Annotated in this window: 112 protein-coding genes (2 of these 112 only partly in view); 77 read left to right on the top strand and 35 right to left on the bottom strand. The window is 74.4% G+C overall.

Annotated features, from left to right (window positions below):
* Positions 1-495: the 5' portion of an isochorismatase family protein gene (locus PSED_RS24130; RefSeq protein ID WP_013676855.1), read on the bottom strand. Its footprint begins 108 nt before the window's first position; only the first 495 of its 603 coding nucleotides appear in the window; the start codon lies at positions 493-495; its stop codon lies off the left edge, out of view.
* 248 nt (positions 496-743) lie between these two features.
* Here PSED_RS24130 and PSED_RS24125 point away from each other — a divergent pair, with 248 nt between their 5' ends.
* From PSED_RS24125 to PSED_RS24115, 3 genes are read left to right on the top strand one after another with little or no spacing between them, the layout of a single operon-like run.
* Positions 744-1883, top strand: coding sequence for an acyl-CoA dehydrogenase family protein (locus PSED_RS24125; protein WP_013676854.1), 1140 nt, complete (start codon positions 744-746; stop codon positions 1881-1883).
* A 17-nt stretch (positions 1884-1900) separates the two neighbouring features.
* The gene (locus PSED_RS24120; RefSeq protein WP_013676853.1) at positions 1901-3817 is read left to right on the top strand and encodes an AMP-binding protein; all 1917 of its coding nucleotides are present in this window, start codon (positions 1901-1903) and stop codon (positions 3815-3817) included.
* A gap of 17 nt (positions 3818-3834) precedes the next feature.
* On the top strand, positions 3835-4932 hold the full coding sequence (locus PSED_RS24115) for a D-alanine--D-alanine ligase family protein (RefSeq protein ID WP_013676852.1): 1098 nt from the start codon (positions 3835-3837) through the stop codon (positions 4930-4932).
* 17 nt (positions 4933-4949) lie between these two features.
* Here PSED_RS24115 and PSED_RS24110 read toward each other — a convergent pair whose 3' ends face one another.
* Both PSED_RS24110 and PSED_RS24105 read right to left on the bottom strand, forming a co-directional pair.
* Entirely contained in the window at positions 4950-5525 is a 576-nt protein-coding gene (locus tag PSED_RS24110) for a DUF3515 domain-containing protein (RefSeq protein ID WP_013676851.1), read from the bottom strand.
* A gap of 5 nt (positions 5526-5530) precedes the next feature.
* On the bottom strand, positions 5531-5767 hold the full coding sequence (locus PSED_RS24105; protein WP_013676850.1) for an Lrp/AsnC family transcriptional regulator: 237 nt from the start codon (positions 5765-5767) through the stop codon (positions 5531-5533).
* A gap of 154 nt (positions 5768-5921) precedes the next feature.
* On the opposite strand from PSED_RS24105, the gene PSED_RS24100 reads away from it, so the two are divergent.
* Positions 5922-6866: a thiamine-phosphate kinase gene (locus tag PSED_RS24100; RefSeq protein WP_041759986.1), complete on the top strand. Its 945-nt coding sequence runs from the start codon at positions 5922-5924 to the stop codon at positions 6864-6866.
* A gap of 36 nt (positions 6867-6902) precedes the next feature.
* Here PSED_RS24100 and PSED_RS24095 read toward each other — a convergent pair whose 3' ends face one another.
* The 8 genes from PSED_RS24095 to PSED_RS24060 all read right to left on the bottom strand — a co-directional run bounded on the left by PSED_RS24095 (position 6903) and on the right by PSED_RS24060 (position 16574).
* Positions 6903-8192: a (Fe-S)-binding protein gene (locus PSED_RS24095; protein ID WP_013676848.1), complete on the bottom strand. Its 1290-nt coding sequence runs from the start codon at positions 8190-8192 to the stop codon at positions 6903-6905.
* Positions 8189-9367, bottom strand: coding sequence for an FAD-binding oxidoreductase (locus PSED_RS24090; RefSeq protein WP_013676847.1), 1179 nt, complete (start codon positions 9365-9367; stop codon positions 8189-8191). Before PSED_RS24090 ends, PSED_RS24095 begins: the two co-directional genes overlap by 4 nt.
* Positions 9368-9370: 3 nt before the next feature.
* A complete protein-coding gene (locus PSED_RS24085) occupies positions 9371-10822 on the bottom strand; it encodes an FAD-binding oxidoreductase (RefSeq protein ID WP_013676846.1) in 1452 nt (483 codons plus the stop codon).
* Between the two features lie 157 nt (positions 10823-10979).
* Positions 10980-11684 carry a GntR family transcriptional regulator gene (locus tag PSED_RS24080; RefSeq protein WP_233899137.1) on the bottom strand — a complete coding sequence of 235 codons (705 nt, stop codon included), beginning with the start codon at positions 11682-11684 and terminating at the stop codon, positions 10980-10982.
* A gap of 35 nt (positions 11685-11719) precedes the next feature.
* Positions 11720-12310, bottom strand: a complete 591-nt coding sequence (locus PSED_RS24075; protein ID WP_041759985.1) for a DinB family protein — start codon at positions 12308-12310, stop codon at positions 11720-11722.
* Between the two features lie 222 nt (positions 12311-12532).
* Positions 12533-13912, bottom strand: coding sequence for a (Fe-S)-binding protein (locus PSED_RS24070; RefSeq protein WP_013676843.1), 1380 nt, complete (start codon positions 13910-13912; stop codon positions 12533-12535).
* On the bottom strand, positions 13909-15075 hold the full coding sequence (locus PSED_RS24065; RefSeq protein WP_013676842.1) for an FAD-binding oxidoreductase: 1167 nt from the start codon (positions 15073-15075) through the stop codon (positions 13909-13911). Before PSED_RS24065 ends, PSED_RS24070 begins: the two co-directional genes overlap by 4 nt.
* Before the next feature lie 44 nt (positions 15076-15119).
* Entirely contained in the window at positions 15120-16574 is a 1455-nt protein-coding gene (locus PSED_RS24060; protein ID WP_013676841.1) for an FAD-linked oxidase C-terminal domain-containing protein, read from the bottom strand.
* 269 nt (positions 16575-16843) lie between these two features.
* Between PSED_RS24060 and PSED_RS24055 the strand changes: the two genes are divergently transcribed.
* The 10 genes from PSED_RS24055 to PSED_RS24010 all read left to right on the top strand — a co-directional run bounded on the left by PSED_RS24055 (position 16844) and on the right by PSED_RS24010 (position 26668).
* Entirely contained in the window at positions 16844-19045 is a 2202-nt protein-coding gene (locus PSED_RS24055) for a malate synthase G (protein WP_013676840.1), read from the top strand.
* Between the two features lie 236 nt (positions 19046-19281).
* The gene (mbhE, locus tag PSED_RS24050) at positions 19282-21648 is read left to right on the top strand and encodes a hydrogen gas-evolving membrane-bound hydrogenase subunit E (RefSeq protein WP_233899136.1); all 2367 of its coding nucleotides are present in this window, start codon (positions 19282-19284) and stop codon (positions 21646-21648) included.
* Positions 21645-22199 carry an MnhB domain-containing protein gene (locus PSED_RS24045; RefSeq protein WP_041759984.1) on the top strand — a complete coding sequence of 185 codons (555 nt, stop codon included), beginning with the start codon at positions 21645-21647 and terminating at the stop codon, positions 22197-22199. The genes mbhE and PSED_RS24045 overlap by 4 nt, the downstream gene beginning before the upstream one ends.
* 17 nt (positions 22200-22216) lie before the next feature.
* Positions 22217-22666, top strand: a complete 450-nt coding sequence (locus PSED_RS24040) for an NADH-quinone oxidoreductase subunit K (RefSeq protein WP_083845478.1) — start codon at positions 22217-22219, stop codon at positions 22664-22666.
* 2 nt (positions 22667-22668) lie between these two features.
* Positions 22669-24195: a Na+/H+ antiporter subunit D gene (locus PSED_RS24035; protein WP_013676838.1), complete on the top strand. Its 1527-nt coding sequence runs from the start codon at positions 22669-22671 to the stop codon at positions 24193-24195.
* Positions 24196-24268: 73 nt separating this feature from the next.
* Positions 24269-24817 (top strand): Na+/H+ antiporter subunit E, encoded by a 549-nt coding sequence (locus tag PSED_RS24030; RefSeq protein ID WP_013676837.1) that lies wholly within the window; start codon positions 24269-24271, stop codon positions 24815-24817.
* A complete protein-coding gene (locus tag PSED_RS24025; protein WP_013676836.1) occupies positions 24814-25080 on the top strand; it encodes a monovalent cation/H+ antiporter complex subunit F in 267 nt (88 codons plus the stop codon). Before PSED_RS24030 ends, PSED_RS24025 begins: the two co-directional genes overlap by 4 nt.
* Complete coding sequence (gene mnhG, locus PSED_RS24020) at positions 25077-25454, top strand: monovalent cation/H(+) antiporter subunit G (RefSeq protein ID WP_013676835.1); 378 nt, start codon at positions 25077-25079, stop codon at positions 25452-25454. The genes PSED_RS24025 and mnhG overlap by 4 nt, the downstream gene beginning before the upstream one ends.
* Positions 25455-25463: 9 nt before the next feature.
* Positions 25464-25988 carry a gamma carbonic anhydrase family protein gene (locus tag PSED_RS24015; protein ID WP_013676834.1) on the top strand — a complete coding sequence of 175 codons (525 nt, stop codon included), beginning with the start codon at positions 25464-25466 and terminating at the stop codon, positions 25986-25988.
* On the top strand, positions 25988-26668 hold the full coding sequence (locus tag PSED_RS24010; RefSeq protein WP_013676833.1) for a uracil-DNA glycosylase: 681 nt from the start codon (positions 25988-25990) through the stop codon (positions 26666-26668). The genes PSED_RS24015 and PSED_RS24010 overlap by 1 nt, the downstream gene beginning before the upstream one ends.
* Before the next feature lie 208 nt (positions 26669-26876).
* Here PSED_RS24010 and rpmB read toward each other — a convergent pair whose 3' ends face one another.
* Entirely contained in the window at positions 26877-27068 is a 192-nt protein-coding gene (gene rpmB / locus PSED_RS24005) for a 50S ribosomal protein L28 (RefSeq protein ID WP_013676832.1), read from the bottom strand.
* A gap of 139 nt (positions 27069-27207) precedes the next feature.
* On the opposite strand from rpmB, the gene PSED_RS24000 reads away from it, so the two are divergent.
* Complete coding sequence (locus tag PSED_RS24000) at positions 27208-28866, top strand: DAK2 domain-containing protein (RefSeq protein ID WP_013676831.1); 1659 nt, start codon at positions 27208-27210, stop codon at positions 28864-28866.
* A gap of 79 nt (positions 28867-28945) precedes the next feature.
* On the top strand, positions 28946-31150 hold the full coding sequence (locus PSED_RS23995) for an ATP-dependent DNA helicase RecG (protein ID WP_041762217.1): 2205 nt from the start codon (positions 28946-28948) through the stop codon (positions 31148-31150).
* An 18-nt stretch (positions 31151-31168) separates the two neighbouring features.
* Here the strand turns inward: PSED_RS23995 and PSED_RS23990 are convergent, their stop codons facing one another.
* A complete protein-coding gene (locus PSED_RS23990; protein WP_143770596.1) occupies positions 31169-32035 on the bottom strand; it encodes a DUF2786 domain-containing protein in 867 nt (288 codons plus the stop codon).
* 308 nt (positions 32036-32343) lie between these two features.
* On the opposite strand from PSED_RS23990, the gene PSED_RS23985 reads away from it, so the two are divergent.
* The 8 genes from PSED_RS23985 to mutM all read left to right on the top strand — a co-directional run bounded on the left by PSED_RS23985 (position 32344) and on the right by mutM (position 40243).
* Positions 32344-35721, top strand: a complete 3378-nt coding sequence (locus PSED_RS23985; RefSeq protein WP_013676828.1) for a pyruvate carboxylase — start codon at positions 32344-32346, stop codon at positions 35719-35721.
* Positions 35722-35728: 7 nt separating this feature from the next.
* Positions 35729-36292: a 16S rRNA (guanine(966)-N(2))-methyltransferase RsmD gene (rsmD, locus tag PSED_RS23980; protein ID WP_013676827.1), complete on the top strand. Its 564-nt coding sequence runs from the start codon at positions 35729-35731 to the stop codon at positions 36290-36292.
* Positions 36293-36314: 22 nt separating this feature from the next.
* A complete protein-coding gene (coaD, locus tag PSED_RS23975) occupies positions 36315-36797 on the top strand; it encodes a pantetheine-phosphate adenylyltransferase (protein WP_013676826.1) in 483 nt (160 codons plus the stop codon).
* 124 nt (positions 36798-36921) lie between these two features.
* Positions 36922-37677: a DivIVA domain-containing protein gene (locus tag PSED_RS23970; RefSeq protein ID WP_041759982.1), complete on the top strand. Its 756-nt coding sequence runs from the start codon at positions 36922-36924 to the stop codon at positions 37675-37677.
* Between the two features lie 80 nt (positions 37678-37757).
* Positions 37758-38336 carry a YceD family protein gene (locus PSED_RS23965; RefSeq protein WP_013676824.1) on the top strand — a complete coding sequence of 193 codons (579 nt, stop codon included), beginning with the start codon at positions 37758-37760 and terminating at the stop codon, positions 38334-38336.
* 63 nt (positions 38337-38399) lie between these two features.
* Positions 38400-38582, top strand: a complete 183-nt coding sequence (gene rpmF / locus PSED_RS23960) for a 50S ribosomal protein L32 (protein WP_013676823.1) — start codon at positions 38400-38402, stop codon at positions 38580-38582.
* Between the two features lie 37 nt (positions 38583-38619).
* Complete coding sequence (gene rnc / locus PSED_RS23955; RefSeq protein WP_013676822.1) at positions 38620-39336, top strand: ribonuclease III; 717 nt, start codon at positions 38620-38622, stop codon at positions 39334-39336.
* A gap of 10 nt (positions 39337-39346) precedes the next feature.
* On the top strand, positions 39347-40243 hold the full coding sequence (mutM, locus tag PSED_RS23950) for a bifunctional DNA-formamidopyrimidine glycosylase/DNA-(apurinic or apyrimidinic site) lyase (RefSeq protein WP_013676821.1): 897 nt from the start codon (positions 39347-39349) through the stop codon (positions 40241-40243).
* 10 nt (positions 40244-40253) lie between these two features.
* Here the strand turns inward: mutM and corA are convergent, their stop codons facing one another.
* Positions 40254-41285, bottom strand: a complete 1032-nt coding sequence (gene corA, locus PSED_RS23945) for a magnesium/cobalt transporter CorA (RefSeq protein ID WP_013676820.1) — start codon at positions 41283-41285, stop codon at positions 40254-40256.
* Positions 41286-41479: 194 nt separating this feature from the next.
* Between corA and PSED_RS23940 the strand changes: the two genes are divergently transcribed.
* On the top strand, positions 41480-42190 hold the full coding sequence (locus PSED_RS23940; RefSeq protein WP_041759981.1) for a response regulator: 711 nt from the start codon (positions 41480-41482) through the stop codon (positions 42188-42190).
* A 48-nt stretch (positions 42191-42238) separates the two neighbouring features.
* Here PSED_RS23940 and PSED_RS23935 read toward each other — a convergent pair whose 3' ends face one another.
* The gene (locus PSED_RS23935) at positions 42239-42970 is read right to left on the bottom strand and encodes a CAP domain-containing protein (RefSeq protein WP_013676818.1); all 732 of its coding nucleotides are present in this window, start codon (positions 42968-42970) and stop codon (positions 42239-42241) included.
* Positions 42971-42992: 22 nt separating this feature from the next.
* Between PSED_RS23935 and PSED_RS23930 the strand changes: the two genes are divergently transcribed.
* From PSED_RS23930 to PSED_RS23850, 17 genes are all read left to right on the top strand, one after another.
* Positions 42993-43283, top strand: coding sequence for an acylphosphatase (locus tag PSED_RS23930; protein WP_013676817.1), 291 nt, complete (start codon positions 42993-42995; stop codon positions 43281-43283).
* 42 nt (positions 43284-43325) lie between these two features.
* Positions 43326-46886 (top strand): chromosome segregation protein SMC, encoded by a 3561-nt coding sequence (gene smc, locus PSED_RS23925; protein ID WP_013676816.1) that lies wholly within the window; start codon positions 43326-43328, stop codon positions 46884-46886.
* Positions 46887-46915: 29 nt separating this feature from the next.
* Positions 46916-48739 carry a signal recognition particle-docking protein FtsY gene (gene ftsY / locus PSED_RS23920; protein ID WP_013676815.1) on the top strand — a complete coding sequence of 608 codons (1824 nt, stop codon included), beginning with the start codon at positions 46916-46918 and terminating at the stop codon, positions 48737-48739.
* A 513-nt stretch (positions 48740-49252) separates the two neighbouring features.
* On the top strand, positions 49253-50629 hold the full coding sequence (locus tag PSED_RS23915) for an ammonium transporter (RefSeq protein ID WP_013676814.1): 1377 nt from the start codon (positions 49253-49255) through the stop codon (positions 50627-50629).
* A 2-nt stretch (positions 50630-50631) separates the two neighbouring features.
* On the top strand, positions 50632-50970 hold the full coding sequence (locus tag PSED_RS23910; protein ID WP_013676813.1) for a P-II family nitrogen regulator: 339 nt from the start codon (positions 50632-50634) through the stop codon (positions 50968-50970).
* Between the two features lie 80 nt (positions 50971-51050).
* Positions 51051-51434 (top strand): P-II family nitrogen regulator, encoded by a 384-nt coding sequence (locus tag PSED_RS23905; protein ID WP_013676812.1) that lies wholly within the window; start codon positions 51051-51053, stop codon positions 51432-51434.
* A gap of 37 nt (positions 51435-51471) precedes the next feature.
* A complete protein-coding gene (locus PSED_RS23900; RefSeq protein ID WP_013676811.1) occupies positions 51472-53877 on the top strand; it encodes a [protein-PII] uridylyltransferase in 2406 nt (801 codons plus the stop codon).
* Positions 53874-54212 carry a P-II family nitrogen regulator gene (locus tag PSED_RS23895; RefSeq protein WP_013676810.1) on the top strand — a complete coding sequence of 113 codons (339 nt, stop codon included), beginning with the start codon at positions 53874-53876 and terminating at the stop codon, positions 54210-54212. Before PSED_RS23900 ends, PSED_RS23895 begins: the two co-directional genes overlap by 4 nt.
* Before the next feature lie 2 nt (positions 54213-54214).
* Positions 54215-54574 carry a hypothetical protein gene (locus PSED_RS23890; protein WP_013676809.1) on the top strand — a complete coding sequence of 120 codons (360 nt, stop codon included), beginning with the start codon at positions 54215-54217 and terminating at the stop codon, positions 54572-54574.
* A gap of 10 nt (positions 54575-54584) precedes the next feature.
* Entirely contained in the window at positions 54585-56114 is a 1530-nt protein-coding gene (gene ffh, locus PSED_RS23885; protein ID WP_013676808.1) for a signal recognition particle protein, read from the top strand.
* A complete protein-coding gene (locus PSED_RS23880; protein ID WP_013676807.1) occupies positions 56111-57211 on the top strand; it encodes an amidohydrolase family protein in 1101 nt (366 codons plus the stop codon). Before ffh ends, PSED_RS23880 begins: the two co-directional genes overlap by 4 nt.
* A 935-nt stretch (positions 57212-58146) precedes the next feature.
* Entirely contained in the window at positions 58147-58767 is a 621-nt protein-coding gene (locus PSED_RS23875; RefSeq protein ID WP_202946309.1) for a CPBP family intramembrane glutamic endopeptidase, read from the top strand.
* Positions 58768-58949: 182 nt separating this feature from the next.
* Complete coding sequence (gene rpsP / locus PSED_RS23870) at positions 58950-59393, top strand: 30S ribosomal protein S16 (RefSeq protein ID WP_013676805.1); 444 nt, start codon at positions 58950-58952, stop codon at positions 59391-59393.
* The gene (locus PSED_RS23865; protein WP_013676804.1) at positions 59390-59629 is read left to right on the top strand and encodes an RNA-binding protein; all 240 of its coding nucleotides are present in this window, start codon (positions 59390-59392) and stop codon (positions 59627-59629) included. Before rpsP ends, PSED_RS23865 begins: the two co-directional genes overlap by 4 nt.
* Positions 59586-60236 (top strand): ribosome maturation factor RimM, encoded by a 651-nt coding sequence (gene rimM, locus PSED_RS23860; RefSeq protein WP_013676803.1) that lies wholly within the window; start codon positions 59586-59588, stop codon positions 60234-60236. The genes PSED_RS23865 and rimM overlap by 44 nt, the downstream gene beginning before the upstream one ends.
* 126 nt (positions 60237-60362) lie before the next feature.
* A complete protein-coding gene (locus PSED_RS23855) occupies positions 60363-60578 on the top strand; it encodes a helix-turn-helix domain-containing protein (protein WP_013676802.1) in 216 nt (71 codons plus the stop codon).
* 12 nt (positions 60579-60590) lie between these two features.
* Positions 60591-61160 carry a Clp protease N-terminal domain-containing protein gene (locus tag PSED_RS23850; protein WP_013676801.1) on the top strand — a complete coding sequence of 190 codons (570 nt, stop codon included), beginning with the start codon at positions 60591-60593 and terminating at the stop codon, positions 61158-61160.
* A 13-nt stretch (positions 61161-61173) separates the two neighbouring features.
* Here the strand turns inward: PSED_RS23850 and PSED_RS23845 are convergent, their stop codons facing one another.
* Positions 61174-61893 (bottom strand): MgtC/SapB family protein, encoded by a 720-nt coding sequence (locus PSED_RS23845; RefSeq protein WP_013676800.1) that lies wholly within the window; start codon positions 61891-61893, stop codon positions 61174-61176.
* A gap of 45 nt (positions 61894-61938) precedes the next feature.
* On the opposite strand from PSED_RS23845, the gene trmD reads away from it, so the two are divergent.
* The 10 genes from trmD to PSED_RS23795 all read left to right on the top strand — a co-directional run bounded on the left by trmD (position 61939) and on the right by PSED_RS23795 (position 72191).
* Positions 61939-62724: a tRNA (guanosine(37)-N1)-methyltransferase TrmD gene (trmD, locus tag PSED_RS23840; RefSeq protein ID WP_013676799.1), complete on the top strand. Its 786-nt coding sequence runs from the start codon at positions 61939-61941 to the stop codon at positions 62722-62724.
* Between the two features lie 150 nt (positions 62725-62874).
* Entirely contained in the window at positions 62875-63234 is a 360-nt protein-coding gene (gene rplS / locus PSED_RS23835; RefSeq protein ID WP_013676798.1) for a 50S ribosomal protein L19, read from the top strand.
* A 337-nt stretch (positions 63235-63571) separates the two neighbouring features.
* The gene (gene lepB, locus PSED_RS23830) at positions 63572-64864 is read left to right on the top strand and encodes a signal peptidase I (RefSeq protein WP_013676797.1); all 1293 of its coding nucleotides are present in this window, start codon (positions 63572-63574) and stop codon (positions 64862-64864) included.
* Positions 64865-64914: 50 nt separating this feature from the next.
* On the top strand, positions 64915-65664 hold the full coding sequence (locus tag PSED_RS23825) for a ribonuclease HII (protein ID WP_041762198.1): 750 nt from the start codon (positions 64915-64917) through the stop codon (positions 65662-65664).
* Positions 65661-65984: a DUF2469 domain-containing protein gene (locus PSED_RS23820; RefSeq protein WP_013676795.1), complete on the top strand. Its 324-nt coding sequence runs from the start codon at positions 65661-65663 to the stop codon at positions 65982-65984. Before PSED_RS23825 ends, PSED_RS23820 begins: the two co-directional genes overlap by 4 nt.
* 164 nt (positions 65985-66148) lie before the next feature.
* Positions 66149-66505 (top strand): YraN family protein, encoded by a 357-nt coding sequence (locus PSED_RS23815; RefSeq protein WP_013676794.1) that lies wholly within the window; start codon positions 66149-66151, stop codon positions 66503-66505.
* On the top strand, positions 66505-68016 hold the full coding sequence (locus PSED_RS23810; RefSeq protein ID WP_013676793.1) for a YifB family Mg chelatase-like AAA ATPase: 1512 nt from the start codon (positions 66505-66507) through the stop codon (positions 68014-68016). Before PSED_RS23815 ends, PSED_RS23810 begins: the two co-directional genes overlap by 1 nt.
* A gap of 509 nt (positions 68017-68525) precedes the next feature.
* Complete coding sequence (gene dprA, locus PSED_RS23805; RefSeq protein ID WP_013676792.1) at positions 68526-69716, top strand: DNA-processing protein DprA; 1191 nt, start codon at positions 68526-68528, stop codon at positions 69714-69716.
* Between the two features lie 278 nt (positions 69717-69994).
* A complete protein-coding gene (locus PSED_RS23800; protein WP_013676791.1) occupies positions 69995-70927 on the top strand; it encodes a tyrosine-type recombinase/integrase in 933 nt (310 codons plus the stop codon).
* 193 nt (positions 70928-71120) lie between these two features.
* Positions 71121-72191 carry a FliA/WhiG family RNA polymerase sigma factor gene (locus PSED_RS23795; RefSeq protein ID WP_233899131.1) on the top strand — a complete coding sequence of 357 codons (1071 nt, stop codon included), beginning with the start codon at positions 71121-71123 and terminating at the stop codon, positions 72189-72191.
* A gap of 7 nt (positions 72192-72198) precedes the next feature.
* Here PSED_RS23795 and PSED_RS23790 read toward each other — a convergent pair whose 3' ends face one another.
* The gene (locus tag PSED_RS23790) at positions 72199-72936 is read right to left on the bottom strand and encodes a M23 family metallopeptidase (protein ID WP_013676789.1); all 738 of its coding nucleotides are present in this window, start codon (positions 72934-72936) and stop codon (positions 72199-72201) included.
* Between the two features lie 379 nt (positions 72937-73315).
* Between PSED_RS23790 and rpsB the strand changes: the two genes are divergently transcribed.
* From rpsB to PSED_RS23760, 6 genes are all read left to right on the top strand, one after another.
* Complete coding sequence (gene rpsB, locus PSED_RS23785) at positions 73316-74218, top strand: 30S ribosomal protein S2 (protein ID WP_013676788.1); 903 nt, start codon at positions 73316-73318, stop codon at positions 74216-74218.
* A gap of 100 nt (positions 74219-74318) precedes the next feature.
* Complete coding sequence (tsf, locus tag PSED_RS23780; RefSeq protein ID WP_013676787.1) at positions 74319-75146, top strand: translation elongation factor Ts; 828 nt, start codon at positions 74319-74321, stop codon at positions 75144-75146.
* A 16-nt stretch (positions 75147-75162) separates the two neighbouring features.
* Entirely contained in the window at positions 75163-75921 is a 759-nt protein-coding gene (gene pyrH / locus PSED_RS23775) for a UMP kinase (RefSeq protein WP_013676786.1), read from the top strand.
* A gap of 35 nt (positions 75922-75956) precedes the next feature.
* Positions 75957-76514, top strand: coding sequence for a ribosome recycling factor (gene frr / locus PSED_RS23770; RefSeq protein ID WP_013676785.1), 558 nt, complete (start codon positions 75957-75959; stop codon positions 76512-76514).
* 102 nt (positions 76515-76616) lie between these two features.
* Complete coding sequence (locus PSED_RS23765; RefSeq protein WP_013676784.1) at positions 76617-77480, top strand: phosphatidate cytidylyltransferase; 864 nt, start codon at positions 76617-76619, stop codon at positions 77478-77480.
* 3 nt (positions 77481-77483) lie between these two features.
* Entirely contained in the window at positions 77484-78248 is a 765-nt protein-coding gene (locus PSED_RS23760) for a class I SAM-dependent methyltransferase (protein ID WP_013676783.1), read from the top strand.
* Positions 78249-78319: 71 nt separating this feature from the next.
* Here PSED_RS23760 and PSED_RS23755 read toward each other — a convergent pair whose 3' ends face one another.
* Positions 78320-78811 carry a Rieske (2Fe-2S) protein gene (locus PSED_RS23755; protein ID WP_013676782.1) on the bottom strand — a complete coding sequence of 164 codons (492 nt, stop codon included), beginning with the start codon at positions 78809-78811 and terminating at the stop codon, positions 78320-78322.
* Positions 78812-78968: 157 nt separating this feature from the next.
* On the opposite strand from PSED_RS23755, the gene PSED_RS23750 reads away from it, so the two are divergent.
* The 4 genes from PSED_RS23750 to rlmN all read left to right on the top strand — a co-directional run bounded on the left by PSED_RS23750 (position 78969) and on the right by rlmN (position 83068).
* Positions 78969-80009: a hypothetical protein gene (locus PSED_RS23750; protein ID WP_013676781.1), complete on the top strand. Its 1041-nt coding sequence runs from the start codon at positions 78969-78971 to the stop codon at positions 80007-80009.
* Positions 80010-81161: 1152 nt separating this feature from the next.
* Positions 81162-81410, top strand: coding sequence for a hypothetical protein (locus tag PSED_RS23745; RefSeq protein ID WP_143770594.1), 249 nt, complete (start codon positions 81162-81164; stop codon positions 81408-81410).
* Between the two features lie 41 nt (positions 81411-81451).
* Complete coding sequence (locus PSED_RS23740; RefSeq protein WP_013676779.1) at positions 81452-81934, top strand: pyridoxamine 5'-phosphate oxidase family protein; 483 nt, start codon at positions 81452-81454, stop codon at positions 81932-81934.
* 27 nt (positions 81935-81961) lie between these two features.
* On the top strand, positions 81962-83068 hold the full coding sequence (gene rlmN, locus PSED_RS23735) for a dual-specificity RNA methyltransferase RlmN (protein ID WP_013676778.1): 1107 nt from the start codon (positions 81962-81964) through the stop codon (positions 83066-83068).
* Positions 83069-83071: 3 nt separating this feature from the next.
* Here the strand turns inward: rlmN and PSED_RS23730 are convergent, their stop codons facing one another.
* Positions 83072-84142 carry an ATP-dependent DNA ligase gene (locus tag PSED_RS23730; protein ID WP_013676777.1) on the bottom strand — a complete coding sequence of 357 codons (1071 nt, stop codon included), beginning with the start codon at positions 84140-84142 and terminating at the stop codon, positions 83072-83074.
* 54 nt (positions 84143-84196) lie between these two features.
* Between PSED_RS23730 and mug the strand changes: the two genes are divergently transcribed.
* Entirely contained in the window at positions 84197-84784 is a 588-nt protein-coding gene (mug, locus tag PSED_RS23725) for a G/U mismatch-specific DNA glycosylase (protein ID WP_013676776.1), read from the top strand.
* On the opposite strand, the gene PSED_RS23720 is transcribed toward mug, so the two are convergent.
* The gene (locus PSED_RS23720; protein ID WP_013676775.1) at positions 84775-85212 is read right to left on the bottom strand and encodes a MarR family winged helix-turn-helix transcriptional regulator; all 438 of its coding nucleotides are present in this window, start codon (positions 85210-85212) and stop codon (positions 84775-84777) included. The two genes, mug and PSED_RS23720, sit on opposite strands and share 10 nt — an antisense overlap.
* 64 nt (positions 85213-85276) lie before the next feature.
* On the opposite strand from PSED_RS23720, the gene PSED_RS23715 reads away from it, so the two are divergent.
* Positions 85277-85915 carry a maleylpyruvate isomerase family mycothiol-dependent enzyme gene (locus tag PSED_RS23715; RefSeq protein WP_013676774.1) on the top strand — a complete coding sequence of 213 codons (639 nt, stop codon included), beginning with the start codon at positions 85277-85279 and terminating at the stop codon, positions 85913-85915.
* Between the two features lie 51 nt (positions 85916-85966).
* On the opposite strand, the gene ligD is transcribed toward PSED_RS23715, so the two are convergent.
* Both ligD and PSED_RS23705 read right to left on the bottom strand, forming a co-directional pair.
* Positions 85967-86938: a non-homologous end-joining DNA ligase gene (ligD, locus tag PSED_RS23710; protein WP_013676773.1), complete on the bottom strand. Its 972-nt coding sequence runs from the start codon at positions 86936-86938 to the stop codon at positions 85967-85969.
* 16 nt (positions 86939-86954) lie between these two features.
* Positions 86955-87215 (bottom strand): DUF2631 domain-containing protein, encoded by a 261-nt coding sequence (locus PSED_RS23705; protein WP_013676772.1) that lies wholly within the window; start codon positions 87213-87215, stop codon positions 86955-86957.
* Positions 87216-87303: 88 nt separating this feature from the next.
* Between PSED_RS23705 and dxr the strand changes: the two genes are divergently transcribed.
* From dxr to PSED_RS23660, 9 genes are all read left to right on the top strand, one after another.
* The gene (gene dxr / locus PSED_RS23700; protein ID WP_013676771.1) at positions 87304-88524 is read left to right on the top strand and encodes a 1-deoxy-D-xylulose-5-phosphate reductoisomerase; all 1221 of its coding nucleotides are present in this window, start codon (positions 87304-87306) and stop codon (positions 88522-88524) included.
* Between the two features lie 3 nt (positions 88525-88527).
* Positions 88528-89724 carry a M50 family metallopeptidase gene (locus PSED_RS23695; protein WP_013676770.1) on the top strand — a complete coding sequence of 399 codons (1197 nt, stop codon included), beginning with the start codon at positions 88528-88530 and terminating at the stop codon, positions 89722-89724.
* A 2-nt stretch (positions 89725-89726) separates the two neighbouring features.
* Positions 89727-90218 carry a phosphatase domain-containing protein gene (locus PSED_RS23690; RefSeq protein WP_013676769.1) on the top strand — a complete coding sequence of 164 codons (492 nt, stop codon included), beginning with the start codon at positions 89727-89729 and terminating at the stop codon, positions 90216-90218.
* 108 nt (positions 90219-90326) lie between these two features.
* Positions 90327-91469, top strand: a complete 1143-nt coding sequence (gene ispG / locus PSED_RS23685; protein ID WP_013676768.1) for a flavodoxin-dependent (E)-4-hydroxy-3-methylbut-2-enyl-diphosphate synthase — start codon at positions 90327-90329, stop codon at positions 91467-91469.
* A gap of 98 nt (positions 91470-91567) precedes the next feature.
* The gene (locus PSED_RS23680; protein WP_013676767.1) at positions 91568-92401 is read left to right on the top strand and encodes a GNAT family N-acetyltransferase; all 834 of its coding nucleotides are present in this window, start codon (positions 91568-91570) and stop codon (positions 92399-92401) included.
* 112 nt (positions 92402-92513) lie between these two features.
* Entirely contained in the window at positions 92514-94349 is a 1836-nt protein-coding gene (locus tag PSED_RS23675) for a penicillin-binding transpeptidase domain-containing protein (RefSeq protein ID WP_233899128.1), read from the top strand.
* Positions 94350-94413: 64 nt separating this feature from the next.
* Complete coding sequence (locus PSED_RS23670) at positions 94414-94815, top strand: DUF3054 family protein (protein WP_013676765.1); 402 nt, start codon at positions 94414-94416, stop codon at positions 94813-94815.
* Positions 94816-95132: 317 nt separating this feature from the next.
* Positions 95133-95990, top strand: a complete 858-nt coding sequence (gene map / locus PSED_RS23665) for a type I methionyl aminopeptidase (protein WP_041759979.1) — start codon at positions 95133-95135, stop codon at positions 95988-95990.
* Between the two features lie 11 nt (positions 95991-96001).
* The gene (locus PSED_RS23660) at positions 96002-96583 is read left to right on the top strand and encodes a pyridoxamine 5'-phosphate oxidase family protein (RefSeq protein WP_013676763.1); all 582 of its coding nucleotides are present in this window, start codon (positions 96002-96004) and stop codon (positions 96581-96583) included.
* Positions 96584-96644: 61 nt separating this feature from the next.
* On the opposite strand, the gene PSED_RS23655 is transcribed toward PSED_RS23660, so the two are convergent.
* The 7 genes from PSED_RS23655 to PSED_RS23625 form a co-directional block, all read right to left on the bottom strand.
* Positions 96645-97109: a peroxiredoxin gene (locus tag PSED_RS23655; RefSeq protein ID WP_013676762.1), complete on the bottom strand. Its 465-nt coding sequence runs from the start codon at positions 97107-97109 to the stop codon at positions 96645-96647.
* 66 nt (positions 97110-97175) lie between these two features.
* Positions 97176-98009, bottom strand: a complete 834-nt coding sequence (locus tag PSED_RS23650) for a DUF1295 domain-containing protein (RefSeq protein WP_013676761.1) — start codon at positions 98007-98009, stop codon at positions 97176-97178.
* Positions 98006-99382, bottom strand: coding sequence for an SAM-dependent methyltransferase (locus tag PSED_RS23645; RefSeq protein ID WP_013676760.1), 1377 nt, complete (start codon positions 99380-99382; stop codon positions 98006-98008). Before PSED_RS23645 ends, PSED_RS23650 begins: the two co-directional genes overlap by 4 nt.
* Before the next feature lie 59 nt (positions 99383-99441).
* Complete coding sequence (locus PSED_RS23640) at positions 99442-100698, bottom strand: SAM-dependent methyltransferase (protein ID WP_013676759.1); 1257 nt, start codon at positions 100696-100698, stop codon at positions 99442-99444.
* Positions 100695-101468, bottom strand: coding sequence for a DUF1365 domain-containing protein (locus tag PSED_RS23635; RefSeq protein ID WP_013676758.1), 774 nt, complete (start codon positions 101466-101468; stop codon positions 100695-100697). Before PSED_RS23635 ends, PSED_RS23640 begins: the two co-directional genes overlap by 4 nt.
* Positions 101465-102754, bottom strand: coding sequence for an NAD(P)/FAD-dependent oxidoreductase (locus PSED_RS23630; protein ID WP_013676757.1), 1290 nt, complete (start codon positions 102752-102754; stop codon positions 101465-101467). Before PSED_RS23630 ends, PSED_RS23635 begins: the two co-directional genes overlap by 4 nt.
* Positions 102751-103476 carry an alpha/beta fold hydrolase gene (locus PSED_RS23625; RefSeq protein WP_013676756.1) on the bottom strand — a complete coding sequence of 242 codons (726 nt, stop codon included), beginning with the start codon at positions 103474-103476 and terminating at the stop codon, positions 102751-102753. The genes PSED_RS23630 and PSED_RS23625 overlap by 4 nt, the downstream gene beginning before the upstream one ends.
* Before the next feature lie 221 nt (positions 103477-103697).
* On the opposite strand from PSED_RS23625, the gene PSED_RS23620 reads away from it, so the two are divergent.
* Positions 103698-104474 carry a lysophospholipid acyltransferase family protein gene (locus PSED_RS23620; protein WP_013676755.1) on the top strand — a complete coding sequence of 259 codons (777 nt, stop codon included), beginning with the start codon at positions 103698-103700 and terminating at the stop codon, positions 104472-104474.
* A 7-nt stretch (positions 104475-104481) separates the two neighbouring features.
* Here PSED_RS23620 and PSED_RS23615 read toward each other — a convergent pair whose 3' ends face one another.
* Both PSED_RS23615 and PSED_RS23610 read right to left on the bottom strand, forming a co-directional pair.
* The gene (locus PSED_RS23615; protein ID WP_013676754.1) at positions 104482-105450 is read right to left on the bottom strand and encodes an acyl-CoA desaturase; all 969 of its coding nucleotides are present in this window, start codon (positions 105448-105450) and stop codon (positions 104482-104484) included.
* A 112-nt stretch (positions 105451-105562) separates the two neighbouring features.
* Positions 105563-106963, bottom strand: a complete 1401-nt coding sequence (locus tag PSED_RS23610; protein WP_013676753.1) for a mycothione reductase — start codon at positions 106961-106963, stop codon at positions 105563-105565.
* Positions 106964-107019: 56 nt separating this feature from the next.
* Between PSED_RS23610 and PSED_RS23605 the strand changes: the two genes are divergently transcribed.
* The 3 genes from PSED_RS23605 (at position 107020) to PSED_RS23595 (ending at position 109249) form a co-directional block, all read left to right on the top strand.
* Complete coding sequence (locus PSED_RS23605) at positions 107020-107514, top strand: GNAT family N-acetyltransferase (RefSeq protein ID WP_013676752.1); 495 nt, start codon at positions 107020-107022, stop codon at positions 107512-107514.
* A gap of 126 nt (positions 107515-107640) precedes the next feature.
* Positions 107641-108150: a lipopolysaccharide assembly protein LapA domain-containing protein gene (locus PSED_RS23600; protein WP_013676751.1), complete on the top strand. Its 510-nt coding sequence runs from the start codon at positions 107641-107643 to the stop codon at positions 108148-108150.
* 1 nt (position 108151) lies between these two features.
* Positions 108152-109249: a class I tRNA ligase family protein gene (locus PSED_RS23595; protein ID WP_013676750.1), complete on the top strand. Its 1098-nt coding sequence runs from the start codon at positions 108152-108154 to the stop codon at positions 109247-109249.
* Between the two features lie 173 nt (positions 109250-109422).
* Here the strand turns inward: PSED_RS23595 and PSED_RS23590 are convergent, their stop codons facing one another.
* The 4 genes from PSED_RS23590 to yaaA all read right to left on the bottom strand — a co-directional run.
* The gene (locus PSED_RS23590; protein WP_041762168.1) at positions 109423-110796 is read right to left on the bottom strand and encodes a DEAD/DEAH box helicase; all 1374 of its coding nucleotides are present in this window, start codon (positions 110794-110796) and stop codon (positions 109423-109425) included.
* A 352-nt stretch (positions 110797-111148) separates the two neighbouring features.
* Entirely contained in the window at positions 111149-112117 is a 969-nt protein-coding gene (locus tag PSED_RS23585; RefSeq protein WP_013676748.1) for a serine protein kinase RIO, read from the bottom strand.
* Positions 112118-112525: 408 nt separating this feature from the next.
* Positions 112526-113644: a polysaccharide deacetylase family protein gene (locus PSED_RS23580; protein ID WP_013676747.1), complete on the bottom strand. Its 1119-nt coding sequence runs from the start codon at positions 113642-113644 to the stop codon at positions 112526-112528.
* A gap of 157 nt (positions 113645-113801) precedes the next feature.
* Positions 113802-114165, bottom strand: partial view of a peroxide stress protein YaaA gene (yaaA, locus tag PSED_RS23575; RefSeq protein WP_013676746.1) — the 3' portion only. 383 nt of this gene lie beyond the right edge of the window; 364 of the gene's 747 nt are visible here — the last part of the coding sequence; the start codon falls outside the window, past its right edge; the stop codon is at positions 113802-113804.

Here is a 114165-nt window from a genome sequence, read left to right as displayed (position 1 = left end):
CGCGTCCCGCACCACCAGCGGCCGGAAGCCGGCGGCGCGCGCGTCGGCGGCGGACGCGCGGACGCAGCCCGACGTCGGCACCCCGCACACGACGAGCGTGGCCACCCCCGCGGTCGCCAGCGCCGGTGCGAGGGTGGTGCCGAGGAACGCCGACGCGTACCGCCTCACCACGACCGTCTCACCCGGCACCGGCGTCAGCGGCGGCGCGATCGCGCCCCAGTCGCCCGTGGCGCCCTCGGCGAACACGGCGCGCGCGGGCACCTTGCGGACGAACAGGCCGCCGTCGGCGAGGTCCGCCGGGTACCGCACGACCGCCCACACGACGGGATGCCCGCCCGTGCGTGCGGCGTCGACCAGCGCGCCGCACCCGGCGAGCGCGGGGCCGGGGTCGGGCAGGGCGAACGGCCCGTCGGGCTCGGTGTAGGCGCGCACCATGTCGACGACGAGCACCGCAGGTCGGGGGACCCGGCCCGACCGCGGGGGGATGCCGGTCATCGCGCCTCCAGTGTCCCCCGCACCGTAGATCGCGCGGGCCGCGGGCCGCGACGGACGTTCGGCGCCGCGGCCGCGCGGCCCGGGTCCGCAGGCGCGCCCCGGCCGGGTGGCTCGGACCCGGCGCGGCCGTGTCCCCGAGCGGAACGGTCCGAACCGTGCGACACGGGTGATCCGGACAGGACCGCGCGCCGCGGCCTCGGACGTCGTACTGTCCGATCGACCGACGATCTTCCTCGGGGGTGCCGACGATGTCCTGGGAGCTCGACGACGAGCACCGCGAGTTCCGCGACGTGTGCCGCGGGTTCGTCGACAAGGTGGTGCGCCCGGCCGTCGACGCCGCCGAGGCCGCCGGCACGTTCCCGGCGGAGCTGTGGAAGCCGTTGGGCGACGCCGGGATGCTCGGCCTGGTCACCCCGCCCGAATTCGGCGGCTCCGACGGCGACGCGCTGGCCGTCGCGATCTTCGCCGAGGAGATCGCCCGCGCGAGCGGCGGGCTCGCCGTCACCGCGCTGGTCAGCGCCTACATGGCCGGGACGCACCTGGTGCGCTACGGCTCGCCCGCGCAGCAGGACCGCTGGCTCGCGGCGATCGCCTCGGGCGAGGCGGTGGCCGCGATCGCGGTGACCGAGCCGGACACGGGATCGGATGTCGCGCGCATCCGGTCGACCGCCCGCCCCGCCGACGACGGCTGGGTCCTGGACGGCCGCAAGATGTTCATCACCAACGCCGGCATCGCCGACGTGCTCGTCGTCGCGGCCCGCACCGGCGAGCCGGGTCGGCGCGGCGTCACCCTGTTCGAGGTGCCCGCGGGGACGCCGGGCCTGTCGTTCAGCAGGCCGCTGCCGAAGATGGGCTGGCACTCCTCGGACACCCGCGAGGTCGTCCTCGACGGGGTCCGGGTCCCGTCCGACGCCGTGGTCGGGGCCGTCGACCGCGGCTTCTACCAGATCATGGAGGGCTTCCAGCTCGAGCGGATCGCGTTGGCGGCCATGGGTCTCGGGCACGCGCAGGAGTGCCTGGACCTCGCGCTCGGGTACACCCGGGAGCGGGAGGCGTTCGGCGCGCCGCTCACCCACCTGCAGACGATCCGGCACCGCCTCGCGCTCATGGAGATCGAGCTCGACGCCGCCCGGCTGGTCACCCACCAGGCCGCCGCCCGGCTCGACTCCGGGCACCCCGAGGCCGGGCGGTCCGTGGCCCGCGCCAAGTACCTCGCCGCAGTGGCCGCCAACCGGATCGTCGACGACGCCGTGCAGCTCTTCGGCGGCGCCGGGTTCGTCGAGGAGTCGCCCGTGGCCCGGCACTACCGCGACGCCCGCATCCTGCGCATCGGCGGTGGCACCGACGAGATTCAGCTCGAGATCCTGACCCGCGGGATGGCGGGATAGAGACCAGGAGGACGACGATGTCCGACGACAGCCTCGCGCAGCTGCTCGACACCCCGCTGCGACCGCTCCCTCCGGGGTGGACGGTGGCCGACCGCGTGGAGTCGCTGGCGAAGGCCCGTGCGCTCGAGCCCGACGACTACTGGGAATGGGTCGCGCGCCAGCAGCGGTGGACCCGGGAGTGGGACACCGTCCGGACGGGCGGCGTCTCCGATTTCCGGTATTTCGAGGGCGGCCTGATCAACGTCGCGGACAACTGCGTCGACCGCTGGACCGAGGACCCCGCGACGGCCGACCGTGCCGCGATCGTGTGGGAGGGCGAGCCGGGCGAGGTCCGCACCGTCACCTACGCCGAGCTCGCCGACGAGGTCTCCCGGCTCGCGGCCGGGCTGCTCGACCTCGGCGTCGGGGAGGGCGACGTCGTCGCCGTCTACATGCCCAACCTCGTCGAGGCGTTCACGACCATCCACGCCTGCAACCGGATCGGCGCCGTCTACACGGTGCTGTTCTCGGGGTTCGGCGAGGAGGCGGTCGCGTCGCGGCTGCAGGCGGCGCGGGCGGCGGTGGTCGTCGTGGCGGACGCGTCGTACCGGCGGGGGCGCCGGGTGCAGTTGCTGTCGACGTTGCGCTCGGCCCTCACGAGGTGCCCGAGCGTCCGGGCGACCGTGGTCGTCGACCGGACCGGCGACGGCGTCGCGCTGCGGGAGGGGGAGCGCTCCTACGCCGACGTGCTCGCCGCCGGCGCGGGCGGGGCTCCCGCCGTCCCGCTGGACCCCAACGCCCCGTCGTTCCTGATCTTCACCTCCGGCACCGAGTCGCGGCCCAAGGGCGTGGTGCACTCGGTCGGCGGTTTCCTGCTCGGGTCCTGGGCCAACGCGCACTGGCAGGTCGGCCGCGAGGACGGCGACGTCTACTGGGTCGCCGCCGACGTCGGCTGGCTGACCTTCCCGATCCAGGCCGTCGTCGGGGGCCTGGCGTGCGGGATGACCGTCGCCTGCTTCGAGGGCGCGCTCGACACCCCGACCCCCGCGCGGTTCTACGAGATCTGCGAGCGGCACGCCGTCACCAAGATCCTGGCGGCGCCGACGCTGATCCGGATGCTGCGCAAGTTCGGCGACGACCTCGCCGCGGCCCACCCGCTGCCCGGGCTGAAGCTGATCACCGCGCAGGGCGAGCCGCTCGACGGCGACACCTTCGCCTGGGCCACCGACACCTTCGACGTGCCCGTGATCAACGCCTACGGCCAGACCGAGACCGGCTCGACCTGGACCTACCCCGTCTACGGCGTCGACCCGCTCAAGGCCGGCTCCGCCGGGACGCCGGTGCCCGGGCACACGTTCGCGATCGTCGACGACTCCGGTGAGCCCGTGCCCCCGGGCGTCAAGGGCAACCTCGTGCTGACCGGCCCGTTCCCGACGTTGTGCCGCACGGTGTGGGGCGACCACCAGCGCTACCTGGACACCTACTTCGCGAAGTTCCCGGGCAGCTACGCCACCAACGACGAGGCCGTCCTCGACCACGACGGGCACATCTGGGTGCTCGGCCGCGCCGACGACGTCATCAACGTCGCCGGGCACCGCATCTCGACGATGGAGATCGAGGCCGTCGTGACGTCGGACCCCGACGTCGTGGAGGCCGCCGTCGTCGGGGTGCCGGAGGAGACGAAGGGGACGGTGCCGATCGCGTTCGTGACGCTGCGTTCGTCCTCGGACGACGGGGTGGCCGACCGGATCCGCGCCCTCGTCGCCGGGGAGATGGGCGGGTACGCCCGGCCCGACCGCGTCTACGTCACCCCGGCCATGCCGAAGACCCGCACCGGCAAGACGATGCGCCGGCTGCTGCGCGACGTCGTCGTGCACGGCGGGCCGACCGGCGACACGTCGGCGATGGAGGACCCGGCGGCGCTGGAGGCGGTGACCGAGGTCGTGCGCGGGTAGCCCTACGCTCGTCCCTCATGGGTGAGCGCAGGACCAGGGTCGCGGTGGTGTTCGGTGGCCGCAGCTCCGAACACACCATCTCGTGCGTGTCGGCGGGCAGCGTGCTCGCCCACCTCGACCGCGACCGGTTCGACGTGGTGCCCGTCGGCATCACGCCGGACGGCGCCTGGGTGCTCGGCACCGACGACCCCGCCCGACTGCGCATCGACGGCCGCACCCTGCCCGTCGTCGACGGGACCGGCGCCGCGCTCGCCCTGCCCGGCGACCCGACCCGCGGCGGCCTCGTCCGCCTCGACCGCGACCGGGCGGGCGAGGTGTTCTCCGGTGTCGACGTCGTCTTCCCCGTGCTCCACGGACCCTTCGGCGAGGACGGCACGATCCAGGGGCTGTTCGAGATGGCCGGGCTGCCCTACGTCGGGTCCGGCGTGCTCGCGAGCGCCGCGGGCATGGACAAGGAGTTCACCAAGAAGCTCCTGGCCGCCGAGGGGCTCGCGGTCGGGTCGCTGGTGGTGCTGCGGCCGGGCACGCAGTCGCTGACCGCGGCGCAGCAGGAACGCCTCGGGCTGCCGGTGTTCGTCAAGCCCGCGCGCGCCGGGTCGTCGGTCGGGATCACCCGCGTCACCTCCTGGGACCGGCTCGACGAGGCCGTCGCGGCCGCCCGCGTGCACGACCCCAAGGTGCTCGTCGAGGCCGCGATCGTCGGTCGTGAGGTCGAGTGCGGCGTCCTCGAGTACCCCGACGGCACCGTGCGGGCGAGCCTGCCCGCGGAGATCCGGCTCGTGTCCGGGTCGGCGGAGTTCTACGACTTCGACGCCAAGTACCTCGACGACGCGTGCGAGTTCGACATCCCCGCCAAGCTCGACGACGACGTCACCGAGCGGGTGCGCGACCAGGCGGTGGCCGCGTTCCGGGCGCTGGACTGCCAGGGCCTCGCGCGGGTGGACTTCTTCGTCGGCGACGACGGCGCGCCCGTCGTCAACGAGGTCAACACGATGCCGGGGTTCACCCCGATCTCGATGTACCCGCGGATGTGGGCCGAGACCGGTGTCGACTACCCGACCCTGCTCGCCACGCTCGTCGACACCGCGCTGGCCCGCGGCACCGGGCTGCGCTGAGCCGCGGGCCAGCGCCGTCAGCGGACGGCGATCGGCGTGGCGGGCATCGTCGCGGTGATCGCGTCCGAGATCGCCTGCAGGGGACCGCTGCCGGCCGTCGCGGGCGTCGTCACGGCGACGTAGGTCGGGCGGTCGACCGCCACCCAGCTGGACTGCACGGGATCGGGGACGTCGTCGGGGAGCTGCAGCCAGCTCACCCCGTCGACGACGACGAGCGCCGAGGTCGGCGTCAGCTCCGCGGGCCGGGGGAGCCCGCAGCGCAGGACGACGGGGCGCGACGGTGCCGCCCAGGCGCGCACCCCCGCCGGGGCGGGGTCGGCCAGCGGCCGCGTGGCCAGTTGGCCGTCGCCGCCGGGGAGGGTCGCGGGCAGCGCGGCGAGCAGGGCCGTGCACTGCGGGCCGCTCGCGTCGGGGGCGTCGACGGGAGCCGCGGCGAGCGGGGTGGTGTCCGTCGTGGGGGGTGGGGGCTTGCCGGCGTCCCGGTTGACGATCGCGAGGACGGCGACCGCGACGGCCAGCAGCACCGGCAGCGCCACGGCCACGACGACCGCGGGCGAGCGCGGTGTCCGGACGTCGGTCCCCGCCTGCCGCACGACGCTCAGCCCAGCTTGACGACCGGGCAGGTCAGCGTGCGGGTGATGCCGCTGACGCCCTGGACCTGGGCGACGACGAGCTGGCCGAGCAGGTCGACGTCCTCGGCCTCCGCGCGGACGATCACGTCGTACGGTCCCGTGACGTCCTCCGCCGACACCACCCCGGGGATGCCGGCGATGGCGCTCGCCACGGAGGCCGCCTTGCCGACCTCGGTCTGGACCAGGATGAAGGCCTGAACCACGGCGTGCTCCTCTCGGGTGCGCGCTGCCGGGCAGCGCAGCCGCGCCGCACGGGCGCGACGGGTCGTGTCGGGCTGGAAAGTCGGAAGTCAAACCGTACCGGAGGTAGCCGCAGTGCCCACATCGTCGGCCTCCCCGTCAGAGGGAACCGAGGCGATGAACACACTTCGCGACGTCGGCGAGTTCGGCCTGATACGGCGCGTGACCGCGGACCGGGTGCAGCCCGGTACCACGCTGCTCGGGCCGGGCGACGACGCCGCGGTGGTCGAGGCGCGGGACGGCCGGGTCGTCGCCTGCACAGACGTCCTGGTCGAGGGCGTGCACTTCCGGCTGGACTGGTCGGCGCCGGACGACGTGGGGCGCAAGGCCGCCGCGGCCAACCTGGCCGACGTGGCGGCGATGGGCGCGGTCCCGACGGCGCTGCTCGTCGGGCTCGCCTGTCCCCGCGACACGCCGGTGGAGACGTTGGAGGGCATCGCGTCCGGGCTGTGGGCGGAGGCGTCGTCGGCGGGCGCGGGGGTCGTCGGCGGGGACGTGGCCGCCGGGCCCGCGATCGTGCTGTCGGTGACGGCGTTGGGCTCGCTGGAGGGCCGTCCGCCGGTGACGCGGGCGGGCGCGAAGCCGGGCGACGTCGTCGCGCTGTGCGGGCGGATCGGCTGGGCCGCGGCGGGGCTCGACGTGCTGCACCGCGGGTTCCGGTCGCCGGTCGCGGTCGTCGGGGCGCACCGGGTTCCGGAGCCGCCCTACGCCGCCGGACCGCAGGCGGCGCGGGCGGGCGCGACGTCGATGATCGACGTGTCCGACGGGCTGCTCGCCGATCTCGGGCACCTCGCCGCCGCGTCCGGCGTGACCGTCGACGTGTCCACGTCGGCGCTGGTCGTCCCGCCGCGGCTCGTCGAGGTCGCGTCCGCGCTGGGTGTGGACCCGCTCGAATGGCTGCTGACCGGCGGTGAGGACCACGCGCTCGCGGCGACCTTCCCGCCCGGTGCCGTCCCCGAGGGCTGGACGGTGATCGGCGGGGTGACCGAGGGGGACGCCGCGGTCCTCGTCGACGGCGCCCCGCACGAGGGCGCCGCCGGCTGGGACCACTTCGCCGGGTGACCTCGTGGGTGGCGTTCCACCGGCCGAGGGCGCCACTCACACGGGGTCGCAGCCCCGGATCGACGCGTCGACCAGCTGCACCGGGTGCAGCACCGGGATGCCGGCGTCGAGGAAGCGGCGGATCTGCAGCAGGCAGCCCGCGTTCGCCGTCACGACGACGTCCGGTGCGACGGCCTCCAGGTTCGCCGCCTTGCGCTGCCCCAGCTCCTCGGCCGTCACGGGCTGCACGAGGTTGTAGATGCCCGCCGATCCGCAGCACAGCTCGGCCTCGGCGACGTCCTGCAGCTGCAGGCCGGGGATGGCGCGCAGCACCGCGCGGGGCTGCTCGCGGACGCGCTGGGCGTTGGCGAGGTGGCAGGCGTCGTGGTAGGCGACGCGCGCCGCGACGGGGTGTCGCGGGGCCTGCGGGGTGAGCTCGGCCAGCAGCTCGGTCACGTCGCGGACCGTGGCGCTGAACGCGGCCGCGCGCTCGGCCCAGGCGGGATCGTCGGCGAGCAGCGCGCCGTACTCCTTGAGCGTCGACCCGCACCCGGCGACGTTGGCGACGACGACGTCGAGCCGGTACCGCTCGAACATCTCGATCGTCGCCCGTGCCCGGGCCAGGCCCTCGTCCTCGCGCCCGGCGTGCACGGACAGGGCGCCGCAGCACTGCACGTCGCGGGGGACGAGCACGTCGCAGCCCTCGGCGGCGAGCACGCGCACGGTGGCGGCGTTGACGTCGCCGAAGAAGACCCGCTGCGCGCAGCCGGCCAGCAGCCCGACGCGCAACCGCGCCGCGCCCGGCGGCCGCGTCCGCTCCGGGGTCCGGGCCAGCAACGCGCGCACGGTGACCGGCGGCAGCAGCGACTCCAGCGCGCGCAGCCGCGCGGGCAGCCGGTCGAGCAGCCCGAGCCGGCGCACGAGCGCGCGCAGCCCCGACCGTTGGTAGACCAGACCGCCGAGCGCGGCCACCCGCAGCCGGTTCGGGTACGGGAACAGCGCGAAGACGAGCCCGCGAAACAGCCGGTCGGCCCGGCTGCGCGTGACGTTGCGCTCGACCTGCGGGCGGACCGACTCGATCAGCCGGTCGTACTGCACACCCGACGGGCACGCCGTCACGCACGCGAGGCAGCCGAGGCAGGAGTCGATGTGCTCGCCGAAGGCCTCGTCGACCCCGATCGTGCCCTGCGCGGCCAGGTCCATGAGGTAGATGCGCCCGCGTGGGGACTCCGTCTCGGTGCCCGTCACGGCGTAGGTCGGGCAGGTCGGCAGGCAGAAGCCGCAGTGCACGCAGTCGTCGAGGACCTCGCGCTGCGGCGGGCGGCGGGCGTCGAACGACGTGCTCACGCGGGGACTCCTTCGGTGGCGGGGACGTCACGGACGGGGGCGAGCCAGGGGGAGAGGCGACCTGCGCCGAACCGGCCGGTCGGGTCGAACCGCTGCTTGACCGCCCGCAGCAGGGCCACCGCGGCCGGCGGCGGCCCCCACAGCGGGGCGTCGGGGTCGAGCCCGTCGTGGCGCAACACCGTGACCGCGGGTCCGGCCGCGGCGTGCGCGGCGGCGAGGACGGCGGCGTGGTCGCCCCCGGTGAGCGCGACGGTGTGCACACCGGTGCCGACGCCGCTGCTGACGGCCAGGTCGGCCCCGGCCCGCGCGGCCGCGGCGGCCAGCGTGGCGACGAATCCCGGCCCGTCCGAGGGCAGCGTGCCGGCGCGCAGCACCGTCGTCCCGGGCGCCGCGGGGTCGGCGACGGCGTCGACGCCGGCCCACGCCGCGGCCTGCGCGTCGTCGGACAGGATGGTGCCGCCGACCGCCTCGACGGCCCCGGCCCGTGCCAGGACCCCCTCCTCGGTGCCCTCGAGCCGCACCAGCAGCCCGGAGTCCGGCGTCCACTCCAGCGCGGCCGGCTCGATGCCGCGGCCCAGCAGGTCCGTGCCGGTGCGGGTGGCCTCCTCGGCCGGGCCCGGGACCGCGACGGTGACGACGTGCCGCGGCAGCGGGTGCAGCCGCAGCACGACCTCCGCGACGACGCCCAGCGTGCCGAGCGAGCCGTGGAACAGCTTGGCGAGGTCGTAGCCTGCGACGTTCTTGATGACGTGCCCGCCGGAGTGCGCGACGGTGCCGTCGGCGAGCACGACCGTCGCCCCGATGACGAGGTCGCGCAGCACCCCGAACTGCTGACGGGCGGGACCGCCGTCGGCCGTGGCGAGCAGCCCGCCGACGGTGGCGCCACGGCGGCCGCGGGCCGGGTCGAACGCGACGCGCTGCCCCGCCAGCTCGGCCTGGACCTGCGTCAACGGGGTGCCGGCGCGGACGGCGACGGTCATGTCGGCCGGGTTGTAGCGCAGCACGCCGGACAGCCCGGTGGTGTCGACGACGGCGTCCGCCGGGTCGGGCCTGCCTCCGGTGGTCGCGGCCGTGCCGGCGCCCTCGACGAGCAGCCGCGGGTGCGAGGCGGTGGTGTCGGCGAGGACGGCTCGCAGCTCGTCGACGTCGGACGGGGTGAACCGGGTCGTGGGCATCGGTCAGATCCGCTCGATGAGGCCCGCCGCCTCCAGCGGGTGCGGACGATGGGGGCCGGGACGCTCGCCGCACAGCCGAGGGGTGGGCAGCAGCTTGCCGGGGTTGCAGACGTCGTCGGGGTCGAAAGCCCTGCGCAGCAGCGTCATCGTCGCGAGGTCGGCGTCGTCGTACTGGCGCGGCATCGAGCACGCCTTGTCGGTGCCGATGCCGTGCTCGCCCGAGAGCGACCCGCCGAGGTCGACGCACAGCTCTGCGATCGACGACGACAGGTGCTCGGCGCGCTCGTGCTCGCCGCGCGCCTCGCTGTAGAGGACCAGCGGGTGCAGGTTGCCGTCCCCGGCGTGGAACACGTTCGCGACGCGCAGGCCCGCCTCGTCGGCCAGCTCACCGATCCGGGTGAGCGCCTCGGCGAGGCGTGTGCGCGGGACGACGCCGTCCTGGACGAAGTAGTTCGGGCTGATCCGGCCGACGGCCGCGAACGCCGCCTTGCGCCCCTTCCACACCGCGGCGCGCGCCTCGGGGGTCGGCGCGACGTGCACCTTCGTCGTGCCGTGCTCGTGGCAGAGCCGTTCGACCTCGGCGAACTGCGCGGTGACCTCGGCGGGCGGGCCGTCGAGCTCGACGATCAGCGCGGCCGCCGTGTCGCGCGAGTAGCCCGCCGACACCGCGGCCTCCACGGCCTCGATGGCCAGCGCGTCCATCATCTCCACCGCCGCCGGCACGATCCCGGCCGCGACGATCGCGGTGACGGTGTCGCCCGCCTGCTCGACCGACGGGAAGTCCGCGACGAGCGTCTGCACCGCCGCGGGCCTGGGCAGCAGCTTGACGGTGATCCGGGTGACGATCCCGAGCGTGCCCTCCGACCCGATGAACGCCCCGAGCAGGTCGTACCCGCCCTGGTGCGGCGCGGGCCCGCCGAGCGTCGTCACGGTCCCGTCGGGCAGCACGACCTCGATCTCGTGGATGTGGTGCACCGTGAACCCGTACTTGAGGCAGTGCGCCCCTCCCGAGTTCTCGGCGACGTTGCCGCCGATCGTGCACACCTGCTGGCTCGACGGGTCAGGGGCGAAGTAGAGCCCGTGCGCCGCAACGGCTCTGCTGATGTCGAGGTTCGTCACGCCCGGTTCGACGACGGCCCGCCGGTTCACCGGGTCCACCGAGACGACCGCGCGCAGCCGCTGCAGGGAGATCACCACACCGTCGGCCACCGGCAGCGCCCCGCCCGACAGGCCGGTGCCCGCGCCGCGCGCGACGAACGGCACCCCGTTGCGGGCGCAGACCCGGACCGCGGCGGCGACCTGGGCGGTGTCGCGCGGGAGCACGACGCACGCCGGGACCACCCGGTAGCCGGTCAGGCCGTCGCACTCGTAGGCGCGCAGCGAGACCGGGTCGGTGAGCACGGCGTCCGCGCCCAGTGCGGCGACCAGCTCCGCCTGCAGTGCCACGCGGTCCATCGAGCCTCCTGCTCGTGCACAACTGAGATACAAGTTGTGTGCGACGGTAGCCGGACGGTCGTGCGGTGGACAAGACCCTGGTGACGAGGGGCCGTCGCGGCGACGCGCGAGGGCTGTGCGGGCACCTCGGGGCGCGCTCCCGCGCAACGGGGCCCGGTCAGTCGGCGGTCAGGAGCGTCGGGTCGGGGGAAAGGCCCAGTGCCATGACGGTGCCCGAGAGGTGCGCGCGGACGCCGTCGAGCAGCGCGTCGGCGTCGCCGTGCCCGACCGCGGCCGCGATGCGCTCGTGCTCGGTGACGATCGTCGCCGTCCGCCTCGGGTCGCGGACCGCGGACTCCCCGATCATCCGCAGCTGCCTGTCACGCAGCGACGAGTAGACGTCGGCCAGGATCGGGTTGCCCGCGGCCTCGACGATCACGGTGTGGAAGGCGCGGTCCGCGTCGAGGAACCCGCGCAGGTCGGCGCCCGCGGCGCGCTGCCGGTCGAGCTGGACGCCGAGGGCGGTGACGACCTCGGCGCGGGCGGTCGCGTCGCGTCGGCAGACCGCGCGGGCGGCGAAGTGCTCGATGACCAGCCGGGCCTCCATCACCGCCCGGACCTCCTCGGGCGAGACCGGGACGACCAGCGCCCCGCGCTGCGGGTAGAGCCGCAGCAGCCCCTCGGCCTCCAGCCGCAGGAAGGCCTCCCGGACCGGCGTGCGCGACATGCCCAGTGCGGCCGCGACCTCGCCCTCGCTGATCAGCTCGCCGCCGCGGAAGTCACCGGTGAGGATGCGGTCCTTGACGTACTCCAGCGCCCGCAGCTTGGCCCCGCCACGGCGCGGCGCGGGGTCGTTCGCTGCGGCGCCGACCGCCACCCGCACCACACTCCTGCCGCTGCTTCCCGGTGCCGCGGACCCTACCGCGCGCGCCGGCCGCCGCCCTCGCGCCGCGACCGGTACAGGTCGCGCAGCAGCAGGACCTCCGCGGCGTGGTGGATCGCCTCGCGGTTGATGTGCAGCACCAGCTCCGACATCGTGTGCTCGGCCCACATTCCCTCGGCCGGTCCGACGGGGCGCGCCAGCGCCGCGTCGTCGAGCCCGCCGACACCGGCCGACCAGCCCGCGTGGACGTCGTCGAGCTGTGCGAGCGCCTCGTCGGCGGTGCCGGCGTACGGGAAGTCGTCGTACCCGATCGGCGGGCCCCCGAAGTGGCTCGCGACGCGCATCCCGAACACCCCGACGATGACGTGCGCCAGCCGCCAGCCGATCGTGGTGACGGGCGGCGGATCGGGCTCGGGGAACTCGAAGTCGACGGTCCACGGCCCCGAGCCGGGCTGGGGCGCCTGCGCCGCGGGGTCGCGCCGGCGGACGTTCCAGCAGTTCGGCGCGGGCTCCCACAGGTACTCGTCGTCGGTCAGCCCCGCCAGCCTGGGCCGCACCAGGTTCGTCCAGTGCCAGTCGAGCTGGGCGAGCAGCTGCGCGGCGAGGTCCGGTCTCGTGGCGGGCACCCGCCGACCGTAGGGCCCCACGCGCGCCCCCGCCCGCAGGAGCGCCGGTCCGTGCCCCCACCCGGGCGCAACCTCACCGCTCTCCTCGGCGCTTGGGGCGACGGTGGGGTTGCGCTCGGGCCGGGGTGCGCAACCTCGCTGCTGTCCCGGGCGCGCGGGGCGACCGTGGGGTTGCGCTCGGCGTCCGGGTGCGACGTCGGCGCCGGGTGCGCGGGGGTGACGTCAGCGGCGGGGCAGCGGGACCCCGCGGATGCTCGCGTCGAGCAGCTGGACGGGGTGCAGCAACGGGACCGCGCCGTCGAGGTGCTTGCCCATCTGCAGCAGGCAGCCCGGGTTCGCGGTGACGACGACGTCGGGCCGCACCGACCGCACGTTGGCGGCCTTGCGGGCACCCAGCTCGTCGGCGGCGTCCGGCATGACCATGTTGTAGATCCCCGCGGATCCGCAGCACAGCGCGGCCTCGGGGATGTCGACGACCTCGACGCCGGGGACGCTGCGCAGCACGTCGCGCGGCTGGACGCGGACGCCCTGGGCGTGCCCGAGGTGGCAGGCGTCGTGGTAAGCGACGCGCGCCTGGACGGGGTGCCGCGGGGCCCGGGGCTCGTCGGCGAGGAGCTCGGCGAGGACCTCGTGGACGTCGCGCACGGAGTCGGAGAACGTCCGCGCGCGCGAGGCCCACGCCGGGTCGTCGGCCAGCAGGTGCCCGTACTCCTTCATCGACGACCCGCACCCGGCGACGTTGGTGACCACGTGGTCGACCCCGGAGGCGAGCAGCCGCTCGAAGGTCTCGATGGTGCGGCGGGCGCGGGCCAGCGCGGCGGGCTCGCGCCCGGCGTGCAGCTCCAGCGCCCCGCAGCACTGCTGGTCGCGGGGGACGATGACGTCGGCACCCTCGGCGGCGAGGACGCGGACGGTGGCCTCGTTGACGCGGTGGAAGAACACGTCCTGCACGCAGCCCGACAGGAGGGCGACGCGGGCGCGGCGCTCGCCGACGGCCGGGGTGACCGCGGGCAGGGTGGCGAACGCGTCCTTCACCGTCACCGGCGGCAGCAGCGACTCCAGCGCCGCGAGGCGGGAGAACCGGGTGCCGCGCAACCGTTGCGTACCGCCGTCGACGAGCTTGCGGACGGCCGGGACGCGGGCGAGCCGCTGGTAGAGGGCACCCGGCAGGGCGGCGGCGCGCAGCCGGCGCTTGTAGGGGAAGAGCGCGAAGACGGCGTCGCGGAAGAGCTTGTCGTCGCGGTCCCGTGGGACGTTGCGCTCGACCTGCGGGCGCACCGACTCGAGCAGCCGGTCGTACTGGACCCCCGAGGGGCACGCGGTCACGCAGGCCATGCAGCCCAGGCAGCGGTCGATGTGCGTCGCGAACGAGCCCTCGAGCGCGATGTCGCCCTTCTCGGCGAGGTCCATCAGGTAGATGCGCCCGCGCGGGGAGTCCATCTCCTCGCCCCAGAGCTGGTAGGTCGGGCAGGTCGGCAGGCAGAACCCGCAGTGCACGCAGTCGTCGAGCAGCTCGCGCTGCGGCGGGCGCTGCTCGTCGAACGCGCTGGGGCCCGTGCGCGGCAGGTTGGTGTCGGCCGAACCGGCCGGGGTGGACGTCATCGGGAGTTCTCCAGTGGCCAGGGGGCGAAGCGGCCCGGACCGAGCCGGCCGTCGGGGTCGAAGGCACGTTTGACGCTGCGCAGCATCGCGATCGCCGACGGCGGCGGACCCCAGGCCGGGCCGCCGAAGCCGGCGGGCCGGTCGCGCAGCACCGACGTCCCACCGGCGGCGTGCACCGCGAGGTGTGCCGACTCGACGGCGTCGGCGTCGGCGGGCAGCGCGACCGTCGCGACGCCCGTCCCGAGCCCGACCGTGACGCCGGCGCCGGGGCCGTCGGCACCCGGGAGCGCGCCGACGATCCCGCCGATCCGCGACGGCCGTGCCCCGATCCGCAGGACCGCCTGGCCGGGACGGCCGCGGACGGTCGACGCGTGGGCCTCCCACTCGCCGGCGTCGGCCTCGGCGGCACCGGGCCCGAGCGTGTCGACGAGCCGCTCGACCCGGGCCGGCAGCGCCGCGGCGGTGCCCTCGATCCGGGCGAGCAGCCGGCCGTCGGAGGTCGCCGGGCCCGAGCCCGCCGAGCACCACTCCAGCGCCGCGGGTTCCAGCGGTCGCGCGAGCACCCGCGCGGCGTGTGCGACGGCCTCGTCGAGCGGGCAGTCCAGCACGACGGTCGCCGACGCCGCGGGCACGGGGTGCAGCCGCAGCACGACCTCGGCGACGATCGCGAGCGTCCCGTACGACCCGTGCACGAGCTTGGCCAGGTCGTAGCCGCTCACGTTCTTGATGACGTGCCCGCCGGTGCGCGCCACGGTCCCGTCGGCCAGCACGATCGTCATGCCGATGACCAGGTCGCGCAGCGTGCCGTGGACCAGTGCGCCGGGCCCGGCGTCGGCCGTGGCGACGAGCCCGCCGACGGTCGCGCCGCGGGCCACGCGGGCGGCGTCGAACGAGACCTGCTGGCCGTGGCCCGCGAGCTCGGCGGCGAGGTCGCGCAGCGGGGTGCCGGCCTTCACGGCCACGGTCATGTCGCCGGGGTTGTGGACGACGATCCCGGAGAGCCCGCTGACGTCGACGACGGTGTCGACGTGCTGCAGGTCGCCCGCCCACGCGGCGGCCGTGCCCGCGCCCGCGACGGCCAGCGGCCCGGCGGAGTCGAGGACGGCGGCGCGCAGCGCGGCGAGATCGGTGGGGCGGACCGTGGTGGGGGTCGCGCGCGTCATCGGGGCAAGTCCTTCGAACGAGACGGTCGGAGCGAACGGGACGGTCAGAGACGGTCGATCAGGCCCGACTCCTCCAGGGGGTGCGGCCGGTACTTCCCGGGCCGTTCCCCGCACAGCCGCGGCGTCGGCAGGACCTTGCCGGGGTTGCAGATGCCGTCGGGGTCGAACGCGGCGCGCACGCGGCCCATCGTCGCCAGGTCCTCCTCGCCGAACATCCGCGGCATCGAGCACGCCTTGTCCGTACCGATGCCGTGCTCGCCCGACAGCGCCCCGCCGAGCTCGACGCACAGCTCCGCGATGGAGCCGGAGAGGCGCTCGGCGCGCTCGGTCTCGCCCGCGGCGGCGTTGTAGAGCACCAGCGGGTGCAGGTTGCCGTCGCCCGCGTGGAACACGTTGGCGACGCGCAGCCCGGCCTGCTCGCCCATGTCCGCGATCCGGGCCAGCACCTCGGTGAGCCGGGTCCGCGGGACGACGCCGTCCTGCACGAAGTAGTCGGGGGAGATGCGGCCGACCGCGGCGAACGCGGCCTTGCGCCCCCGCCAGATCGCGGCCCTCTCCTCGCCCGAGCCCGCGATGTGCAGCCGGGTGCAGCCGTGCCGGTCGCAGATCGCCTTGACCTGCTCGAACTGCACGTCGCACTCCTCGGCGGGCCCGTCGAGCTCGACGACGAGCGCCGCGGGCACGCCGACCGTGTAGCCGGCGTGCACGGCCTCCTCGGCGGCCTCGATCGCGAGCGTGTCCATCATCTCGACGGCGGCGGGCACGATCCCGGCGGCGACGATGTCGCTCACGACGTCGCCCGCCGCGGCGACGGACGGGAAGTCGGCGAGCAGCGTGCGGACCGTCTCGGGGACCCGCAGCAGCCGCACGGTGATCGACGTCGCGATGCCGAGCGTGCCCTCCGACCCGAGGAAGACCCCACGCAGGTCGGGACCCGCCTGCTCGGCGGAGTCGCCGCCGAGCGTCACGACCGAGCCGTCGGGGAGCACGACCTCCATCGCCAGCACGTGGTTGCTGGTGAACCCGTACTTGAGGCAGTGCGCGCCGCCGGAGTTCTCGGCGACGTTGCCGCCGATCGTGCACACCTGCTGGCTGGACGGGTCGGGGGCGTAGTAGAGGCCGTGCGCCGCGGCGGCCGCGGTGATCTCCAGGTTCGTCACGCCGGGCTCGACGACCGCGCGCCGGTCGACGGGATCGACGTCGAGTACCCGCTTGAGCCGCGACAGCGAGATGACGACGCCGTCGGCGACCGGCAGCGCACCGCCGGACAGCCCCGTCCCGGCCCCACGGGCGACGAACGGCACCCGGTGCTCGGCGCAGGCCCGCACGGCGGCGGCGACGGCCGCCGCGTCGCGGGGGAGCACCACGAGATCGGGGACGACGCGGTACCCGGTGAGCCCGTCGCACTCGTACGCGCGGCGCCCGACCGGGTCGTCGACGACGTTCTCCACGCCGACCGCCCGGGCCAGCGCGGCCCGCGCCGCATCGTCGAGCGCCATGGGGCCTCCTCGCGTCCGATCGCCGCCCGGCGGCCCCCGTCGGGACCGTCGGAACGCCACGGTAACGCCCGCCGCGACCACGTGCCGTCACCGCACGAGCGCGATCGCCCGCGCGGGGCCACACTGCTGAACCGGGCGTGCAGTGCCCGAACTCACACCGGGAAAGGGATCGCGAAACTTCCGCGTTGCGGAAGCTGGAATCCATTGTTAGACCCGTTGACGACGAGTTGTCGACGACGAACTGGACGTGGCGACAGAAGGGCGGACCCATGGCCGCAACACCGACCGCTCGCGACACCGGCCGGACGGCCGGGGCGCAGGACGCGGGCCTGCAGGTCGACCCCGCACTGGACAGGTTCGTGACCGAGGAGCTGTTGGCCGGTCTCGACGACATCACCCCGGCGCGGTTCTGGTCCGCGCTCGCCGAGCTCCAGGCCGACTTCGCGCCGCGCGTGCGTGAGGTGCTGGAGCGCCGCGACGCGCTGCAGGCCCGGATCGACGGCTGGCACGCCGAGCACCCGGGCCCGGTCACCGGCGCGACCAGGGACGCGTACGCGCGCTTCCTCACCGACATCGGCTACCTGGAACCGGAGGCGCAGCCTCGGCTCACGGTGACGAACGTCGACCCGGAGATCGCCGAGGTGGCGGGCGCCCAGCTCGTCGTGCCGGCGACGGTGCCGCGCTACGCGCTCAACGCCGCCAACGCCCGCTGGGGTTCGCTGTACGACGCGCTCTACGGGACCGACGTGCTGCCGCTGGACCACGAGCTCGCGCCCGGGTATGACGAGCGGCGCGGCGCCCAGGTCATCGCCGAGGCCGACCGCCTGCTCGACGAGCTGTTCCCGCTGGCCGACGGCTCGCACGCCGACGTCGACGCGTACACGGTCGCCGACGGCGCGCTCGTCCCCGCGCTGGCCGATCCGGCCGGGTTCGCCGGGCACCGCGGCGACGCGGCCGAGCCGACAGCAGTCCTGTTGCGCCGCAACGGGTTACACGTCGAGCTCCGGATCGACCGGGCACACCGCGTCGGGCGCGGTCATCACGCGGGCGTCGCCGACGTGGTGCTGGAGTCGGCGGTCACGACGATCGTCGACCTCGAGGACTCCGTCGCGACCGTCGACGGCGAGGACAAGGCGAGCGCCTACCGCACGTGGCTCGGCCTGATGACCGGGAACCTGGTCGCCAGCTTCGAGAAGGGCGGCCAGACCGTCACCCGGCGCGCCGAGCCCGACCGCGACCACACCGCGCCCGACGGTTCGACGGTCACCCTGCCGGGACGGTCGGTGATGCTGGTGCGCGTCGTCGGCCACCACATGACGACCGACGCCGTGCGCACCGCCGCCGGGGACCAGGTCGTCGAGGGGCTGCTCGACCTGCTCGTCGCGGCCACCGCGGCGCTGCACGACCTGCGCGGCCTCGGGCCGCACCGCAACTCCCGCACCGGCAGCGTCTACGTCGTGAAGCCGAAGCAGCACGGCTCGGCCGAGGTGGCCCTGACCGTCGAGATGTTCGCGGCGGTCGAGCGCGCGCTGGGGCTGCCCGAGCGGACGCTCAAGGTCGGCGTCATGGACGAGGAGAAGCGGACGTCGGTCAACCTGGAGGCGTGCATCGCCGCCGCCCAGGACCGGGTGATCTTCGTCAACACCGGCTTCCTCGACCGCACCGGCGACGAGATCCACACCTGCTTCGCGGGCGGCCCGGTGGTGCGCAAGGGCGACATGCGGTCGGCGACGTGGTTCGGCGCGTACGAGGACCGCAACGTCGACGTCGCGCTGCGGGCCGGGTTCGCCGACGTCGCCCAGATCGGCAAGGGCATGTGGGCCAAGCCCGCCGCGATGCGCGAGATGCTCGAGGCCAAGATCGAGCACCCCCGCGCGGGCGCCGACACCGCGTGGGTGCCCTCGCCCACCGCCGCGACCCTGCACGCGCTGCACTACCTGCGCGTCGACGTCGGCGAGCGGCAGCGCGAGATCGCGGCGCGTCCCCTGACCGACCGCGCGCTGCTGCTGGAGCCGCCGCTGCTCGGCCCGGGGTCGACGGGGCGGCCATCGGCCGACGACGTCCGTCACGAGCTGGAGACGAACGCCCAGTCGATCCTGGGTTACGTCGTGCGCTGGGTGGGGCTGGGCATCGGGTGCTCGACGGTGCCGGACCTGGAGGGCGTCGGGCTCATGGAGGACCGCGCCACGCTGCGGATCTCCAGCCAGCTCATCGCCAACTGGCTCGCGCACGGCATCGTCGACGAGCAGACGGTCCGGGAGACGTTCGCCCGGCTCGCGGCCTTCGTCGACGAGCAGAACGCCCGCGAGCCCGGCTACCGGCCGATGAGCGACGACCTGGAGGCGAGCGAGTCGTTCCAGGCCGCGCTGGAGCTGGTGTTCACCGGTCGTGAGGAACCGAACGGCTACACCGAGCGGGTGCTCACCGCGTGGCGCCGCAAGGCCAAGGAGAACGCGGGCCGGCAGGCCTGATCCGGGCGGGGTCGCGGTGCCGCCGGCCGCGGTGCCGCCGCCCCGTCCGCGTTTCGGCCGGTAGGGTGGGCGGGGTCGGGCGGTATCCGGTCCGACAGCCCACCCGAACACCGACCCGACGGTGACCCGACCGCCGGGCCGGTACGGTCCGCACCCCGAGGCGGCCCGTGCCGTCCGCACGGCCCACCTGTGATCACGCCGATCGCACGGGCCGCGGGACGCCGCAAGGAGGTTCCTTGCTGCTCGCGCTCGTCGCCGCCCACCTCGTGTTGGCCTGCGCCCTGCCCGCGGTGGCCGCGCGCAGCACGCGCGCCGCGTTCGGCCTGGCCGCGGTCCTGCCCGCGGTGACGCTGGTGTGGGCCGCGGCGATGGCGCCGGCGGTGCTGGGCGGCGCGGCCGTCGAGGAGAACCTCGCGTGGGCGCCCGCCCTGCACCTGACGTTCGACGTCCGACTCGACGCACTCGCGCTGGTCATGATCGTGCTGGTCTCGGGGGTCGGCGCGGTCATCCTGGCCTACAGCGCGTTCTACTTCGGCCGGCGCAGCCCCGACGCGAGCCGGACCTCCGCGCTGCTGCTGTTCTTCGCGGGCGCGATGCTGGGCCTCGTCGTCGCCGACGACCTGCTGACGCTCTACGTCTTCTGGGAGCTGACGTCGATCGCGTCGTTCCTGCTCGTCGGGCAGAGCGGGCTGCACCGGGCCAACCGCCGGGCCGCGGTCCAGGCGCTGCTGGTGACGGTGTTCGGCGGGCTGTCGATGCTCCTCGGGTTCGTGCTCGTCGGCGAGTCCGCGGGCACCTACCGGATCTCGGCGATCGTGGCCTCGCCGCCGACGGGCGGGGCCGTCACGGCGGGCATCGTGCTGATCCTGCTCGGCGTGCTGACCAAGTCGGCGCAGGCACCGTTCCACCCGTGGCTGCCCGCGGCGATGGCCGCCCCGACGCCCGTCAGCGGCTACCTGCACGCGGCGTCGATGGTCAAAGCCGGGGTCTTCCTCGTGGCGCGGCTCTCCCCGGCGTTCGCGAGCAGCGCCGAGTGGTGGCTGCCGCTCGTCGTCCTCGGGCTGGCGACGATGCTCATCGGCGGCTGGCGCGCACTCGGCGCGACGGATCTGAAACGGCTGCTGGCTTTCGGCACCGTCAGCCAGCTGGGCTTCCTGATGGTGCTGTTCGCCGTCGGCGGCAGGCTCGCCGCGGTCGCGGGGGCCGCGCTGCTGCTGGCCCACGGGCTGTTCAAAGCGACGCTGTTCCTGGTCGTGGGCACCGTCGACAAGGTCACGGGCACCCGCGAGATCGGTGCGCTGTCCGGGCTGGGCCGGGCGATGCCGGGGCTGGCGGCGGCGTCGGCGCTCGCGGCCGCGTCGATGGCGGGCATCCCGCCGCTGCTGGGGTTCGTCGCCAAGGAGGCCGCGTTCGAGGCGTTCCTGCTCGAGGGCGGCCTGCGCGGCGGGGTCGTCGAGGTGGGGCTCGTGGCCGGGTCGGTGCTGACCGTCGCCTACAGCGCGCGGTTCCTCTGGGGCGCGTTCGCGACGAAGCCGGGCGTCGACCCGGTGACGCCCGCACCCGCGTCGCCGGGACTGACCGTGCCGCTGTGGATCACCTCCCTGGCCGGCCTGGTGCTCGGACTGGTGGCGCCGGTCGCCGCCGTCCTCGCCGAGGCCTACGGCGACACGCTGCCCGCGCGCACCGCCGAGGAGGCCGGCTACCACCTCGCGCTCTGGCACGGCTTCAACCTCGCGCTCGGGCTGTCCGCGGTCGCGCTCGCCGGCGGTCTGCTGCTGCACACCGGCCGCGACCGCGTCGCGGCACTCACCCGGCGGCTGCACCACCGCGTGTCGGCGCAGCGCGGCTACGAGCTCGTCGTGTCGGGCCTCGAACGCCTCGCGGTGCTCGTCACCGGCCGGCTGCAGGTCGGTTCGCTGCCGGTCTACCTCGCCACCGTGCTGCTCATGGTCATCGCACTCCCCGGCATCGGGCTCGTCCTCGGCTGGGCGTGGCCGGGCGACGTCCCGGTCGTGCACGAGTGGATCCAGATCCCGCTGGGGATCGTCGTCGTCGCCGCGGCCCTCGCGATGGTCCGGGCCCGGCGCCGGTTCACCGCCGTGCTCCTCGTCGGCGCCGTCGGGTACGGCATCGGCGGGCTGTTCATCGTCGACGGGGCGCCCGACCTCGCGCTCGCGCAGTTCCTCGTCGAGACGCTCGCCCTCGTCGCGTTCGTCTTCGTGCTGCGCAGGCTGCCCGCCCACTTCACCGAGCGCCGCCGGCCACGCCGCGCGATCCAGGTCCGGAAGGGCGTGCTCGCCGCGGTCGCGGGGATCACCGTCGGCGTCTTCGGGATCGTGCTCTCCGGCGCCCGCACCGCACCCGCGACGGCCAGCGAGGAGTTCGTCCGGCTCGCGCCCGAGACGGGGGCCACCAACATCATCAGCGCGATCCTGGTCGACTTCCGCGCGCTCGACACCGTCGGGGAGATCACCGTGCTGCTGGTCGCGGCGTCGGGCACCGCGAGCCTCGTGCTCGCGACCCGCCACGACCGCAGACGTCGCGGCAAGGTCCGCGCGAGCGGGTCGGGCACCCCGGCCCACGAGAAGGAGGTGTCCGGATGAGTGCCGAGGACACCCGCGTCCCCTGGCCGCGGTGGGACTCGCCCACCGAGGACTGGATGCTGCCCGGCGACTGCCCGGTCACATCCGAGCGCACCCTGCTGCTCGAGCTCGCGGCCAGGATCCTCTTCCCGGCGGTCCTCGTCTTCTCGCTGTACCTGCTGCTCGTCGGCCACTACGGCCCCGGCGGCGGCTTCTCCGGCGGGCTCGTCGCCGGGCTGGCGTTCGTGCTGCGGCACATCGCGGGCGGCAGCAGCGAGGGGGCGGAGATCGGGGCGCGGATCCGGGTGCGGCCGCCGGTGGTCGTCGGGGTCGGGCTGTGCGTGGCCGTGGTGACGGCGCTGGTGCCGGCCGCGTTCGGGGCACCGGTGCTGTCGTCGACGAAGGTGTCCGTGCACGTCCCGCTGCTCGGGGAGTTCGAGATCGTCTCCAGCCTCGCCCTCGACGTCGGCGTCTACCTGCTGATCGTCGGCGTCGTGCTGGACCTGCTGCGGTCGCTGGGCAGCGGGATCGAGCGCGACGCCCTCGACGCCGAGTCGGAGGCCGCTTCGTGACCACCGTCAGCCTCGCGATGGCCGTCGTCGTCGCCGCCCTCTACGCCGTCGGGTTCTACCTGCTGCTGCAGCGCTCGCTCATGCGCGTGCTGCTGGGCGTCGTCGTGCTCGGCCACGGCGCGAACCTGTTGCTCCAGCTCACCGGTGGTCCGCCGGCGCGGCCACCGATCCTCGGCGGGTCGGCCGAGGGCTCGGCGCCGCTGGCCGACCCGCTGCCGCAGGCACTCGCGCTCACGGCCGTCGTCATCACGTTCGCGATGACGACCTACCTGCTCGCGCTCGGCTACCGCTCGTGGGTGCTCGTGGGCCACGACGAGGTGCAGGACGACCTCGAGGACCGCCGGATCGCGCGCCGGCGCACGCCCACGGCGTCGATGGGCGAGGAGGCCGACGAGCAGGGCGACGAGGTGGGTGTGGACCCCGGCTCGGCCGCGGCGTCCGGCGACCCCGTGGGGGACCGGTCGTGAGCATGCTGCCGGCACTGCCCGTGCTCCTGCCGCTGCTGGGAGCGGGCGCGACCGTCGTCGTCGGACGGTGGGCCTGGGCGCAGCGGGTCATCGGCGTCACCGTGCTCGCCGCCGTCTCGGTCGTCGCGGCCGTGCTGCTGGTCATGGCCGACCGCGGGGGGCCCGTGGTCGCCGAGATCGGCGGCTGGGCCGCGCCCGTCGGGATCGTGCTCGTCGCCGACCGGCTCTCCGCGCTGCTGCTGCTGATCTCGACGGTCGTCACCCTCGCGGTGCTGGTCTACGCGATCGACCAGCGGATCGCCGACTACGGCAGGCGCACCGCGTCCACGACGTTCCACCCGATCTTCCTGGTGCTCTCGGCCGGGGTGTCGCTCGCGTACCTGACCGGCGACCTGTTCAGCCTCTTCGTCGCGTTCGAGATCATGCTCGCCGCGTCGTACGTGCTGATCACCCGCCGCACCGACGCGCGGCGCATCCGCTCCGGGATGACGTACGTGATCATCAGCCTGACGTCGTCGCTGCTCTTCCTGACGACGGTCGCGCTGGTGTACGCGGCCACCGGCACCGTCAACCTCGCCGACCTCGCCGAGCGCGTCGCGGCGCTGCCCACGGGCCTGCAGACGGTCCTGGCGCTGCTCGTGCTCGTCACCTTCGGGATCAAGGCGGCGATCGTGCCGCTGCACTTCTGGCTGCCCGACAGCTATCCCAACGCTCCCGCCCCCGTCACGGCGCTGTTCGCGGGCCTGCTCACCAAGGTCGGCATCTACGCGCTGCTGCGGACCCGGACGCTGATCTTCCCGGAGGGCCACCCGTCCGTGCTGCTGCTCGTGCTGGCCTCGGTGACGATGATCGTCGGGGTGCTGGGCGCGCTCGCGCAGAACGACCTCAACCGGATCCTGTCGTTCCTGCTGGTCAGCCACATCGGGTTCATGATCTTCGGGCTCGCGGTGACCGACGCGGCGGGTGCCGGGGGGACCGCGCTCTACGTCGTCCACCACATCACCGTGCAGGCCACGCTCTTTCTCGTCTCCGGGCTCATCACGCGGCGCACCGGCACCGTGTCGATCGACGCCATGGGCGGTCTGGCGAAGCGGGCCCCGCTGCTCGCGGTGCTGTTCGCGATCCCCGCGCTGACCCTGGCGGGGGTGCCGCCGACGTCGGGGTTCGTCGCCAAGCTCGCGCTGCTGCAGGCGGGTGCGGGCGACGGGGTCGCGACGAGTGTCGTCGCCGGGATCGTCATCCTCGCCAGCCTGCTGACGCTCTACGCCGTCGTGCGGGTGTGGGTGCGGGTGTTCTGGGGCGAGCCGCGCGAACCGCTGCCCGACAACGACCCCGACGACGACCTCGTCGTCGGGACCGCGCGCACGGCCACCCCCATGTACGTCGCGACGGCAGCGCTCGTGGCCGTGAGCCTCACGATCGCGGCCGCGGCCGGGCCGCTGTCGGCGGTGACGACCCGCGCCGGGGACGACCTCGTCGCCCGCACCCCGTACCTGGGTGCGGTCCTCGGACAGGAGGGTGCCCGATGAGCGAGCGTGCGAGAGACGCATCGACACGGCGCCTGCGCGCAACGCCGGGCCCGCGCAGCGGGGGAGTGCGATCATGAGTCACCGGGTGCGGCAGGTGTTCTGGCTGACCGTCGTCTGGGTGCTGCTGTGGGGGACGCTGCGGCCCGCGACGATCGTCGGCGGGGTGCTCGTCGCCGTGCTGGTGGCGTGGCTGTTCCCGTTGCCGCCCATGCGCGACCCGATTCCGGTCCGGCCGCTGCGGCTGTTGTCGCTGGCGTCGTTCGTGGCGCTCGACCTGCTGCGGTCGGGGGTGCAGATCGGGTGGGAGACACTGCGCGGCGGCGGCCGTGGGCCGGCGGCGGCGATCATCGCGGTGCCGTTGCTGGCGCACTCGGCGCGGGTCGTCGCCGTGCTCGCCGGGGCGGTCGCACTCACCCCGGGCAGCTACGTCCTGCAGATCGACCGGACCCGGGCGACGTTCTGGGTCTACGCGCTCGGCGTCGGTGGCGACGGCGCCGTCGAACGCGTCCGCCGCGAGGTGCTCGTCCTGCAGCGCAAGGTGATCGCCGCCCTCGGCACCGCCGACGAGCTGGCCGCGAGCGACCGCGGGCTGGCCGCGGCCCGGTACAGGAGCGCCCCATGACCGTCGTGTTCACCCTGACCCTGGCGATGCTCGCCGCCGCCGCCCTGCTGACCACGCTGCGGCTGCTGCGCGGGCCCACCACCCTCGACCGGATCACCGCGCTCGACGTCCTCGTCGTGGTCATCGTCTGCGGGGGCGCGGTGTACGTCGCGGTCAACCGGGACAGCTCCAACATCCCGCTGCTCGCGGCCGTGGCGCTGATCGGCTTCGTCGGCTCGGCGACGGCGGCCCGGCTCGTCGAACGACGGGAGCGGCACCGGTGAAGGACATCGTGACGTCGGTGCTGCTGCTCACCGGCGCGGCGGCGAGCCTGCTCGGCGCGCTCGGGCTGGTCCGGTTCCCCGACGTCCCCTCGCGGCTGCAGGCCGCCACGAAGCCGCAGACGCTCGGGCTGCTGCTCATCCTCCTCGGCACGGCGGTGCAGGTGGAGTTCGAGAGCGCCGCGACGCTGCTGCTGGTCATCCTGTTCCAGGTCATCACGGCGCCGGTGCTGTCGCAGATCGTGGGGCGCTCGGCCTACCGGTCGGGGACGCTGCGTCGGGACACGCTCGTCGTCGACGAGCTCGCCGACCCCATGGCACGCGACGACGACCCGCCCGGCCCGACCCCGCGAGGCGGTGGCGGAGGGCCGTCCTAAGCTCGCCGGGTGCCCATCTACGCTCTCGGCGACCTGGTGCCCGACATCCACCCCGACGCCTACGTGCACCCCGACGCCGTCGTCATCGGCGACGTGCGGCTCGGGGCCGAGGCATCGGTGTGGCCCACGGCCGTGCTGCGCGGCGACGACGGCTACATCGTCGTCGGTGCCCGGACGAGCATCCAGGACGGGACGATCATCCACACGACGGCCCGGCAGCCGACCCTGATCGGCGACGAGTGCACCGTCGGGCACAACGTCCACATCGAGGCCGCGACGATCGGCGACCGGGCGCTCATCTCGTCGGGGTCGGTGGTGCTCAACGGCTCGACCGTCGGCAAGGGCGCGGTCGTCGCCGCCGGCGCCGTCGTGTCGCCGAACGCGGTGATCCCGGACCGGGCGATGGCGCTCGGCGTGCCCGCGCGGGTCCGCGAGGGCCACGAGGTGCCCGACGACCAGTGGGAGTACGCGGTCGGGTCCTACGTCGAGCGCAGCAGGCGGTTCCGCGCCGGGCTGCGGCGGCTGGAGCCCTGATGCCGGCCAAGCCCCTGCACGAGGTCGTCGAGGCCGGGTGGGCGCAGGCGCTGGAGCCGGTCGCGCCCGTCATCGCCGCGATGGGCGAGTTCCTGCGCGCCGAGATGGCCGCGGGCCGCCGTTACCTGCCGGCCGGGGCGAACATCCTGCGCGCCTTCACCCAGCCCTTCGACGACGTGCGGGTGCTGATCGTCGGGCAGGACCCGTACCCGACGCCGGGGCACGCCGTCGGGCTCTCGTTCTCCGTGGCGCCCGAGACCCGCCCGGTGCCGCGGTCGCTGGCCAACATCTTCCGCGAGTACTCCGACGACCTGGGCCATCCCACGCCCTCGACGGGCGACCTGACGCCGTGGGCGCAGCAGGGCGTGCTGCTGCTCAACAGGGTGCTGACGGTCGAGCCCGGCACCCCCGGCTCGCACCGCGGGAAGGGCTGGGAGGCGGTCACGGAGCAGGCGATCCGCGCCCTCGTCGCGCGCGACGCCGAGCCCATGGTCGCGATCCTGTGGGGCCGCGACGCCCGCAACCTGTTGCCCCTGCTCGACGACGTGCCGTGCATCGAGTCGGCCCACCCCAGCCCGATGTCGGCCGACCGCGGCTTCTTCGGCTCCCGGCCCTTCTCCCGCGCCAACGACCTGCTCGAGGAGCTCGGCGGCGAGCCGGTCGACTGGAAGCTGCCCTGACCGCTCGCCGGGCCTGCGCGCCGGTTCGTGAGCGGGTCGTGAGATCGCGGCGGCGCGCAGGTGACACGTCCGGGGGCGGAGCCGGCGCACGCCGCGGTCGCCGGTCCTGACGCGTCCTGCCGCCCGTCCTGGGGTCCGCGGCGGGCCCGGACGTGCGAGAGGGCGGCCCGGATGTCCGGGACCGCCCTCGCGCAGAGGTGCTGTGGCGTCAGCCGCGCGTCACCTTGCCGGCCTTCAGGCACGAGGTGCACACGTTCTGCCGGCGCTTGTTGTTGCCGGCGTCGCGGGTGCGCACGGTCTGGATGTTCGGGTTCCAGCGGCGGTGGGTGCGGCGGTGCGAGTGCGAGACGGACATGCCGAAGCCCGGACCCTTGCCACAGACGTCGCAGACGGCAGCCACGTCGGTCACTCCTAGCGGGTAGACGAGATGTTCTCGGTGCGGGGCCACGACGCGGACGTGCGCCGGTACCCCGTAAGTGCCTCCAGGGTACCCAGCCCGCCGGACGCGTCGCACACCCCCCGGTCGCTACCCTCCCGATGTGCCCTCGATCATCGACGCGGCCCTGCTCGGCCGGTGGACGGCGGCGTCCACGGCGGCCCTCGAGCGGCGGTGCGCGGAGATCGACGACATCAACGTCTTCCCGGTCGCCGACGGCGACACCGGCACCAACATGCTGCTGACGATGCGCGCGGCGGGCGACGAGCTGCGCCGCCGCTTCCGCGAGGACGGCTGGCCGCCCACGCCCGACGGCCCGGGGTGCGCGGAGGCCGCCGCGGCGCTGGCCAGGGGGGCGCTCGTCGGCGCCCGGGGCAACTCCGGGGTGATCCTCTCCCAGGTGCTGCGCGGGATGGCCGAGGCGATCGCGGACGCGGCCGGTGCCGTCGACGCCGGGGCCCTGCGCGCCGGGCTGGAACGCGCGCACCGGCTCGCCCGGGCGGCCGTGGCCCGGCCGCGGGAGGGCACCGTCCTGAGCGTGCTGCAGGCCGCCGCCGAGGCCGCCCGCGACTGCGGGGGCGACTCCGAGCGCGAGGTCGCCGCCGCTGCCACCGCGGCCGCCGTCGCAGCCCTGCGGATGACCACGGGGCAGCTGCCCGAGCTGGCCGCGGCAGGCGTCGTCGACGCGGGCGGGTACGGGCTGGTGGTCGTGCTCGACGCGCTGGCCACGGCGCTGGGCAGGCCCACCGACGAGGCGCCGGACGTGCCCCGCTCGCGGGTCAGGGCCGCGCGCGGGGCGGAGGCGCTCACGACGAGCCGGGAGAGCGGCGCCGACGCCTTCGCCTACGAGGTGATGTTCCTGCTCGACGGCACCGACGACGAGCGCGTCGCCGCACTGCGTGCCGACCTGACGGCGGTCGGCGACTCGGTCGCCGTCGTCGGCGACGGGACGACGGGCGGGACCGGCCTGTGGAACGTCCACGTGCACTGCAACGACATCGGCGCGGCCGTCGAGGCGGGGATCGAGGCGGGTCGCCCGCACCGCGTCACGGTGATGCGCTTCGAGGACCAGGTGCCCGCCGCCGACGGGGGCCGGTTCACCCGCGAGCGCGCGGTCCTGATGGTCGTGGAGGGCGACGAGGTCGCGGAGCTGGCCAGGGAGTCGGGTGCCGACGTCGTCGAGCGGACCGGCACGCCGCCCGGCGCCGACGAGCTCGTCGCGGCGCTGGCCGGGACGCGGGCGCGGCACGTCGTGCTGCTGCCCGACGACCCGGAGGTCACCGCGCACGCGGAACGCGCGGCGTCGGCGGCCCGGCGCGACGGGCAGGAGGTCGTCGTCATCCCGACGTCGTCGGTGCTGCAGGGACTCTCGGCGCTCGCGGTGCACGACCCGGCCCGCCGGCCGGGCGACGACGTCGTCGCGATGGCCGAGGCCGCGGCGGGTACCCGGACCGGGGGGCTGCTCGTCGCGGAGTCGGAGGCGCTGACCTGGGTGGGCCAGTGCGCGCCCGGCGACGTGCTGGGCATCAGCGACGGGGAGGTCGTGCTGATCGCCCCGGACCTCTCCGTCGGTGCGCTGTGGTTGGCTCACCGCATGCTGACGGCCGGGGGCGAGCTGGTGACCGCGCTGCTCGGCGCCGACGCGGACGCCGACCTGGGCGAGCGCCTGGCCGAGGACCTGCGGCGCACCCACCCGGAGGTCGACGTGCTCGTGTACCGCGGCGGCCAGGCCGACTACCCGCTGGTGCTGGGGGTCGAGTGAGGGTTCTTCGGGACGGGGATCGGATGACGGGGATCGGATGACGCTGCGGATCGCCGCGCCCTCGGGCGGCGGCGTCGACATGGACACCCGGCTCGACGGGCCGCTCGGCAAGCGCGCCGCCGAGGCCCTCGCCGCCCGGCTCGACCTGCACACGGTCGGCGACCTGCTGCGGCACTACCCGCGCCGCTACGTCGACCGCGGGAAGCTCTCCGACATCAGCGGGCTGGAGATCGGCGAGCACGTCACCGTCGTCGCCAAGGTGGAGAAGGCGACGTTGCGCGACATGCGCAGCCGTCGCGGCAAGCTGCTCAACGTCGTGATCCGCGACGACAAGGGCGGCCGGCTCTCGTGCACGTTCTTCAACGGCTACAAGGTCTCCCACGTGCTCACGCCCGGGGTGCGGGCGCTGTTCTCCGGCAAGGTCGGGGTCTTCCAGAGCCAGCTGCAGCTCACCCATCCCGAGTTCGAGCCGCTGGAGGAGGGCGAGGACGTCCGGCCGTTCGTGTCGGTCTACCCGGCGGTCGACAAGCTCAACTCCTGGGACATCGCCCGCTGCGTGCGCCAGGTGCTCGACCAGCTCGACGACCCGACCGACCCGTTGCCGGAGGACATCCGCCGCCGGGAGAAGCTGCCGGAGCTGGGCCGGGCGCTGCGGCGCATCCACCTGCCCGAGACCGAGGCCGACCACCACGCGGCCCGCGCCCGCCTGGTCTGGGACGAGGCGCTCGGCGTCCAGCTCGCGCTGGCACTGCGGCGCCGGCACGCCACCGAGCGGCCCGGCACGGCGAGCCCGCCGCGGGCGGGCGGCCTGCTCGACGCGTTCGACGCCCGGCTCCCGTTCGCGCTCACCGACGGCCAGCGCGCCGTCGGCACCGAGATCGCAGCCGACCTCGCCCGCGAGACGCCGATGAACCGGCTCGTGCAGGGCGACGTCGGCGCGGGCAAGACGGTCGTGGCGCTGCGGGCGATGCTGCAGGTCGTCGACAGCGGGCGGCAGGCCGCGATGCTGGCGCCGACGGAGGTGCTCGCCGCCCAGCACGCCCGGTCGCTGCGGTCGCTGCTCGGCCCCCTCGGCCGGGCGGGCGAGCTCGACGGCGCCGAGGAGGCCACCAGGATCACCCTGCTCACGGGCTCGCTGGGCACCGCGGCGCGCCGGCAGGCGATGCTCGACGTGCAGTCGGGCGCGGCGGGGATCGTCGTCGGGACGCACGCGCTGATCCAGGACAAGGTGGGCTTCGCGGACCTGGGCCTCGTCGTGGTCGACGAGCAGCACCGGTTCGGCGTCGAGCAGCGCGACGCGCTGCGCGGGCGCGGCGAGCGCACCCCGCACATGCTGGTCATGACCGCGACGCCGATCCCGCGGACCGTGGCGATGACCGTCTACGGCGACCTCGAGGTCTCGGCGCTCACGGAGCTGCCCCGGGGCCGCTCGCCGATCAGCACGACGGTCGTGCCCGCGGGGGAGAAACCCGCGTGGCTGGAGCGGGTGTGGCAGCGCATCCGCGAGGAGGTCGCCGACGGTCACCAGGTCTACGTCGTGTGCCCGCGGGTCGGCGGCGACCCCGCGAAGGCCGACGACGGCGATCTCTTCGAGGGCGAGCTCGTCGACCTCGACGACCCCGACCCCGACGTCGGTGGAGGCGCCGGCTCCGACGACGGGGCCCGCCGCCCGCCGCTCGCGGTGCTGGAGGTCGCGCCGAAGCTCGCCGAGGGTCCGCTCGCGGGGCTGCGGCTGGGGATCCTGCACGGCAAGCTCCCGGCCGACGAGAAGGACGCCACGATGCGGGCCTTCGAGGCGGGGGAGATCGACGTCCTGGTCGCGACGACGGTGATCGAGGTCGGCGTCGACGTCCCCAACTCGACGGGGATGGTCATCCTCGACGCCGACCGGTTCGGCCTGTCACAGCTGCACCAGCTGCGCGGCCGGGTCGGCCGTGGCGAGGCGCCGGGCGTGTGCCTGCTCGTCACCGACGTGCCCGCCGGCACCACGGCGCGCGAGCGCCTCGACGCGATCGCGTCGACCACCGACGGTTTCGAGCTCGCCCGGCTCGACCTGGAGCTGCGGCGGGAGGGCGACGTGCTGGGCGCGGTGCAGTCGGGCAAGCGGTCGACGCTCAAGCTCCTGTCGCTGCTGCGCCACGAGACGGTCATCGAGAAGGCGCGGGTGTACGCCACCGACATCGTCGACCACGATCCCGACCTGGCCGGGCACCCGGGCCTGCGGACGCTCGCGCGCCAGGTCGTCGGCGACGAGGAGCAGGCCGAGTTCCTGTCGAAGGTGTGAGCCCTGCCGGCGCTCAGCTCAGGCGGAGAGCTGCCCGCGCGACTCGGCGTCGAGGGCGGCCACCGCCGTCTTCGGCAGGTGGATGACGCCGGCACGGTCGAGCCTGCTCAGCTCGGAGCGAGCCTTGGCGTAGGCGGCGAGCCGCTCGGCCTCGCTGTCGGAGTCGCGGGCCGTCGTCAGGAGCTTGATGATCCGCTCGACGCTGCCGCGCTCCTCGGGCGTGAGGTTCGACAGCCGGATGCGCTCGGCGGCGTCGATCGCGGCCCGCCACGCCCGGTCGGCGCGCTCGACGGCCGCGATGAACGACCGTGCGTGCTCCGGGGGCGGCGGCGCGTCGGTCTCCAGGGCCTGGGCCTCGGCGAACGCGTCGACGAACCGCGCGGTGCTGGGGACGGTGACGTCGCACAGCGCGGGCAGCCGCAGCACGGCCATCGGGTCGCACTCGTAGGCGGCGTAGTGGGTGCGCAGCGCGTCGAACCGCTTCTTGGCCACCTGCCACGGCGGGGGCTGCGGGGCGCGCGGCGGCACCGGGCGCGCGGCGACCCGCGGTACCTGGGCGGCGGCCATCCGACGCCGGCGGTGGCCGGTGGCCGCGATGCTCACGAAGATCAGCAGCGGGAAGATCATGCCACTGGTCGCCCAGCCCATGAACAGCAGCGGCGGCGCGGCCATGATCAGGATGAGGGGCAGGAGCGCGAGTACCGTCGGGACGCGCGGGCCGACCGGCCGGCCGTAGTGCGCGAACCCGTGGCCCTGCAGCGGCCCGGCGCCGGGCCTGCCGCGGTAGCGGCCGTACGGCGGCGGGCCGAAGCCGCCGTGCCGCATCCGTCCCGGCGGCGGGACCGACCTGGCCGCCCACCCTGCTCGCGCGCGAGACCGTCCCATGCCTCCTTGGTACCCGATGAGGTGGTCGTCGCGCATCGTCGTGACCGGGGAATCGGCGTACGGCCCCGCTGGTCCGAGCGGGTAGCGCGCGATACGCGGCGTTCGTGAGGGTCGCCCGGTCGGACGTGTACCGAGCGCGTGCGGATCGGTTCCGGGCCCGTGCGTCGCCCGGGGACGCTCCGGGAGCAGCCCCCGGAGGGGGTGACGGGCCGCTCTCGTGGCGGCCCTGACCGGCGCACCATGAGACGATCTCGCGCGTCCCGGGCGCCACCCGTCCCGGACACCAACCCCCAGACCCAGGGAGTCCGATGTTCGGCAAGGTGCTCGTCGCCAACCGGGGCGAGATCGCGATCCGCGCGTTCCGCGCGGCCTATGAGCTCGGGATCGCGACCGTCGCGGTCTACCCCCACGAGGACCGCAACTCGCTGCACCGCGCGAAGGCCGACGAGTCCTACCTCATCGGCGAGCGCGGCCACCCCGTCCGGGCCTACCTGTCCGTCGAGGAGGTGGTGGCCGCAGCCCGGCGCGCCGGTGCCGATGCGATCTACCCCGGCTACGGCTTCCTGTCGGAGAACCCCGATCTCGCCGAGGCGTGCGAGGCGGCGGGGATCGTGTTCGTCGGGCCGCCCGCCGAGGTACTGCACCTGACCGGCAACAAGGCCCGCGCCGTCGCGGCGGCGCGCGAGGCCGGTGTGGCGGTCCTGCGTTCGAGCGAGCCGGGCACCGATGTCGACGCGCTGGTCGCCGCCGCCGACGAGATCGGCTTCCCGATCTTCGTCAAGGCCGTCGCCGGTGGTGGCGGGCGCGGCATGCGCCGCGTCGCGGAGCCGGGAGACCTGCGGGACGCGATCGAGGCGGCGATGCGCGAGGCCGAGTCGGCCTTCGGCGACGCGACGGTGTTCCTGGAGCAGGCCGTGGTCAACCCGCGGCACATCGAGGTGCAGATCCTCGCCGACGGCCAGGGCGACGTGGTGCACCTCTACGAGCGCGACTGCTCGGTGCAGCGGCGCCACCAGAAGGTCATCGAGATCGCCCCGGCGCCGAACCTCGACCCGGAGCTCCGGGACCGGATCTGCGCCGACGCGGTCGCGTTCGCCCGCCACATCGGCTACGTCAACGCGGGCACCGTCGAGTTCCTGCTCGACGAGCGCGGCAACCACGTCTTCATCGAGATGAACCCGCGCATCCAGGTGGAGCACACGGTCACCGAGCAGGTCACCGACCGCGACCTGGTGATCGCGCAGCTGCGCATCGCGGCGGGGGCGACGCTGCCGTCGCTGCGGCTCACCCAGGACCAGGTGACGCTGTCGGGTGCGGCGCTGCAGTGCCGCGTCACCACCGAGGACCCGGCCAACGGGTTCCGCCCCGACACCGGGACGATCAGCGCGTACCGGTCCCCGGGCGGCCCGGGCGTGCGGCTCGACGGCGGCACGACCCACACCGGGGCCGAGGTCAGTGCGCACTTCGACTCGATGCTGGTCAAGCTGACCTGCCACGGCCACGACTTCTCCAACGCGGTGCGCCGGGCGCGGCGGGCGATCGCGGAGTTCCGCATCCGGGGGGTGTCGTCGAACCTGCCGTTCCTGGCGGCGGTGCTCAACGACCCCGACTTCCAGCAGGGCCGGGTCACGACCAGCTTCATCGAGGACCGGCCGCACCTGCTCAACGCCCGCCCGTCGGCCGACCGCGGCACGCGGCTGCTCAACTACCTCGCCGACATCACCGTCAACAAGCCGAACGGGCCGCGGCCCAAGGTCGTCGAGCCCACCGACAAGCTGCCGCGGGTCGACCTGAAGGCCCCCGCGCCCGACGGGTCGCGCCAGCTGCTGCGCGAGCTCGGGCCCGAGGGCTTCGCGGCGCGGCTGCGCGAGCAGACCGCCGTCGCCGTCACCGACACGACGTTCCGCGACGCGCACCAGTCGCTGCTGGCGACGCGGGTGCGGACCCGTGACCTGCTCGCGGTCGCCCCGTACGTGGCGCGGACGGCGCCGCAGCTGCTGTCGCTGGAGTGCTGGGGCGGGGCGACCTACGACGTCGCGCTGCGGTTCCTGGCCGAGGACCCGTGGGAGCGGCTGGCGGCGCTGCGCGAGGCGGTGCCGAACCTGTGCACGCAGATGCTGCTGCGCGGGCGCAACACGGTCGGCTACACGCCGTACCCGACCGAGGTGACCGACGCGTTCGTCGCCGAGGCGGCCGCGACGGGGATGGACATCTTCCGGATCTTCGACGCCCTCAACGACGTCGAGCAGATGCGCCCGGCGATCGCCGCGGTCCGCGAGACCGGGACCAGCCTCGCCGAGGTGGCGCTGTGCTACACCGCGGACCTGTCCGACCCGGGCGAGACGCTCTACACGCTGGACTACTACCTGCGGCTGGCCGAGCAGATCGTCGACGCGGGCGCGCACGTCCTGGCGATCAAGGACATGGCGGGCCTGCTGCGCCCGCCGGCGGCGCGGACGCTGGTCACGGCGCTGCGCGAGCGGTTCGACCTGCCGGTGCACCTGCACACCCACGACACCGCGGGCGGCCAGCTCGCGACGTTGACGGCGGCGATCGACGCCGGGGTCGACGCGGTCGACGCGGCGGTCGCGAGCATGGCGGGCACGACGAGCCAGCCGTCGCTCTCCGCGCTGGTCGCGGCCACCGACCACACCGAGCGGGAGACGGGCCTGTCGCTGCAGGCGGTCGGCGACCTGGAGCCGTACTGGGAGGCGGTCCGCAAGGTCTACGCGCCGTTCGAGTCCGGGCTCGCGTCCCCGACGGGCCGGGTCTACCACCACGAGATCCCGGGCGGGCAGCTGTCCAACCTGCGCCAGCAGGCCATCGCGCTCGGCCTGGGCGACCGCTTCGAGCTGATCGAGGACTGCTACGCCGCGGCCGACCGGATGCTGGGCCGGCTGGTGAAGGTGACGCCGTCGTCGAAGGTCGTCGGTGACCTGGCGCTGCACCTGGTCGGCGCGGGCGTCGACCCGGCCGACTTCGAGTCCGACCCCGCCAAGTTCGACGTGCCGGACTCGGTGATCGGCTTCCTGCGCGGCGAGCTGGGCGACCCGCCCGGCGGCTGGCCCGAGCCGTTCCGGACCCGGGCGCTGGAGGGGCGCAAGCCCGAGCACGAGCCGGCCGAGCTGTCGATCGACGACCGCCGCGGGCTGCGCGAGGACCGCCGCCGCACGCTCAACCGGCTGCTGTTCCCCGGCCCGACCAAGGAGTTCGAGACCCACCGCGAGGACTACGGCGACACGAGCGTGCTGTCGAGCAAGGACTACTTCTACGGTCTCGAGCCCGAGGTCGAGCACTCCGCCCCCATCGACCGCGGCGTCGACCTGATCATCGAGCTGGAGGCGATCTCCGAACCCGACGAGCGCGGCATCCGCACCGTGCTGACCACGCTCAACGGCCAGCTGCGCCCGGTCTCGGTGCGCGACCGCTCGGTGGCCACCGACGTCAAGGCCGCCGAGAAGGCCGAGCGCGGCAACGACCGCCACGTCGCCGCCCCGTTCGCGGGCGTGGTGACGCTCCAGGTCGGCGAGGGCGACCAGGTCGACGCCGGGCAGACCGTCGCGACGATCGAGGCCATGAAGATGGAGGCGTCGATCACCGCGCAGAAGGCGGGCACCGTCGAGCGGCTCGCGATCGGGAAGGTCCAGCAGGTCGAGGGCGGCGACCTGCTGCTGGAGATCTCGTGACGGGGCCGTGACGCGGATCATCGCCGGCCGGGCCGGGGGGCGGCGCCTCGTCGTGCCGCCCCGCGGCACCCGGCCGACGTCCGACCGCGTGCGCGAGGCACTGTTCAGCGCGCTCGACGCCGACCCGGGCCTCGACGGCGCGCGCGTGCTCGACCTCTGCGCGGGCTCGGGCGCGCTCGGGTTGGAGGCGCTGTCGCGCGGCGCGGCGCACGCGGTGTTCGTCGAGTCCGACAAGAAGGCGGCGAACATCCTGCGGCGCAACGTCTCCGAACTCGGGCTCGGGGGAGAGGTCGTCGCCGCGACGGTGGCGGCGGCGCTGGCGGGCGCCCCGCGCGGGCGTTTCGACGTCGTGCTCGCCGACCCGCCCTACGCCGTGCCCGACACGGAGATCGCGGCCTGGCTCAGCGCGGCCGCCCGCGGCGGCTGGCTGGCTGAGCAGACGGTCGTCGTCGTGGAGCGGGACGCCCGGTCCGGGTCGTTCGGCTGGCCGGAGGGTTTCGAGGGGCGGCGTGAGCGCCGTTACGGGGACACGGTGCTGCACGTCGGGGTCCGGTACGGTCCGGCCTCGTGATCTCCCCGACGCAGGTCGTGCGATGAGGCGCGCCGTCTGTCCCGGTTCGTTCGACCCGGTCACCCTGGGCCACCTCGATGTCGTGGGACGGGCCGCGGGCCTGTTCGACGAGCTGGTGGTCGCGGTGCTGATCAACAAGCGCAAGCAGGGCCTGTTCACCGTCGAGGAGCGCATGGCGATGCTCCGCGAGACGACGGCGGACCTGCCCAACGTCCGGGTGGACGCGTTCCACGGCCTGCTGGTGGACTACTGCACCGCCAACGACGTGCGGGCGATCGTCAAGGGTCTGCGCGCGGTCACCGACTTCGACTACGAGCTGCAGATGGCGCAGATGAACCAGCGGCTCTCCGGTATCGACACCCTCTTCATGTCGACGACGCCGGAGTTCAGTTTCCTGTCCAGCTCGCTGGTCAAGGAGGTCGCGACGTACGGGGGCGACGTCGCGCACCTGCTCCCGCCGACCGTGCACCGGCAGCTGCTCGACCGGCTCGCCGAACGGGCGTAGCGAGCGGAGCACGACGACTACCCGATCGCGTTGGCGCGCAACCACAGATCACCCGGTCGGAACTTGACACGCGGAGCAGCGGCAATACGGCGTCCGGACGTGGGGTGGTGCGAGGATGCGGGGCGTGTACCGGGTCTTCGAGTCGCTCGACGCGTTGGTCACCGTCGTGGAGGAGGCGCGCGGCCTCCCCATGACCGCGAACTGCGTCGTGCCGCGTGGTGACGTCCTCGAACTGCTCGACGACGTCCGGGAGGCCATCCCCGGCGAGCTCGACGACGCGCAGGACGTGCTCGACCGTCGTGACGAGATCGTCGGCGAGGCCCAGCAGGAGGCCGACGACACCCGCGCCGCCGCCACCGAGGAGGCCGAGCGGCTGCTCACGCAGGCGCGTGAGGAGGCCGAACGGCTCGTCGCGCAGGCCCGCGAGGAGGCCGAGGAGACCGTGGCGCAGGCCCGCCACGAGGCCGAGCGCACCGTCGCCGAGGGTCGGCGCATCCACGCCGAGACCACCGACCGTGCCCGCGCCGAGGCCGAGCGGCTGGCCGAGGCCGGCCGCGCCGCGCACGACCGCTACATCGCCGACGGCCAGGCCGAGCAGGCACGCCTGGTCTCGCAGTCCGACGTCGTGCTGGCCGCGCGGGCGGAGGCGGCCCGGATCGTGGACACCGCCGACGCCGAGGCCGACCGGCTGCGCCGCGAGTGCGACGGCTACGTCGACGCCAAGCTCGCCGAGTTCGAGGACAGCCTGACCAGGGCGCTGCGCACCGTCAGCAGGGGCCGCAGCCAGATCTGGCGCGACGGCTCCCCCAACGGCGCCCCGGCCCCGTCGCTCGGGCGCAACGGCAACGGCAGCGGCACGGGCATGGACCTGATCGACTAGGCCGGGCCCCGGCCCGGCCTCTCCGCCGGGTCCTCCCGGCCCGGCCCGTCGCTGGTCGGCGGACTATCCTGGCGCCGGCCATGAAGAACACCGACACCAGGCCCGCGAAGCACGAGCCGCAGAGCCCCTGGGCGTTCAGCACCCGGGAGCTCGGCCGGCGCGCCGGGGCCATGCGCACCGTCTCCCGCGAGGTCCCCGCCCCGGCCTCGCCCGGCGTGATCGGTCTCGAGGGCGTCCTCGAGGTGCCCGCGGACAGCCCCGTCGCGCTGCAGCTGTCGCTGGAGGCGGTCAGCGAGGGCGTCTACGTCTCGGGAACCGCGTCGGTCGGGCTGGCCGGCGAGTGCTCGCGATGCCTCGACGAGCTCACCGACGAGCTGACGGTCCGCATCGGGGAGCTCTACGCCTACCCCGACAGCGTCACCGAGGAGACCACGGACGCCGACGAGATCCCGAGGCTGGTCGACGAGTCGGTCGACGTCGAGCAGGCGGTCCGCGACGCGGTCGTCCTCGAACTGCCGCTGGCCCCGCTGTGCAGGGACGACTGCCCCGGGCTGTGCGCCGAGTGCGGTGGACGGAAGGCCGATCTCGGGCCCGACCACGGGCATGAGACACTGGACCCTCGTTGGTCCGCGCTGCGCGAGCGGATGTCGTCGGACTGACTGCTCAGGCCCGCCTGACGCACCCCTAGCACGATCACTGACACCAGTACTGAGGAGATCTCCGTGGCCGTACCCAAGCGCCGGATGTCGCGGTCCAACACGCGCTCTCGCCGGGCGCAGTGGAAGGCGACCGCGCCGACCCTCGTCGCCTGCTCCAACCGGGCCTGCAAGGAGCTCAAGCCGCCGCACGTGGCGTGCCCCACCTGCGGGACCTACGACGGCCGCCAGGTCGTCACCCCGGCCTGATCGCACCGCGTTGGCGGGCAAGGGAGTCCAGGGGGCCGTGGAGGATCACGGCCCCCTCCTCCGTGCGCTCGGGGTCGAGCTCGACCCCGAGCTGCTGACCCTCGCGCTGACCCACCGCTCCTACGCCTACGAGAACGGCGGGCTGCCCACCAACGAGCGCCTGGAGTTCCTGGGCGACTCCGTGCTGAGCATCGTCGTCACCGAGCGGCTCTACCTCGACCACCCGGACCTGCCCGAGGGCCAGCTGGCCAAGCTGCGGGCGAGCGTGGTCAACATGAACGCGCTGGCCGGTGTGGCCGCCGAGCTGGTGCCCGACGGGCTGGGCGCGCACCTGTTCCTCGGCCGCGGTGAGGAGCTCACCGGCGGCCGGGCGAAGGCGAGCATCCTCGCCGACGCCACCGAGGCGCTCATCGGTGCCGTCTACCTGCAGCACGGGCTGGAGACGTCGCGCGACGTCATCCACCGGCTCTTCGCCGACCTGCTGCGCAACGCCCCGCTGCTGGGCGCCGGACTCGACTGGAAGACGTCGCTGCAGGAGCTCACCGCCGCGGCCGAGCTGGGTGTGCCCGAGTACCGGATCACCGAGGACGGTCCCGACCACCTCAAGACGTTCACCGCGACGGCCGTCGTCGGCGGGCGCGAGCTGGGCTCGGGCGACGGGCGCACCAAGAAGGAAGCCGAGCAGAAGGCGGCCGCGCTCGCCTGGCGGACGCTGTCCGCCGAGGCCGACGGATCCGTCGGCACCGCCGTCTGAACGGGCGCGCGTGCCAGAGCTCCCCGAGGTCGAGGTCGTCCGCCGCGGACTGGCCGACCATGTGGCCGGTCGCCGGATCGCCACCGTCACCGTCGCGCACCCCCGCGCGATCCGCCGGCACGCCGCCGGGGCCGCCGACTTCACCGGCCGGCTCGCCGGTCGACTGGTCGGTGCGGTCCGCCGCCGAGGCAAGTACCTCTGGCTGGAGCTGGCCGATGCGGCGCAGGACGCGCCGCAGCCGGGCGACGACGCCGTCCTCGCCCACCTCGGGATGAGCGGGCAGATGCTCGTCGCCGACCACGGCAAGCCCGACGAGAAGCACCTGCGCGTGCGCGTCACGTTCGACGACGACGGGCCCGAGCTGCGGTTCGTCGACCAGCGCACGTTCGGCGGCCTCTCGGCCCACCCCCTGGCCCCCGCCGCCGGGGGCGGGCTGCTGCCGGCGCCGGTCGCCCACATCGCGCGCGACCCGATGGACCCCGCGTTCGTCCTCGACGACGCCGTCGCCGGCATCCGGCGCCGCCGCACCGGGCTCAAGCGGGCGCTGCTCGACCAGACCGTCGTCTCCGGGATCGGCAACATCTACGCCGACGAGGCGCTCTGGCGGGCGCGGCTGCACTGGGCCCGTCCGACGGAGAGCCTCACCCGGGCGCAGGGCCGCGCCGTGCTCACCGCGGCGGCCGAGGTGATGGACGAGGCGCTCGCGCAGGGCGGGACGTCGTTCGACGCGCTGTACGTCAACGTCAACGGGGCGTCGGGCTACTTCGACCGCTCGCTGGCCGTCTACGGGCAGACCGACCGGGCCTGCCCGCGCTGTGGCACGCCGATCCGGCGCGAGGCGTTCATGAACCGGTCGTCGTTCTCATGCCCGCGCTGCCAGCCGCGCCCCCGCAACGCGCACCCCTGATGTGTAGGTCTCAGAGCCAGCCGCGGCGCTTGAAGATCAGGTACAGGATGACGCCGAGCAGCAGCATCAGCCCGAGCGCCATCGGGTAGCCGAACCACCACTGCAGCTCCGGCATGTGCGTGAAGTTCATGCCGTAGATGCCCGCGATCAGGGTCGGCGCGAACAGGATCGCCGCCCACGACGACACCCGCTTCATCTGCTCGTTCTGCACGTAACCGGCCTCGGTCAGCCGGGTCATCTCGTCGTTCTGCCGCTGGGCGACGAGTGTCGAGTTGACGGTCAGGATGTTGGCGAGCAGCTGCCGGAACCCGTCGGTGCGTTCGAGGACGCGCAGCGCGTGGTCGGCGACGTCGCGCAGCGCCCGGCGCAGCTCGGGGTCGCTGTCGGTGCCGCCCTTGGAGAACCGGTAGCGCAGCTCGCCGAACAGCTCCCGCAGCGGCTCGACGGCCCGCTGGAACGCGATGACCTCGCGGGTGAGCTGGTAGATCCGCCGCGACGCACCCGGGTCGCCGTCGAACACCTGGACCTCGATCTGGTCGATGTCGTCCTGCAGGCCGTCGAGGACGGGCCCGTAGTCGTCGACGACCTGGTCGAGCACCGCGTAGAGCACCGCGAACGGGCCGTGCGACAGGAGCTCGGGGTTGGCCTCCAGCCGCTGCCGGACCACGGCGAGGTCGGGCTCGTCGGCGTGGCGGACCGTCACGACGAAGTCCCGGCCCAGGAACAGGTGGATCTCGCCGAGCTCGACGACCTCGACCGGGTCGACGTAGCGCGCGGGTCGCAGTACCACGAACACCGTGTCGTCGTAGTGCTCGAGCTTGGGCCGCTGGTGGGCGTGCACGGTGTCCTCGACGGCGAGGTGGTGCAGCCCGAACTCCTTGGCGACGGCGGTGATCTCGTCCTCCGACGGCCGCAGCAGGCCGATCCAGCCGAAGCTGCGCCCGTCGGGGCAACGTCGCAGCGCGGCGAAGGTCTGGTCGAGCGAGCTCGGCTCGGCCTCCCGCTTCCCGTCCACGTAGACGGCGTTGTCGACGACCGTCACGACCGCTCCTCTCGCCGCCCGGGTGGGCCCGGACCGCCGGGCCAGCGTATCCGCGGGCCTCGGCGGTCGCCGGTCGGTCGACGTCGGACGTGGTGAGGCGCAGCTCCTCGGCGGACGGGCGCGGCCGCGGGAAAGCGCGACGTCGGCGCGGCGCCGCCCGTCGACGACGCGCGGGGCGGAGTCAGAATGTCCGTGTGAGCTCCCCGGTGCGCGTCCTGGTCGTCGACGACGACCCGCAGATCCTGCGCGCCCTGCGGATCAACCTCACCGCCCACGGCTACGACGTCCAGCTCGCCGACACCGGGAGCGGCGCGCTGCGCGCCGCGGCCGACGGCCGCCCCGACGTCGTCGTCCTCGACCTGGGGCTGCCCGACCTCGACGGCACCGAGGTCGTCGAGGGTCTGCGCGGGTGGAGCAGCGTGCCGATCGTCGTGCTGTCGGCCCGGACCGACGCCGGCGACAAGGTGCGGGCGCTCGACGCCGGCGCCGACGACTACGTCACCAAGCCGTTCGGGATGGCCGAGCTGCTGGCCAGGCTGCGGGCCGCGGTGCGCCGGGCCGCGGTGTCGGGTGCCGACGGCGGCGAGGCCGTCGTCGACGCCGGGGCGTTCCGGGTCGACCTCGCCGCCAAGCGGGTGGTGCGCCGGGCCGCCGGGGGCGAGGTCGTCGTGCACCTGACGCCGACCGAGTGGGGCATCCTCGAGATGCTCGCCCGGCACCCGGGACGGCTCGTCGCGCAGCGCGACATCCTTCGCGAGGTGTGGGGCCCCGGCTACGCGACGGAGACCAACTACCTGCGGGTCTACCTCGCCCAGCTGCGCCGCAAGCTCGAACCGGAACCTGCCCGCCCCGTGCACCTGCTCACCGAACCGGGCATGGGCTACCGGCTGGTCCTCGACCCCTGATCCGGTGCGTGGGGCGACGGAGCCGTCGCCGGACGCACCGGACCGGGGTCAGCGGCCGAAGTCCTGGGTCCAGTAGTTCCCGTTCGACGCCCAGCCGACGCCGATCGTCCGCAGCGAGCAGTCCAGGATGTTGCGGCGGTGGCCGGGTGAGTTCATCCAGTCGTCCATGACCTCCTGGGCGCTCCGCTGGCCCTGCGCGATGTTCTCCGCGCCGGGCGAGGGATAGCCCTCGGCGCGGATCCGCTGGTCGAAGGTGCGGCCGTCCTGGCTGTCGTGGTCGAAGTAGCCGCCCGCCGACATGTCGGCGCTGTGTTTCTGCGCCGCGGCGGTGAGCCGCGCGTCGACGGTGAGCGCACCGCAGCCGTTGGCGGCGCGTTGCTGGTTGGTGATCGCCACGACCTGGGCTGCGGGTCCGCCGGATGTCGGGGGAGCGACGGCGGAGGAGGGGGAGCGGGGAGCGGTCGTGGTGCGGGGAGGCTGGCTCGTCGTGCGGGGTGGGGCGGCCGTGGCGGAGCCCGGCGGCGCACCTGCGCGGGGACTCGGGGCCGGTGGGCCGGTCGTCGTCGGCAGGGTCTCGCCGGGGAGGGCGAGCGCCGACGAGGACTGCGTCGTCGGTGGGGTGTACGCGGGGAGCGGGGGGTCGTTCGACATGCCCGTCGTCGAGGCGAGCCCGGCGGGCATCGCGTCGACGCCGAGCAGCGTCCCGAGACCTGCGAGCAGCGCACCGACGGTCAGGGCGATCAGCAGGGGACCGCCGCGCCTTCCCGTCAGTCGGGTCACGGCCGGGTAACGTACCAGTACTGTGAGTATCAACGATGGTTCCGCCGTTCGGCTCACGGCGTGGGTGCACGGAGCCGTACAGGGCGTCGGTTTCCGCTGGTGGACGCGGGCGCGGGCGCTCGAGATCGGGCTCGTCGGGGAGGCCCGCAACCTTCCCGACGGACGAGTGGCGATCGTTGCGGAGGGTGATCACGAGTCGTGCGAGCGGCTGCTCGGGCTGCTGCGCGGCGGCGGGACACCGGGCCGGGTCGACGACGTCGTGACGCAGTGGGGCGACGCGCGGGGCGGCTGGGCCGGATTCCGCGAGGCCTGACCCCGGTAGCCTTTCCCGACCGCCGCTCCCCGGGAGATCCGAGTGCACCTCAAGAGCCTGACGCTGAAGGGCTTCAAGTCCTTCGCCTCGGCCACGACGCTGCGCCTCGAACCGGGCATCACCTGCGTCGTGGGACCGAACGGGTCGGGTAAGTCCAACGTCGTCGACGCGATCAGCTGGGTGCTCGGCGAACAGGGTGCCAAGGCGCTGCGCGGCGGGAAGATGGAGGACGTCATCTTCGCCGGCACGTCGGGCCGCGCGCCGCTGGGCCGCGCCGAGGTGACGCTGACGATCGACAACTCCGACGGCGCGCTGCCCATCGAGTACTCCGAGGTGTCGATCACCCGGCGGATGTTCCGCGACGGCGCGGGCGAGTACGAGATCAACGGCGACCGGGCCCGGCTGCTCGACGTGCAGGAGCTGCTGTCGGACTCCGGCATCGGCCGGGAGATGCACGTCATCGTCGGGCAGGGCCAGCTCGACGGGGTGCTGCAGTCCAAGCCGGAGGACCGGCGCGCCTACATCGAGGAGGCCGCGGGCGTCCTCAAGCACCGCAAGCGCAAGGAGAAGGCGCTCCGCAAGCTCGACGCGATGCAGGCCAACCTGACCCGCCTCACCGACCTCACCGCGGAGCTGCGCCGCCAGCTCAAGCCGCTGGGCCGGCAGGCCGAGATCGCCCGGCGGGCCCAGGCCGTGCAGTCGGAGCTGCGCGACGCCAGGCTGCGGCTGGCCGCCGACGACCTCGTCGCGCTGCGCGACGCGCTGGCCCGCGAGGAGGCCGACGAGCAGGCCGCCCGGGCCCGGCGCGCGGAGGTCGAGGAGGAGCTGCGGGTCGCCCGCGAGACGCAGGCGGAGCTGGAGGAGGCGCTGGCCGCGGACGCGCCGCGGCTCGCCGCCGCCCAGGACGTGTGGTACCGGCTGTCCGCGCTGGCCGAGCGGCTGCGCGGCACGGTCCGGCTCGCCCAGGAGCGGGCACGCCACCTCGCCGACTCGGCCGCGGCCGAGCGCACGCCCGGCCGCGACCCCGACGAGCTCGACGCCGAGGCCGACGAGATCGCCGCCGAGGAGGAACTGCTCGTCGAGGGTGTCTCGCAGGCACGTACCCGGCTCGCGGAGGTGCTCGAGGAGCGCACCGAGCACGAGCGCACGCTGCAGGCCGCCGAGCGCGCACACCTCGCCGCGGTCCGGGCGCTGGCCGACCGCCGCGCCGGGATCGCGACCCTCGCCGGGAAGGCCGAGGCCCTGCGCACCGGCGCGGCCGCCACCGCCGACGAGATCGAACGGCTGTCCGAGGCGCTGGCCGAGGCGCAGGCCCGGACGGAGGAGGCCGCGGGCGAGCTGGAGGCCGCGCGGGAGAGCACCGGCGTCCTCGACGACGGCGACTCCGGCCTGGCCGACCGCGTCGCCGAGGCCGAGGCCGCCCGGGAGAGCGCCGCGGCGCGCGTCGCGGAGCTGGTGGCCCGCGAACGGGAGGTCGAGCAGCAGCGGGCGCACTGGCGGGCGCGGGTCGACGCGCTGTCGGTCGGACTCGCCCGCAAGGACGGCACGGGCGCGCTGCTCGGCGCCGACGGGGTGCTCGGCGCGGTGTCGGGGCTGCTCACCGTCGACCCGTCGGCGCGGACCGCGATCGCGGCGGTCCTCGGGTCGCTGGCCGACGGCGTGGCCGTGGCCTCGCCGGCCGACGCGGTGGCCTCGCTGCGGTCCCTGCGCGCCACCGACTCCGGGAGCGCGTCGCTGCTGGTGGGCGGTTTCTCGACGGCGGCCCGGACGGGGGAGCCGCCGACGGGTCGCTGGGCCTCGGCGCTGGTCACCGCCGCCGAACCCCTGACCGGTACGGTCGCCGCCCTGCTGGCCGACGTCGTCGTCGTCGACGACCTCGACGCCGCGCGCGCCGTCGTCGACGCCCGGCCCGAGCTCACCGCCGTCACCGTCGAGGGCGACGTGCTGTCCGCGACCCGGGCGCGTGGCGGGTCCGGCGCGGCGTCGTCCGCCCTCGACGTGCAGGCCGCGATCGACGCCGCCGTCGAGTCCCGCGAGGCCGTCGAGCAGGAGCTGGCCCGGCTGCGCCCGGCGGTCGAGGGTGCGCGGGCCGAGGAGGCCGCCCGGTCGGCCGACGTCGACGCGGCGCGCGGCGCGCTGCGGTCCGCCGAGGCGGGCCGTTCGGCCGCCACGGCCCAGCTGTCCCGGCTGGAACAGGTCGTCGCCTCGGCCGAGGCGGAGGCGCGGCGGCTGCGGGAGCGTCGGGACGCCGTCGAGGCCCGCCGGTCCGACGCGCTGCTCGCGCTGGAGGCCGCCGAGCACCAGCTGTCCATCGCCGAGGACGAGCCGGTCGAGGAGGAGCCCGACACCGAGGTCCGCGACGCGGCCGCCGACGCGCTCGCGCACGCCCGCTCGGAGGAGGTCGAGGCCCGCCTCGCGCTGCGCACCGCCGAGGAGCGGGCCCGCGCCATCGCGGGGCGGGCGGAGTCGCTGCGCCGGCAGGCGTCGTCGGAACGCCAGGCCCGCGCCCGCGCCGAGGCCGCCCGGGCCGAACGCGAACGCGGCGCCGCCGTGGCCGCCCTGGTGGTCGATGCCGGGGCCGCCGCGTTGGAGCGCATCGACGTCTCGCTCGGCCTCGCCGCCGCCGAACGCGACGAGATGGCCGCGGCCCGCGCCGACCGCGAGGCCGCCCTCGCGGAGGCCCGCACCGCGACGACGCGGCTCACCGGGCTGCTGGAGAAGCTCACCGACGCCGTGCACCGCGACGAGGTGCTGCGCGCCCAGTCACGGCTGCGCCTGGAGCAGCTCACCGAGAAGGTGCTGGCCGACCACGGCCTGGGCGTCGACGACCTGGTCGCCGAGTACGGGCCCGACGTGCCGGTGCCGCCGTCGGCCGCCGAGATGGCCGAGTTCGAGGCGGCCAGGGAACGCGGCGAGGACGTCGTCGCACCCCCGGCCATGCCGTTCGACCGGCCCACCCAGGAGCGCCGGCTCAAGCGCGCCGAGAAGGACCTCTCGCTGCTGGGCAAGGTCAACCCGCTCGCCCTGGAGGAGTTCGCCGCGCTCGAGGAGCGCTACCGCTTCCTGTCCACGCAGCTCGAGGACCTCAAGAACACCCGCCGCGACCTGCTCACCGTCGTGCAGGAGGTCGACGACAAGATCCTCGAGGTCTTCGCCGCCGCGTACGCCGACGTCGCCCGCGAGTTCGAGATCGTCTTCGCGACGCTGTTCCCCGGCGGCGACGGCCGCCTCGTCCTCACCGACCCCGACGACCTGCTCACCACCGGGATCGAGGTCGAGGCCCGCCCGCCGGGCAAGAAGGTCAAGCGGCTGTCGCTGCTGTCGGGCGGCGAGCGGTCGCTCACGGCGATGGCCCTGCTCGTCGCGATCTTCCGGGCGCGGCCCTCGCCCTTCTACGTGCTCGACGAGATCGAGGCCGCGCTCGACGACGTCAACCTCCGGCGGCTGATCTCGCTGATGGAGGAGCTGCGCGAGACCAGCCAGCTCATCGTCATCACCCACCAGAAGCCGACGATGGAGGTCGCCGACGCGCTCTACGGCGTCTCCATGCGCGGCGACGGAATCACGACGGTCATCTCGCAACGGCTGCGCCCCGCGTCGTGACGCCCTCCGGGGCATGACAGGGTGGAAACGTGACGCAGACCCTCTGGATCGTCGTGGCCGTGGTCGCGGCTGTGCTGCTGATCGCGCTCGTCCTCGGGCTGGTGATCGGGAGGCGCAGACGCATCAGCCTGCGCGAGCCGGGCCAGGTCGAGGGCGGCTCTGCTCCGGAGGTGGCCGCCCCACCGAAGGGCGGCGGCTACAAGGCGAGCAGCGGGTTCAGCTTCTCGTCGGGAACGGCGACCGCACCGGCCCCCGCGCCGTCCGAACCGGAGGAGGCGCCCGAGGCGGAGCCGCCCGCCGAGGCGCCGCCGGCCTCCGCGGCACCGGCGCCCACCGGCTCCACGGACACCGCCGACGACGTCCGCACCCCGCCCGACGGCCTGCCCACCGCAGGCACCGCCACCGACGCGCGCACGCCCCCCGAGGGCGTCCCCACGGTCCCCAGCGGCGCGCCCAACGACGTCCCGACGCCGCCGCGCGGCACGGCGATCGTCTCGCCCGCCGAGCCCACTGCCGAGGCTCCGGCCCCGGAGCAGGCGCCCGAGGAGAAGGCTCCCGAGGAGAAGCCGGGTACCGCCACCGACGGCAGGCCGGGCACCGCGGCGGCCGCCGCGGCAGCAGCTGCCGCCGCGGCGCCGACGGAGGCGAAACCGGCCCCGGCCGACGGGGCAGCTGCGCCCGCCGAGCCCGCGGAGAAGGCGCCCGCTGAGCCGGCCGCCGAGAAGCCCGCCCCGGCGGCACCCGTCGAGAAGGTCGCTCCCGAGAAGCCCGCTCCCGAGAAGCCCGCTCCGGCGAAACCCACTGCGGGGAAGCCCGCTGCGGACACCGCCGCTCCGGCGAAGCCCGCGGAGAAGGCGCCCCCGACACCGGCCGACGAGGCCCCGGCCGCGTCGGCCGCCGGGGCCGCGCCGGCCGCGCCCACCGAGCCCATCGCGCCGACCGCCGGCCGCCTGGAACGGCTGCGTGGCCAGCTCTCGCGGTCGCGGTCGGCATTCGGGCAGAGCCTGCTGGGCCTGCTGGGCGCGGGAGAGCTCGACGAGGAGTCGTGGGAGGACGTCGAGGCGACGCTCCTGCAGGCCGACCTCGGCCCCGAGATGACGGCCGAGCTCGTCGAGATCCTGCGTACCGAGATCGCGTCCCGCGGCGTCCGCACCCCCGACCAGGCCCGCCGGCTGCTGCGCGACGTCCTGGGGCAGGCGCTCGAACCCGGACTCGACCGCTCCGTCGCGGCCCTCCCGCACGACGGGCGGCCCGCCGTGCTGCTCGTCGTCGGCGTCAACGGCACGGGCAAGACGACGACCACCGGCAAACTCGCCCGGGTGCTGGTCGCCGACGGCCGCCACGTCGTCCTGGGCGCCGCCGACACATTCCGGGCCGCCGCCGCCGAGCAGCTCGCGACATGGGGCGAGCGCGCGGGCGCGGCCGTCGTGCGCGGTCCCGAGGGTGGCGACCCCGCGAGCGTCGCGTTCGACGCGGTCAAGCGCGGCACCGCCGACGGCGCCGACGCCGTCCTGCTCGACACCGCCGGGCGGCTGCACACCAAGACCGGCCTGATGGACGAGCTGGGCAAGGTCAAGCGCGTCGTCGAGAAGCAGGCCGAGGTCGACGAGGTGCTGCTCGTCCTCGACGCCACCACCGGCCAGAACGGCCTCACGCAGGCCCGCGTGTTCGGCGACGTCGTCAAGGTGACGGGCATCGTCCTCACCAAGCTCGACGGCACGGCCAAGGGCGGCATCGTCTTCCGCGTGCAGCGCGAGCTGGGCGTCCCGGTGAAGCTCGTCGGCCTCGGCGAGGGCCCCGACGACCTCGCCCCCTTCGAGCCCGCCGCCTTCGTCGACGCCCTCCTGGCCTGACCGGCCTGCTGCTTCGCGACCGCACGGGCCGACGCCCGCCGCGCGCAACCTCACGGTCCTGCTGGGCGCCGCGGGCGACCGTGGGGTTGCGCTCGGGATTGCGCGGGGGTCCGGGCGGCCTGTCGCCCGTCCGGGGCGGGGCGTCGTGCCGCGCAGGCGTTCGACGGCTCGGCCCCGGTCGGGCGCAACCTCACGGTCCTGCTGGGCGCCGCGGGCGACCGTGAGGTTGCGCCCGGATGGTCGGGGCCCCGACAGCCTGTCGCCCGTCCGGGTCACGGCGTCGCGCCGCGTGTAGCCGATCGCCGGGGCGGCCGAGGCGTCGTGACCTGCGCGTGACCTTCCTGGCGCCCGGGGGAGCCGACCGGTGAGCCCCGCCACGCGGTAATCCGCTTGTAACGCGCCGGGGCGGTCCGTTCACCGCGCCGAAACGTACGGCGGCTCCCGGTGAAACACGGCGATCCGAGTATTCCCGCACCTGCCGCACTACGAGCGGCGTAGACGGGAGGGAGTTCCGTGCCTGACACCGGCGATACCGCATGGATGCTCGCCAGCTCCGCGCTGGTGCTGCTCATGACACCCGGACTGGCGTTCTTCTACGGCGGCATGGTCCGCAGCAAGAGCGTCCTGAACATGATGATGATGAGCATCTCCTCGCTCGGCATCGTCGGGGTGCTCTGGGTGCTCTACGGCTACTCCATGGCCTTCGGCAATGACGTCGGCGCCGGCCTGCTCGGCAACCCGGCGCAGTACGCGGGCCTCAAGGGCCTGTTCGGCGGGACGTATCTCGAGGCGGCGGGCGGACCGCCGGTCGAGGTCCCGCTCGTCGGCACGATCCCCGCGACGGTGTTCGTCGCCTTCCAGGGGATGTTCGCGATCATCACGGTCGCCCTGATCTCGGGTGCCGCCGCCGATCGTCTCCGGTTCGGTCCGTGGCTGGTCTTCGCGGGCCTGTGGGCGACGATCGTGTACTTCCCGGTCGCGCACTGGGTGTTCTCCTTCGACGGCGTCACCGCCGAGAAGGGTGGCTGGATCGCCAACACGCTGAAGGCGGTCGACTTCGCGGGTGGTACCGCGGTCCACATCAACGCCGGTGCCGCGGGTCTCGCGCTCTGCCTGGTCCTCGGCAAGCGCCGCGGCTGGCCCAAGGAGCCGATGCGTCCGCACAACCTGACGCTGGTCATGCTCGGCGCCGGGCTGCTGTGGTTCGGCTGGTTCGGGTTCAACGCCGGTTCGGCGGTCGGCTCGAACGCGGTCGCGGGCATCACGTTCGTCAACACGCTGGTCGCGACCTCGGCCGCGATGCTCGCCTGGCTGCTGGTCGAGCGCTTCCGCGACGGCAAGCCCACCAGCCTCGGTGCCGCGTCCGGCATCGTCGCGGGCCTCGTCGCGATCACGCCGTCCTGTTCGTCGGTGTCGCCGCTCGGCGCGATCGCCGTCGGTGCCATTGCCGGCGTCGTGTGTGCCCTGGCGGTCGGCCTCAAGTACCGGCTGGGCTTCGACGACTCGCTCGACGTCGTCGGCGTCCACATGATCGGTGGTCTCGCGGGCACCCTGCTGGTCGGCTTGTTCGCCACCTCGTCGGCCCCCGCGGGTGTCGACGGCCTGTTCTACGGCGGCGGTCTCGACCAGCTGTGGCGGCAGGCGGTCGGCGGGTTCGCGGTGATGATCTACAGCTTCGTGCTGAGCCTGGTCATCGCGTTCATCGTCAAGGCGATCTTCGGTCTGCGTGCCACGGCCGAGGACGAGGTCCAGGGTCTCGACGAGACCGAGCACGCGGAGACGGGCTACGACCTCGCGGGTCTGCGCGGTGGCGGCGGCCTGGGCACCCCGCGTCCCGACGCGGCGACCGTCTCGGCTGCCGTTCCCGCAGGCGCCGGTAAGGAGAGCTGACGATGAAGCTGGTCACGGCGATCATCAAGCCGTTCGTGCTGGAGGACGTGAAGGGCGCGCTGGAGCAGATCGGCGTGCTCGGCATGACGGTCAGCGAGGTCCAGGGCTACGGCCGGCAGAAGGGCCACACCGAGGTCTACCGCGGTGCGGAGTACTCGGTGGACTTCGTGCCCAAGGTCCGGGTCGAGGTCGTCGCCGACGACGCGCTGGCGGAGAAGGTCGTCGACGCGGTGATCGAGTCGGCCCGCACCGGCAAGATCGGTGACGGCAAGGTCTGGACGACGCCGGTCGAGTCGATCGTCCGGGTCCGCACCGGCGAGCGCGGCGCCGACGCCATCTAGCAGCCCGAATGCCCCGGGGCCCGTCGCGGAGTACAGCGGCGGGCCTCGGGGCCGTCGGGGCGGGTTGTTGGAGGAGGGAAATGCAGCTCGTGACGGCCGTCGTCAAACCGTTCGCGCTCGACGACGTCCGGGCGGCGCTCGCCGCGCTCGGGGTGGAGTCGGCGACGGTCACGGAGGTCTCCGGGTTCGGCCGCCAGCGCGGCCACACCGAGGTCTACCGCGGGGCGGACTACCGGCTGGACTTCGTGCCGAAGGTGCGGGTCGAGGTCGTCGTGGACGACGCGGTGGCCGACGAGGTCGTCGACGCCGTCGTCCGGGCGGCTCGGTCCGGGCGCATCGGCGACGGCAAGGTATGGGTGTCGCGGCTGGAGACGGCCCGGCAGACGAACGGCCCCGAGGCAGGCGCCCCGGGGGACGACGGAGCAAGACCCGCGATCGTGTCGTGGGGGAACAGGGTCCCGTGACACGCCACGGGCAGGACGACGCCTCGGGGGGCGCGCAGTGGTGACGGCAGGGTCCACGTCGGCGGAGGACCTGGTCAAGGCGCGGGCGGTGCTGCTCGACCCGGTCGACGGGAGACGGCGGCTGGCGCCCGAGGCGCTGCGCACCGCGCTGGTCGACCTGCACGACTTCTGGCTCGCGGGCCGCGCCGCGGCCATCGGCATCGGCGGCGCCGGATCGGGGATCGCGCTCGCCGCGGTGGGGGCACTGGGCCGCCGTGAGCTCGCCCCGTACTCCGATCTCGACCTCGTCCTGCTGCACGAGGCCCGCACGGGCGTCGATCGGCTGGCCGAGCAGATCTGGTACCCGCTGTGGGACGCCGGGATCGGCCTCGACCACTCGGTGCGCACTCCCGGCCAGGCCGTCCAGGTCGCGGCCACCGACCTGCGGGCCGCCTTCGGCCTGCTGGAGCTACGGCACATCGCCGGCGATCCGGGACTCACCGACACGGTGCGGACCGCGGTGCGCAACGCCTGGCGGTCGGGCATCCGCGGCCGCTTCGACGAGATCGCCGACGGCGCCACCGAGCGCTGGCGGCGCAACGGCGAGGTCGCGCACCGCGTCGAGCCGGACCTGAAGAACGGGCACGGCGGGCTGCGCGACATCCAGCTCGTCGACGCGCTCGCCGCCGCCCAGCTGCTCGACCGGCCCGCGGCCGACGTCGTCGCGGCGCGCCTGCTGCTGCTCGACGTCCGCACCGAGCTGCACCGCCTCGCGGGACGCGCGCGTGACGTGCTGCGCGCCCAGGACGCCGACGAGGTCGCGAGCGTGCTGGACCTGGGCGACCGGTTCGACCTGGCCAGGGCCCTGTCCGGGGCCGCGCGGGCCGTGGCGTTCTCCGCCGAGGTCGGTCTGCGCTCGGCGCGGGCGGCACTGCCGAGGCGGGGGCTCGCGGCGCTGCGCCGACCGCCGGTGCGCCGTCCGTTGGACTCGGGCGTCGTCGAGCACCTCGGCGAGGTCGCGCTGGCCCGCGACGCCAGCGCGGCGCGCGACCCCGCGCTGGTGCTGCGGGTGGCCGCGACGGCCGCGCGGACCGGCCTGCCGGTCGCCGCGTCGACGTTGCACCGGCTGTCGGAGACCGCGCCCGAGCTGCGCGAGCCGTGGCCGCGGGAGGCGGTCGGCGAGCTGCTGTCGCTGCTGGGGTCGGGCCGCGGGATGGTCGACGTCGTCGAGGCGATGGACCGCACCGGGCTGTGGGGACGGCTCTTCCCGGAGTGGGGCGCTGTGCGCGACCTGCCGCCGCGCGACCGGGCGCACGTCTGGACCGTCGACCGGCACCTGGTCGAGGCCTGCGCGCACGCCGCCCGCCTGACGACGCGCGTCGCCCGCCCCGACCTGCTGCTCGTGGGGTCCCTGCTGCACGACATCGGCAAGGGCCGCGGTGCCGACCACTCCGTCGTCGGGGCCTCGCTGGCGCGGCAGGTCGGGCACCGGCTCGGGCTGCCGGAGGCCGACGTCGAGGTGCTGGGGGAGATGGTCCGCCACCACCTCCTGCTGCCGCACACCGCGACGCGTCGCGACCTCGACGACCCCGCGACGATCGAACGCGTCGTCGAGACCCTCGGCGGGAGCCCGCTGCTGCTCGACCTGCTCGCCGCGCTGGCCGAGGCCGACTCGCTGGCCACCGGACCGGGCGTGTGGAGCCCGTGGAAGCAGCGGCTCGTCGGCGATCTCACCGCCCGGGCCCGTGCGCTGATGGCGGGGGAGCCGCTGCCGCGGCCGGGGGCGCTGGGCGAGGAGGGACTCGCGCTGGCCGCGGCGACCCGCGACGACGGGAAACCGCACGTCAGCATCAGCGGCGACAAGCCCGCGTCGGTCGTGGTCGCGATGCCGCACGGACCCGGCACCCTCGCCGCGGCCGCCGGGGTGCTCGCGCTGCACTCGCTGGAGGTGCACGCCGCCGAGATCCACTCGGTGGACGGCGAGGCGGGCGAGGTCGTCGTGCACGAGTTCACCGTGTCCCCGCGGTTCGGCGGGATGCCCGACCCGGCGTTGGTCCGCAGCGATCTCGCGCGCGTCGCGTCGGGCGCGCTGTCGTTGCCCGACGCGTTGGCGCGCAAGGAACGTGACTACGCCCCGGCCAACCCGGATCCGGAGTCGTCGGCGCCCCCGCGGGTGCTCTGGTTCGACGACGAGTCGTCCGGTGTCGTGGTACTGGAGCTGCGCGGGACGGACCGGATCGGGCTGCTGCACCGCGTCGCCGCGGCGCTGGAGCAGGAGTGCGGGCTGGACCTGCGCTGGGCCCGCGTCTCGACGCTCGGCGCGTCGGTCGTCGACTCCTTCGGGGTGTCGGGGCCGGGCCCGGGTGGGGCCCTTCCCACGCCGCTGCGCACCGCCGTGGAGCATGCGGTACTGACCGCGGCGGGCACCGCCGCGGCCCGACCGTCCCCGGAGGGCCCCCGATGATGCTCGTGACCGCGATCGTCAAGCCGTTCCAGCTCGCCGACGTCCAGGCGCAGCTCGAGCGGGCGGGCGTGCTCGGCATGACGGTCTCCGAGGCCCAGGGCTTCGGCCGGCAGAAGGGGCACACGGAGGTCTACCGCGGCGCGGAGTACTCCGTCGACTTCGTCCCCAAGCTGCGCATCGAGGTGCTGGTCGACGACGAGTTCGCCGACCGCGTGATCGACGCCGTCGTGGCGGGCGCGCGGACGGGCAAGATCGGCGACGGCAAGATCTGGGTGACGCGCGTCGAGACGGTGGTGCGCGTGCGGACCGGCGAGCGGGGCCCCGACGCCGTCTGACCGTGAGCGCCGATGGTCGCCGGTGCGACCTGTGCCTGAGCGGCCATCGCCGCTCACGGCCCCGCCACGACCCCCGGCACGACCCTCGGCACGGCCCCCGCTGCGCGCGGGGTCGTGACTCACGGAACGAGTGGACGGAGCGGGACGCCGAGCCCACCCAGGCGCTGCGCGGCCAGCGTGCCCGCGGCCGGACGGTGCGGCCCGAGGCGTTCGACCGGCACGTCGCGGCCGCCGACGGGCCGGCCGGACGGCTGCGCCGCGGCGAGGTCGACGACGGTTGGGCGTCGGTCCGGGTGCCCGACCGCACCGACACCGGGCGTGGCCTGCGGGTGGACACGACGCCCGCTGTCGGGCCCAAGTAGGCTCGGAGGGGTGTTCGACACCCTCTCCGATCGACTCGGTACGGCGCTCGCCGGTCTCCGTGGCAAGGGCCGGCTCTCCGAGGCCGACATCGACGCCACCGCCCGCGAGATTCGCATCGCCCTGCTCGAGGCGGACGTCGCGCTACCGGTCGTGCGCGCGTTCATCGCCCGGATCAAGGAGCGCGCCAAGGGCGCGGAGGTGTCCCAGGCGCTGAACCCGGCGCAGCAGGTCGTCAAGATCGTCAACGAGGAGCTCATCGCGGTCCTCGGCGGCGAGACCCGGCGGATCGCGCTGGCCAAGGAGCCGCCGAGCGTCATCATGCTCGCGGGTCTGCAGGGTTCCGGTAAGACGACGCTCGCGGGCAAGCTCGCCCGCTGGCTCAAGGGGCAGGGCCACACGCCGCTGCTCGTGGCCTGCGACCTGCAGCGCCCCAATGCCGTCAACCAGCTGCAGATCGTCGGCGAGCGCGCGGGCGTCACCACGTTCGCGCCCGAGCCCGGCAACGGTGTGGGCGACCCGGTCGACGTCGCCCGCCGGGGCGTCGCGCACGCCCGCGACAAGATGTACGACATCGTCATCGTCGACACCGCGGGCCGGCTGGGTGTCGACGCCGAGCTCATGCAGCAGGCCTCCGACATCCGCGACGCGGTCCGCCCCGACGAGACGCTGTTCGTCGTCGACGCGATGATCGGTCAGGACGCCGTCGCGACGGCCGAGGCGTTCCGCGACGGCGTCGGCTTCAGCGGCGTCGTGCTCACGAAGCTCGACGGCGACGCCCGCGGTGGTGCCGCGCTGTCGGTCCGCGAGGTCACCGGGCAGCCGATCCTCTTCGCGTCCAACGGCGAGAAGCTCGAGGACTTCGACGTCTTCCACCCCGACCGGATGGCCTCGCGCATCCTCGGGATGGGCGACCTGCTGACCCTCATCGAGCAGGCCGAGCAGGTCTTCGACGCCGAGAAGGCGCAGGCGACCGCCGACAAGATCGGCAGCGGCGAGCTCACCCTCGAGGACTTCCTCGACCAGATGCTCGCGATCCGCAAGATGGGGCCGATCGGCAACATCCTGGGCATGCTCCCCGGCGCCAACTCGGCGCAGATGAAGGAGGCGCTGGCCCAGGTCGACGACAAGCAGCTCGACAAGCTGCAGGCGATCATCCGCGGTATGACCCCGGCCGAGCGGGAGAACCCGAAGATCATCAACGGGTCCCGGCGGCTCCGGATCGCCAACGGCTCGGGCGTCACCGTGAGCGACGTGAACGACCTGGTCAACCGGTTCTTCGAAGCCCGCAAGCAGATGAAGGCGATGGCGGGCCAGTTCGGCTTCGGCGGCGGTGGCCGCCGGCAGTCGAAGACCCGCAAGGGCAAGAAGAACGCCAAGGGCCGCAAGGGCCCGACGCAGGCTCGCCGGCCCGTCGGGATGCCGGACATGTCGCAGCTGCCGTCGAGCCTGCAGCAGCTGCCGCCCGGGCTCGGTGGACTCGACCAGCTGCCGCCCGGGTTCGACCCGTCGAAGCTGAACTTCGGCAAGAAGAAGCCGTGACGGCCGCAGGGGTGCCCGCCGCCGGCTACCGGCTGCGGGGTGTGCTGCTGCCCGACGGCGAGACCGGCGAGATCCTCGTCGGTGGCGACGGCCGGATCGTCGAGGAGGGCTCGGCCGGGGCGGAGACGCTGGTCGACGGCGGGTGGATCCTGCCCGGCCTCGTCGACGCGCACTGCCACGTCGGGCTCGACGCCGAGGGCGCCACGACGCTCGACGAGGCCGCCGCCCAGGCGACCACCGACCGCGACCACGGCACGCTGCTGATCCGCGACTGCGGCTCGCCGGTCGACACCACGCCGCTGCAGGCCCGCGTCGACCTGCCCGAGATCATCCGGGCCGCCCGCCACCTGGCCAGGCCGAAGCGCTACATCTCGGGGGTGTCCGTCGACCTCGACGATCCCGCGCTGCTGCCCGAGGCCGTCGCCGAGCAGGCCGCGGCGGGCGACGGCTGGGTCAAGCTCGTCGGCGACTGGATCGACCGAGCCGAGGGCGACCTCGCCCCGCTCTGGCCCGACGACGTGCTCGCCGAGGCCATCCGTGTCGCGCACGACGCGGGCGCCAGGGTCACCGCGCACGTCTTCGGCACCACGGCCCTGCCCGGGCTGATCGGCGCGGGGATCGACTGCATCGAGCACGGCACCGGCCTCACCGACGAGCTGATCGACGAGATGGCCCGCCGGGGGACCGCGCTGGTGCCGACGCTGATCAACGTCGACACGTTCCCGTCGATCGCCGACCGCGCCTCCCGGTACCCGGCGTACGCGGCACACATGCGCGACCTGCACCGCACCGCGGCCGACGTCGTGCGCCGCGCCGCGGAGGCAGGGGTGCCCGTCTTCGCGGGCACCGACGCGGGCGGCGGCATCCGGCACGGCCGCATCGCCGACGAGATCGCCGCGCTCGCCGCCGCCGGACATCCCGACCCGCTGGGCGCGGCCTCCTGGGCCGCCCGCGAGTGGTTGGGACGCCCCGGGCTGACCCCCGGCGCGCCCGCCGACCTCGTCGTCTACCGCGCCGATCCGCGCGCCGACCTCGGCACCGTCCGGGAGCCCGCGCTGATCATGCTGCGCGGACGCGTGGTGTACGCCGCGGCCTGAGCCGGCACGCGCACGGGGAGCAATCGGGCATCGGGGTCGGGCGGCCGACCCGGTGGGGCGCACGCAGGTAGCGTCGTCGTGTGCGATCACCGGAGGGCGACCCGACGCGCGAGCCCGACGTCCCGGTACCCGACGTCCCGGTCGACGTCCCGGCACCCGAGGTTCCCGCGCCGGATCTCCCGGTATCCGACGTCCAGGTATCCGACGTCCAGGCACCCGACGTCCCGGTATCTGCTGGCGTTCCCGTGTCCGGCGTTCCCGTGTCCGGCGTTCCCGTGTCCGGGGTCGCCGAGCCCGGAGTCCCTGAGCCCGGAGTCGCCGAGCCCGGAGTCGCCGAGCCCGGAGTCGCCGAGCCCGGATTCGCTGAGCCCGGAGCCCCCGTGCCCGGCGTCCCGCTGTCCGGTGTCTCTGCGCCCGGCGTCCCGGTATCCGGCGGCAACGCCGCCGCGGGGTCCGGCCCGTCGGTCCCGACGGACAGCGACCACGAGCACGCGGCGCCCGCGCCCGACCCGACGCCGCCACAGCCCTCGTCCGCGGGGGAGCCGTCGGCGGCCGATCCCCACTCCGCCCCGGCGGATCCCGGTCCCGTCCAGCCCGGTCGGGCCGAGCCGCCGCGCCCCGGGCCGGGCGTGATCGGCCCGCCACCCGTGGGACCGTTCCCCGGCGCACCGCCGCCGTACCGGGGCGGTCCGCCGCCGGGCCGGCCGTCGTCGGGACAGCGGTTGGGACAGGGGTCGCCGGGACAGCCGTTCCCGGGGCGGCCGGGCGGGCCCTGGGGGCCGCACCCCGGCCCACCCCCGTATCCGCCGGGTCCCCACGGCGGGGCGCCGGCCGTCGCGAGCGGTCCGCCACCCCGGGCACCCCACCGCTGGGGTTTTCCCGCCTACCTCCTTGCCGAGGCCGTCTTCCTCGGGGTCTCGGCCCTGCTCGGCGCAGTGCTGATCACGGCGGGGACGGCGCCGGGCGTCGGCACCCTCGCGGTCCTGCTCGGCGTCCCGACGATCTGCTCGGCCACCGTCGCGATCGTCGCCACGAAGGTCCGCGGCAACGGCCCGAAGATCGACCTGGCGCTGCGGTGGTCGTGGCGCGACGTCGGGATCGGTGCGCTGTTCGGCATCGGCGGCCTGTTGCTCACGGTGCCCGCGTCCCTGGTCTACATCGCGATCGTCGGGGCGGAGAACGCCAACTCGGCGGTCGGCGACGTGTTCGAGCACCTCCGCGCGACGCCCGCGCAGGCCGTCCTGGTGTTCCTGCTCGTGGCGCTCGTCGGGCCGATCTGCGAGGAGATCGTCTACCGCGGACTGCTGTGGGGTGCGACGGAGAAGCACGGCGCGAACCGGTGGCTCGCCTTCGCGCTCACGACGATCATCTTCGCGCTGGCGCACTTCGAGTTCACCCGCACGCCGCTGCTGCTCGTCGTCGCGATCCCGATCGGGCTCGCCAGGGCCGTGACCGGCACCATCACGGCGAGCATCGTCGCGCACCAGATCAACAACCTGCTGCCCGCGCTCGCCCTCGCGCTCTCACTGCTGGGGACGCTCCCGGGCACCACCTGACGGCCCGGGCGGCCTCGGGTTCGGCCTGCGCCGGGTCATCTGGCAGAATGACCAGTCGGTTCCGTGACCGGCCCTCTCATCCGTGTCGCGGCCTGAGACCTCGAGTGAAGCGCAGCCCGTACCCCACGCGAGCCGCGCGGACTCACTGCAGCAGCACCGATCCGCGAGGAGTAGTTGGAAGCGTGGCCGTCAAGATCAAGCTGATGAGGCTGGGAAAGATCCGTCAGCCGTACTACCGCGTCGTCGTCGCCGATGCCCGCACCCGGCGTAGCGGGCGGGCGATCGAGACGATCGGCAAGTACCACCCGAAGAACGAGCCGAGCCTGATCGAGATCGACTCCGAGCGTGCGCAGTACTGGCTGGGTGTCGGCGCGCAGCCGACCGAGTCGGTCCAGCACCTGCTCGAGATCACCGGCGACTGGCAGAAGTTCAAGGGTCTGCCCGGCACCGAGGGCACGCTCAAGCCGCAGGCCGAGAAGCCCGACAAGCTCGCGCTGTTCCAGGCCGCCCTCGCGGCCGCGGGCGAGGAGCCGACGACCGAGGCCACCACGCCGCGGAAGAAGTCCGACAAGCGCGCGAAGGCCGAGGAGGCCGACGCGGCCGAGGCTGAGTCGACCGAGTCGTGAGCGTCCTGGCCGACGCTCTCGAGCACCTCGTCCGCGGCATCGTCGACCACCCGGACGACGTGCGCGTGGACCTGGTGACGAACCGGCGCGGCCGCACCCTCGAGGTCCGGGTGCACCCCGAGGACCTCGGGAAGGTGATCGGCCGCGGTGGCCGCACCGCCACCGCGCTGCGCACCGTCATGGGCGGGATCGGTGGCCGGGGCGTGCGGGTCGATGTCGTCGACACCGACCGGTAGCGCTGCGTCGAGCAGCACCGGGCCGAACGGATCGAACACGTCCCTGCTGCTGGTCGGCGTGATTGTCCGGCCGCACGGGCTTCGTGGCGAGCTCGTCGTCGAGGTGCGGACCGACTCCCCCGAGGAGCGGTTCGCCCCCGGCGCCGAGCTCGTCGTGCTTCCGGCGGGTTCGTCGGCCCCGGGTTCGTCGGGCCCGGGTTCCTCAGCCCCGGGTTCCTCAGGGCCCCCGCGGGTGCTGACCGTCGAGACCTCGCGGCCGCATTCCGGCCGGCTGCTCGTGCGCTTCGCGCAGGCGTCCGACCGTGAGGCCGCCGAGGCGTTGCGGGGCATCAGGCTGCTCGTCGACGCGGCCGCCCTGCCACCGCCGGCCGATCCGGAGGAGTTCCACGTCCACCAGCTCGAGGGCCTGCGTGCGGAGCTGGCCGACGGCAGCGTCGTCGGCACGGTGCGTGAGATCGCGCACGGCCCGGGTGGCGAGCTGCTCGTCCTGGCCCGCCCACCCCGGCCCGACGCGCTCGTCCCGTTCGTGACGGCGATCGTGCCGGTCGTCGACCTGGACGGCGGCCGCGTCGTGCTCGACCCGCCCGAGGGCCTGCTCGACGACTGAGCGCCGCCGCGCGAGCAGCGCCGAGCCCGGAAGTGACAGGGCCCGTCCAGCCGGACGGGCCCTTCTTCGTGCGTGCTTCGTCAACCAAGGTTGACACGACGTCTGTCGTCAACGTAGGTTGACGACATGACGGATGCGACGAGTGTCGCGGCGGCGGCGTCCAGCCGGGACCCGGCCGTCGGGTTGGTGGCGGTGGCCTCCCTGCGGGGGCTGCTCGAGTCCCTCGAGGAGCTGCAGGTGCGCAACGCCCGCGACCAGGGCTGGTCGTGGCAGCAGATCGCCGAGGTCCTACAGGTCAGCAAGCAGGCGGTGCACAAGAAGTACCGCCGCTACGGGTACTGAAGGGAGACGGACGTGTTCGAACGGTTCACCGGCGGCGCGCGGCGGGCGGTCGTCGTCGCCCAGGAGGAGGCCCGCGAGCGGAGGGCGAGTTCCATCCGGACCGAGCACCTGCTGCTGGGCCTCTACTCCGTGCCCGACTCGATCGCGCTGCGCCTGCTGGCCGAGCGCGGTGTCGACCGGGCGGAGGTGGTCGCCGACGTCAGCGCCCTGCGGTCCGACGCGGGCGCCGTCGTGGACGCGGACGCGCTCGCCACGCTGGGCATCGACCTCGACGAGGTCCGCCGTCAGGCCGAGGAGGCGTTCGGTCCCGGGGCCCTCGAACGCACGCGGGCCGGTCGTAGGGAACGCGGCCGCCGCACCGGCCACATCCCGTTCCACGCGACGGCGAAGAAGGTGATGGAGCTCTCGCTGCGTGAGGCGCTCCGGCTCAAGCACGGCCACATCGGGACCGAACACCTGCTGCTCGCCCTGCTGCACTCCGGCACGGGTGCCGCCCACGACATCCTCGTCCACCGCGGCATCACCCTCGACGACATGCGCGTCGCGGTCGCCGACGCCGGGACGGGCGAGGCGAGCGGCTGACGTGCTGCCCGCGTCACTCGTCGGGCGCCTCGTCGCGGCCGGTCGCGGTGCTGCGCACGCCCGCCATCTCCGCCACGTCACCGGCGAGCGCGGTGAGGTCGCCCCGGCCGGCCAGGTTCAGGGTCACCGCGGCGACCCGCTGCCCGTCGTCGGTGACGGACTCGCGGTCGATCTCGAGTCCCTGCACCGTGAAGCCGCGCTCGGTGCAGACGGTGAGCACGGTGCGCAGGACGCCGCGGCCGTCGGTGTAGCTCAACCGCAGGGTCGGCGGCTCGCGCCTACGGCGGTGGGTCGCGCGCGCCAGCGGCGGGAACCCGCGGGTGACGAGGAAGTGCCCGGCCGTCGCGGCGAGCGCGAGCACGGGCAGGCCCGCCCCGCAGGCCATGCCGACGGCAGCGGCCAGCCACACGGTGGCGGCCGTCGTGAGCCCCCTGACGGCGTCCTTGCGCACGAAGATCAGCCCGCCGCCGATGAAGCCGATCCCGGAGACGATCTGCGCCGCGATCCGTGACGGGTCGAGCGCCACGTGGTCGGCGCCCAGCATGTCGAAGAAGCCGTACTTCGACACCAGCATGAACACGGCCGAGCCGACCCCGACGAGGGTGTGCGTGCGCAGCCCGGCGCTCTTGGCCCCCGCCTCGCGCTCCAGACCGATCACGGTCGTCAGCGCCGTGGCCAGCAGGAGCGGCAGCAGCATCTCCCATTGCGTTGCGGTCGACCAGAACGCGGACACGGGTTCCTCCTGTCCGGCATCGGGCGGGATGGAAGGATCCCGGCGGTGCGGATCGACGTGGTGACCATCTTCCCGGGCTACCTTGCGCCTCTGCGCGAGGCGCTGCTGGGCCGGGCCGTCGGGACCGGGCTGCTCGACATCGCGGTGCACGACCTGCGCGACTGGACCCACGACGTGCACCAGGCCGTCGACGACGCGCCCTACGGCGGCGGCCCCGGCATGGTCATGCGCCCGCACGTGTGGGGCGAGGCGCTCGACGACGTGCTCGCCGCCGACCCGCGGCCCGCCCGGCTCGTCGTGCCCACCCCTGCCGGGCGCCCGTTCACCCAGGCCGCGGCGCACGCCTACGCCGCGCAGGAGCGGCTGGTCTTCGCATGTGGTCGCTACGAGGGCATCGACCAGCGGGTCGTCGACCACTACGCGGCGTCGATGCCGGTCGACGAGATCAGCATCGGCGACTACGTCCTGGTCGGGGGCGAGGTGGCGGTGCTCGTCGTCGTCGAGGCGGTGGCGCGGCTGCTGCCCGGGGTCCTGGGCAACCCACGGTCGGCCGCGGAGGACTCGTTCTCCGACGGGCTGCTCGAGGGACCGGCGTACACCCGTCCCGAGGTCTGGCGCGGGCACGCCGTCCCCGAGGTGCTCCGCAGCGGCAACCACGGCGCGATCGCCCGCTGGCGGCGCGACCGGGCGCTCGAGCGCACGGCCGAGCGGCGGCCGGACCTGATCGCCGCCCTGCCCCCCGATGCGCTCGACGAGGCCGACCGCGCGCTGCTGGAGGCGTTGCCGGCCGGCGTCGCCGGTCCGCCGGCCGGTGCGCGGGACCCCTCCTGACGACCACCGGTTTCACCCGCGCCGAGGGCGTCTGGCACTATGGATGAGTTGCCAGCCCCCGGCCCGTGCGTCGGGGCAGCCCGGCGCCAGCCCAGTCGCGTGGAGCGGCGCCCCTGCATGACCGCAATCAGACGAGGACGGACCTGCGCGATGAACACCCTTGACGAACTGGACGCACAGAACCTGCGTTCCGACATCCCCGCCTTCCGGCCGGGCGACACGCTCAAGGTGCACGTGAAGGTCATCGAGGGCTCGCGCTCCCGTGTCCAGATCTTCCAGGGCGTCGTCATCCGCCGGCACGGCGAGGGCGCCCGCGAGACCTTCACGGTCCGCAAGGTCTCCTTCGGCGTCGGCGTCGAGCGCACCTTCCCGGTGCACTCCCCGAACCTCGACCGCATCGAGGTCTTCACCCGCGGGGATGTCCGCCGGGCGAAGCTGTACTACCTCCGTGACCTGCGCGGCAAGGCCGCGAAGATCAAGGAGAAGCGGGAGACCCCGAACGCGTCGTGACCTCACCCTGTGGTGGACACGACCTCACCCTCAGGTGATCAGGCGGTGACGTAGCCTCGTGGGTGTGGCGCTTCCCGAGCTCCCCGACGACCGGCGGGCCCAGCCCCGACGGTACGGACCGGCGAATCCGCCGCCTCCGCCTCCCGGCGACGGCCGTGCTCCTGTCGGCGACCCTCGGTGGACGCCGCCCTACGGCAACGGTCGCCACGTCGGACCGCCCGCGCCCGCCGCGCACCGTCCCGGACCTCCTCCGGGTGCGGACCGCGTTCCCCCCGGTCAGGGGCCGGGCGCCCCCGACGGCCGGCCGCCACGGCGAGGGCCCGAACCGTACGACGGGGTGCCCCGTCGGCCCGTCGGCCCGCCGCAGGGCAACGGTCGTCCCCAGGGCGGCCCGCTGCAGCCTCCCCGCCGCCCCGACGCCCGCCCGCCGGGGCCGCCTCCGCGCCCTGTCCTGCGCGACGATCCGCTGGCCGCCGACGAGACCGACGTCATCGACGAGGTGGTCACCGACGAGGTGGCCGACGACGAGGACGAGCCGGAGCCCGAGCCCCGACGGCGGCCACGGCGCCCGGACGAGCAGGCTGCCGACCGCACCGGCGGCCGTGGCCCCGAACGCGCCACCGAGCGCCCGGCCGACCGGCCGTCGACCCGCGGGCGCGGCTCCGCGCGCGACGCCGAGGCCGAGACGTCGGCGGTGCCCGGGCGGCACCGGCGGCGCGCGGGCGAGTCGCCCGACGGCCGTCCGGTCTCGTCGTTCGCCGACGAGAAGGCCGGGCCGAAGGGGAGCAAGCCGAAGTCCGGGCGCCGGCGCCGCACGTCGTTCTGGAAGGAGCTGCCGCTCCTCATCCTCGTCGCCCTGCTGCTGACGTTCCTGATCCAGACCTTCCTCGCGAAGGTCTACGTCATCCCCTCGGGTTCGATGGAGACCACGCTGCACGGCTGCACCGGCTGCAACAACGACCGCGTACTCGTCGACAAGATCACCTACCGGTTCTCCGACCCGGAGCCCGGCGACGTCGTCGTCTTCCGCGGCCCCGACAGCTGGGGCACCGAGCAGGTCACCGTGCCCAGCAGCGCGTTCGTCCGCGGCCTGCAGCAGGTCGGCTCACTGATCGGGCTCGCGCCGCCCGACGAGAAGGACTTCGTCAAGCGGGTGATCGCCACCGGCGGCCAGACGGTCTCCTGCTGCGACTCCCGCAACCGCGTCATGGTCAACGGCAAGCCCCTCGACGAGCCCTACATCTACTACCTGCCCGAGGCCGGCCCGGCCCGGCAGGTGCCGTTCGGGCCGGTCACGGTGCCCGACGGCGAGCTGTGGATGATGGGCGACAGCCGCAACAACTCGTCGGACTCCCGCGCGACCGGGCACGGTCCGGTCCCGGTCGCCAACGTCATCGGGAAGGCCCGGCTCAAGGTCCTCCCGATCAACCGGTTCGGCTGGATCTCCTCGCCCGACCCGCAGTCGCCCGAACCCGTCGGGATGGGCGCGGGCGGTGGCGCGCCGCTCGCCCTCGGCCTCGTCGGCACGTTGCCGCTGGCCGCGGGCAGACGGTGGCGCAACCGGCTGGCCGACGAGCTCGACGAGTTCCTCCCGTCCCCGCGCCGCCGCCGGCGGCTGCGGCGGCGCTGACGGTGGCGGCACCCGTCCGCCGTGGCCGTCGCCGCGTCCCCTCGACGTCGCTGACCGCCGACGGCTGGCGTCCGGAGCGGGCCGTCGTGCGGCGCTCCGCGGGCAACTGGACGTTGCAGAGCACGCTGCACCGGCACGGCCTGGGTCCCGTCGCGGGGGTCGACGAGGCCGGTCGCGGCGCGTGCGCCGGGCCGCTCGTCGTCGCGGCGTGCGTGCTGCGCCCCGGCGACGCGCAGCGCCTCGCCGGCCTCACCGACTCCAAGCTGCTCACCGCCGCGGCGCGCGAGGAGTACTTCGAGCTCCTCACCCGTCGTGCCGTGGACCTGTCGGTCGTCGTCATCCCGCCGCGGGAGATCGACCGCCGCGGCGTGCACGCCGCCAACATCGAGGGGATGCGCCGCGCCGTCGCCGGGCTCGCGCAGCGTCCGGGCTACGTGCTGACCGACGGCTTCCCGGTCCGCGGCTTCGGTGCGCCCGCGCTGGCCGTCCCCAAGGGCGACCTGGTCGCTGCGTGCGTCGCGGCGGCATCGGTACTGGCCAAGGTGACCAGGGACCGGATCATGGTCGAGCTCGACGAGCGGCTGCCGCAGTACGGTTTCGCCGTGCACAAGGGCTACTGCACGCCGGTGCACGACGCCGCGCTCGCGGCCCACGGTCCGAGCGCGGAACACCGCTACTCGTTCGTGAACGTCGCGGGAGCGGCCGCCGCTGCGAGAGGCGAACCGGTGCTGGTCCACAATGGGGCCAGCACGCCGTCGGAAGACCCGGTGGTGGCCGCCGGGGGAGGGGTTGCGTCGTGAGCGCCGAGGATCTCGAGAAGTACGAGACCGAGATGGAGCTCACGCTCTACAAGGAGTACCGCGACATCGTCGCCCAGTTCTCCTACGTCGTGGAGACCGAACGGCGCTTCTACCTGGCCAACTCGGTCGACGTCGCGCCGCGCAACGCCGACGGCGAGATCTACTTCGAGGTCCGCATGTCCGACGCCTGGGTGTGGGACATGTACCGGCCGGCGCGGTTCGTCAAGAACGTCCGGGTGCTGACGTTCAAGGACGTCAACATCGAGGAGCTCGACAAGCCCGACCTGCGCCTGCCCGACGACGGCCCGTTCGGCTCGTGAACCCGTCCGGACAGCGCGGCTAGGGGACACTCGCCTACCACGGCACGCCGACGGTTCCGGGTGCTCCGCGACGGAACCGGGTCGGTTGTCCACATGCGGCGGGGTCGTCCACAGATCGTCGCGACGGGCCCTGCGGCCCGCGGCGAGGCCCGATCGTTGTCGGCATGGCAGCGAAGGACGTGCTGGGCCGCCGCGGTGAGGACGTCGCGGCCGAGTACCTCGAGAAGCAGGGTCTCGTCGTGCTGGACCGCAACTGGCGGTGCCGCGAGGGCGAGCTCGACATCATCGCGACCGGCTCGGCGGGCCTGGTGGTCTGCGAGGTCAAGACGCGTTCGGGGACGGCCTTCGGCGAGCCCGCCGAGGCGGTGACCGACCGCAAGATCGCCCGGATCCGGCGGGTCACGCAGGCGTGGCTCGCCGCGCACGGGTTGCCGTGGTGCGCCGTGCGGTTCGACGTGCTGGCCATCGTGATCGAGCCGGGCCGGCCGGCCACGATCCAGCACTACCGCGAGGCGTTCTAGTGGGCGGGCTCGCGCGGTCGTGGTCGGTCGCGCTGCAGGGTGTCGACGGCACGGTCGTCGAGATCGAGGCCGCGATCGGCGGCGGGCTGCCGGGGATCCACCTCGTCGGGCTGCCCGACGCGGCCCTGCACGAGTCGCGCGACCGGGTCCGGGCGGCCGTCGTCAACTCCGGGCGGCACTGGCCGAACGAGCGGATCGTGCTCGCCCTCTCACCCGCGACGCTGCGCAAGGCCGGCTCCGGCTTCGATCTGGCCCTCGCGTGCGCCGTGCTGGCGGCCTCGGGGACGATCCCGCAGGGTGCGTTGCACCGCACGGCACTGCTCGGGGAGCTCGCACTCGACGGGCGCCTGCGCGCGATCCGGGGCGTCCTGCCCTGTCTGCTGGCCGCCCGGACGGCCGGGCTGCGGCGCGTCGTCGTGCCGGTCGCGGCGCTCGCCGAGGCGTCGCTGGTGGCGGGGCTGGAGGTGCACGGCGCCGGCTCGCTCGCCCAGGTCGTGGAGTTCCTCGTCGAGGGGACGCCGCTGACGGCTCCGGACGCGGTCGGCGAGGCCGGCGCGCCGCCGTCGCCGCCCGACCTGGCCGACGTCGTCGGGCAGTCCGACGCCCGGCACGCGCTCGAGGTCGCCGCCGCAGGCGGACACCACCTCCTGATGGTCGGGCCACCCGGCACGGGCAAGACGATGCTCGCGCAGCGGTTCGTCGGCCTGCTCCCCGACCTTCCTCCCGACGACGCGCTCGCGCTCGCCGCGATCCGCTCCGTCGCGGGCCGGTTGCCCGCCGACGGGCTGCTCAGCACCGTCCCCCCGTTCGTCGCCCCCCACCACTCGACGTCGGCGGCCGCGCTCGTCGGCGGCGGCAGCGGGGTCGCCCGCCCCGGAGCGGTCTCGCTCGCGCACCGAGGGGTGTTGTTCCTCGACGAGTGCGCCGAGTTCGGACCGCGGCTGCTCGAGTCGCTGCGCACGCCCCTCGAGGAGGGCGAGGTCAGGCTCTCCCGGGCCGAGGGCACCGTGACCTACCCGGCCAGGTTCCAGCTCGTCCTCGCCGCCAACCCGTGCCCGTGCGCCCCGGCGCACGACCGCGACTGCGTCTGCACCTCGCTGGTGCGGCGGCGTTACCTCGGCAGGCTGTCGGGCCCGCTGCTCGACCGCGTCGACCTGCGCTGCCGGATGCATCCCGTCACGGCCCTGACCAGCGGTGACCAGGGGGAGAGCACGGCCATGGTCCGGGCGAGGGTGCTGGCGGCGCGTGCCGCCGCCACCGAACGCTGGGCCGCGCACGGCTGGCGCACCAACGCCGAGGTTCCCGGGCCGGTCCTGCGGTCGCGGTTCGCGCTGTCGCGTGACGCGCTCCGACCGCTGGAGGCCGGCCTGCGCGCGGGCGAGCTCACCGCGCGCGGGGCCGACCGCGCGCTGCGCGTGTCCTGGACCGTCGCGGACCTCGCGGGGCTCGACCGGCCCGACCGGCAGACCGTCGAGACCGCGCTCTACTTCCGCGATCGGAGAGCCGCGTGAGCGCCGACGACCGCCGCCATGAGATGGCGGCCCCGACCGGGACGACCCCTCCGTCGCACGCCGACGCGGAGGGTGGGCCGACGCGGGCCGATGAGAAGCAGGAGACATCGACGCAGATCGTTCCGGTGCGGGGTGGTGCGGTTCCGAGCGGGCCGACGCTGGTCGCTCCTTCGCGGCCTGCCGCGACGTGGGCCGGCCCGACGCGGGCCGGAGCGCCCCCGCAAGGCGCACGGGCGAAGACCGCTTCGACGCAGGACGCTCGGGCGCCCGTCGATCCGGCGCAGGCTACTCCGCCGCAGACCGGTTCGGCACAGCCTTCTCAGACGCAGCACGTTCACAGCCAGCCTGCTCAGACGCAAGGCGTTCAGGTGCAGGCCGGTGCGACGCAGGCTGGTGCGACGCGGTGCGATCCGCTACCGGCCGCCGGGACACAGGCCGCTGCGGCGCGGTCTGTTCCGGCGCGGCCAGGACTCGTCGTCACCGGGGCCGAGGAGCCGGGTGGTCGCTTCGTGGTGGTCGAGTCCGAGCCGTGCTCTGCCCAGCCGAGCTCCTCGCCCCCGATCGCGGCGCCCGCGGTCGCGGTGGAGGTCCTGCGGGCCCGCGCCTACCTCTCGCGGGTCGCGGAGCCGCCTGCTGCGGCGCTGGGTGTCTTCGTCGCCCAGGTGGGGCCGGTCGAGGCGGCGGAGCGGGTGCGGCGCGGCGCGGTCCCCGACGCGGTGCGCGCCGCGACCGGTGCCCGCCGCACGGTCGACCGGATCGACGCCGACCTCGATGCCGCCGCCGCGCTCGGGGCGCGGCTCCTGGCTCCGGAGCACCCGGGCTGGCCGCACTGGGCGTTCGCCGCCTTCGACAACGCAGGCGTCCGTGAGCTGGCGGCGCCGCTCGCGCTGTGGGTCCGTGGGCCCGCCTCGTTGCTCGAGGTCAGCGAGCGGGCGGTCGCGGTCGTCGGGGCCCGCGCGGCCACCGGCTACGGCGTGCACGTCGCCGGGGACCTCGCGGCGGGGCTGGCCGCGGCCGAGTACACCGTCGTCTCCGGGGCCGCGTTCGGGATCGACGCCGCAGCGCACCGCGGTGCGCTCGCGGCCCGGCGCCCGACGGTGGCGGTCATGGCCTGCGGGGTCGACCGAGCCTACCCGGCCGCCCACTCCGAGCTGCTCGCGCGCATCGCCGCGACTGGCCTCGTCGTCAGCGAGTACCCGCCGGGCGCGGTGCCTGCGCGGCACCGCTTCCTGGTCCGCAACCGGTTGCTGGCCGGGATCGGAGCCGGAACGCTCGTGGTCGAGGCGGGGGTGCGCAGCGGCGCCCAGCGCACGGCGGCCGATGCCCGCGCGCTCGGCCGTGTTGTCATGGCCGTGCCCGGGCCGGTGACCTCCGGGCTGTCCGCGGGCTGCCACGAGCTGCTCCGGCACGGCGCGACCCTCGTGACGCGGCCGGAGGAGGTCCTCGAGGCCGTCGGCCGGCTCGGCATCGACCTGGCGGTCGACCGCCCGCGGCCGACCCGGGCCACCGACCATCTCGACAAGGCGCAGGCAGCCGTGCACGACGCCCTCCCGACCCGAGCCGCCCGCGATCCGCGCTGGCTCGCGATGGAGGCCGGTCTGCCGCTCGACGTCGTCCGCGCCGGGCTGATCGATCTCGAACGGCTGGGCCTCGCCGAGTACCGCGACGGGTTGTGGCAGCGTGCGACGCCGCGACGGTGAGGCCGGGTCCGACCGGGCTCGCGGGTCGCGGGCGGACCGACCCCGTCCGACCGGCTTCGCGGTCGCACGGCGACCGGTTCGGCCGTCGCGCGGGTCGTGCGCGGGGAACCCCGGGCGGCTGGTGCGGGGACTCAGGGCGTGCGCACCCGCATACCTCGCCCGGGTGGCGGCGGGCCTGAGCGTGGCGGCCTGCCTGCGGGGGCGGACACCTGGGCCGATCGTCCGACCGCGGCGCGCCGCGCTTGACCGCCCGGGCGTCGTCCGATGACCGTGGACGGATGGGCGCGCAGCGAGCGGACCGCACGGAGCTCCCGCCGACGGTGGCCGGGCATCTCGACGCGTTCACGGCCCACCTGGACCGTGAACGCGGACGCTCGTCGCACACGGTTCGCGCCTACCGGTCCGACCTCGCCGGGCTCCTGGGACGGCTGCCCGGCGACGACCTCGCCGTACTCGACCTGGGCCTGCTGCGCTCCTGGCTCGCAGAGGCCCACGCCGCGGGCACGAGCCGGTCCACTCTGGCCCGGCGCGCGGCGGCCGCCCGCACGTTCACCGCGTGGGCCCACCGCACCGGGCTGCTCGACTCCGACCCGGGCGCCCGGCTCGACTCCCCGCGGCCGCAGCGACGGCTCCCGTCGGTGCTGCGCGCCGACCAGGCGGCCGACCTCATGGACGCGGCTGCCTCCGGCGCCGCGGAGCGTGATCCCGTCGCCCTGCGCGACCAGCTGCTCCTCGAGCTGTTGTACGCGACCGGGGTGCGGGTGGCCGAGGTGTGCGGCATCGACGTCGACGACGTCGACCAGAGCGCGCGCACCGTCCGTGTGCTGGGCAAGGGGAACCGCGAGCGAACCGTCGTCTACGGCGTACCGGCGGAGCGCGCGTTGCGGACGTGGCTCGCCGCCGGCAGACCCGCGCTGGCACGGACCGGAGGTCCGCCGGCGCTCCTGCTCGGGGTCCGCGGCCGACGCCTCGACCCCCGGGTGGCGCGGTCGGTGGTGCACGCTGCGGTCGCCGCGGTACCCGGTGCGCCCGACATCGGCCCCCACGGGCTGCGGCACGCCGCCGCCACGCATCTCCTCGACGGCGGCGCCGACCTTCGTTACGTACAGGAACTGCTTGGTCACGCTACGCTGTCGACGACGCAGCTCTACACGCACGTCACGGTCGACAGGCTGAAGGTGGTCCATGACCAGGCGCACCCCAGGGCATGAGCGGCCCCTGACAGAGGATCTCCAGTTCACAGCGCTGTCCGCCGCCGTTGTTGCGGCATTGGCCGGCCCGCCCGGAGACGTGTTCGCCCCGCCGGTGCCGACTCCTCCGCGCCGTGCGGCCCTGCAGTCGGTGACTGCGCAGCGTGACCAACCGCCGGTCGCGATCAGTGACACGCCGGGAGCGAACGACTCGGTGACGAACCTGTCGAAACCGTCCGAGACCGACACCGACCCGAACCTCGCCCTCGCGGTCGCGGCGCCCGCCGAGTGGCCCGCCGAGCTGCCTGCCGGCGCGCAGCCCGAGCGGTCCGAGGGAAGACCCGTCGAGCGGCCCCCTGTGCGGCCCGCCGGGTCGGCTGCCGCGCCGGTCGTCGAGCGGCCCATCGCGTCGGCCGTCGAGTTGCCCGTCGGGTGGGCGGTCGAGCCACACATCGAGCCGCCTGCACAGCCGCACCTCGACCCGTCCGCCGAGCTGTCCGCCGAGTTGTTCGCGGCGCGGCATGCCGGGCCGACTGTGGCCTCGGCCGTCGACACGCTCGCCGCGCTGTGGCTGGACCGCGGCGGGCCCCGCGACAGGACGGTCCGGGACCTCCTCGTCGCGCACTACGGGCCGCTGGTCCGCGCGGTCGCGGCGCGCATGGCCGTCGGCCTGCCCGCGAGCGTGGAGGTCTCCGACCTCGTCCAGGCCGGCGTCTTCGGACTGCTCGACGCCATCGCCCGCTTCGACCCGACCCGCGGGATTCGCTTCGAAACCTATGCAGCACAACGTATTCGGGGAGCGATGCTCGACGAGCTGCGCGCGCAGGACTGGGTGCCGCGGACCGTACGCAGTCGGATCCGCGAGATCGAGCGCACCCGCGAACAGCTCGAGCGCCGCCTCGGCCGCGCCCCGGATCGCCGCGAGATCGCCGCGGAGCTCGGCCTGCCGCTGCGCGAGCTCGTGCGCGCCGGACAGCGCCGACGGCTGGTGAGCGTCGAGGCGCTGGCCGAGAGCGCGTCGTCGGTGGCGGAGAGCGTCGTCGACGAGTCGGCTCCGGACCCCGCGGAGGTGTTCGCGCTGCAGGAGACCCACCGCGAGCTCGCCGCCGCCGTCCGCCTGCTCGACGAGCGCGACCGCCTCGTCGTCCAGCTCTACTACGTCGAGAACCGGACGCTGGCCGAGATCGGCCGGCTGCTGGGCGTCACGGAGTCGCGGGTGTGTCAGCTGCACGCGCGCATGGTCGTGCGCCTACGGGGCCGGCTCGAGGATCGCGCCGCGGGCTGAGCGCTCCTCACGGCCGTTCCCCGTCGCCGGGATCGGGCAGCAGCCGGACCCGGCCGGCGCCGACGAGCACGAGCGGGTCGAGGTAGTCCGCATCCCCGCGGCGCACGCCCCAGTGCAGGCAGGTCGTCGCGGGACAGCCGGGATGGCCCGGTTCCAGCGTGCCGAGCACGGCCCCGCGCGAGACCACCGTGCCGACCGCGACCGTCGCGGTCACGGGCTCGTAGGTCGTGCGCAACCCGTCGGGGTGCAGGACCGAGACCACCCCGCGCCCGGCGAGCGGGCCCGCGAACGCGACCACGCCGTCGCGGGCCGCGCGCACCTCCTGGCCGGGCACGCCCACGAGGTCGACGCCACGATGCCCGGGCGACCACGGGTTCGGCGGCGCCCGGAACCGCTGTCCGATACGCGGGACCGGCCGCAGCGGCCAGCCGTAGCGTGCCTGCCGCCCAGCAGCTGCCGACGGATCGTCCGGAGCCGCTGCCCCGGCCGGCGGCCGCGCCCCGCCCGACGCGTGCGGAGGAGGCCCGCCCGGCACCGTCCCCGGCGGGTCCGCGGTCCGCCGCCGGGCGTCGAGGCCGACGGTGGTCGTGCGGGGGAGGTCGTGCACCGCCGGGACCGTCGCCGTCGGTACGGACACCGGGCTCCCGGCGACGAGGGTGGGGGAAGGCGGCGCGAGGACGGCCGGCAGCGCGGCACACCCGATCAGACATGCGGCGAGCCACGCGGCGAGCGGACGGTCGATCACGCGCCCAGCCTGCGGGAATCCGGCCCGCGGCGGGCGGCGCGACGGGGAAGTTGTGGATGCTCGCCCGCGTTGTGGACAACCGAGTGCCGCTGGACCGGTCCGGATGAGGCGCGATCGGGCCGCCGCGTACACTCGACCTGCACCTCAGAGCTGTCCGAGGTGACTTCGCGCGCTCGCGTACCTCGCTCGCCGGTGATCTCCGGCAGGCGTGGACGGCACCGGGCGGTCCCGCGAACCGACGGCCCTCCTCGCGGTGGGCCGTGCGGTGGACGGGTTTCCGGCGCCGGCGCGGCGCCAGGGCGGTCCCACCGACCGGTGGAGACCCGCGAAACCGCGAGCGCGGCACCTGCCGCGCCTGATCGAGAGGTGAACATCGGCGATGGCCGTCGTCACCATGAAGCAGCTGCTGGACTCCGGTGTGCACTTCGGGCACCAGACCCGCCGCTGGAACCCGAAGATGAAGCGCTACATCCTCACCGAGCGCAACGGCATCTACATCATCGACCTGCAGCAGACGCTGTCGTACATCGACCGCGCCTACGAGTTCGTCCGCGAGACCGTGGCGCACGGCGGCACGATCATGTTCGTCGGGACGAAGAAGCAGGCGCAGGAGGCCATCGCCGAGGAGGCGGGCCGCGTCAACATGCCGTACGTCAACCAGCGCTGGCTGGGCGGCATGCTCACCAACTTCCAGACCGTCCACAAGCGTCTCCAGCGGCTCAAGGAGCTGGAGTCGATGGAGCAGACGGGTGGCTTCGAGGGTCGCACCAAGAAGGAGATCCTCATGCTCACCCGTGAGAAGGACAAGCTGGAGAAGACCCTCGGCGGCATCCGCGACATGTCGAAGGTCCCCAGCGCGGTCTGGGTCGTCGACACCAAGAAGGAGCACATCGCCGTCGGTGAGGCCCGCAAGCTGGGCATCCCGGTCGTCTCCATCCTGGACACGAACTGCGACCCCGACGAGGTCGACTTCCCGATCCCGGGCAACGACGACGCGATCCGCTCCGCCGCGCTGCTCACCAAGGTGATCGCCCGCGCCGCGGCCGACGGCCTGATGGCCCGCTCGGCGCGCAGCGGTGGCCGCGACGGCGCCGAGGGCAAGCCCGAGGTCGGCAGCGACGAGCCGCTGCCCGAGTGGGAGCAGGACCTGCTGGCCAACGGCGGCGAGGTCGGTTCCGACGGTGCGAGCCTGTCGGCCGCCGGCGCCAACGCCGACGCCCCGAACGCCGCCGCCGCGGCTGCGCCGGCCTCCACCAGCAACGGGACCCAGTCCGCGAACTGATCCGTCGTACCGCGGGTGGGCCGGGTCCGGTCCACCCGCGGTCCGGTCCGTCCCGGACCCGATCTTCACGAACCGACTAGAGGACGAAGAGACCACAGCGATGGCGAACTACACCGCCGCCGACGTCAAGCGGCTCCGTGAGCTCACCGGCTCCGGGATGATGGACTGCAAGAAGGCCCTCGACGAGTCCGACGGCGACCTGGACAAGGCCGTCGAGCTGTTGCGCATCAAGGGTGCGAAGGATGTGGGCAAGCGCGCCGAGCGCTCCACCTCCAACGGCCTGGTCGTCGCCCAGGGCGGCACGATGGTCGAGCTGGACTGCGAGACGGACTTCGTCGCCAAGAGCGACGACTTCATCACCCTCGCCGACAAGATCCTCGCCGTCGCGGTGGAGCAGAAGCCCGCCGACGTCGAGGCGCTGGCGAAGGCCCAGCTCGACGGCGGCACCGTGGCCGACGCGGTCCAGGCGCTGTCCGCCCGCATCGGCGAGAAGCTCGAGCTCAAGCGCTACATCCACATCGACGGACCGGTCGCGCTGTACCTGCACCGTCGTTCGTCGGACCTGCCGCCGGCCATCGGCGCGCTGGTGTCCTACGAGGCGGCCGACGCCGCCGCGGCCGACGAGACGGTCCGCGGCGTCGCGATGCACGTCGCCGCCGCCCGCCCGCGCTACACCACGCGCGAGGAGGTGCCCAGCGACGTCATCGACAACGAGAAGCGCATCGCCGAGGCCACCGCCCGCGAGGAGGGCAAGCCCGACCAGGTGCTGCCGCGGATCGTCGAGGGCCGGGTCAACGGCTTCTTCAAGGACGTCGTGCTGCTGGAGCAGCCGTCGGTCCAGGAGCCGAAGAAGAGCGTCAAGGCGCTCCTCGACGAGGCTGGTGTGACGGTCAAGGAGTTCGTCCGCTTCGAGGTCGGACAGGCCTGAGCCGGGCCCGACGAGCATGAGCGACCCAGTCGACGCCACCCCCCGCCCCGGATTCCGCCGCGTGCTGCTGAAGCTCGGCGGCGAGATGTTCGGCGGCGGGGGGCTCGGCGTCGACCCGACCGTCGTCCAGACCGTCGCGCGCCAGATCGCTGAGGTGGTCTCCAGCGGGGTCCAGGTCGCCGTGGTGATCGGCGGCGGGAACTTCTTCCGCGGGGCCGAGCTGCAGCAGGGCGGCATGGACCGCTCGCGCGCCGACTACATGGGCATGCTGGCGACCGTCATGAACTGCCTCGCGCTGCAGGACTTCCTGGAGCGCAGCCACGGCATCGACACCCGGGTGCAGACGGCCATCACCATGGGCCAGGTCGCGGAGGCCTACATCCCGCGCCGGGCGATGCGGCACCTGGAGAAGGGTCGCGTCGTGATCTTCGGCGCGGGCGTCGGCATGCCGTACTTCTCGACCGACACCGCCGGCGCCCAGCGCGCGCTCGAGATCGGGTGCGACGCGTTGCTGCTGGCCAAGGGAGTCGACGGCGTGTACACGGCCGACCCGAAGACCGATCCCGACGCCACGCTGTTCACCGAGATCACCCATCGCCAGGTGCTCGAACGGGGGCTGAAGGTGGCCGACGCGACCGCGTTCAGCCTGTGCATGGACAATCGCATGCCGATCATCGTGTTCAACCTGCTCACCGAAGGAAACATCGCACGGGCCGTGCGTGGTGAGAGGATCGGGACGCTGGTGACCACGCCGGAGAACGACCGGGCGAGCTGACCCGGTCGTCGCCGCCTGAACGCTGGGGAGCAGCCGTGATCGACGAGACACTCTTCGACGCCGAGGAGAAGATGGAGAAGGCCGTCTCCGTGGCCAAGGACGACCTGGCCAGTGTGCGGACCGGCCGGGCGACGCCGTCGATGTTCTCCCGGATCATGGTCGACTACTACGGCGCGATGACGCCGTTGAACCAGCTCGCGTCGGTCAGCGTGCCCGAGGCCCGGATGGCCGTCGTCAAGCCGTACGACGCCAGCCAGATCGGGGCACTCGAGAAGGCGATCCGCAACTCCGACCTGGGCGTCAACCCCACCAACGACGGCCAGATCATCCGTGTGGTGATCCCGCAGCTGTCGGAGGAGCGGCGCAAGGAGATGGTCAAGGTCGCGCGCGGCAAGGGCGAGGACGCGCGCGTGACCATCCGCAGCCTCCGTCGCAAGGCGATGGAGGAGCTGCACCGCATCGTCAAGGAGGGTGAGGCGGGTGAGGACGAGGTCGGTCGCGCGGAGAAGGAGCTGCAGGGCACGACCGACAAGTACGTCCACCAGGTCGACGAGCTGGTGAAGCACAAGGAAGCCGAGCTCCTCGAGGTCTGAGCAGATGTCCCGCCCCGCCCACGGTCGCGCCGCGTGAGCCTCTCGCATGAGTCCGCGTCAGCGACCCCTCCGGCTGCGCCGCCGGCGTCGCCGGAGACCGTCGTGTCGTCCGTCGTGAGCGCGGACGCGGCCGGCCGACCGGAGAAGCGGCAGTCACGGGCGGGGCGCAACCTGGTTGCCGCGATCGGGGTCGGGGTCGCCCTCGGGGTCGTGATCCTCGCGTCGCTCCTGCTGGAGCGGCACTTCTTCCTCGGGGTCATCGCCGTCGCCGTCGCGGTCGGGACCTGGGAGCTCGCGGGCGCGCTGCGCCGGGCCGCCGGGATCGCCGTCGCGCTGCCGGTGCTGCTCGTCGGCGGGCAGGCGATGATCTGGCTGAGCTGGCCGTTCGGCGTGCAGGGCGTCGTGGGCGCGTTCGCGCTCACCGCGCTCGGCTGCATGATCGCGCGGATGCGCCGGGGCGCCGAGGGCTTCCTGCGCGACGTGGGCGCGAGCCTGTTCGCGGCCGCCTACGTGCCGCTGTTCGCGTCCTTCGCGGTGCTGTTGGTGTTGCCGCAGGACGGCGTCGGCCGGGTGCTGACGTTCATGATCTGCGTCGTCGCCTCCGACGTCGGCGGCTATGCAGCGGGCGTGCTCGCCGGTCGCCATCCCATGGCGCCCACGATCAGTCCCAAGAAGTCGTGGGAGGGCTTCGCCGGGTCGGTCCTCGCGGGTGTCGTGGCCGGGTCGCTGTCGGTGGCGCTCCTGCTCGACGGGCCGTGGTGGATCGGGGCCATCGTCGGCGCCCTGCTCGTGGGCACGGCGACGTTGGGCGACCTGTGCGAGTCCCTGGTCAAGCGCGACCTCGGGATCAAGGACATGGGCACGCTCCTGCCCGGCCACGGCGGACTGATGGATCGGCTCGACTCGATGCTGCCCGCGGCGTTCGTCGCCTGGCTCGCGCTGAGCGTCCTGCTGCCGGTCGGCTGACGCGTGGCGCGGCTCTACGCCGGCTTCGGCGGTCGGCTCAAGCCGGGCCCTGCCATCCCGAGCCCGAACATCTGGAACTGGCCGGAGGTCTACGAGCGAGAGAACGCCGCGCAGGACGTCGACGACGCCGTGTGGGCCGTCCTGCGGGAGCTCGCCGACTGGGCCGGCGCGGACGTGCTCGACGTCGGCTGCGGCGACGGGTTCCATCTCCCGCGCTTCGCCGCCGACGCGGCCTCGGTGGTCGGGGCCGAGCCACATCCGCCGCTGGTCGCGCGGGCCCGCGCCCGGGTCGCCGGACTCGACCGCGTGCGGGTCGTCGAGGCGGGGGCGGCGAATCTGCCGCTGTCGGACCGCTCCGTCGACGTCGTGCACGCGCGCACCGCCTACTTCTTCGGCCCGGGTTGCGAGGACGGGCTCGCCGAAGCCGATCGGGTGCTGCGCCCCGGCGGCATGCTCGCGATCGTCGACCTCGACTTCACGGCCGCTCCCTATGGCGACTGGCTGCGCGCGGACCTGCCCCGCTACGACCCCGCGAAGGTCGAGCGCTGGTTCGACGAGCGCGGTTTCGTCATGCGTCGCGTGCCCACGACGTGGCGGTTCGACGACCGCGCGACCCTCGAGGCCGTCCTGCGCATCGAGTTCTCCCGCGAGGTGGCGGCACGCGCGACAGCCGCGACCCCCGGCCTGACGATCCCCGTCGGTTACCGCGTGCACGTGCGCCGGGCCCCGACGGGCCTGCTCGCCGGGCCCGGCCACGCTCGTCGCTAGGACTCGTCGCCAAGGACGCGGCCGGGCCACTCCGACGGACATTCACCGCAGCCGCGCGGCCACTCCCACCTTCAGCCCAGGACGATCTGACCGCCCTCGACCTTCACCTGCTCGGGCGTGAGGCCGCGCTGGGCCGGGCCGCGCTCGACGGACCCGTCGAGGCCGAAGGTGCTGCCGTGGCAGGGACATATGATCGATGCGCTCTGCACCTCGTTCACGGTGCAACCCTGGTGAGGGCACGTCGTCGAGAAGGCGGCGAACGTCCCCGCCGACGCCTGGGTGACGACGACCCCCTGGTCCTCGTAGATCTTCGCGCCGCCGACCGGTACGTCCGACGACGGACCGAGGGGACCGGTCGTCGGTGCCGGTCCCGACCCCTCGCCGGAACCGCTGCCGGGGTCGGAGCCGCCCGATCCGGTCGAGCATCCGGCGACGAGCAGCCCGGCACTCACCGCGACGGCTCCCGCACCGGCGACGATCGCCCGCCGGGAGTAGGTCGGGGTACCGGGCGCGGTGGCCGGGGGAGCGTCGTCGGTGGTCGTGCTGGGTGCGGTACGCGACATCGAGGGGTCTCCCGGTGGTGGCGCGGGCGCCGTTCGGGGTGGCATCCCGCGCAGGGCGGATCCGTTGCAACTTCAACCATGGCAGGCCGGGTGTGGGGCTGCTGTGGGGTGGCGACCGCCCCGACGCCTCCCGACCGGAAATGGCTACCGTGGGTTCATGACGCGCCCGATCAGGCTCCCCGACGGGGTGGCCGCTCCTCAGATCGAGACCGTCCTCGGTGTGCTGTGGTGGATCGCCGGTGCCCTCGCCCTCTCGGGCGGGTCCGGCACGGTCCTCATGGCCGCCGGGCTGGGCGTCACCGGCGGGTTGTGGACGCTGGTGCGCCGCCGCCACGGCTCGGGGCTGTCGCTCGGACCTGCCCGGCGGGCGCGGCTCGTCCGGCAGGCCGTCGTCGCCGGTGCACTCGCGCTCGCCGCGCTCGTCGGCGTCGGCATGACGTCGTGGAGCGAGCTGGCCGTCCCCCTGGCGAGCGCGCTCGTGGCGATCGTGCTGTTCTCGCTCTCGACGATCATCGGGTCGCGCTCGTTCGTGCTGGTCGGAGGGTTGGTGCTCGTGCTCTCGGCAGTGGGCGCCGTCGTCGCGCTCGGCACGATGGGGTCGACGGCGTCGCAGGGGCTCGTCGGGTTCGGCGGCGCACTCGTCTTCTGGGTCGCGGGGGCGCTCCGCGCCGGGCTCGTGTCGCCCGCGGTGCTGAGGTCCATGCGGCTCCCACAGTTGTCGACGGTGCTGCGTCGCCGGACGGGCCGGGAGCCCGCGCCCGACGACGACCGCACCGGATATGCCCCCGCGGCGGCCCTGCGGCCGGCGCCGCCTGCCGCCGGCTCCGCGGCCGCGCGCCCCGCTGCCGGCTCCGCTTCCGTGGGCCCCGCAGTGGTGCACCGCCCCGCTGGTCCCCTGCGGGTGCGGCCGGCGGCCGGACCCGCCCCGGCTCCGGCTGCCGCTGGACCTGCCCCGGCCCCGGCTGCTGCTGGCCCGGCGCCGGCGCCGCGACGGCCCGGCTCCCCGCCACCGGTATCGCTGCGCCGCGCCACACCCCGTCCCAGGCCGGTTCCGCCGTCCCGGGGCGGCCGGCCCCCGGTCCCGGCCCGCACGGCCGGCGACCCCTTCGGCCCGACGGTGCGTGCCCACGGCCCCGCCCGCGCGGACGGCCAGGGCCCGACCGAGCCCGTCCGCGCTCCGGGCGCCCCGCCCCGCTGAGTGGCCCGCGCCGGTTCCGGGCACGGGTGATGTCGGCAGAGATCGAGGTCGCACTCGTGCCGCTGTCGGGCACGGTCGCTCGACCCGCCCGACACCGCACGGTCACGTCCCGGATGCCTATGGTGCGCGCCGCGTCGGAGGTGTGATGGCGCGGGGCGGGGAGGCCGCCGCGCAGGGGCCGCGGTTGCCGGCTGATGACGAGTCTCGTCGACGACGCCCGGTGACCGCGACCGACCGGCTCCGCCGTCGCGCCCGTCGAATCGCCGCCGAGTCCGGCGCTGCCCGGGTCGTCCCCGGAGCGGCCCGGTCGGCGGTGATGGTGGCTGCAGGGTCGCGACACGGGTTGATCGCCGAATGCGGGACGTGGGCGCCATGTGGTGCGGGCATATCCCGAGGTCGGCGATCAACCGGGCGGGCCTCGTGCTTGTGGTTCGGTTGGGACCGCAGTGCGGCGTCGGCGCGTCGGTCGGAGCGGGTGGCGACGGCGAGCCTGCGGCTCCGGTTGATCGCCGAACGTGGGACATGGACGCGAGGAGATGCGCTCATGTCCCGGGTTCGGTGATCAGGGCGGGGCAAGCGGATAGTCGGGCCGGGGCGTCGCGCTGGAGGTCCGGCCGGGTCGCTCGGCTCCGCACACCTGAGGGCGACGCGAGGTCCGACATGGGTTGATCACCAGTTGTGGGACATGGGCGCAAGGAGATGCGTCCATGTCCCGAGGACGCTGCTCATGGACGGATTCGGGGGTCGTGCTGGGCGGGACTCCGCTGATCAGGTCCGTCCCGGATTCTTCGCCAGGGTCCCCAGGGCGGCGCCTGCCCGCCGACGCCGCTGCGCCGCGCCCGGCGATGCCGCTGCGCTCGCCGATGCCGCCGCGCCCGCCGCCACCGGACACCGCGCTGCCGGACGCTGCGCCGCTTGCCACCGCGCCACCCGACGCCGCGCCGCGCCGCGCCGTGCCGCTGGACGCCACGCCGCGCCGTGCCGAGCCGCCCGACGCCGATGCCGCGCCGTGCCGCGCCGCCCGACGCCGCGCCGTGCCGCGCCGCCCGACGCCGCGCCGCGCCGTGCCGCTGGACGCCGTGCCGCGCCGCCCGACGCCGCGCCGCGCCGTGTCGCGCCGCCCGACGCCGACGCCGACGCCGACGCCGCGCCGTGCCGCGCCGCTGGACGCCGCGCCACCCGGTGCCGCTCGCCGCCGCGCCGCCCGACGCCGCAGCGCCGCTCGCCGTCGCGCCGCCCGACGCCGCAGCGCCGCTCGCCGTCGCGCCGCCCGACGCTGCAGCGCCGCTCGCCGCGCGCCGCTCGCCGCTCGCTGCCGCGGCGGCACCCTCGCCCGCACCCGACCCGCCACGCAGGATCGTCGCTACACCGATGAGTCCGTGGGGCGCGAGCCGTCTGTGATGGTGAGGCGGCGCCGCGGGGCGCGGCCGGGAGGGAGCATCGTGCGCGACGAGGTCCGGGCCGTTCTCGAGGAGCCGCTGGCTCAGGAGCTGATGGCGGCGGCGATCCCCGCACGGCTGGCGTACACCGCGCTCGACGGGACACCGCGCGTCGTGCCGATGGGCTACGCCTGGACGGGATCGGCGCTGGTCATGGCGACCGTCGCGAAGGCACCGAAGGTCCGTGCCCTGCGGGCGAACCCGACCGTGGCGCTGACCGTCGACACCAACGAGCAGCCTCCGCACATGCTCCTCGTGCGCGGGACGACCGAGATCGAGATCGTCGACGGCGTGCCCGAGGTCTTCCTCGACGGTGCGCGCAAGCTGGTCCGGCCCGAGGCATGGGACGGCTTCGAGGAGGGTGTGCGGGCCCTGTACGACAGGATGGCCGTGCTGACGGTCACGCCCACGTGGGCCCGGCTGTACGACTTCACGTCGCGCGTCCCGGACGTCATCGCGAAGCAGGCGGCGGCCCGGGGCCTCTGACCTGCGGGCTGGCACAATGGGAGTGTCATGACTTCCCTCCCGCTCGTCTTCGAGGCGCCCCGGCGCGGCCTACCGCCGCGTCACCTCGCCGATCTCGATCCCGCCGACCGCAAGGCCGCGGTGGCCGATCTCGGCCTGCCCGGGTTCCGTGCCGACCAGCTGGCCCGGCACTACTTCGGCCGCCTCACCGCCGACGTGGACGAGATGACCGACCTGCCCGCCGCGGCGCGGGAGACGCTCGCGTCCCTGCTTCCGCCGCTGGTCACGCCGGTCACCGAGCAGTCGTGCGACGAAGGGGCCACCCGCAAGATGCTGTGGCGGGGGCACGACGGGGCGCTGGCCGAGTCCGTGCTGATGGCCTACCCGGACCGGGCGACGGTGTGCATCTCCAGCCAGGCGGGCTGCGGCATGGCCTGCCCGTTCTGCGCGACGGGCCAGGGCGGGTTGCAGCGCAACCTGTCGACGGGGGAGATCGTCGACCAGGTCCGGCAGGCGGCGGCCGCGGCGCGCGACGGGGCGCTCGGCGAGCCGATGCGGCTGTCGAACATCGTCTTCATGGGGATGGGCGAGCCGCTCGCGAACTACAAGCGGGTCGTGGCGGCGTTGCGCCGGATCACGTCCCCGGCTCCCGACGGACTGGGCATCTCGCCGCGCGGCATCACGGTGTCGACGGTCGGCCTCGTCCAGGCGATCGACAAGCTCGCGGCCGAGGGCCTGCCGGTGACGTTGGCGGTCTCCCTGCACACCCCCGACGACGAGCTGCGCGACACGCTGGTGCCGGTGAACAACCGGTGGAAGGTCGGCGAGGTGCTCGACGCGGCCCGTCGTTACGCGCAGGCCACGGGGCGGCGGGTGTCGATCGAGTACGCCCTGATCCGCGACGTGAACGACCAGCCGTGGCGCGCCGACCTGCTCGGGAAGCTGCTGCGGCAGCGCGTCGGCACCAAGCGGGTGCACGTCAACCTGATCCCGCTCAACCCGACGCCGGGCAGCGAGTGGGACGCCTCGCCGCGCCCGGTGCAGGACGAGTTCGTGCGGCGCGTGCAGGCCGCCGGCGTCGCGTGCACGGTCCGGGACACCCGCGGCCAGGAGATCGACGCGGCGTGCGGCCAGCTGGCCGCGACACACCGCTGACGGTCAGTCCGGCAGCCCCAGCACGTCGCCGAGGTCGAAGCTGACCGGCTGTTCGAGCTGCTCGTAGGTGCACGACTCGGGCGTCCGGTCGTCGCGCCAGCGGACGAACTGCGCGGTGTGCCGGAAGCGCAGCCCCTCCATGTAGTCGTAGCGCACCTCGACGACCCGCTCGGGACGCAGCGGCACGAACGACAGGTCCTTGCCCGCGTTCCAGCGGCTGCCCTCGTTCTTGCGCGGGGTGCGTTCGCCCAGCTCGTGGGCGGCCCAGTTCCACGGGTGGCCCTCGAACTCGGTGACGAGCGGCTGCAGCTCCGTGAACAGCGCGCGGCGCCGGGCCATCGGGAACGCGCCGACGACGCCGACGGAGGCCAGCACGCCGCGCTCGTCGAAGAGGCCGAGCAGCAGCGAGCCGATCGCGTCGGGGCCCGACTTGTGGACGCGGTAGCCCGCCACCACGCAGTCGCACGTGCGCTCGTGCTTGATCTTGGCCATGACCCGCTTGTCGGGCTGGTAGGTGAGGTCGAGCGGCTTGGCGATCAACCCGTCGAGCCCCGCGCCCTCGAACTCGCGGAACCACTGCTCGGCCAGCACCGGGTCCTGCGTCGCGGGGGTGATGTGGACGGGCGGTTTCGCGTCGCCGAGGACGCGTTCCAACGTCGCGCGGCGCTCGTCGAGCCGTGAACCGGTGAGGTCGTCGTCGCCGAGGGCGAGCAGGTCGAACGCCACGAAGCTCGCCGGGGTCTGCTCGGCGAGCAGCCGGACGCGTGAGTCGGCGGGGTGGATGCGCTGCTGCAGGGCCTCGAAGTCGAGCCGGTTGCGCTCCCGGTCGACGACGACGATCTCCCCGTCGATCACCGCGCGCTCCGGGAAGTTGGCCTTCACGGCCTCGACGACCTCGGGGAAGTACCGGGTCATCGGCCGTTCGTTGCGGCTGCCGATCTCGACCTCGTCGCCGTCGCGGAAGATGATCGACCGGAAGCCGTCCCACTTCGGCTCGTAGTGCCTGCCGTCGGGAATCGCGGCGACGGGCTTGGCCAGCATCGGCTTCACCGGGGGCATCACGGGCAGGTCCACGTGGCCCATCCTGCCGGGATACTCCGACAGGATCGAGCGGGAAAGGGGTCCACGATGGCGTCACGGTTCAGCGCGGCCGAGTTGGCGGCGGCCCGCGACCGCACCATCGACGACGTCCTCCCGGCCCCCGGCGACCCGCCGCTGCGGGTGCTGTTCTGCGGCATCAACCCCGGGCTCGTGTCGGCGGCCACCGGGCACCACTTCGCGCGCCCGGGCAACCGGTTCTGGCCGGTGCTCCACGACGCGGGCTTCACCCCGCGGCTGCTGCGGCCCGCCGAGCAGGACGAGCTGCGCGGCCTCGGCCTGGGCATCACGAACATGGTGGCGCGCACGACGGCCCGCGCCGACGAGCTCGCCGACGACGAGCTGCGTGCCGGGGGCGAGCGGCTGCGCGAGCTCGTCGCCGCGGAGCGTCCGCGCTGGCTCGCCGTCGTCGGCGTGACCGCCTACCGGGTCGCGTTCGCGGCTCCGAGGGCGGCCGTCGGCCCCCAGGAGAGGACGCTGGGGGACACCGGGATCTGGGTGCTGCCGAACCCGAGCGGGCTCAACGCGCACTGGTCGCGCGCGGCGATGGCCGAGGAGTTCGCCCGGCTGCGTGAGGCGGCCGAGGCCGCTCAGGCGTCGGGAGACGCTCAGGCGTAGGGGTCGGTGGCCGCGCGCAGGTCGGTGAGCAGCTCCCGCAGGACGGCGGTGCGCTCGGCGCCGAGGTGCGCGGTCCACTCCCGTTCCACCTCGGCGACGACACCGGCCGATCGCGCGACGGCTGCGGCGCCGCGCGGTGCGACGACGACGAGCCGGGCGCGTCCGTCGGAAGGGTCGGGGATGCGGGTGACGTAGCCGGCCGCCTCCAGCTGGTCGACGAGGAAGCCCGCGGTCTGCTTGGTGACGCTGCTCTGCCGGGCGAGGTCGGTGAGCCTGCTGCCGCCGGGCGCGATCCGTTGGAAGATGCGGCCCTGGGCGCGGGTGATGTCGTCGTACCCCGCCGCCGCCAGCTCGTCGAACACGCGGTCCTCCATGGCGCGGTAGGGGATGAACAGCAGCAGACCCAGGTTGAGGGCGTCGTTCGGCACGGGTTGACGATAGTACGAGATTCTGACTTAATGGTCAGATTCTCTGACGAGTCGGAGGTGCGTGGTGGAGCAGGACCAGGCCTGGGTCGTGATCGCGCAGCAGCGCCGCGCGCTCGCCGACCTCCTCGACGACCTGACCCCCCAGGAGTGGGAGGCGCCGTCGCTGTGCGAGCGGTGGCGGGTCCGCGACGTGGCCGCCCACCTGGCGATGACCCCGCACTCGCCGGGAATCGGCCGGATCCTCTACGAGGGCCTGCGCGCTCGCGGGGACTTCGACGGGCTCAACCACGACATGGCCGTCCGCTACGCCGCGCGGCCGACCGCCGAGCTCGTCGCCGGGCTGCGGGCCGACGCCGAGAACCGCAGCCGGCCGGCGATCACCACCTGGCGCAACCTGCTGTTCGACACGATCGTGCACGTCCAGGACGTGGCGCTGCCGCTGGGGCGGGGCGTCCCGATGCCGCCCGACGGGACCGTCGCCGGGCTGGACCGGGTGTGGCGGATGGGCTGGCCGTTCTGGGCGAGGCGACGCCTGCGGGGGCTGCGTCTGGTCGCGACCGACGCCGACTGGGCCGTGGGCGACGGCGACGAGGTGCGCGGGCCGGCCGGTGCGCTGTTGTTGCTGGTCACCGGCCGCGGCGCGGTCGCCCAGCCGCTGCTCGACGGGCCGGGAACCGCACGCCTGACGACGTCCGCCGGCTGACCCCGCGGCACCGGAACTCGCGCCGGCCGGCACCGGGACGCGCGCAGCCACTCACAGCTCGTCGAGGTCCGGGGGCTCCTCGTCGGGGGTGTCGCGGGCGTCGCGGTCGGCCCACTCCAGCAGCTCGTCGAGCACGAACACCGCGTCGTCGATGCCCGCGTGCAGGTCGCCGAGCTCGGCGAACCGGCCCGGGACCGTCGCGATCGTGAAGTCGCGCGGATCGACGTCGGCGACCTCGTCCCAGCGGATCGGCGTCGACACCACGGCCTCGGGCACACCGCGCACCGAGTAGGCGCTGCGGATCGTGTGGTCGCGGGCGTTCTGGTTGTAGTCGACGAAGATCGACGCCGGGTCGCGGTCCTTGCGCCACCACGTCAGATCGACGAGATCCCCGGCCCGGCGGCCCACCTCGCGGGCGAAGGCGTGGGCGGCGCGCCGGACGTCGGAGAAACCCCAGCGCGGCTCGATCCGCACGTAGACGTGCATGCCCGACCCGCCGGAGGTCTTGGGCCAGCCGGTGGCGCCGAGCTCGTCGAGGACCTCCTGGGCGACGGCGGCCACGCGGCGCACGTCGTCGAACCGGGCCTCGGGCATCGGGTCGAGGTCGATGCGCCACTCGTCGGGCTTCTCGGTGTCGGTGGCGCGCGAGTTCCAGGGGTGGAACTCGACCGTGGACATCTGCACGGCCCACACCACGTCGGCGACGTGGGCGACGCACAGCTCGTCGGCGTGCCGGTCGAAGCGGGGGAAGTGCACCCGCACCGTCGGCACCCAGTCGGGCGCGCCGCGGGGGAGCCGCTTCTGGTGGACCTTCTCCCCGGTCACGCCCGTCGGGAAGCGGTGCAGCATGCACGGGCGGTCGCGCAGGGCGCGGACGATGCCCTCGCCCACGGCCATGTAGTAGTTCGCCAGGTCGAGCTTGGTCTCCCCGCGTGCCGGGAAGTAGACCCGGTCGGGGTTGGAGATGCGGACCGTCCGGTCGCCGACCTCGAGCTCGACGGCCGGGCTCGAACGCTCGGCGATGACGGACCGCCCGGGCTCAGCGGCGCCAGGCGTTGCGCCTGCGGATCGTGCCCCCGATCACGCCGAGCAGGATGAGCGCCGCAGGGATGCACATCCAGAGGATCTCGGTCCAGTTGGTCGGGTGGCCGATCATGAGCAGCGGCAGCAGGATCGCGACCACGACACCGGCGACCCGGGCGCCGTTCGGGAAGCCCCCGTGCCAGCCCCATTCGGCCGACGGCTCGTCGAGCGGGTCGACCTGCGGCCGCTTCTCCAGCTCCCGGGAACTACTCGCCACGCCGTCCTCCTGAATGCGGTGCCTGCGGGCCACATCCTCGCACAACGCGGCGCCGGGGATGATGTGTGGTGGTGAGCGAGGGAGAGCGATGAGCGACAGGTCCGAACACCCCGGCGCCGCCGGGACGGCGCCGCGGTCGGTGCTCGTGCTGGGCTCCACCGGCTCGATCGGCACCCAGGCACTCGACGTCGTGACGGCGGCGAGGGGCCCCGGCGGAGCACGGTTCACCGTCGCGGGGCTCGCCGCGGGCGGGGGCGACGTGGGACTCCTCGCAGCCCAGGCCCGCGAGCACCACGTGCGCCGGGTCGCGGTCGCCGACCCCGAGGCCGCGGCGCGGCTGCGGGCCGAGCTGCCGGGCGTCGAGGTGCTCGACGGTCCGGGTGCGGCCACGGAGCTGACGGCGACGACCCCGGCCGACGTCGTCCTCAACGGCATCACCGGGTCCCGCGGCCTCGGCCCGACGCTCGCCGCCCTCGACGCGGGGGAGACGCTCGCGCTGGCCAACAAGGAGTCGCTGGTGGCGGGCGGCCCGCTCGTCACGAGAGCGGCGAAGCCCGGGCAGATCGTGCCGGTCGACTCCGAGCACTCGGCGCTGGCGCAGTGCCTGCGCGGCGGGACGGCCGACGAGGTCGCCCGGCTCGTGCTCACGGCGTCGGGCGGGCCCTTCCGCGGTCGGCGTCGCGAGGAGCTCGCCCACGTCACGCTCGACGAGGCGCTCAAGCACCCGACCTGGGACATGGGCCCCGTCGTCACGATCAACTCGGCGACGCTGGTCAACAAGGGCCTCGAGGTGATCGAGGCGCACCTGCTGTTCGACGTGCCCTACGACCGCATCGACGTGGTCGTGCACCCGCAGTCGATCGTGCACTCGATGGTCACCTTCGTCGACGGCTCGACGATCGCGCAGGCGAGCCCGCCCGACATGCGGCTGCCGATCGCGCTGGCGCTGGGCTGGCCCGCGCGGGTGCCGGGCGCCGCGGCGGCGTGCACGTGGGACGCCGCGCAGTCCTGGACGTTCGAGCCGCTCGACGACGACGCCTTCCCCGGGGTCCGGCTCGCCCGCGCCGCGGGGACGACCGGCGGCTGCCTGCCCGCGGTGTTCAACGCGGCCAACGAGGAGGCGGTCGCCGCGTTCGTCGCCGGGACGCTGTCGTACCTGGGTGTGACGGAGGTCGTGGAGCGGGCGCTGGCGGCGGCCGACGGCTGGTCGGGCGATCCCGCTACCGTGGACGACGTGCTGGCCGCGGAGGGCTGGGCGCGAGCCCGCGCCCGGGAGCTCGCGGTGTCGATCGGCTCAGAAGGGCTCTGACAGGTGGCATTCGCGCTCGGCGTCGTGGTGTTCGCCCTCGGCATCGCGATCTCCATCGCGCTGCACGAGGCCGGGCACATGGTCACGGCCAAGGCCTTCGGCATGCGGGTCCGCCGCTACTTCATCGGCTTCGGCCCGAAGATCTTCTCGTTCCGTCGCGGCGAGACCGAGTACGGCATGAAGTGGATTCCGGCGGGCGGGTTCTGCGACATCGCCGGGATGACCGCGCTCGACGAGGTCACCGAGGAGGAACGCCCGCGCGCCTTCTTCCGCAAGCCCACGTGGCAGCGGGTCGTGGTGCTGTCCGCGGGCTCGATCACGCACTTCCTGATCGCCATCGTGCTGATCTATGCGCTGTCGCTGACCTCGGGCCTGCCCAACGTGTCCGACACGCCGGTGGCCGGCCAGATCAGCTGCGCCGCCAACCAGACGTCGCCGTCGGCGCTGGAGCCCTGCGGACCCGGGGTGGCCACGCCCGCCGCCGACGCCGGCCTGCGCAGCGGCGACACGATCGTCTCCGTCGCGGGGACGCCGACGCCCGACTGGGCCGCCGCGGTCGCCGCGATCCAGGCCTCGGGCGGCCCGACGCCGATCGTCGTCGACCGCGACGGGCAACGGCTGACGTTGACCATGGACATCCCGAAGGTCCAGCGGCTCGACCCGCAGACCGGCCGGCCGCGCGAGGTCGGCGCCATCGGGGTCTCCCAGCAGCTGGTGTTCCACTACAACGCGCTGAGCGCCGTCCCGGCGACGTTCTCCTACACGGGGCAGATGTTCGCGCAGGTGTGGCAGGGCCTGCTGATGTTCCCGGAGAAGGTGCCGCGCCTCATCGACGCGATCGGCGGCGGCCAGCGCGACCTGGAGACGCCGGTCAGCGTCGTGGGGGCCAGCGTCATCGGCGGCGACCTCGCCGAGCGCGGGCTCTGGCAGGTGTTCGTCCAGCTGCTGGTCGTGCTGAACCTGTTCGTCGGGGTGTTCAACCTGCTGCCGCTGCTCCCGCTCGACGGCGGGCACATCGCGGTGAACCTCTACGAACGGGTCCGGGACTGGGTGCGCTCGCGGCTGGGCAAGGTGCCGATGCCGCCGGTGGACTACACGAAGCTGCTCCCGCTCACCTACGTCGTCATCCTGATCGGTGGGGCGGTCAGTCTGCTCACGCTGACGGCCGACATCGTCAACCCGATCCGGCCCTTCGAGTAGCGGTGTCGGCACAGGATCTCCCGGACCGGCCGCTGGCCGTGTTCGACATCGACGGCGTGCTCGCCGACGTCAGCCACCGCCTGCACCATCTCGACACCGGGCGCTGGGAGCGGTTCTTCACCGCGGCCGACCGCGACCCGCTGCTCGACGAGGGTGCCCGCCGGCTGCGGGCGGCCATGGTCGACCACGACGTCGTCTACCTGACCGGGCGGCCCGAGCGGAACCGGCGGCTCACCGAGCGCTGGCTCGCCCGCCACGGCCTGCCGACCGGCCCGCTGTACATGCGCGAGGACGACGACTACCGGCCCGCCCGCTGGGTGAAGCGCGAGGTCCTGCGCGACCTCGCGCAGACCCGGACCGTCGCCTCGGTGCTCGACGACGATCCCGCCGTCGTCCGGGTGCTGGTCGAGGACGGCTGGCCCGTCGAGCTCGCGACGTGGCTGCCGCACTCCTCGACGCTGCAGGACGCGCAGGAGCGCAAGGGCCGGACGTAATCGGCCGTTCAGCCGCGCGTTCCCCGTCCGCCGCAGCCCGGGACCCGATCGGCGTGGCGCGTGACACGCGCGCGGCGCGGGCGGGCGGCGCGGAGGATACTGGCCCTCGTGAGCGTCTCCCTGGGCATGCCCGCCGCACCCGCCCCGACCCTCGCTCCTCGCCGGAAGACCCGGCAGCTGCAGGTCGGCCCCGTCGGCGTCGGCAGTGAGCACCCGATCTCCGTGCAGTCGATGACCACCACCCTCACCGCGGACGTCAACGCCACCCTGCAGCAGATCGCCGAGCTCACCGCGGCGGGCTGCGACATCGTGCGCGTCGCCTGCCCCAGCCAGGACGACGCCGACGCGCTGCCGGCGATCGCGCGGAAGTCGCAGATCCCCGTCATCGCCGACATCCACTTCCAGCCGAAGTACGTGTTCGCCGCGATCGAGGCCGGCTGCGCCGCCGTGCGCGTGAACCCGGGCAACATCCGCAAGTTCGACGACCAGGTCAAGGAGATCGCGGCGGCCGCGCGCGACCGCGGCATCCCGATCCGCATCGGCGTCAACGCGGGCTCGCTCGACAAGCGGCTGCTGCAGAAGTACGGCAAGGCCACCCCGGAGGCGCTGGTCGAGTCGGCGCTGTGGGAGGCGAGCCTGTTCGCCGAGCACGACTTCCACGACGTCAAGATCTCGGTCAAGCACAACGACCCCGTCGTGATGGTGCGTGCCTACGAGCTGCTCGCCGAGCAGTGCGACTACCCGCTGCACCTGGGCGTCACCGAGGCCGGCCCGGAGTTCCAGGGCACGATCAAGTCCGCGGTCGCGTTCGGCGCCCTGCTCTCGCAGGGCATCGGCGACACGATCCGGGTCTCGCTGTCGGCCCCGCCGGTCAACGAGGTCAAGGTCGGCCGCCAGATCCTGGAGTCGCTGAACCTCAAGCCGCGGCGGCTCGAGATCGTGTCCTGCCCGTCGTGCGGGCGCGCCCAGGTCGACGTCTACAAGCTGGCCGACGAGGTGACCGCCGGCCTGACGGGCATGGAGGTCCCGCTGCGCGTCGCGGTCATGGGCTGCGTCGTGAACGGCCCGGGCGAGGCCCGCGAGGCCGACCTCGGCGTGGCCTCCGGCAACGGCAAGGGCCAGATCTTCGTCAAGGGTGAGGTCATCAAGACGGTCCCCGAGCACGCCATCGTCGAGACGCTGATCGAGGAGGCGATGAAGATCGCCGAGACGATGGCCGGCGAGGGCGAGCCCGAGGTCGTCGTCGGCTGACGCGGCCCGCGGCGGACCGGGCGCGTGCCGTGATCCGAGACCGAGCCGAAACCGGCCCTCACGTGGGCATCGGCCCACAGGTGTGGCACCGTAGGAGGGTGCTCAGAGTCGCGGGTGCTCGACTGCTCGACGACCGTGACCGCGCCGGCGTCCGGGCGGCCCTCGAGGCCGATCCCGTTGCGGCCTGCATGGTCGCCGCGCGCATCGAGGTGGCCGGCCTCGACCCGTGGCGCCTCGGCGGCGAGCTCTGGGCCGTCGGCCCGCGCCTGGACGGGCTCTGCTTCTCCGGGGCCAACCTCGTCCCGCTGCGCGGTGAGCGGTCCGCGCTGCGCAGCTTCGCCGACCGTGCCCGCCGGCACGGCAGGGGGTGCTCGTCGCTCGTCGGCCGCGCCGAGCTGGTCCTCCCGCTGTGGGACGACCTCGCTCCGGCGTGGGCGCCGGCCCGCGAGGTCCGTCCCGACCAGCCGCTGATGGTGCTGGCCGGGCCGCCGGCGGTGACGCCGGACCCGCTGGTGCGGCCCGTCCGTCCCGACGAGATCGACCTCTACCTGCCCGCCGCGATCGCGATGTTCACCGAGGAGGTCGGCGTCGATCCCCGGGCGGGCGACGGCGGCGCGGGGTACCGCGCCCGGGTGGCGGAGCTCGTCGGCGCCGGTCGGGCGTTCGCCCGGTTCGAGGACGGGCAGGTCGTGTTCAAGGCCGAGATCGGCGCGCTGTCGTCGCAGGTCGGCCAGATCCAGGGCGTGTGGGTGCACCCGTCGCGGCGCGGGCACGGCTACGGCACGATCGGCACCGCCGCGGTGGCCGACCGGCTCGCCGCCATGGGCCGCATCTCGAGCCTGTACGTCAACGGGTTCAACCACGTGGCCCGCTCGGTGTACGGGCGGATCGGGTTCACGCAGGTCGCGAGCTTCGCGACGGTCTTGTTCTGACCGCCGGGCCGAACTCGCGGCGCGCGTGCGGCGTCCCCCGAACGTGCCGTTGGGCCGTCGCGTCGTCCCGGAATCGCCGGGAATGTCGGCACGCATGGGCATACTCGGGTCCGTGACCGCTCCCCGTCGGGTCCCGGGCCGCCTCCGGCTCGTGCTGCTCGCCGGGGTGCTCGTGCTCAGTCTCGTGGGCGCGAGCTGCGCGTTGTTCGGGCCGAGCTCGGAACAGAAGGCCGTCCAGGCCTACCTCGACGCCTGGACCCGGGGCGACGACGCGGCGGCCGCGACACTCACCGACGACCCGGCCGCGGCGCAGACCCTGCTGGCGGCCGTGCGCGCGTCATTGGCCCCCGCCGGGCTGTCGGCGAGCGTCGCGCAGGTGCGCAGCACGGGCGACGCGGCGACGGCGTCGGTCGACGTCGCGTGGGACCTCGGGCAGAACCGCCGCTTCGCCTACCTCGACGAGATCACCCTGCGCGCGGCGCCCGACACCGACGCGGGATGGGTCGTGCACTGGTCGCCCGCGGTCGTGCACCCGAGGCTCGGGGCCGGGCAGCGGCTCGCGCTCGTCGTCGACACCCCCGAACCGGCGCCCGTCGTCGACCGCGGAGGGACGCCGCTGCTCACGCCCACGCCGGTGGTCAACGTGCTGCTCGACCGGACCGCTGCGGGCGACCTCGGGGCCGTCACCGGGGCGCTCGCGGCCGCGCTGGCCCCGCTCGTCCCGGGCATCACCCCGCAGTCGATCGCCGAGGGTGCTGCCGGGGTGCCCGCGGGCCAGGGCTACTCCGTCGCCGTGCTGCGCCAGACCGACTACCTGACCGTCAAGAACGCGATCCACGACCTGCCCGGCGTCCGGTTCGCGACCCAGACCCGGCTGCTCGCCCAGTCCGCGGGGTTCGGCAGCCAGGTCCTCGCCCCGGTCCGGACGGAGGTGACGCCCCAGGTCAGCGGCGTTGCCGGGTGGTCGGTGCAGGTCGTCGGCGGCAGCGGCGCGACGATCGCGACGCTGCAGGACCAGCCCGCGACGTCCGGCTCGACGGTCACGCTCTCCCTCGACCACGCCGTCCAGGCCGCGGCCGAGGACGCCGTCGAGACGCTGCCGCAGCAGGCCGCACTGGTCGCGATCGCGCCGTCGACCGGCGACGTGCTCGCCGTCGCGCAGAACGCCCCTGCCGACGCCGCGGGTGCCATCGCGCTCACCGGCCGTTACCCGCCGGGATCGACGTTCAAGATCGTCACGGCGACCGCCGCGCTCGAGACGCTCGGCGTCACCGCCACCACGCCGCAGCCGTGCCCGGGCACCACGACGATCGACGGCCGGCTCGTCCCCAACGAGAACCGCTTCGACCTGGGCACCGTCCCGCTCACCAAGGCCTTCGCCAACTCCTGCAACACCACGTTCTCCCAGCTCGCCGCACAGTTGTCCGCCGACGCGCTGCCCGCGGCGGGGCTGCAGCTCGGGTTCGGCGCCGACTTCACCGTCCCCGGCCTGACGACGGTCACCGGCGCTGTGCCGCCCGCCGCCGAGCGGGTGCAGCGGGCGGAGGACGGGTTCGGGCAGGGCGACGTGGTCGCGACGCCGTTCGGGATGGCGCTGGTCGCGGCGACCGTCGCGAAGGGCGCGCCCGTCGTGCCGCAGCTCATTCGCGGCCGGCCGACCGACGTCCCGAAGGCCGCCACCGCCCCGCCGCCGCAGCCGGTCCTCGACCAGCTGCGCACGATGATGCGGGCCGTCGTGACCGAGGGGACGGCGACCGGTCTGGCCCGCTCCGGCGCGGTCTTCGGCAAGACCGGGACGGCCGAGTACAGCGCGAACGGTGCGAACCGGGCGCACGGCTGGTTCGTCGGCTACCGGGGCGACGTCGCCTTCGCCGTGCTGGTCGTCGACGGCGGCTCGTCGGGGCCGGCGGTCGGGGTGGCGCAGCGGTTCCTGGCGGCGCTGGGCTGAGCCGGCCGCGGTCGACGGCCCGGGTGTGTGCCCGAGCGGGCGGTCCGCGTCCTACGCTGGGTGCGTGGCGACGACGATCCGGCTCCCCCGCGTGTTCGCGCTGTCGGCCGTGGCCGACGTGGTCGCGGTCGTCGTGTTCGCGGCGATCGGGCGTGCCAGCCACGACGAGTCCGACGGCATCGTCGGCATCCTCGCCGTCGCGGCGCCGTTCCTGGTGGGGCTGCTCGTCGCCTGGGCGACGCCGTGGGTGCGGGCGCGCCCGCAGGGCTTCCGCGCCGGTGTCGTCGTGCTGGCTGCGACCGTCGTCGTCGGGCTGGGGCTGCGCGCCGTGTTCCTCGGCCGGCTGCCGCTCACCTTCGCGCTCGTCACGCTGGCCGCACTCGCCGTGCTGCTGCTGGGCTGGCGCGGGGTCTCGGCCCTCGTCGCGGCCACCGCCCTCCGCCGCAGCGCCCGCACCGGCCGCTGACCCCGGCGCCGCCGATCCCCCCGGCAGCCGACGATCCCGGACGCCGACGATCCCGGGCGCAGCCGTGAGGTGGCGTCCCGGCGCCTGCCCGTGCGCCGCCGCGAGGTCGCTGCCGGATGGTCGTGCGCAACCTGAGCGTCGTTCCGGCGGCCGGGCGGGACGGTGAGGTTGCGGCCGGTGGTTGGTGCGCAACCTGGGCGTCGTATCCGGGGCCGGGCAGGACGGTGAGGTTGCGACGTTCGTGCGCAACCTGCGCGCGGTGGGTGAGTGCCCGCGGGGCCGCCGGGTGGTCGGGCGAAGCGCTTAAGCTGGACGCCATGCCTGCCCGCACGCTGCTCACCCCTGGCACCGTCTCGCCGACCCGTCCGGTCCCGGCGCACATCCCGCGGCCGGAGTACGTCGGCAAGGACGCGCCGTCGCGCAGCACCGAGCCGTGGGTGCAGACGCCCGAGGTGATCGAGGCGATGCGCGTCGCGGGGCGGATCGCGGCGCAGGCGCTCGCGCTGGGCGGCGAGGCCGTGAAGCCGGGCGTCACCACCGACGAGGTCGACCGGGTCGTCCACGAGTTCCTCGTCGACCACGACGCCTACCCGTCGACGCTGGGCTACCGGCGCTTCCCGAAGTCGTGCTGCACGAGCCTCAACGAGGTCATCTGCCACGGCATCCCCGACTCCACCGTCATCCAGGACGGCGACATCGTCAACATCGACGTCACGGCGTTCATCGGCGGCGTGCACGGCGACACCAACGCGACGTTCCTCGCGGGCGAGGTCTCCGAGGAGGACCGGCTCCTCGTCGAGCGCACCCGCGAGGCGACGATGCGCGCGATCAAGGCCGTCCGCCCGGGCCGCGAGCTCAACGTCGTCGGCCGGGTGATCGAGTCCTACGCCCGCCGGTTCGGCTACGGCGTCGTCCGTGACTTCACCGGGCACGGCATCGGCCGGTCGTTCCACAGCGGTCTGGTGGTGCTGCACTACGACCAGCCCGACGTCGACACGGTCCTCGAGCCGGGCATGACCTTCACGATCGAGCCGATGGTCACCCTCGGCACGGTCGACTACGACATCTGGGACGACGGCTGGACCGTCGTCACGAAGGACCGGCAGCGCACGGCGCAGTTCGAGCACACCGTGCTGGTGACCGGCGACGGGGCCGAGATCCTCACCCTTCTCTGAGGAGCCCCGACGTGGCCAAGGTCTACAAGGGCATCACGGCGCGCATCACCGACTGGATCCACGAGCAGCCCATGTTCTTCGTCGCGACGGCACCGCTGTCCGACGGGGGCATGGTCAACGTCTCGGTCAAGGGCATGCGGGGCACGTTCCGGGTCCTCGACGACCACACCTTCGCCTACGCCGACCTCACCGGCAGCGGCGCCGAGACCGTCGCGCACCTGCGGGAGAACGGCCGGATCTGCGTCATGTTCGTGTCGTTCGACGAGCGGCCCGACATCGTCCGTCTGCACGGGACGGGCCGCGTCGTGCTGGTCGGCGAGCCGGGGTTCGACGAGGCGCTCGCGCCGTTCGGCGAGGCCGCCGAGCGACGCCGGCTCGGCGTGCGGGCCGTCGTGACGGTGGACGTGTCGCGGGTGTCGGACTCCTGCGGGTACGCGGTGCCGACGATGGAGCTGCTGGGGGAGCGCGACCTGCTCGACTCGTGGACCGACCGCAAGGACGACGCGTCCATGCGCGCCTACCGCGAGGCGAAGAACACCCACAGCCTCGACGGCCTGCCCGCGATCCCGGCGCGGGCCGCCGCCGGCGACTGACCGCGGCGACGCATCGGCGGATGGTGCGCCGCAGCCCGCGGTGTGCCGGGGCCGGGTGCACTCACGCGGCCCGGACCCTGCGCAGCGCGGCGAGCGCCTCGTCGGCGTGGGCGTCGAAGTTGGTCTCGCTGCTGAACTCGGCGACGACGCGCCGGTCGGTACCGATGACGAACGTCCGGCGGCGGGTGTGCAGCCCGCCGGGCAGCCAGCGCCGGTAGGCGTCGAAGCGCTTCGCGACGGTGTGGCCGGGGTCGGACAGCAGCGGGTAGCCCAGCGAGTGCGCGGAGGCGAACGTGTGCTGCGCGGAGACGTCGTCACCCGAGATGCCGACGGGCGTGGCGCCCAGCTCCGCGAACTCGGCGGCGAGGTCGCGGAAATGGCAGGCCTCCCTCGTGCAGCCGCCGGAGGAGGCCATCGGGTAGAAGAACAGCACGATCGGGCCGTCGGCGAGCAGGCCGGAGAGGGTGCGGGTGGCTCCCGTCTCGTCGGTCAGCTCGAACTCGTCGACCATGTCTCCGGACTTCATCGGGATCCTCTCGCTCGGGCGGGGCGGGGCGCCCCACTCAGGGACGGACGGTGCGGGGTGGTCGGTTCAGGAGCGGGCCGGTTCGCGTGGTGGCCGCGGGATGAACCCGCTGGTGCGCCGGACGTAGTCGGCGTAGCCGGGACGCCGCTCGCCGATCGAGGACTCGAGCAGCTTCGCGCCGGTGCCCCTGACCAGCAGGAAGGTCATGATCGCGGCGGACGCGAGTCCGACCAGGCCGGGCAGCTGGTGCAGCCCGAGCAGCGTCAGCCCCCACCAGACCGCGGCGTCGCCGAAGTAGTTGGGATGGCGGGTGTACCGCCACAGCCCGCGGTCGAGCACCGTGCCCTTGTTGCCCGGGTCCGCGGTGAAACGGGCGAGCTGGGCGTCACCGACGGTCTCGAAGAAGAACCCGACACACCACGACAGCACGCCCAGCACGGCCGTCACCGTGCCGAGCAGGCCGCCGCCGGTGCCGTACTGGGCGAGCTGGACGGGCAGCGACACGACCCACATGACCACACCCTGGGTCAGGTAGATCCTGGTGAACGCGTACACGTACGGGTTGCCGGGCGCCCGGCTCATGAGCGCGACGTAGCGCTGGTCCTCGGGCTTGCCGTGGTTGCGACGGCCGATGTGCCAGGCCAGCCGCAGCCCCCACACCACCGTCAGCGCGGTGGTGAGCCATCGGCGCCAGGTCTCGCCGTCGCCGGCCGACATGACCAGCGTGACGAGCGCGACCACGGCGAACCCGGCGCCCCAGACGACGTCGATCCCGTCGTGGCGGCCCCCGCGCAGCGCCGCGACGGCCAGTGCCGCGAGCATGACGACGAGCACCGCCACCGCCGTGACCCAGAGGTTGGTCAGGAACTGCGACCAGGGGAAGGCGCCCACGTCGGTCATCGTGTCGGAGCGACGGTTGCGGTGAGCTCACCCGGCCGCACGTCGGCGGCGAGCCGGTCGAGTGCCGGGTCCGGGCCGAGGACGGCGGCCCGGCTGCGCGGCAGGCCGGACGTGCCGTCGGCGCCCGGCCGGACGAACAGCATCTGGTGCACGCCCATGCGGTTCTCCGCGAACGCCGACGAGGCGCCCGCGAGGTAGAGCAGCCAGACCCGGTACTGCTCCTCGCCGACGAGCCGGATCGCCTCCGCCTTGCGGTCCTGCAACGTGTCCAGCCACGGCCGGACCGTCGTCACGTAGTGCTCGCGCAGCGAGTGGACGTCGGCGAGCTCGAGCCCGGCGGCCTCGAGCAGGTTCAGCGTCGAGCCCAGTGGGCGCATGGACATGTCGGGCGCGACGTAGCGTTCCATGAACGCGCCGCCGCCGGGGTTGTCGTCGCGGCCCGCCGCGCCGCGCGACATCTGCTGCAGCAGCAGCCGGCCGTGCGGGCGCAGCAGCCGGTGCAGCTGGGCGGCGTAGGTCGGGTAGTTGACGTCCCCGACGTGCTCGCCCATCTCGATCGACGCGATGGCGTCGAAGGGCGGGTCGTCGACACCGCGGTAGTCCTGCAGCCGGATCTCGATCCGGTCCGCCAGGCCCAGCTCGGCGACGCGGGCGGCGCCGAGGTCGCGCTGGCGCGCGGAGAGCGTCACGCCGACGGCAGTGACGCCGTAGTGCTGCGCGGCGTGGACCAGCAGCGACGCCCATCCGCAGCCGACGTCGAGCAGCCGCATCCCGGGCGCGAGGCCGAGCTTGCGGCAGACGAGGTCGAGCTTGTCGCGTTGGGCGTCGACGAGCCGGTACCCGGGCCCGGGCTCCTGTGTCCAGTAGCCGCACGAGTAGGTCATCCGCGGGTCGAGCAGGAACGCGTAGAACTCGTTGGACAGGTCGTAGTGGTGCGCGATCGCGGCCCGGTCGCGCCGGCGGGTGTGCATCGTGCCCCGCAGGCGCGCCTCCGCGGCCGGGGGCCGGGGCGGCGGTCCGACGGCGCCGAGCCGGGCCGCGAGCGCGGCGGCCGCGATCCGGTCGGAGGCCGAGAGCGTCACACCGGACAGGCCGTGCGCGCGGGCGAGCGCCCAGAACCGGGACAGGCCGTCGGCGAGGTCGCCCTCGACGTCGAGCTCGCCCGCGACGAACGCGCGGGCCAGGCCGAGCTCGCCGGGGGCCCACAGCAGCCGGCGCAGGCCGCGGCGGTGCCGCAGCACGGCGACGGGCGCGGCGGGGTCGTCGGCCGCTCCGGCCTCGCTGCCGTCCCACGCGCGGATGCGGATGGGCAGCGCGGCACCGATGACGCGTTCGAGCAGGTCGACGAGCTGGGGTGCGACGGGACGCGGCACGTGTGCTCCTTCGAGAGGGGGTCGTGGGTGGCGTTGCCGGCCAGGACCGGTGGCGCCGCTCACCGGCGGTGGAGGGAGAACTGGAAGACGTCGAGGTAGCCGACCCGGAAGCCGGCTTCGCAGTAGGCGAGGTAGAACTCCCACATCCTGCGGAAGGTCTCGTCGAAACCGAGGGCGGCGACGCATGCCCGGCGCTCCTGGAAGCGGGCGTTCCAGTGCGCCAGCGTCCGCGCGTAGTCCTGGCCCAGGCTGCGCCGGCGCGCGATCCGCAGCGAGCTGTGCGCGGCGAGGTTGGCCTCGATCGCCTCGACCGACGGGATCAGCCCGCCGGGGAAGACGTACTTGTGGATCCAGGTGTGGTCGCCGCGCGAGACCATGAGCCGGTCGTGCGGCATCGTGATCGACTGCAGCCCGACGCGGCCGCCCGGCCGGAGCAGCCGGTCGAGGGTCGCGAAGTACGTGGGCCAGAAGCGCTCGCCGACTGCCTCGATCATCTCGACGGACACCACGGCGTCGTAGCTGCCCCGCGCCTCGCGGTAGTCGCGCAGCAGCACCTGCACCCGGTCGGCGACGCCGGCCTCGGCGATCCGCCGCTCGGCGAGCGAGGCCTGCTCTGCCGAGATCGTGAGCGTCGTGACCCGGGCGCCGCGCCGCGCGGCCCGCACCGCCAGGCCGCCCCAGCCGGTGCCGATCTCGAGGACGTGCATCCCCTCGGTCACCCCGGCCATGTCGAGGATGCCGTCGATCTTGCGCCGCTGGGCCGCCGCGAGGTCGTCGCCACCGGGCGGGAACCACGCCGCGGAATACGACATCGTCTCGTCGAGGAACAGCGCGAACAGGTCGTTGGACAGGTCGTAGTGCCGGTGGATGTTGCGCCGGGCGCCTTCGAGCGTGTTGACCTCGTCGTCGGGCCGACGGGCCTCGACCCAGCGGCGCCCGAGCCGCTGCAGCGCGGGCGGGACGAGCTGCGCGAGCCTGGCGGCGAAGGGGGTCAGCAGGTCGGCGGGCGTGGGCGAGGTCCAGTCGCCGACCATGTAGGCCTCCCCGAAACCGATCTTCGACGACGTGCCGAGCCGCGCGAAGAACGCGCCGGGCCGCCTGATGTCCATCCGGGGGCCGCCGGTGCCGAGGGTCTCCCCGTCGGGCATGACGACGGTCACCGGGAGCGTCCGCACGGCCCGGCGGAACAGCGACTCCGCGACGCGGGCGCGCAGCGGGGCGACCGGGACCTCGGCCAGCCCCGGCCAGACGCCCTCGTGGGGACGGGGGAGCGCGCGGGCGGCCGGCGACGGACGGTGGACGGGTTCGGTGCTCACTGGACGCCCTCCTGGGACGGGTGCGACGGACGGGGGACGACGGGCAGGCCGCGCAGCCACAGCGCGATGCCGTGCCGGCGGATCAGGGCGGAGGTCCGCCGGGTGGCGAGCGGATGCCGCAGCAGGCTCCGCACGTGGGACGCGGGCGGACGCCGGGTGCCGCTGAGGGTCGCCGCCAACGCGACGCCGGGGCCCTGGTGGAGGGTCACGGCGATCGCCAACCGCTCGTCGGGGACGGGCAACCGCATCCGGTAGCGCCCGTCGAGGGTGAGGAAGGGCGAGACGTAGAAGGCCTTGTCGGCCTCCGCGCGCCCGCGCTCGTCGGGGCGCAGCAGGTAGCAGTGCCGCTCGCCGTAGGTGTTGTGCACCTCGGCGATCGCGCACACCGGTGCGCCGCCGCGGTCGTGGCACCAGAACACCGACAGCGGGTTCACGGCGTGCCCGAGCACGCGCGGGCAGGCGAGCATGAGAATCCGGCCGCCCCGGAGGTCGATCCCGTGGGTCGCGAGGTACCCGTCGACGTTCTCGCGGATGGTTCGTCGCGGGTCGCCGAGATGGTCGCGCGCCTCGAAGCGGGCGAGGGCGCGCAGCGGCCGTGGGAGCACCGGCAGGTCGTCGACGTCGACGAGCCAGGTGCGCGCAGCGTGGTCGAACGACCGGCCGCTCGCGATTCCCGGGGCCCGGCGCACGTGCCGGACCCTGGCGTCGTAGACCGCGGGGACGACGGTCCCGGTCGCGGCCGGTGCGTCCGGGCGGGCGGTGCGGGTCACCAGGTCACCCCGAGCGCGGCGGCGGCCCGCACGCCCGACGCGGCGCCGTCCTCGTGGAAGCCCCAGCCGTGGTAGGCGCCGGCATAGGCGGTGACGGCGGTCGTGAGCTCGGGTAGCCGCCGCTGCGCGGCAACCGATTCGGGGGTGTAGATCGGATGCTCGTAGGACATCTTTGCGATGACCCGGGTCTCGTCGATCCGGTCGGCGCCGCCCAACGTGACGACGTAGGGGTCGGCGATGTCGAGTCGCTGCAGCCGGTTCATGTCGTAGCTGACGAGGACCCCCGCGGTGTCGTCGGCGGTGCAGGTGGGCTTGAGGTAGTTCCACGACGCCCGCGCGCCCGCCCGCCGCGGCAGCACCGTGACGTCGGAGTGCAGCCGGGTCTCGTTGTGCGAGTAGGAGAACGCGCCGAGGACGGCGGTCTCGTCCGCGGTCGGGTCGGCGAGCAGGGCGAGTGCCTGGTCCGGATGCGTCGCGACGACGACCTTGTCGAATCGCCGGGACGCGCCGGCCGCGTCGTGGACCTCGACGCCGCCGGCGGTGCGTCGCAGGGCGCGCACCGCGGTGCCCGTGCGGACCACGTGCAGGTTCTTCACGATGCGCTCGACGTAGCGTTGCGAGCCGCCGGTCACGGTGCGCCACTGCGGGGAGCCGCCGATGCCGAGCATCCCGTGGTGGGCCAGGAACGTGAACAGGTAGCGCGCCGGGTACCGCAACGACACCGCCGCACCCGCCGACCACACCGCCGCGACCATCGGGACCATGAAATGGTCGACGAAGTAGCGCGAGTACCCGCCGATCGCGAGGAACGAGCCGAGAGTGACCGCGTCGGCATCGGCGTCGGCCGTCGTGAGCAGCCGCCGGGCATGCCGGTGGAACCGCACCACCTCACCGAGCATCCGCAGGTAGGCCGGGCGGGCCAGGTTCGACGCCTGCGGGAACAGCCCCGGGGCGCGGCGGGCGCCCGCGTACTCCAGGCCGCAGCCGTCGCAGCGCACGCTCATCGACATGTCCGCGTCCTGCGTCGTCACGCCCAGCTCGGCGAACAGCCGCAGCAGCGTCGGGTAGGTGCGCGTGTTGTGGACGATGAACCCGGAGTCGACGCCGCGCACCGCGCCGTCGGAACCCGCGAGCTCATGGGTGTGGGCGTGGCCGCCGAGGCGGTCGTCGGCCTCGAAGAGGGTGACGTCGTGGGCGCGCCGGAGCACGTGCGCGGCCGTCAGCCCCGACACGCCGGCGCCGACGACGGCGACGGTCGGCCGGGCGCCGTCGTACGGGTGGTTCATCTCGCCGCTCCGATCGGTGTCCTGCTCAGCGCCCTGGCGAGCCCACCGGGGGGCGGCTCCTGCATGGCGTTCGCGATCTCCGGGTCCTCCGGTTCGATCCCCAGCTCGCCGAGCACGAACCGGCGCACGAGCGAGGTCCAGTCGCGGGCGCGGCGGAGCATGGCGTGGCCGTCGCCGTGGACCTCGAAGCGGCAGATCCGGTCGGTCACGGCCGCGGCACGGACCGCGTAGGCGTAGGACTCGGCCGGGTCGGTCGTGCGTTCGCGGTCGCCGTGGGCGATGAGGACGGACCGGCCGGCGAGCTGGTCCACGGGGTCGTCGGCGCCGAGCCACGGGGCGAGTCCGCAGACCGCGGCGACGCCCTGGCCGCCCGCGGCCCCGAGTGCGGCACGACCGCCCATCGAGTGCCCCACCAGCACGATCGGCGCACCCGGGTGCAGGCGACCGGCCTGTGCGACGGCCCATTCGGCGTCGTGCAGCGCGTCACGGGCGGGGCCGTTCCACCCGCGGTAGCGGTAACGCAGGAGGTGGACCGCCGTCCGCGGGGTTCCGACGGCGCGGGCGAACGGGAGCATCCGGAGGTACGCGAGCCCGCGCCGGGCCGGGTCACGGCTGACCGAGCGGCCACCGTGCAGGACGAGGACGACGCCGTCCGGCGCGGTGGGGACCGGCCCGAACGTCTCCAGCCGCGGGAGGGTTTCGTCGTCGGACGGATCGGGCACGAGACCTCCGGGACTCGCTCGACGGGTGCCGCGCCGCGGCGGCACCAGGTGTTCGGCCCGTGGGCGGAGCCGGATCCGTCCTGCGTGGACGTCACAGTGGAATCCTCACCCGGTGCGGCGCGTTCCGCGCGTCGACCATGGGCGAAGATCGGGGGAGAAGACCGATCCGACCCGCCGGGCGAGGGCCCCTGCCCGGGCCCGGAGCGCCTGGAGGACCTGCGATGGCCGACACCGACCGCCCCCTGACCGTCCGGGAGAAGCTGCGGCTCACCCTGCGGCGACGCCGCTCGGGCTCGGGGTTCTGGTACGGGCTGGGCATCGAGCTGATCTGGCCGTTCGCGATGTTCCTCCCGAAGATCGTCTTCCGGGGCGGCGAGCACGTCCCGCGCTCGGGCGGCGCGCTGCTCGCGCTCAACCACGTGTCGTTCGCCGACCCGATCTTCGACACGGCGTTCGTCGTCGCGAACGGGCGGATGCCGCGCTACCTGGCCAAGTCGGAGCTGTGGAAGGTGCCGGTCGTGCGGTCGGTGCTGGCCGGCGGCAGGCACATCCCCGTCCACCGTGCGACGAGCCGCGCCACCGACGCCTACCGAGACGCCGTCGAGGCCCTCAACCGCGGCGAGGTCGTCGCGTTCTACCCGGAGGGCACCTACACCGCCGACCCCGACGGTTGGCCGATGAAGGCGAAGAACGGCATCGGGCGGATCGCCGTCGTCACGGGGGTCCCGGTGATCCCGGTGGCGAACTGGGGCACCCAGGAGGCGCTGCCGCCGGGGGCCTTGCCGCGGCTGTTCCCCCGCAGGCGGGTGCGTGTCGTCGCGGGGCCACCGGTGGACCTCTCGGCGTTCGTCGGCAAGCCGCGCACCCGCACGAACCTCGACGCCGCCACGGCAGCGATCATGACCGACATCACGAAGCTGGTCGCCGACCTGCGCGGCGAGCAGGCTCCCGACGCGGCGTACGACCCGGGCCCGGAGCGCCCGGCCGCCGCGAGCTGAGCGGCCCTCAGGCCTCCCGGGCGATCCGCTGCAGCCGGCGCTCGGTGGGCCAGCGCACCGCCGTCGCCCAGCCGAGCTTCTCGAAGGTCCGGATCACCCGGGCGGAGATGTCGACCTGGCCGCGTTTGACGCCGTGGCGGGCGCAGGTCGGGTCGGCGTGGTGCAGGTTGTGCCAGGACTCGCCGAAGGAGGCGATGGCCAGGGGCCAGACGTTGGCGGAGCGGTCGCGGGCCGCGAAGGGGCGGTCGCCCCACATGTGGCAGATCGAGTTGATCGACCAGGTGACGTGGTGCAGCAGCCCCACCCGGACGAGGCCCGCCCAGAACAGGGCCGTCAGCGCGCCCTGCCACGACCATGTGACCAGCGCCCCGAGCCCCGCCGGGACGAGCAGCGTCAGCACGCTCCAGAGCCCGAACAGCGCGTCGACGCGGCGGATGTCGGTGTCGGCCAGCAGGTCGGGGGTGAACCGTTCCTCGTTGGTCTGGTCGCGGTCGAAGAGCCAGCCCATGTGCGAGTGCCAGAAGCCCTTCGCCAGCCCGAGCGGGCCCGAGCCGTGCAGCCATGGCGAGTGCGGATCGCCCTCCTTGTCGGAGAACGCGTGGTGGCGGCGGTGGTCGGCCACCCAGTCGATGACGGGCCCCTGCATCGCGAGGCTGCCCGCGACGGCCAGCCCGATCCGCAGCGGCCGGTTGGCCTTGAACGAGCCGTGGGTGAAGTAGCGGTGGTAGCCGACGGTGATGCCCAGCCCGCTGACGACGTAGAACACCAGGCCGATCACGACGTCCGACCAGCCGAGCAGCCCCCACCCGACGGCCAGCGGGATCGCCGCGACGAGTGCCAGCAGCGGGACCATGACGAACACGTACACGCCGATCTGCTGGGGCAGTCCGCGGGTGCCGTCGAGGATCGGCTTCGGGCCGGGGCCGGCGGCCCCGTCGCTCTCGGCCGGCCTGGCCGGGCTGTCGGCAACGGTCATGGGCTTCCTCACATCCGCAGGGGGGACCACGGGGCGGTGTCAGGGTTCGACGCCGGGCCCCGGGCCGGATCGATCTCCATGCTAAGGGTCGCCTTCCCCGGACGCGCGGGGCTCAGGCCTCGTCGAGCTCGAGCGGCAGGCCCAGCAGCGCGTTCTCGACGACCTCGGGCAGCGCCGGGTGGATCCAGTACTGGCCGACGGCCATCGTGCGGGCGTCGAGGCCGAACGTCATCGCCTGGATCAACGGCTGGATCAGCGTCGAGGCCTGCGGGCCCATGAGGTGGGCGCCCAGGATGCGGCCGGTGGTGCGCTCGGCGACGATCTTGCAGAGGCCGGTGGTGTCCTCCATCGCCCAGCCGTAGGCGACGTCGCCGAAGGCCTGGACCTTGGTGACCACGTCGAGGCCCTGCTCCCGGGCCTGCCGCTCGGTGAGCCCGACGCCGGCCAGCTGCGGCTCGGTGAACACCGCCGACGGCACGAATCGATGGTCGGAGCGGCGCGGCGCATCGGGGTGCAGCAGGTTGTGCTGCACGACCCGCACCTCGTGGTTGGCGACGTGCTTGAGCTGGAACGGCGAGCTGACGTCGCCGAGCGCCCAGACCCCCGGCGCGGTCGTGGCCTGGGTCTCGTCGACGACGACGCGCCCGTCGGGGTGTGTCGCGATGCCGCCGGCGGCGACGTCGAGCAGGTCGCTGTTGGGCACCCGGCCCGTTGCCACCAGCAGCAGGTCGCCGCTGGCTGTCGAACCGTCGGTGAGAGTGAGCTCGACGCCGCCCCCGTCGAGCAGGCGCGCGCCGTCGGCCACCGTGCCGAGCCGGACGTCCCAGCGCTCCTGCGCGATCGTCGTGAAGGCGTGCCCGACGGTGTCGTCGCTGAAGCGCAGCAGGCGCTCGCCGCGTGCGACGAGCGTCACCCCGACCCCGAAGGCGGAGAAGACGTGCGCGAACTCGGCGGCGATGTAGCCCCCGCCGAGGATGACCACCCGTTCGGGTAGCTTCTCCAGCCGCATGACGGTGTCCGACGTCTCGTAGGGCACCCCCGAGTCGCGGATCGGGTCGGGCACGTGCGGGCGCCCGCCCGCGGCCACCACGATCCGGTCGGCCGTCACCGTCTGCGCCGGGCCGCCGTCGACAGGGGTGATCGAGAGCGTGCGATCGCCGGTGAAGCGGGCGTGGCCCAGGTAGGTCGTGACGTTCGGGGTGCGCACCGGGTCGAGCCGGTACTCCTTGCCGCCCTGGGCGATCGGGTCGATTCGGCCGAACACGCGGTCGCGGATGTCGGCCCAGCGCACGCCGTCGAGCGTCGCGTCGACGCCGTAGCGGGGCGCCCGCCGGACGGCCTCGGCCACGTCGGCCGCGTAGACGTACATCTTCGTCGGGATGCAGCCGACGTTGAGACACGTGCCGCCGAACGTGCCGTGCTCGATGATCGCGACGTCGAGATCGGCGAAGCGATCGTCGACGATGCTGTTGCCGGAGCCGCTGCCGATGACGACGAGATCGTGATGACGCACGGTTCCGAGGCTAGCTGCCGGGCGCGGACGGCCCCGTTGTCTGGTAGGCAGACGCCGTGAGCAGTGAGACCGACCGCGACGGCCGTCCGGGCGACGCCACCGCGGCGACCGTGCGCCGGGCGTGGGCACTCGACCTCGACGCCGCCACCCTGTACGCGCTGCTGAGGCTGCGCGTCGACGTGTTCGTCGTCGAGCAGGCCTGTGCCTACGGCGAGCTCGACGGCCGCGATCTGGAGCCGCGGGCGCGGCACTACTGGTTGGCGGGTCACGGCAGTCCCGAGCCCGTGCTGGGCACCATCCGGCTGCTCAAGGAACCCGGGGGCGGGTATCGCATCGGACGTCTCTGCACCGTTCGTGACGTGCGCGGACGCGGCCTCGGCCGGCGACTCGTCGAGGCCGCGCTCGCCGAGGTCGGGTCGGGGGAGTGCGTGCTCGACGCGCAGGAGCACCTCGCCGACTTCTACCGCGGCTACGGCTTCGAGCCCGTCGGGCCGGCCTACGACTGGGACGGCGTCGCGCACGTCCCGATGCGCCGCCCCGCGCGCGGCTGAGGGGCCCTCGCGACACGTTCGCCGCGCAGGGCCCGACGCGTCGCCCCGACCGCGACGTACGGGATACTCCCGGGCACCGGGCGTGGTTCCGCGCGGCCGGGGAGAACGTGACAGGAGGCTCGCAGGATGAGCGACGACCGGGGTCGCCAGGGCGGCGGCGCGCTTCGGCCCGGGAACGTCGGGCGGGCCGACCCGCACGCCGATCCCGCGACCGACCCGTCGCTGCGTCCGGTGGAGACGAGCGACCCCTCGGGCGGGCCCACGCTGCCGGTCCCGTCCGACCCGTCCGGCGGGCCGACCGTCCCGGTGCGGATTCCCGACCAGGAACCGTCGTCGGAGGCGGAGCGTCCGTCGCGGCAGGCGCAGCGCCCCGCGGCGCCGCGGTCGCGGCTGTCCGGACTGTGGGTCGGGCTGATCTTCTCGGCCCTGGTGCTGCTCCTGCTGCTGATCTTCATCCTGCAGAACCTGCAGACCGTCGACGTCCACTTCCTGGGTGCCGCGGGCCGGCTCCCCACGGGCGTGGCGCTGCTGTTCGCGGCGATCGCCGGCATCCTGCTCGTCGCGATCCCCGGTTCGCTGCGCATCCTGCAGCTGCGCCGGGCGGCCCGTCGCGCCCGTCCCGGAAAGGCCCGCTGACGTGCTGAACATCGCCGGCACCCCGCTGCCCGTCGTCGGCCGGGCCCGCATGTACGTGTGCGGGATCACCCCGTACGACACGACCCACCTCGGGCACGCCGCCACCTTCGTCTGGGCCGACGTCGCCGCGCGGGTGCTGCGCCACGTCGGTGTCGACGTCGACGTCTGCCGCAACGTCACCGACGTCGACGACGTGCTCGACGCCGCCGCGGCCCGCGCGGGCGCCCGCTACGACAGCTTCGCGGCCGTCCAGCAGTTCCGCTTCGAACGCGACATGGCCGCGTTGGGCGTCCGCCGCCCGACGTACGAGCCGCGCGCGCACGTCCACGTCGCGCAGGTCGTCGAGCTCGCCGAGGCGCTGCTGGAGCGCGGCGCGGCCTACCACCGCGACGGCACGGTCTGGTTCCGCGGCGCGGGGGTGCGCGAGCGCGCCGGACTGGCCGCCGACGAGGCGGCCGCGCTCGCCGACGAGTTCGGCGACCGCCGCGACGACGGTCGCGACGACCCCGCCGACGTCGTCATCTGGCGGGTGGCCGGGCATGGTGAACCGGCGTGGCCGAGTCCGTGGGGGGAGGGCAGGCCCGGCTGGCACGCCGAGTGTGCGGCGATGTCGCTGACGACGCTGGGCCCCGCGCTCGACCTGCACGTCGGGGGCGCCGATCTGCGGTACCCGCACCACGCCTACGAGGCCGCGATGGCCGAGGCCGTCACGGGCGTCACCCCGTTCGCGCGGGCGTGGCTGCACGTCGGCACGGTCCGGATCGACGGCCGGAAGATGGCCAAGTCCGCGGGGAACCTCGTGCTGGTCTCCGACGTCCTGGCCGACCGGCCCGCGGCGGCGCTGCGGCTGCTGCTCGTCGACCGCCCCTGGGCGCAGACCTGGGACTACCGCGACGAGGACCTCCGCGCGGCCGAGACCCGGCTGGAGGCGCTCTACGCGGCCGCGTCGCACGGGGTCACCGAGAACCCCGTGGCCTCCGCAGAGGTCACCGCCGCTCTGCTCGACGACCTCGACGTCCCCCGCGCCCTTGCCGTCGCGCAGGAGGCGGGCGGGACCGCCGCCCGGCAGGTGCTGTCCGTCCTGGGCCTCGGCGGCTGATCGCCGCCCGCGTTGTGTGCGCCGGGCCCGGGCGCCCGCCGGGCGCAACCTGACGGTCGTCGAGTCCGTCGGGGGGAGCGGCCAGGTTGCGGCCGGCGGACCGGGCGCAACCCGACCGTCGTCGGACCCGGCCGGGGGAGCAGCCAGGTTGCGGCTGGTCCGGCCGGGTGGCGTTACGCGGCGCTGGAGCGGTTCCCGCCGGACCGCCGGGCGCCGCCGCTGCGTCCGCGCGCACCGGACCGGCCGCCCTGCGTGCCGCCCGGAGCACCGGCACCCTGGCGGGGCCGCGACCGTCGGCCCTGGCCGCGCGGCTGCTGCGGCGCGGGCCGCGGCTCGACGACGGCGATTCCGCTGGGCTCGCGCGCGCCCGTGACCCGCTGCAGCGTCGCCGACCCCGGCGCCGCGTCGTGGACCGTCGGCCGGACGCCCGCCTGGCGGGTCAGCGTGTCGACGTCGCGACGCTCCTCCGGCGTCACCAGCGTGACGACGGTGCCCGACTCGCCGCCGCGCGCGGTGCGGCCGGCGCGGTGCAGGTAGTCCTTCGGGTCGCCCGGCGGGTCGATGTGCACGACGAGGCTCACGTCGTCGACGTGGATGCCGCGGGCGGCGACGTCCGTCGCGACGAGGACGGGCGTCCGGCCCTCCTTGAAGTCGGCGATAGCGCGGTTGCGCTGGTTCTGCGACTTGCCGCCGTGCAGCCCCGCGGCGGACACCCCGTCGCGGCGCAGATTGCGGACCCACCGGTCGACGCCGTGCTTGGTGCGCGCGAACAGGATCGTCCGCCCGTCGCGTGCGGCGATCTCGGCGACGACCCTGGCCTTCGTCACGGAGTCGACCAGTAGCAGGTGGTGGTCCATCGTGTCGACGGCGCCCGTGGCCGACGCGACGGCACGCGTCACCGGGTCGTGCAGGTAGCGCGACACGAGCGCGGCGACGTCGCCGTCGAGCGTCGCGGAGAACAGCAGCCGCTGCCCGTCGGCGGGGGTGAGGTCGAGAATGGCCCGGACCTGGGGCAGGAACCCCATGTCCGCCATGCGGTCCGCCTCGTCGATCGCGGTGACCTCGATGCCGGACAGGTCGGCGGTGCGCTGGTTGGTGTGGTCGGTGAGCCGTCCGGGCGTCGCGACGAGGAGGTCGACGCCGCGGGCCAGCGCGTCGGCCTGGCGGTTGAACGACAGCCCCCCGACGACGGCGGCGGCGCGCAGCCCCAGCGCGCGGGCGAACGGGTCGAGCGCGTCGACGACCTGCTGGGCGAGCTCACGCGTCGGCACCAGGACGAGACCGCGGGGGCGCCGGGCGACGGCGCGACCCCCGGCCAGCCGGGACAGCAGGGCGAGGCCGAACGCGAGCGTCTTGCCGGAGCCGGTCTGACCGCGGCCCAGCAGGTCGCGGCCGGCGAGGGTGACGGGCAGCGTCGCGGCCTGGATCGGGAACGGCGCGGTGAAGCCCTCGGCGTCGAGGGTGCGCAGGACGGCCTCGGGGAGCCCGAGCTCCGCGAAGGTCGGGAGGCCGGACGCGGGAGCCGCCCACAGCTCCTCGACCGGCATCGTGGTGGACGGACGGACCGGGGCGGCGGTGCGCGACGAGCCGTGCGCGCGGGAGCGGCCGCCGGACGGGCGCCGGGGCCGGCCCTGGCCGCTGCGGGCACGGGTGGTGGAGCCCGACGAGCGGGCGGGCTGGGGAGCCAAGAGAACCTCCGGGACGTGGCACGTCACGGAGCAGCCGACGACCGTCGGGACGACGGACGGGCGATCGCGGCGACGAGCCCGGGCGCGACGCAGCGCCCACGATGGTGAAGCTTCGGACGCGTCCGCTGCGGGTTCGACGAAGGTGTCACCGGGCCGGGTTCGGCCGGGCCGGACGCTCTGATCCACCCTACCCGAGCGTCCGGCCCCGGCCTCACCGGTGTGACGAGCCCGGCTGGGCGATACCCAGCTCGGCGAGCAGGTCGTCGAACAGCGCGTCGCGGGCCGCAACGGCGTCCGGCAGCCCGCGCGCGGCGAACCACTCCGTGATGCGGTCGACGTCGCGCCCCAGGTAGGACGGTCCGAACGGGTTGCCGACGACGTCGACGACCTGCGGGAGATCGATCAGGACGAGCCGGCCGCGGTCGACCAGCACGTTGAACGCCGACAGGTCGCCGTGCGTGAGGCCCTGGCGAGCCAGGCCGCGCAGCGCCTCGCCGAGCTGCGCCCACAGGTCCGCGAGCTCGTCGGCGTCGGGTCGCAGCTGCGCGAGCCGGGGCGCGGCGGCGGTCCCCGACCCGACGAACTCCAGCAGTACCTCGGTGTCCTCGACCGACACCGGGTAGGGGACGGGCACGCCGGCCGTCCACAGCGTCGCGAGCGCGGCGAACTCGGCCCGCGCCCACTGGCCGGCGAGCAGGTCGCGGCCGAAGCCGGTGCGCCCGGCCATCGCCCGGGTCTCGCGGGACCGTCGGACGCGCCGGCCCTGCAGGTATCCGGCGTCGCGATGGAACATGCGGTGCTCGGGCGAGCGGTACCGCTTGGCGGCCACCAGCATCCCGTCCGTGCCGGGCACCGCCCGGCGCAGCAGGTGGACGTCGGCCTCCTTGCCCGTCTTGAGCACACCGAGCTCGGTGTCGACGGCGCCGGTCGCGGTCACCACCCAGCCGGGGCGGGGCTCGGGGCCCTTGTCGGCACCGTCCCATGTCGACCAGCGGTCACCCTCGGGCGGACCGTCGATCTCCGCACCGGCGCGCTCGTCGAGCTCGACGGGGGGCGGGTCGTCGCGGCGGCGGCGCCGGGTGAGGTCGTGCTGGACGTCGTCGTCGTACTCGTCGTACTCGTCGTCGAAGCGGCGGCGGGGGCGCCGGCCGCGGGTGTGGGAACCGTCGTGCGAAGGCACCGGTGGGTCTCCTGACCGGAAGGGCCCCACCTGACGGCGCGCTACGACGGCGCGTGGACCAGCGGTGGGGCGCGGAAGGGACGAGGACGCGCCAGGTCCCGGGCGGCGGTCGACATCGGGCACCTCCTGGGGTCTCGTCTCATCCGGCCGGGAGCGATCCTGGCGGGTCCCCGCCCCGGCTCGCAACGCGATTTCGTCTCGCGGGCCCCGACGAAGGCACGGTTGCGGCCGAGGATCCGTGCGCAACCCGAGCGCTGCTCACGGCACGCGGCCAGCAGTGAGGTTGCGGCCGACGATTGCGGCGCAACGTCAGCGCTGAACCCGAGCGGCGGGCAGCAGTGAGGTTGCGGCCGGGGGTCGTCGGACCGGCCGTGCTCCGGGTCGGGTGGGGTGGCGGCGGACGGAGGGTCAGGGGCGGGGCGTCGGCTGCTCGGCCAGCGCCGCGAGCGTCGCCGGGTCCTGCAACCCCATCCACTCGATGACCTCGGAGTACGTGGCGCACACCGTCTCCGGCCGGGTGCACACCTCGCCCATGAACGTCTCGACGGCGGTGCTGAAGGCGCCGCCGTTCCAGTCGTTGAAGTGGTTGCCGACGACGAGCGGCGCCCGGTTCCCGGCGAGCGCGGCGTCGTAGGCGCGGAAGTAGGCCCCGACGGTCCACTCGGTGAACTGCCCGGCCTTCTCCGGCTCCTCCTTCGCGCCGTTCATCGAGTACCAGAGGTTGTAGTCCATCATGATCACCCGCTTGCCCAGGGCGGTGACGGTCACGGCGGGCATCGGGAACTCCCACACGCCGTCGACCTGGGACGGCCAGGTCAGCGCGCCCGAGGTCGTGCTGGAGTCGTAGACCAGCCCGTGGCTGCGCATCGCGGGAAGCAGCGCGTCCCGCTTGCCCTCCAGGCAGGGGGTACGGCCGCCGCGCACCGTCCCGTCGGGCAGGTCGAGTCCGGGGGCCTCGCGGACGAACCGGAAGAACTGGTCGAGCTCGGAGTTCCACTGCGCCGTCGTCCACTTCCCGACGCTCGGTTCCGAGCCGGCGCAGAAGTGCCCGTTGTAATGGGTGCCGATCTCGTGGCCGTCGGCGAGCGCGGTGTGCAGGTTCGCGATCCGCGTCTCGATGTCGGCGGCGCTGCCGCCGAACCCGACCGACGAGGCGCCCGGGTGGTGGCCGGGTCCGGTGTAGCGGGAGCGCTCGGCGCTCGGCACGAGGTACAGCCCGGTCAGGAACCCGGTGACGTGCGCGTTCGACTTCTTGGCCAGCGGCAGGATGCGCTTCCAGTGGCTGTCGGAGCCGGCGCCGTCGAAGGAGAAGAGCACGAACTGCGGGGGGCGTTCACCCGGGTCGAGCGGACGCATCCACGCCGGCGGTCCGGGGGGCGGCTGCGGCTCCTCCGACGTCGGTGCGGCCGCCGACGCGTTCCCCGCCTCCTCGACCTTCGGCGCGCTCAGCGCCATCGTCAGGAACAGTGCGGCCGCGCCGAGCGCGAGCCCGATCGCGACGTTGCTCGTCGCGCGCGACCTGCGCATCGAGCTCCCCCCTCACCTGCCCGCGGAACGGGCGCCGCCCTCGCTCGACGCTAGCCGGATGATCACGCGGATCGGACACATCGGGCCCGCGTGTCGTCGACCACACGCGCGACGACCGACCCGGAACGATCAAGTCAGGACGATCACCCCGGGACGATCACCCCGGGACGATCACCTCGAGCGCGCTGCCCCGGCGTTCGACGCGCATCCCGGCCCGCCGCGCGATCGCCGCGACCCCCGCGGCGTCGGCGGGCTCGGCGCGACTCCCGGCCAGCACCCGGGCCAGCGCCCCCTTGTGCGCCTTGTTGAAATGGCTGACGACGCCGCGGCTGCCGTCGGGCTTCTCGGCCAGCACGGTCACCGTGACCGCGCCGGGGACGCGGCCGAGTGCCGCGTAGGAGCCCGAGCGCAGGTCGACCACCAGGTCCTCGGCGGCGAGCCCCGCGAGCACGGGGTCGAGCGCGGGCCGCCAGCGCGCGGCGAGCGTGCCGCCCGCGGGCAGCGCGGAGCCCGCGGACAGG

Origin of the sequence: Pseudonocardia benzenivorans CB1190, assembly GCF_000196675.2 — a bacterium.
GTDB lineage: Bacteria > Actinomycetota > Actinomycetes > Mycobacteriales > Pseudonocardiaceae > Pseudonocardia > Pseudonocardia benzenivorans.
This window is presented reverse-complemented; position numbering and strand designations above follow the sequence as displayed.

Excerpts from the sequence above, each read along its gene's own strand:
- PSED_RS24125 (WP_013676854.1), top strand. The coding sequence starts at position 744 with ATGTCCTGGGAGCTCGACGACGAGCACCGCGAGTTCCGCGACGTGTGC.
- PSED_RS24120 (WP_013676853.1), top strand. The coding sequence starts at position 1,901 with ATGTCCGACGACAGCCTCGCGCAGCTGCTCGACACCCCGCTGCGACCG.
- PSED_RS24115 (WP_013676852.1), top strand. The coding sequence starts at position 3,835 with ATGGGTGAGCGCAGGACCAGGGTCGCGGTGGTGTTCGGTGGCCGCAGC.
- PSED_RS24100 (WP_041759986.1), top strand. The coding sequence starts at position 5,922 with ATGAACACACTTCGCGACGTCGGCGAGTTCGGCCTGATACGGCGCGTG.
- PSED_RS24090 (WP_013676847.1), bottom strand. The coding sequence starts at position 9,367 with ATGCCCACGACCCGGTTCACCCCGTCCGACGTCGACGAGCTGCGAGCC.
- PSED_RS24085 (WP_013676846.1), bottom strand. The coding sequence starts at position 10,822 with ATGGACCGCGTGGCACTGCAGGCGGAGCTGGTCGCCGCACTGGGCGCG.
- PSED_RS24070 (WP_013676843.1), bottom strand. The coding sequence starts at position 13,912 with ATGACGTCCACCCCGGCCGGTTCGGCCGACACCAACCTGCCGCGCACG.
- PSED_RS24065 (WP_013676842.1), bottom strand. The coding sequence starts at position 15,075 with ATGACGCGCGCGACCCCCACCACGGTCCGCCCCACCGATCTCGCCGCG.
- PSED_RS24060 (WP_013676841.1), bottom strand. The coding sequence starts at position 16,574 with ATGGCGCTCGACGATGCGGCGCGGGCCGCGCTGGCCCGGGCGGTCGGC.
- PSED_RS24055 (WP_013676840.1), top strand. The coding sequence starts at position 16,844 with ATGGCCGCAACACCGACCGCTCGCGACACCGGCCGGACGGCCGGGGCG.
- PSED_RS24045 (WP_041759984.1), top strand. The coding sequence starts at position 21,645 with ATGAGTGCCGAGGACACCCGCGTCCCCTGGCCGCGGTGGGACTCGCCC.
- PSED_RS24040 (WP_083845478.1), top strand. The coding sequence starts at position 22,217 with ATGGCCGTCGTCGTCGCCGCCCTCTACGCCGTCGGGTTCTACCTGCTG.
- PSED_RS24035 (WP_013676838.1), top strand. The coding sequence starts at position 22,669 with ATGCTGCCGGCACTGCCCGTGCTCCTGCCGCTGCTGGGAGCGGGCGCG.
- PSED_RS24030 (WP_013676837.1), top strand. The coding sequence starts at position 24,269 with ATGAGTCACCGGGTGCGGCAGGTGTTCTGGCTGACCGTCGTCTGGGTG.
- PSED_RS24025 (WP_013676836.1), top strand. The coding sequence starts at position 24,814 with ATGACCGTCGTGTTCACCCTGACCCTGGCGATGCTCGCCGCCGCCGCC.
- PSED_RS24010 (WP_013676833.1), top strand. The coding sequence starts at position 25,988 with ATGCCGGCCAAGCCCCTGCACGAGGTCGTCGAGGCCGGGTGGGCGCAG.
- PSED_RS23995 (WP_041762217.1), top strand. The coding sequence starts at position 28,946 with ATGGACACCCGGCTCGACGGGCCGCTCGGCAAGCGCGCCGCCGAGGCC.
- PSED_RS23990 (WP_143770596.1), bottom strand. The coding sequence starts at position 32,035 with ATGGGACGGTCTCGCGCGCGAGCAGGGTGGGCGGCCAGGTCGGTCCCG.
- PSED_RS23985 (WP_013676828.1), top strand. The coding sequence starts at position 32,344 with ATGTTCGGCAAGGTGCTCGTCGCCAACCGGGGCGAGATCGCGATCCGC.
- coaD (WP_013676826.1), top strand. The coding sequence starts at position 36,315 with ATGAGGCGCGCCGTCTGTCCCGGTTCGTTCGACCCGGTCACCCTGGGC.
- PSED_RS23965 (WP_013676824.1), top strand. The coding sequence starts at position 37,758 with ATGAAGAACACCGACACCAGGCCCGCGAAGCACGAGCCGCAGAGCCCC.
- PSED_RS23910 (WP_013676813.1), top strand. The coding sequence starts at position 50,632 with ATGAAGCTGGTCACGGCGATCATCAAGCCGTTCGTGCTGGAGGACGTG.
- PSED_RS23905 (WP_013676812.1), top strand. The coding sequence starts at position 51,051 with ATGCAGCTCGTGACGGCCGTCGTCAAACCGTTCGCGCTCGACGACGTC.
- PSED_RS23895 (WP_013676810.1), top strand. The coding sequence starts at position 53,874 with ATGATGCTCGTGACCGCGATCGTCAAGCCGTTCCAGCTCGCCGACGTC.
- PSED_RS23855 (WP_013676802.1), top strand. The coding sequence starts at position 60,363 with ATGACGGATGCGACGAGTGTCGCGGCGGCGGCGTCCAGCCGGGACCCG.
- rplS (WP_013676798.1), top strand. The coding sequence starts at position 62,875 with ATGAACACCCTTGACGAACTGGACGCACAGAACCTGCGTTCCGACATC.
- PSED_RS23815 (WP_013676794.1), top strand. The coding sequence starts at position 66,149 with ATGGCAGCGAAGGACGTGCTGGGCCGCCGCGGTGAGGACGTCGCGGCC.
- PSED_RS23800 (WP_013676791.1), top strand. The coding sequence starts at position 69,995 with ATGGGCGCGCAGCGAGCGGACCGCACGGAGCTCCCGCCGACGGTGGCC.
- rpsB (WP_013676788.1), top strand. The coding sequence starts at position 73,316 with ATGGCCGTCGTCACCATGAAGCAGCTGCTGGACTCCGGTGTGCACTTC.
- tsf (WP_013676787.1), top strand. The coding sequence starts at position 74,319 with ATGGCGAACTACACCGCCGCCGACGTCAAGCGGCTCCGTGAGCTCACC.
- pyrH (WP_013676786.1), top strand. The coding sequence starts at position 75,163 with ATGAGCGACCCAGTCGACGCCACCCCCCGCCCCGGATTCCGCCGCGTG.
- PSED_RS23755 (WP_013676782.1), bottom strand. The coding sequence starts at position 78,811 with ATGTCGCGTACCGCACCCAGCACGACCACCGACGACGCTCCCCCGGCC.
- PSED_RS23750 (WP_013676781.1), top strand. The coding sequence starts at position 78,969 with ATGACGCGCCCGATCAGGCTCCCCGACGGGGTGGCCGCTCCTCAGATC.
- rlmN (WP_013676778.1), top strand. The coding sequence starts at position 81,962 with ATGACTTCCCTCCCGCTCGTCTTCGAGGCGCCCCGGCGCGGCCTACCG.
- mug (WP_013676776.1), top strand. The coding sequence starts at position 84,197 with ATGGCGTCACGGTTCAGCGCGGCCGAGTTGGCGGCGGCCCGCGACCGC.
- dxr (WP_013676771.1), top strand. The coding sequence starts at position 87,304 with ATGAGCGACAGGTCCGAACACCCCGGCGCCGCCGGGACGGCGCCGCGG.
- map (WP_041759979.1), top strand. The coding sequence starts at position 95,133 with ATGCCTGCCCGCACGCTGCTCACCCCTGGCACCGTCTCGCCGACCCGT.
- PSED_RS23655 (WP_013676762.1), bottom strand. The coding sequence starts at position 97,109 with ATGAAGTCCGGAGACATGGTCGACGAGTTCGAGCTGACCGACGAGACG.
- PSED_RS23650 (WP_013676761.1), bottom strand. The coding sequence starts at position 98,009 with ATGACCGACGTGGGCGCCTTCCCCTGGTCGCAGTTCCTGACCAACCTC.
- PSED_RS23630 (WP_013676757.1), bottom strand. The coding sequence starts at position 102,754 with ATGAACCACCCGTACGACGGCGCCCGGCCGACCGTCGCCGTCGTCGGC.
- PSED_RS23620 (WP_013676755.1), top strand. The coding sequence starts at position 103,698 with ATGGCCGACACCGACCGCCCCCTGACCGTCCGGGAGAAGCTGCGGCTC.
- PSED_RS23615 (WP_013676754.1), bottom strand. The coding sequence starts at position 105,450 with ATGACCGTTGCCGACAGCCCGGCCAGGCCGGCCGAGAGCGACGGGGCC.
- PSED_RS23600 (WP_013676751.1), top strand. The coding sequence starts at position 107,641 with ATGAGCGACGACCGGGGTCGCCAGGGCGGCGGCGCGCTTCGGCCCGGG.
- PSED_RS23590 (WP_041762168.1), bottom strand. The coding sequence starts at position 110,796 with ATGCCGGTCGAGGAGCTGTGGGCGGCTCCCGCGTCCGGCCTCCCGACC.
- PSED_RS23580 (WP_013676747.1), bottom strand. The coding sequence starts at position 113,644 with ATGCGCAGGTCGCGCGCGACGAGCAACGTCGCGATCGGGCTCGCGCTC.